77 protein-coding genes and 1 pseudogene (1 of these 78 cut by a window edge) are annotated in these 115343 nt (G+C 41.5%); 17 read left to right on the top strand and 61 right to left on the bottom strand.

Going from position 1 to position 115343, the window contains the following annotated elements; translation table 11 throughout:
* The 6 genes from ACFVSW_RS18115 to ACFVSW_RS18090 all read right to left on the bottom strand — a co-directional run.
* A protein-coding gene (locus tag ACFVSW_RS18115; RefSeq protein ID WP_387318046.1) for a multiheme c-type cytochrome crosses the window boundary here: on the bottom strand, window positions 1-1657 show its 5' portion. It extends 401 nt beyond the left edge of the window; the window shows 1657 of its 2058 coding nt (coding positions 1-1657); its start codon is at window positions 1655-1657; its stop codon lies beyond the left edge, outside the window.
* A 117-nt stretch (window positions 1658-1774) separates the two neighbouring features.
* Complete coding sequence (locus ACFVSW_RS18110) at window positions 1775-2899, bottom strand: cytochrome c3 family protein (RefSeq protein ID WP_387318045.1); 1125 nt, start codon at window positions 2897-2899, stop codon at window positions 1775-1777.
* A 106-nt stretch (window positions 2900-3005) separates the two neighbouring features.
* On the bottom strand, window positions 3006-3971 hold the full coding sequence (locus ACFVSW_RS18105; protein ID WP_387318044.1) for a 6-bladed beta-propeller: 966 nt from the start codon (window positions 3969-3971) through the stop codon (window positions 3006-3008).
* A 16-nt stretch (window positions 3972-3987) separates the two neighbouring features.
* Complete coding sequence (locus ACFVSW_RS18100; protein WP_387318043.1) at window positions 3988-4695, bottom strand: tetratricopeptide repeat protein; 708 nt, start codon at window positions 4693-4695, stop codon at window positions 3988-3990.
* A 65-nt stretch (window positions 4696-4760) separates the two neighbouring features.
* Complete coding sequence (locus ACFVSW_RS18095; protein WP_387318042.1) at window positions 4761-5924, bottom strand: NapC/NirT family cytochrome c; 1164 nt, start codon at window positions 5922-5924, stop codon at window positions 4761-4763.
* 29 nt (window positions 5925-5953) lie between these two features.
* The gene (locus ACFVSW_RS18090) at window positions 5954-7336 is read right to left on the bottom strand and encodes a cytochrome c3 family protein (RefSeq protein WP_387318041.1); all 1383 of its coding nucleotides are present in this window, start codon (window positions 7334-7336) and stop codon (window positions 5954-5956) included.
* A 516-nt stretch (window positions 7337-7852) separates the two neighbouring features.
* On the opposite strand from ACFVSW_RS18090, the gene secA reads away from it, so the two are divergent.
* Together secA and ACFVSW_RS18080 are read left to right on the top strand one after the other, a co-directional pair.
* Window positions 7853-10366: a preprotein translocase subunit SecA gene (gene secA, locus ACFVSW_RS18085; protein WP_387318040.1), complete on the top strand. Its 2514-nt coding sequence runs from the start codon at window positions 7853-7855 to the stop codon at window positions 10364-10366.
* Window positions 10367-10592: 226 nt separating this feature from the next.
* Window positions 10593-11564: a phosphotransferase gene (locus tag ACFVSW_RS18080; RefSeq protein WP_387318039.1), complete on the top strand. Its 972-nt coding sequence runs from the start codon at window positions 10593-10595 to the stop codon at window positions 11562-11564.
* A 94-nt stretch (window positions 11565-11658) separates the two neighbouring features.
* On the opposite strand, the gene ACFVSW_RS18075 is transcribed toward ACFVSW_RS18080, so the two are convergent.
* From ACFVSW_RS18075 to ACFVSW_RS18045, 7 genes are all read right to left on the bottom strand, one after another.
* Window positions 11659-13269 carry a gamma-glutamyltransferase family protein gene (locus tag ACFVSW_RS18075; protein ID WP_387318038.1) on the bottom strand — a complete coding sequence of 537 codons (1611 nt, stop codon included), beginning with the start codon at window positions 13267-13269 and terminating at the stop codon, window positions 11659-11661.
* 232 nt (window positions 13270-13501) lie between these two features.
* Window positions 13502-14050, bottom strand: coding sequence for a ribosome hibernation-promoting factor, HPF/YfiA family (hpf, locus tag ACFVSW_RS18070; RefSeq protein ID WP_387318037.1), 549 nt, complete (start codon window positions 14048-14050; stop codon window positions 13502-13504).
* A 282-nt stretch (window positions 14051-14332) separates the two neighbouring features.
* Window positions 14333-15049 carry a ComFC family protein gene (locus ACFVSW_RS18065; RefSeq protein ID WP_387318075.1) on the bottom strand — a complete coding sequence of 239 codons (717 nt, stop codon included), beginning with the start codon at window positions 15047-15049 and terminating at the stop codon, window positions 14333-14335.
* Window positions 15050-15083: 34 nt separating this feature from the next.
* On the bottom strand, window positions 15084-16571 hold the full coding sequence (locus ACFVSW_RS18060) for an ATP-dependent helicase ComFA (RefSeq protein ID WP_387318036.1): 1488 nt from the start codon (window positions 16569-16571) through the stop codon (window positions 15084-15086).
* A 502-nt stretch (window positions 16572-17073) separates the two neighbouring features.
* Window positions 17074-17913 carry a DegV family protein gene (locus tag ACFVSW_RS18055; RefSeq protein WP_387318074.1) on the bottom strand — a complete coding sequence of 280 codons (840 nt, stop codon included), beginning with the start codon at window positions 17911-17913 and terminating at the stop codon, window positions 17074-17076.
* A gap of 154 nt (window positions 17914-18067) precedes the next feature.
* Window positions 18068-18754 (bottom strand): response regulator transcription factor, encoded by a 687-nt coding sequence (locus ACFVSW_RS18050; protein ID WP_387318035.1) that lies wholly within the window; start codon window positions 18752-18754, stop codon window positions 18068-18070.
* A 60-nt stretch (window positions 18755-18814) separates the two neighbouring features.
* A complete protein-coding gene (locus tag ACFVSW_RS18045; protein ID WP_387318034.1) occupies window positions 18815-19957 on the bottom strand; it encodes a sensor histidine kinase in 1143 nt (380 codons plus the stop codon).
* Window positions 19958-20287: 330 nt separating this feature from the next.
* Between ACFVSW_RS18045 and ACFVSW_RS18040 the strand changes: the two genes are divergently transcribed.
* Window positions 20288-20932: a YigZ family protein gene (locus ACFVSW_RS18040; RefSeq protein WP_387318033.1), complete on the top strand. Its 645-nt coding sequence runs from the start codon at window positions 20288-20290 to the stop codon at window positions 20930-20932.
* Window positions 20933-21027: 95 nt separating this feature from the next.
* Here ACFVSW_RS18040 and ACFVSW_RS18035 read toward each other — a convergent pair whose 3' ends face one another.
* Complete coding sequence (locus ACFVSW_RS18035) at window positions 21028-22080, bottom strand: glycosyltransferase family 4 protein (protein ID WP_387318032.1); 1053 nt, start codon at window positions 22078-22080, stop codon at window positions 21028-21030.
* Window positions 22081-22216: 136 nt separating this feature from the next.
* Window positions 22217-27022 (bottom strand): bifunctional 2',3'-cyclic-nucleotide 2'-phosphodiesterase/3'-nucleotidase, encoded by a 4806-nt coding sequence (locus ACFVSW_RS18030; protein WP_483872312.1) that lies wholly within the window; start codon window positions 27020-27022, stop codon window positions 22217-22219.
* A 399-nt stretch (window positions 27023-27421) separates the two neighbouring features.
* On the opposite strand from ACFVSW_RS18030, the gene ACFVSW_RS18025 reads away from it, so the two are divergent.
* The gene (locus ACFVSW_RS18025; RefSeq protein WP_387318030.1) at window positions 27422-28483 is read left to right on the top strand and encodes an LCP family protein; all 1062 of its coding nucleotides are present in this window, start codon (window positions 27422-27424) and stop codon (window positions 28481-28483) included.
* 98 nt (window positions 28484-28581) lie between these two features.
* Here the strand turns inward: ACFVSW_RS18025 and ACFVSW_RS18020 are convergent, their stop codons facing one another.
* From ACFVSW_RS18020 to ACFVSW_RS17930, 19 genes are all read right to left on the bottom strand, one after another.
* Complete coding sequence (locus ACFVSW_RS18020; protein ID WP_387318029.1) at window positions 28582-28965, bottom strand: GtrA family protein; 384 nt, start codon at window positions 28963-28965, stop codon at window positions 28582-28584.
* 99 nt (window positions 28966-29064) lie between these two features.
* On the bottom strand, window positions 29065-30126 hold the full coding sequence (locus ACFVSW_RS18015) for a glycosyltransferase family 4 protein (RefSeq protein ID WP_387318028.1): 1062 nt from the start codon (window positions 30124-30126) through the stop codon (window positions 29065-29067).
* A 260-nt stretch (window positions 30127-30386) separates the two neighbouring features.
* A complete protein-coding gene (locus tag ACFVSW_RS18010; protein WP_387318027.1) occupies window positions 30387-31493 on the bottom strand; it encodes a glycosyltransferase in 1107 nt (368 codons plus the stop codon).
* A gap of 160 nt (window positions 31494-31653) precedes the next feature.
* Entirely contained in the window at window positions 31654-31992 is a 339-nt protein-coding gene (locus tag ACFVSW_RS18005) for an EamA family transporter (RefSeq protein WP_483872298.1), read from the bottom strand.
* On the bottom strand, window positions 31979-32326 hold the full coding sequence (locus tag ACFVSW_RS18000; RefSeq protein WP_387318026.1) for an EamA family transporter: 348 nt from the start codon (window positions 32324-32326) through the stop codon (window positions 31979-31981). The genes ACFVSW_RS18005 and ACFVSW_RS18000 overlap by 14 nt, the downstream gene beginning before the upstream one ends.
* Window positions 32327-32328: 2 nt before the next feature.
* Window positions 32329-34065, bottom strand: coding sequence for a DUF6020 family protein (locus ACFVSW_RS17995; protein WP_387318025.1), 1737 nt, complete (start codon window positions 34063-34065; stop codon window positions 32329-32331).
* Window positions 34062-34997, bottom strand: a complete 936-nt coding sequence (locus ACFVSW_RS17990; protein WP_387318024.1) for a glycosyltransferase family 2 protein — start codon at window positions 34995-34997, stop codon at window positions 34062-34064. Before ACFVSW_RS17990 ends, ACFVSW_RS17995 begins: the two co-directional genes overlap by 4 nt.
* Before the next feature lie 58 nt (window positions 34998-35055).
* Entirely contained in the window at window positions 35056-35967 is a 912-nt protein-coding gene (gene galU / locus ACFVSW_RS17985; protein WP_387318023.1) for a UTP--glucose-1-phosphate uridylyltransferase GalU, read from the bottom strand.
* Between the two features lie 373 nt (window positions 35968-36340).
* Window positions 36341-37375, bottom strand: coding sequence for a UDP-glucose 4-epimerase GalE (gene galE / locus ACFVSW_RS17980; RefSeq protein ID WP_387318022.1), 1035 nt, complete (start codon window positions 37373-37375; stop codon window positions 36341-36343).
* Between the two features lie 53 nt (window positions 37376-37428).
* Window positions 37429-38904: an O-antigen ligase family protein gene (locus tag ACFVSW_RS17975; protein ID WP_387318021.1), complete on the bottom strand. Its 1476-nt coding sequence runs from the start codon at window positions 38902-38904 to the stop codon at window positions 37429-37431.
* A gap of 24 nt (window positions 38905-38928) precedes the next feature.
* Window positions 38929-39987 carry a glycosyltransferase family 4 protein gene (locus ACFVSW_RS17970; RefSeq protein WP_387318020.1) on the bottom strand — a complete coding sequence of 353 codons (1059 nt, stop codon included), beginning with the start codon at window positions 39985-39987 and terminating at the stop codon, window positions 38929-38931.
* A 181-nt stretch (window positions 39988-40168) separates the two neighbouring features.
* On the bottom strand, window positions 40169-42163 hold the full coding sequence (locus ACFVSW_RS17965; RefSeq protein ID WP_387318019.1) for a metallophosphoesterase: 1995 nt from the start codon (window positions 42161-42163) through the stop codon (window positions 40169-40171).
* Window positions 42164-42433: 270 nt separating this feature from the next.
* Entirely contained in the window at window positions 42434-43879 is a 1446-nt protein-coding gene (locus ACFVSW_RS17960) for a flippase (RefSeq protein ID WP_387318018.1), read from the bottom strand.
* A gap of 235 nt (window positions 43880-44114) precedes the next feature.
* Entirely contained in the window at window positions 44115-45572 is a 1458-nt protein-coding gene (locus ACFVSW_RS17955) for an oligosaccharide flippase family protein (protein ID WP_387318017.1), read from the bottom strand.
* 57 nt (window positions 45573-45629) lie between these two features.
* Window positions 45630-46370: a LicD family protein gene (locus ACFVSW_RS17950; RefSeq protein WP_387318016.1), complete on the bottom strand. Its 741-nt coding sequence runs from the start codon at window positions 46368-46370 to the stop codon at window positions 45630-45632.
* A gap of 63 nt (window positions 46371-46433) precedes the next feature.
* On the bottom strand, window positions 46434-47141 hold the full coding sequence (locus ACFVSW_RS17945; protein ID WP_387318015.1) for a WecB/TagA/CpsF family glycosyltransferase: 708 nt from the start codon (window positions 47139-47141) through the stop codon (window positions 46434-46436).
* Window positions 47142-47222: 81 nt separating this feature from the next.
* On the bottom strand, window positions 47223-48500 hold the full coding sequence (locus tag ACFVSW_RS17940) for a nucleotide sugar dehydrogenase (protein ID WP_387318014.1): 1278 nt from the start codon (window positions 48498-48500) through the stop codon (window positions 47223-47225).
* Between the two features lie 329 nt (window positions 48501-48829).
* The gene (locus ACFVSW_RS17935; protein ID WP_387318013.1) at window positions 48830-49579 is read right to left on the bottom strand and encodes a C40 family peptidase; all 750 of its coding nucleotides are present in this window, start codon (window positions 49577-49579) and stop codon (window positions 48830-48832) included.
* Window positions 49580-49994: 415 nt separating this feature from the next.
* Window positions 49995-51554: a glucosaminidase domain-containing protein gene (locus ACFVSW_RS17930; RefSeq protein WP_387318012.1), complete on the bottom strand. Its 1560-nt coding sequence runs from the start codon at window positions 51552-51554 to the stop codon at window positions 49995-49997.
* A gap of 233 nt (window positions 51555-51787) precedes the next feature.
* Here ACFVSW_RS17930 and ACFVSW_RS17925 point away from each other — a divergent pair, with 233 nt between their 5' ends.
* Window positions 51788-52693 (top strand): nuclease-related domain-containing protein, encoded by a 906-nt coding sequence (locus tag ACFVSW_RS17925; protein ID WP_387318011.1) that lies wholly within the window; start codon window positions 51788-51790, stop codon window positions 52691-52693.
* Between the two features lie 1089 nt (window positions 52694-53782).
* Here ACFVSW_RS17925 and ACFVSW_RS17920 read toward each other — a convergent pair.
* The 8 genes from ACFVSW_RS17920 to ACFVSW_RS17885 all read right to left on the bottom strand — a co-directional run bounded on the left by ACFVSW_RS17920 (window position 53783) and on the right by ACFVSW_RS17885 (window position 74865).
* The gene (locus ACFVSW_RS17920) at window positions 53783-54475 is read right to left on the bottom strand and encodes a sugar phosphate nucleotidyltransferase (protein WP_387318010.1); all 693 of its coding nucleotides are present in this window, start codon (window positions 54473-54475) and stop codon (window positions 53783-53785) included.
* Window positions 54476-55447 (bottom strand): DMT family transporter, encoded by a 972-nt coding sequence (locus ACFVSW_RS17915; protein WP_387318009.1) that lies wholly within the window; start codon window positions 55445-55447, stop codon window positions 54476-54478.
* Window positions 55431-57311 (bottom strand): NTP transferase domain-containing protein, encoded by a 1881-nt coding sequence (locus ACFVSW_RS17910; RefSeq protein WP_387318008.1) that lies wholly within the window; start codon window positions 57309-57311, stop codon window positions 55431-55433. The genes ACFVSW_RS17915 and ACFVSW_RS17910 overlap by 17 nt, the downstream gene beginning before the upstream one ends.
* Window positions 57312-57471: 160 nt before the next feature.
* Complete coding sequence (locus ACFVSW_RS17905) at window positions 57472-59706, bottom strand: glucosaminidase domain-containing protein (RefSeq protein WP_387318007.1); 2235 nt, start codon at window positions 59704-59706, stop codon at window positions 57472-57474.
* Between the two features lie 225 nt (window positions 59707-59931).
* The gene (locus ACFVSW_RS17900; RefSeq protein WP_387318006.1) at window positions 59932-64128 is read right to left on the bottom strand and encodes a S8 family serine peptidase; all 4197 of its coding nucleotides are present in this window, start codon (window positions 64126-64128) and stop codon (window positions 59932-59934) included.
* A 773-nt stretch (window positions 64129-64901) separates the two neighbouring features.
* Window positions 64902-65258, bottom strand: coding sequence for a hypothetical protein (locus ACFVSW_RS17895; RefSeq protein WP_387318005.1), 357 nt, complete (start codon window positions 65256-65258; stop codon window positions 64902-64904).
* 749 nt (window positions 65259-66007) lie between these two features.
* A complete protein-coding gene (locus ACFVSW_RS17890) occupies window positions 66008-70321 on the bottom strand; it encodes a S8 family serine peptidase (protein WP_387318004.1) in 4314 nt (1437 codons plus the stop codon).
* 275 nt (window positions 70322-70596) lie between these two features.
* On the bottom strand, window positions 70597-74865 hold the full coding sequence (locus tag ACFVSW_RS17885) for a S8 family serine peptidase (RefSeq protein WP_387318003.1): 4269 nt from the start codon (window positions 74863-74865) through the stop codon (window positions 70597-70599).
* 598 nt (window positions 74866-75463) lie between these two features.
* Here ACFVSW_RS17885 and ACFVSW_RS17880 point away from each other — a divergent pair.
* Window positions 75464-76060 (top strand): hypothetical protein, encoded by a 597-nt coding sequence (locus ACFVSW_RS17880; protein WP_387318002.1) that lies wholly within the window; start codon window positions 75464-75466, stop codon window positions 76058-76060.
* A 55-nt stretch (window positions 76061-76115) separates the two neighbouring features.
* Here the strand turns inward: ACFVSW_RS17880 and ACFVSW_RS17875 are convergent, their stop codons facing one another.
* A complete protein-coding gene (locus ACFVSW_RS17875; protein WP_387318001.1) occupies window positions 76116-77033 on the bottom strand; it encodes a CPBP family glutamic-type intramembrane protease in 918 nt (305 codons plus the stop codon).
* A 350-nt stretch (window positions 77034-77383) separates the two neighbouring features.
* Here ACFVSW_RS17875 and ACFVSW_RS17870 point away from each other — a divergent pair, with 350 nt between their 5' ends.
* Window positions 77384-77686, top strand: coding sequence for a DUF4359 domain-containing protein (locus ACFVSW_RS17870; protein ID WP_387318000.1), 303 nt, complete (start codon window positions 77384-77386; stop codon window positions 77684-77686).
* Between the two features lie 39 nt (window positions 77687-77725).
* Here ACFVSW_RS17870 and ACFVSW_RS17865 read toward each other — a convergent pair whose 3' ends face one another.
* The 3 genes from ACFVSW_RS17865 to ACFVSW_RS17855 are packed head-to-tail and all read right to left on the bottom strand — an operon-like array spanning window position 77726 to window position 80604.
* On the bottom strand, window positions 77726-79507 hold the full coding sequence (locus ACFVSW_RS17865; RefSeq protein ID WP_387317999.1) for a hypothetical protein: 1782 nt from the start codon (window positions 79505-79507) through the stop codon (window positions 77726-77728).
* 16 nt (window positions 79508-79523) lie between these two features.
* Window positions 79524-80456 (bottom strand): hypothetical protein, encoded by a 933-nt coding sequence (locus ACFVSW_RS17860; protein ID WP_387317998.1) that lies wholly within the window; start codon window positions 80454-80456, stop codon window positions 79524-79526.
* Entirely contained in the window at window positions 80449-80604 is a 156-nt protein-coding gene (locus ACFVSW_RS17855; protein ID WP_387317997.1) for a hypothetical protein, read from the bottom strand. Before ACFVSW_RS17855 ends, ACFVSW_RS17860 begins: the two co-directional genes overlap by 8 nt.
* 220 nt (window positions 80605-80824) lie before the next feature.
* Between ACFVSW_RS17855 and ACFVSW_RS17850 the strand changes: the two genes are divergently transcribed.
* The 7 genes from ACFVSW_RS17850 to ACFVSW_RS17820 all read left to right on the top strand — a co-directional run bounded on the left by ACFVSW_RS17850 (window position 80825) and on the right by ACFVSW_RS17820 (window position 94608).
* Window positions 80825-82600 (top strand): VWA domain-containing protein, encoded by a 1776-nt coding sequence (locus ACFVSW_RS17850; protein ID WP_387317996.1) that lies wholly within the window; start codon window positions 80825-80827, stop codon window positions 82598-82600.
* A 78-nt stretch (window positions 82601-82678) separates the two neighbouring features.
* Complete coding sequence (locus ACFVSW_RS17845) at window positions 82679-86056, top strand: tubulin-like doman-containing protein (protein WP_387317995.1); 3378 nt, start codon at window positions 82679-82681, stop codon at window positions 86054-86056.
* 87 nt (window positions 86057-86143) lie between these two features.
* A complete protein-coding gene (locus ACFVSW_RS17840) occupies window positions 86144-88504 on the top strand; it encodes a hypothetical protein (protein ID WP_387317994.1) in 2361 nt (786 codons plus the stop codon).
* Between the two features lie 13 nt (window positions 88505-88517).
* Window positions 88518-89792: a vWA domain-containing protein gene (locus ACFVSW_RS17835; protein WP_387317993.1), complete on the top strand. Its 1275-nt coding sequence runs from the start codon at window positions 88518-88520 to the stop codon at window positions 89790-89792.
* A 36-nt stretch (window positions 89793-89828) separates the two neighbouring features.
* Window positions 89829-90467 (top strand): beta-mannanase, encoded by a 639-nt coding sequence (locus ACFVSW_RS17830; protein ID WP_387317992.1) that lies wholly within the window; start codon window positions 89829-89831, stop codon window positions 90465-90467.
* 14 nt (window positions 90468-90481) lie between these two features.
* Complete coding sequence (locus ACFVSW_RS17825; protein ID WP_387317991.1) at window positions 90482-91750, top strand: TRAFAC clade GTPase domain-containing protein; 1269 nt, start codon at window positions 90482-90484, stop codon at window positions 91748-91750.
* Window positions 91747-94608 carry a GAP1-N2 domain-containing protein gene (locus ACFVSW_RS17820; protein ID WP_387317990.1) on the top strand — a complete coding sequence of 954 codons (2862 nt, stop codon included), beginning with the start codon at window positions 91747-91749 and terminating at the stop codon, window positions 94606-94608. Before ACFVSW_RS17825 ends, ACFVSW_RS17820 begins: the two co-directional genes overlap by 4 nt.
* Before the next feature lie 113 nt (window positions 94609-94721).
* On the opposite strand, the gene ACFVSW_RS17815 is transcribed toward ACFVSW_RS17820, so the two are convergent.
* From ACFVSW_RS17815 to essC, 13 genes are all read right to left on the bottom strand, one after another.
* On the bottom strand, window positions 94722-99191 hold the full coding sequence (locus ACFVSW_RS17815) for an Ig-like domain-containing protein (protein WP_387317989.1): 4470 nt from the start codon (window positions 99189-99191) through the stop codon (window positions 94722-94724).
* Between the two features lie 4 nt (window positions 99192-99195).
* The gene (locus ACFVSW_RS17810; RefSeq protein ID WP_387317988.1) at window positions 99196-99852 is read right to left on the bottom strand and encodes a hypothetical protein; all 657 of its coding nucleotides are present in this window, start codon (window positions 99850-99852) and stop codon (window positions 99196-99198) included.
* Window positions 99853-99854: 2 nt separating this feature from the next.
* On the bottom strand, window positions 99855-101810 hold the full coding sequence (locus ACFVSW_RS17805) for a protein kinase domain-containing protein (protein ID WP_387317987.1): 1956 nt from the start codon (window positions 101808-101810) through the stop codon (window positions 99855-99857).
* Window positions 101807-102595, bottom strand: a complete 789-nt coding sequence (locus ACFVSW_RS17800) for a PP2C family protein-serine/threonine phosphatase (RefSeq protein WP_387317986.1) — start codon at window positions 102593-102595, stop codon at window positions 101807-101809. Before ACFVSW_RS17800 ends, ACFVSW_RS17805 begins: the two co-directional genes overlap by 4 nt.
* 90 nt (window positions 102596-102685) lie before the next feature.
* The gene (locus ACFVSW_RS17795; RefSeq protein WP_387317985.1) at window positions 102686-104017 is read right to left on the bottom strand and encodes a DUF6382 domain-containing protein; all 1332 of its coding nucleotides are present in this window, start codon (window positions 104015-104017) and stop codon (window positions 102686-102688) included.
* 87 nt (window positions 104018-104104) lie between these two features.
* Complete coding sequence (locus ACFVSW_RS17790; protein ID WP_024027633.1) at window positions 104105-104407, bottom strand: pore-forming ESAT-6 family protein; 303 nt, start codon at window positions 104405-104407, stop codon at window positions 104105-104107.
* Between the two features lie 49 nt (window positions 104408-104456).
* Window positions 104457-104759 (bottom strand): WXG100 family type VII secretion target, encoded by a 303-nt coding sequence (locus ACFVSW_RS17785; protein WP_387317984.1) that lies wholly within the window; start codon window positions 104757-104759, stop codon window positions 104457-104459.
* A gap of 38 nt (window positions 104760-104797) precedes the next feature.
* Entirely contained in the window at window positions 104798-104989 is a 192-nt protein-coding gene (locus tag ACFVSW_RS17780; protein WP_387317983.1) for a hypothetical protein, read from the bottom strand.
* Between the two features lie 19 nt (window positions 104990-105008).
* Entirely contained in the window at window positions 105009-106472 is a 1464-nt protein-coding gene (locus ACFVSW_RS17775; protein WP_387317982.1) for an Mbeg1-like protein, read from the bottom strand.
* A 4-nt stretch (window positions 106473-106476) separates the two neighbouring features.
* Complete coding sequence (locus ACFVSW_RS17770; RefSeq protein WP_387317981.1) at window positions 106477-107226, bottom strand: hypothetical protein; 750 nt, start codon at window positions 107224-107226, stop codon at window positions 106477-106479.
* Between the two features lie 271 nt (window positions 107227-107497).
* Window positions 107498-107674, bottom strand: coding sequence for a hypothetical protein (locus tag ACFVSW_RS17765; protein WP_387317980.1), 177 nt, complete (start codon window positions 107672-107674; stop codon window positions 107498-107500).
* Between the two features lie 28 nt (window positions 107675-107702).
* Window positions 107703-107954, bottom strand: coding sequence for a methyltransferase (locus tag ACFVSW_RS17760; RefSeq protein WP_387317979.1), 252 nt, complete (start codon window positions 107952-107954; stop codon window positions 107703-107705).
* Complete coding sequence (gene essC / locus ACFVSW_RS17755; protein WP_387317978.1) at window positions 107947-112563, bottom strand: type VII secretion protein EssC; 4617 nt, start codon at window positions 112561-112563, stop codon at window positions 107947-107949. Before essC ends, ACFVSW_RS17760 begins: the two co-directional genes overlap by 8 nt.
* Before the next feature lie 437 nt (window positions 112564-113000).
* Between essC and ACFVSW_RS17750 the strand changes: the two genes are divergently transcribed.
* The 3 genes from ACFVSW_RS17750 to ACFVSW_RS17740 all read left to right on the top strand — a co-directional run bounded on the left by ACFVSW_RS17750 (window position 113001) and on the right by ACFVSW_RS17740 (window position 114133).
* Window positions 113001-113390 carry an alpha-helical endospore appendage domain-containing protein gene (locus ACFVSW_RS17750; protein WP_387317977.1) on the top strand — a complete coding sequence of 130 codons (390 nt, stop codon included), beginning with the start codon at window positions 113001-113003 and terminating at the stop codon, window positions 113388-113390.
* A gap of 36 nt (window positions 113391-113426) precedes the next feature.
* On the top strand, window positions 113427-113675 hold the full coding sequence (locus ACFVSW_RS17745) for a hypothetical protein (RefSeq protein WP_387317976.1): 249 nt from the start codon (window positions 113427-113429) through the stop codon (window positions 113673-113675).
* 173 nt (window positions 113676-113848) lie between these two features.
* Window positions 113849-114133: an alpha-helical endospore appendage domain-containing protein gene (locus ACFVSW_RS17740; protein ID WP_387317975.1), complete on the top strand. Its 285-nt coding sequence runs from the start codon at window positions 113849-113851 to the stop codon at window positions 114131-114133.
* A gap of 54 nt (window positions 114134-114187) precedes the next feature.
* On the opposite strand, the gene ACFVSW_RS17735 is transcribed toward ACFVSW_RS17740, so the two are convergent.
* Window positions 114188-114346 (bottom strand): hypothetical protein, encoded by a 159-nt coding sequence (locus tag ACFVSW_RS17735; RefSeq protein WP_387317974.1) that lies wholly within the window; start codon window positions 114344-114346, stop codon window positions 114188-114190.
* A gap of 42 nt (window positions 114347-114388) precedes the next feature.
* Window positions 114389-115343 (bottom strand): annotated as a pseudogene (locus tag ACFVSW_RS17730) (hypothetical protein); the annotation flags it as partial.

Genomic DNA, 115343 nt, shown 5'->3' with positions numbered 1-115343 from the left:
GGACCGGATCACTGTAATATTGGTTAATATCTGAAGCCGGTTTATCCCCTTTTTCAACTGCATTTCCTCTATGACAGCTTAAACATAATGAAAATTCACCCACTTTTCCCTCTGCAGTACTAGCCTTTTTATAGGTTCGAATATGGCTATCGGTAGTGGAAACTGGTTTAAAGCTATTCGGATTTTCTAATGTCCCCTGTGTATGCGGATTATGACAACTTGTGCACGAGCTGCTAGAGTTTTGATTATGTTGATTCGTTTTTAGCGTCTCACTATTTTCAACAACCTTAGGTCCAATCTTAGTGCCCGTAGTCCCATCATGACAGGACATGCACAAATTTTCTTCATTTCCAAATGTACCGCCTTCTAGGCTTTCATTCTTTCCGTTATGGGTGCTATGGCAGTATTGGCATGCATTGGTCACATTTGAATAATTTCCGTGTATATTGAAGTCTAATGATCTCTTATGGTCCGGTATGTCGGCGATTTTCATCTCCGGATCAGTCGAAAGATCTTCCTCATCTTGATGATTAGGACTAACCGTAGTAAATTTAAGGAACCTCGGAATGATTTTTCCTGAATCATTAGCGATGTTTGGATTCAAATATACATAATAGGTTGTTCTGTGGCTAAGCTTCTTTTCCGGCGTAAACGTATATACAAACGACTTTATGCCATTTGAAATATCAAGAGTGTTTACTAACTGCTCTTTTCCCTTTTCTCCATCTTTTCCTTGTTCTCCGAAAAACGTTATCAAAGGTTGAGTTTTAGATAAAGATTCATCACTTCTGATGTCAATTAATATTTGATAACCCACAGGTATCCGAGTCATATCTTCAGCTGGAAGTAAGTGTTCTTTAGTCCAATCACTTTTCTTATCTCTCGGATCATACAATTTCTCTGAACCCTTTGGAATGAGATACATTTTTGCCATATATGGCCTATTTCCATTTTCCTCAATAGAGGTTTGAATAGTCCCAGGAGTTGAAGCAGCAGATTGACTTGTGTCTTCTTCTTTAGTTGAAGGCTTGCTTGGATCTACCGTCTCATAAGGGGCAGCCGATTGTGTAACTTTATTCCGTTCGGTCACTGTAGTCCTAACAGTAAAGGACTGGTCTACACTATTACTAACTCCATCCTTATCGGTGACGAAAAAGGTAAGGGTATGGGCCCCCTCACTGAACTTCCCTGAATAAGAGAAGTCAGCATCTTTCTCCTTCGGTGTTATAGAAAGCTTTCCATCCAATGTCATCTCTTTAGGCTGCTCTGAATCACCTGGCAGCTGTTCGAATACCTTTATTGTAAGTAGGTCCGGAGTAGTAGATTCACTGGAAATTTTTCCGGTCAATTCAACCGTTGAAACATTAAACACTGCTCCTTCATCAGGAGAATTCATGGTTATTTCTGGGACACCTGATGCTGATAGAACGTTTGCTTCAGGAGAATATAAAAGGAGGGAACTAAGAAAAACGCTCCAAATAACGATGTATGTGAATAACTTTCGTTTGACGTTCATCCTTTTCATGATATTCATCCTTTTCTCTTTGCCTAAAAAGCAAATGGCTTTTTTATTTGCTAAACGGGTGCTTTCGCTTTTCTTTATTATATCAACTGAATTAACATTAATTATCGTCGTTAAGTTAAATCTTTTTGACAATTTGTCTCCTAGCTGGAATAATAAAACAAGGCAGTAATAATGACTATTACTACCTTGTTTATCTTACATCCGTTTTTTGGTGAGCTAACGAATAGTGCGGCTATTTGTTAGCTTTTTTTAGCGGATTTTTGTTTTTCCGCTATAATCTCCACCTGGGACTGCAGTAACACCTGGAATTACATGGGTTGATTGGTGACAAGCCCAACAAACAGCCATGTTGGTGAACTTCTTGTTAGCAGAACCGCCAGCACTTACATCTTTCATGTAATCTTTGGCAACAGTTTCAGTCCAGCCTTTACCACCTTGTGCAGGTGATTTCGTTAAATCAGCAATTGTTTTTCCAGCAGTATCCATTAACGTTGAAATATCTGTACCGTGAGCATAGTGACAAGCTGCACAGTTTCTGCCTTGTGAGCTGGAGTTAGAAGTATGCGTGTAAAGGAAATCATGATTAGTGTTTCCTGGAGCTTTGTCCTTATTACTATTTCTACCAGCACTTCTGCTAGCAGCATAATCATCATGACAAGCTGCACAGAATTGAGAATAGTTTACTTTGTCAGTATTGTCCTTAGGACCAATGGATGTAGTGATTTTTAGTCCTGAATTTGTTGTCGATTTATTTATGTCAGCATAAGCAGGATCCTCAGTTAAAGCAAGGTTAACGGTTTTAATTCCATTTTGAGTAGGTACTTTAACTCCATTCACCATTGTATAGGCAAATGGCGTATTACCGATCACATTTTCTTTTAATAATCTGTCATTGACAGATCCGTGCGGGTTATGACAGCTTGAACATGTTAATTCGTTTGTATCTTTATTGGTATAGGCCCCAGGAGCAGCACTATTTTTGATTCCTGATGATACATTATGCATGGATTCACTTTCATGGGATTCGCTGAAAATTCCGGCGCCGCTTGCTTTTTTGACGTTATAAAAGCCCATTGTACCGTCATGACAGGATAAACACATATCATATTCGGCGTTTTTGAATTTAACTAATTTAGTATCAGCACCATTATGTGTACTGTGACAGTTTGCGCAAGAGTTTGTATTGTTTTGGAAATTTCCATGTGTTTTGTGTGCATTTACTTGACCAAAGTTATCAACTGTACCGATATTAATTCCTTCTGCCGGATTGCTTGGTGTTGGGGTGAAATTTCCTTCTGCAGACGCCAAGGCAGCAAACATGCTTAGCAAAATTAGCGTTAACAATGCCGAAAAGCCTAATTTAATCTTGCTCATTTCTAAAAACCTCCCAAATTTCTTTCTCTCTCTTTTTTTATTTATTTTTCTATTCAAAACGGTTGATCGTATTTTTTCGCATCACCTCCTTTAATGAAAAAGATAACTAATAGAATACTGAAATTCTTTGGTTAATCGTATCTGTTACGAATATGGCGTCTCGTTCGTCTATAAATAAGCCGTTAGGTAAGTAAAGCTGGCCGTTGTCTGTTCCCATTCCGCCTATTACCCGGACTTCCTTTCCATCCTTGTCATAGGCATAAATATTATGGGATAAATTACTTACCACATAAACAGTGCCTTTGGAATCAACGCCTACGCCCCTTGGATTAACAAAAATCGGTTCACCTTTCCCATCCGTAGAGCCATTAATGATTCTGATAAACTTTCCATCTTTATCAAAAACTTGAACGCGATTATTACCGGAATCAGTGACATAAATATGATTATCTTTATCGACAGCTACCGCGTTAGGCGCAATGAACTTACCGTCTTCTTGGCCAGCGCCGCCAATTTCCATCAATTTTTTGCCTTCTAAATTAAAGACAAACAGCTTGTTTTCTTTAATATCGGTGACATACAACTTTTCACCGTAGATGCGCAATCCTCCTGGCGACTTAATCGCCTTTTCTTGATCAGGGAAATAGTTAATAAATTCACCTTTGTTATTAAAAATGGAAATGTTGCCATTATATAAATCTGCTACATAAATATTTTCACTTTTATCGCCTGAAATTCCGTACGGGAATTGCAATTGGCCTTTTTCTGTCCCTGCTTCCCCAAATTTCAAGACATTATTTCCAGATTGATCAAATACCTGTACTTGATTGTTATTTGTATCGGTAACGTAAATGAGCTCGCCAATTTTGGCAACATCCATTGGTTTATTCAGTGGAACATCGAAGCTGCCATAGAAAGACTGTCTAAATTCAGGTTCACCGCCAACGGGGTTTGCTTTCGCCACGATAGGTTTCAGTGTTGGTCCTAAATCAAAAAAGGTGATGCCCGTGAATAGTGCTGCAGAAAGTACAACCATTGTACTCATCCATATATATACAGTTGTCTTTTTCAATTCTAGTCATCTCCTTTTATTTGCTGTCTTTCGTTTTGGCTGCTAATCTAGTTAACGCTTCTGATGCCGGTTTATAAAGAGGGTCGTAACTCAATGCCTTTTTGTAGAGCTCCTCGGCATCAGCCACTTTCCCTTGATCCTCTGCTACTCTGCCAATCTCAAAGATAATATCATTATTAACTGGCATTAGTTTGTTTGCTTCATCAAGAGATGCCAGTGCATCTTTGTACATTTTTAGTTTTCGATAAACCATTCCTTCTAATAAATAGCCCTTATAGTCTTTCGGGGCTAATTCTACTGCCTTTTTGGATTGCTTTAGGGCATCGTCATAGCGCTTTTCATCGTTATAGACAACCCCTAAGTTGAAATACGCTCCGACATTCTTTTTATCTAAATCAATGGCAATTAATAATTGTTTAATAGCATCCTCATTCTGACCTTTTAAATTATAGGAATAACCTAAGTTAACCCGGTGTTCAGGATTGTTGGGTTCTTTACTAACCTGGCCTTCATAATAGGCAATTTGTTGGTCGATTCTGCTTAGGTCTTTATTTGACCAAATAAAGTTGTCACAAACTAAATATCCACCAATCAAGCTTATAAGTAAGGTTGCAATGATGAGCGATAATCCTTGTAACTTTGTAAAGCGAACTTTTCGTTTCATTTCGCGTGTATTCTTGTTGGATTCAGGCTTTTCGATTATCGGGAGTTCTTGGGCCTCCATAAGGATCCTCCTCAAAAAAATTCTTTTTCTTTGCTGTTATGAACTAGTCCAAAGATTTGCTTAGGCTAGTCTTTATTGCTTTTGTGGCAGCTTGTGCAAGTTTTTTCTGCATGGCAGGTATAGCATCTTGCTTCCGGTTTCTTCACATTCTCCACAGGTATCGGATGACGGTCACGCCAATTATTTCGATGTTTCATCTGGTGACATGTAGAACAATTAACCGTATTGTCACTAGCGGTATTGGATTGATTAGGCTCATGGCAGGTGTAGCATTTTTCTTCGTTTTTACTTGCTTGTTCACCATGGCTGCCGATAAACGATTGCGTATGGCTTGCCGGACGTGTTTGGTGACAGGCCTGGCAAAAGGTATTTTCTTTTGCATAGGCATGTTCGTTTTTGTTTGATTGCCCGCCATCTTTGTTTAAATATTTGTCAATCACAGAGACCTCTTCATACCCTTCCAACGTCGCTGTAGACATATACTTATGACATGCATTGCAATCCTTTAAGTCCGTTTTCGCGATAATGCCATGTGTTTTCGTTTTGAAATCTGCCTTTTTATGGCTGTCCGGAACCATTCCGGTCGTGTGGCACGCACTGCATTCCGTGGTGATCTTTCTTGCAATATGACAATCCATACACGTTTCCATTTTTGGGCGAATGAATTTCAGATCCGCCATCGCTGCTTTACCGACCTTGCTATCCCATTTATCATAGTCAGTCTTGAAGGTCATATTTCGGTCGGCAATTTCCCCATGGGCAACATTGCTATGGCATTGTGTACACTTAATTTTTTTATCTGAATGCTGCTGATGGGGAATAATGATGTCCCCTGATGCTGAGACTCCACGAGTTGCCATATTATGACACTTTTCACATTTACTATTTGAAATTTCTTTCGGCATGCGGATGATCGCTGCTGTTGTCACTTGTTCATTTCGTAAACCCTTGATAACTCCGTCTGCTTTATCCTTCGCTATCTGCTTAATCCCAGGCTCAGTATGGCATTTTACACAATCCACTTCGCTATGGGTGGAGGCCTTCCATGTATAATACTCTGGCTTCATCTCATGACAGGATGAGCAAAACTTTGAGCTTGAGGTTGCATGTAGCCCGTAAACTCCGATAATGAAGAATAGGGCTAGAAACAACAATGTTAAGGTTACAATTTTGATTAACATATAGCGATAACGAGGAGGGAACCGCAGCTGTTTTTTCTCTACATTCATAAAAGCGTCCCTCCAGATTAAAAATTGTATTATTTTGTTTTATCATCTTTAAAACCAGTTCTGTGGCAGTATTGACAATAAACATCTGTTGGTGCTTTTACATTGCCTGAGTCAGCTTTTGGCTTTTCACGATCATGGCAGACAAAGCATTCTGCTTTCTGGTCATTTGTTTTTGCATTGGCCGCATGAGATGTTAACCATTGATTACTATCCCCATGTCCTTTAGGACGGTCGGAGTGACAGGCGCCGCAGAATTTATTTGTTCTAGCTTGATCTTTTACCACTGTCATGTTAGGTGTATATTTACTTGCTTTTGTTTCTTGCTCTTTCATTTTCAGTAATGACATAATGTCTTCTTTTGGAATTTCTCTTGCCCATTTAGAATCTTGGTGACAGTTCACACATTTATCAAGCTGTTGAACCGCAGTATCACCATGATTTCCACTCCAATCAGCTGCTTGGTGCGTCTTTGGAATTTCTGTTTGTTTGTGGCATGTTTTACATTCCATCGAAATCTTGACGTCTTTCTTTTGCTTTCCGATTGCTTGTAAAATTATTTCTTGGGTTTTTTCATCATGGGCTGCTGCCGTTTCATCTTCATTCGTTTCCGTTGATGCGGCTTCACCAGATGCTTTTTTCGTTTGTTCGTCTAGCTTGTGCTGGACTTCTTCTGGATTTGGCGGAACATTGTAAGCAACCTCTTTCCATGGTTCTTCGCCGTTGTTTACTTTCTCGTGGCAGTCAATACAAGAACCCATGTTAGGTCTCAAGTATTTCTCTTCCATTAGCTTTTCAGCATTTTCCTTTGTCCAATGGCCGCGAACCTCTTCGGTATTAATTCCGCGGGCAGCGATTTTTGCGTGCACAACCCCTGCATGACAGGTAATACAAGGAATATCCTTTTCAATATGACCTTTATGATTCACTTTTAAGTCACCAGATGCAGTGACAAGCCGGTTCTTAGAGTGACATTGTAAGCAGTTCTCGTTAGAAACGGCTTCTTCTTCCGTTTGAACAATTTGTTCAGGTATGCCTGTTACATGGTAGTAAACCTCTTTCATTGATTTCATTTTGTGGGTAATCATGTTGGTAAACCCAGGCTTAATATGACATTGAACACAGGAAATATTACTATGCGCACTCGCTGTAAACGTTGAATACTCAGGTGCCATCTCGTGACAGCTTGAACAGAATGATGGCGAGTTGGTTAAGGAAAGCACTCCGTATCCACCGCCGAAAACAACAATACAACCAACGAGTGAAACAAATAACAGCTTCCACCGGTTGACTGGATTCTTCCAATCTATGTTTCTGAACTTTTGCCAAAGTCTGCGAATCAGGCCAACTTTCTTTTTATTTTCTCTTGTTTCGGGATCTGTCTCTTTATTTTTCTTTTTCCCCCAAATGGCCACTTTACTCACCCTTCCCATTTTGGTTTTAATTCTCTATTTATTTTCCATATTAACCTCTCTAAAGGTAGTATCTAACATTGTAAGAGTATAATCCAATGTACAATTTGTGAATATTTTTTCATAATGATTCAATTTCTCTTTTTCACTAAAAACAACATAAGAACGTTGTTATTACAGAGTTATATTAGCACTATCTTTATAGTACTAACTTGCATAATATCGCATTTTAATACAAGATAATTAATGTTTATTCATTCGCCAATGAATTTTGAAAGGGGTTATTCGGGGTCGCTATGAATTATCCATAAAACGCCATTTCTCTGACATATTTGTCTAAAAATCGAAAATTGTTCTAAAGCTTTCTATTAGGGAAGTGTGTCAATTTCTGCTTCCTTGTTAACATTGTTGTCACTGAATTACGGAAGTGGTAAGATAAATAGGGAAATTATCGAATGATTTTGACAGATTTTTTTGAAAAAGTGAATTTTGACTCTCGAAAAAAAGGAGCGTTCATCATTGATGGGGATTTTAAATAAAGTATTTGATCTGAATAAACGCGAGCTAAAGCGTTTAGACAAAATAGCTGTGAAAATTGACGCACTTGCTGCTGAAACAGAAAGGCTTACAGACGATCAGCTTCGAGAAAAAACGGAAGAGTTCAAGACCCGTTATCAAAAGGGTGAAACCCTTGACGACTTGCAAGTTGAAGCATTTGCCGTTGTTCGTGAAGGTGCTCGCCGTGTTCTCGGTCTGTATCCATATCATGTTCAATTAATGGGAGGTATTTCTCTTCATGAAGGGAATATTTCCGAGATGAAAACGGGTGAAGGTAAAACCTTAACGGCGACATTGCCGGTTTACTTGAATGCCCTCTCTGGTAAGGGTGTTCACGTAGTTACAGTCAACGAATACTTGGCAAGCCGTGACGCGACCGAAATGGGTGAGCTGTATCAATTTTTAGGCTTAACCGTCGGCCTGAATTTAAATAGCATGGACAAGGACGAAAAACAGGCGTCCTATGCCTGCGATATTACCTATGGTACAAATAACGAATTTGGCTTTGATTACTTACGTGACAATATGGTTCTATATAAGGAACAAAAGGTGCAGCGTCCCCTTTTCTTTGGGGTTATCGATGAAGTTGACTCGATTTTAATTGATGAAGCGCGGACACCGCTGATTATTTCAGGTTCAGCGCAAAAGTCGGCTGCCCTCTATATCCAGGCTAATGCTTTTGTCCGGGTGCTGACGAAGGATACGGATTATACGTATGATGAGAAAACGAAGGGAGTTATGCTGACTGAAGAAGGGATTAGCAAAGCCGAAAAAGCATTCGGGATTGAAAATCTGTTTGACATGTCGCATGTTACCTTAAATCACCATATTAACCAGGCATTAAAGGCAAATGTCAGCATGCACCTTGATATTGATTATGTCGTTCAGGAAGGCGAAATCGTCATTGTCGACCAGTTCACTGGCCGTTTGATGAAGGGACGCCGCTATAGTGAAGGCTTGCACCAAGCGATTGAGGCAAAAGAAGGCCTTGAGGTCCAAAACGAAAGTATGACAATGGCAACAATTACGTTCCAGAATTACTTCCGTATGTATGAAAAATTGGCTGGAATGACCGGTACAGCGAAAACGGAAGAAGAAGAATTCCGCAATATTTATAATATGAATGTTATTGTCATTCCTACTAACAAACCAATTGCTCGTGATGACCGTCCCGATTTAATTTACTCCTCGATGGATGGCAAGTTCCGTGCGGTTGTCGAAGATATTGCTGAGCGTAATCAAAAAGGCCAGCCCGTGCTAGTTGGTACAGTTGCGATTGAAACGTCTGAGCTGATTTCTACTTATTTATTTAAAAAGCGGATTCATCATAATGTCTTGAATGCGAAAAACCATGAGCGTGAGGCAGAAATCATTGCCGAAGCCGGTCACAAAGGTTCCGTTACGATTGCGACGAACATGGCCGGCCGTGGTACGGACATTAAGCTTGGCGAAGGAGTTATTGAACTGGGCGGTCTTGCGGTAATTGGTACTGAACGCCACGAAAGCAGACGTATCGATAACCAGCTCCGCGGACGTTCAGGGCGTCAAGGCGATCCAGGTATTACTCAGTTCTATTTATCGATGGAAGATGAGCTGATGCGCCGCTTCGGTTCTGATAATATGAAAACGATGATGGAAAAACTCGGCATGGATGATAATCAGCCGATTCAAAGTAAGATGGTGTCCCGTGCCGTTGAATCTGCGCAAAAACGCGTAGAGGGCAATAACTTTGACGCTCGTAAACAGCTGCTGCAATATGATGATGTTCTCCGTCAGCAGCGTGAAATTATTTACACGCAGCGTGATGAAGTGTTAGAATCGGAGAACCTTCGCGACATTGTTCAGAAAATGATCTTAAACTCGATCCAGCGTAATGTCGAAACACATGCTTCCCGCCATGAGGATGAAGAGGATTGGAACCTGCAAGGGATCGTCGATTACGTCCATGGAACTCTGCTTCATGAGGGCGATATGAGCGTGGAAGACTTTAAGGGCAAGGATACCGACGAAATTGTCGACACTATTTTCGCTAAGGTGAAGGAACGCTACGAGGAGAAAGAACAAATTCTTTATCCAGAGCAAATGCGTGAATTTGAGAAGGTTGTTACGCTGCGTGCGGTTGACTCTAAATGGATTGACCACATTGACGCCATGGATCAGCTTCGTCAAGGCATCCACTTGCGCGCTTACGGACAAATCGACCCGCTTCGTGAATACCAGCATGAGGGCTTTGCGATGTTTGAGGCAATGGTTCAATCTATTGAGGATGAAGCAGCTATGTACATCATGAAGGCCGAAATCCGCAACAATCTGGAGCGGGAAGAGGTAGCCAAAGGACAAGCGATGAATCCGAAAGATGATGGCGAACCCGTTAAGAAAAAACCGAAAGTCAACCCAGTTAACGTCGGCCGCAATGATCCATGCATCTGCGGCAGCGGCAAAAAGTATAAGAATTGCTGCGGTGCGGTGAAATAATCTTGGTTTGAAGTTCAATTCGAGGCCATGAAATTAGTCTAGCTTTGAAGTTAACATGCTTTAGAGTTGCAGAAATGAGTTTATTTTGGGGCTGGCAAGCATTTTGCCGGCTCCTTTTGTGCTTTCATGGGTTTGGTTCAAACTACTATGTTTATTTTCTTCAAAGGAGGTGTCGTCCTGGAACAAGAATCTTTTCATCTGATTGGATTTGAGGTCCCAGGCAGAAATGGACTTTAAGATTAACGTTACACATTCATTAATTTCAGCTTACTCAATACGCAGCCTGTTGGCCCCCTATGAGATTGCAGATGTGATTAGCTGTGATTTTTTAACACGGGGGTTAAACGATAGTTATGTGATCACAACAGATTCCGTGAAGTATATTTTCCGAGTTTACCGTCATAATTGGAGAACCGAATCTGACATTCTTTTTGAAATCGATGCTCTTAATTATTTGAAAATGGCCGGTTTCCCGGTATCATCCCCGATAAATACGGTGGAGGGAAATTGGGTAATTGCCATTCAAGCACCTGAAGGAATTAGGTATGGGGTATTATTTACCTATTCCCCCGGTGAAAGACCAGTAATTAGCCAAGAAAATTGTTTCACAATCGGCAGGTCGTTAGCCGAACTGCATAAGCATTCAAGTTCGTTCCATTCCGCTCACAGGAGAAATTTCGACTTAGATATGCAGCACCTTTTGGACGAGCCTATCACGTACCTTTCTCCAGTGTTGGAAAAGGTTTTACATCGGGAAAATTCGTTGAAGGACATCGTCGAAAAAATAAAAAGTGAACTTTTGGGCATGAAGCTTGAATATGGATTTTGTCACGGTGATTTCCATAACTTTAATATGCACATTGACGACCAGAAACTAGAAGTCTTTGATTTTGATTGCTGCAGCGTTGGCTATCGTGCCTATGATATAGCCGTCTTTTGGTGGAATTTAAAAAATAACTACCCTAACCAAGAAAAAGCTTGCTGGGATGGATTTTTAAATGGGTATCTTAGCCAAAAAAATATACAAGAAGCAGACTTAAAAAGTTTACCCCTTTTTATTTCAGCTAGAAGGATTTGGCTGCTGGGGACGATGTTAAAAAATGAGGATGTTTGGGGTACAAATTGGATTAATGAAACCAATCTAAATCGGTTTCTTTTAGATTTAGAGAAGGATCGGCAACAATATACTCTGTTATGAGCCAAGATCCTGTGTGATTTGTGGATATTCTCCAAGGTTTTGTGGAAATACAGCACCAAAATAGAGTTATCCACATCGGGATAACTCTATCCTGCTACCACGCCGCAATCGACCCGTCCGTCCGCGACTCCGTTCCACCCATCAGGACACCTGTGTCCGGATTGCGCCAAATAATTTGCCCGCGTCCAAAGCCGCCTGTATCAAGGGCCACTTCAATCTGATGCCCCTTTCGTACTAAAGCCTGGGCAAGATGATTCGGAAAATGTGGTTCCACTTGTATCTTTAGGCCTTCCATCCATTGCCATCTTGGCGCATCAAGGGCTGCCTGTGGATTCAAGTCAAAATCAATTGTATTCATGACAATCTGCATATGCCCCTGCGGCTGCATAAATCCACCCATTACACCAAACGGTCCAACTGCTTGATCTCCCTTTGTTAAGAAGCCGGGAATAATTGTGTGATACGTCTTGGCTCCTGGCCGTAATGTGTTAACATGATTAGGATCTAATGAAAAGTCACAACCCCGGTTTTGTAAGGCGATCCCGGTGCCTGGTACCACGATTCCAGAGCCGAAGCCCATATAGTTGCTCTGAATAAACGAGACCATGTTTCCATCACCATCTGCTGCGGCAAGATATACTGTGCCTCCCCGCGGCTGCTCATATGGGCGTGGCGTTAACGCTTCTTCAGCAATTTCGCTTCGTCTAATGTCGCCATATGCGTCACAAAGAACGTCAGCAAGATTCATTTTCATAAAAGAGGGGTCGGTAATGAACGCCTTGCCATCAGTAAGTGCGAGCTTCATCGCTTCGATTTGTTTGTGGTAGGTATCGACAGTTTCTTTTTCTATAAACCCGAATCCCTTGATGATATTCAAGCCCAACAGCGCGGCCAGCCCCTGTCCGTTCGGCGGAATCTCCCAAACATCATAGCCTCGGTAGTTCACCTTGATGGGGTCGACCCATTCAGCCCGGTATCCTGCTAAATCTTCTTTGGAAATGAATCCATTATGGCGCTCGGAGCAGGCTGCGATTTTGTCGGCGAGTTCGCCACGATAGAAGCTTTCCGCGCTCGATTCAGCAATGGAGCGTAAAGTCGCAGCATGGTTCTTCGAGAGCCAAATTTCACCAGCTTTTGGTGCCCGTCCATTTGGAGCAAAGGTGTCAAACCATGGCTGGAACTCCTCACCAGTGAATTGTTTTTTGAAACGGTTATAAGCTAGGCCCCAGTACTTGGCGAGGATTGGGGTTAACGGAAAGCCGCTCTCTGCATAGTCAATTGCCGGCTGAAGCACATCTTTAAACGGGAGCCGGCCAAATTTCTTAGACATTTCAGTCCACGTGGACGGTACACCAGGGACAGTAACTGGAATAATTCCATAGGTTGGAATTTTGTCGAAGCCTCGGGCTTTTACAGCATCAATTGACATTTTATTCGGTGCCGGCCCGCTGCCATTTAGACCATGGAGCTTCCCCTTCGTCCAAATAAGGGCAAAGGCGTCACCACCGATGCCGTTTGAGGTTGGTTCGAGCACAGTTAACGCCGACGCAGCCGCAATCGCTGCATCAATGGCATTCCCGCCTTGTTTAAGGATGTCGAGCCCAACCTGGGCAGCGAGCGGCTGGGAAGTCGCAACCATGCCGCGATTGGCAAAAACCGTTGTCCGCTGCGATGGATATGGATTGTACTGAAAATCAAAGTCCATATGAGAACACTTCTTTCTAGTAATCTTGTTTCTATTATATAAAAGATTACCAACTTAGAATATTGAAATTATTTGTATTATAAGTTTTACCCGTAACCTAATCATGAAAATCTGCGGTCCGTCCATTTTCCACTACGATTGGAAATATTGATTTGCCTTAGCGCACTCCGCCCCTTTTCCATACAAAAACACTGCCCCGGTTAGTCAAATCCGGAGCAGCGTTCTCATTTGTTTATTGCGCTTCAATTAAGCCGTAGCGGCCGTCTTTTCGTTTGTAAACGACGTTTGTGCGATTTGTATCTGCATTGTTGAATACATAGAAGTTATGACCAAGCATGTTCATTTGCAGGATTGCTTCTTCACTGTCCATTGGCTTGAGATCAAAGCGCTTTGTACGGACTACTTCTAATTCGTCTTCATCAGCTTCATGGACCTCTGAATGTTCAGAAACCGCAAAGGTAATTGGAAAATCACCTTTTTCACGGAATTTACGGTTTACCTTTGTTTTGTGTTTGCGAATTTGGCGCTCAAGCTTGTCAGAAACTAAGTCAATCGCCGCATACATATCTACGTTTGTTTCCTCCGCACGTAATACTAATTGCGGCATCGGGATGGTTACCTCGACTTTTGAAGTTTTATCTTGATTGAATTTTAGATTTACATTTACCATTGCATCTGGAGCTTCAGTAAAATAGCGTTCCAATTTTGCAATTTTCTTTTCTAAATACTCTCTAATTGCTGGAGTTACCTCGATGTTTTCACCACGAACGTTATATTTCATTTGTGGACTCCTCCTTTTGTTAAGGCTATGTACTAATATTTCTATCTTACCCTATGATTATCCTGCTAAATCCGGATAAAAATTTTGTCGAATTATTGACAAAAACATCAGGCAAATAGTAACAATGTTTTTGACGACCTTTGACTTTAGAAGTAAATTTTTACTAAAATGAAAGATTGTTCCCTTTTAGTATAATAGTAAGTGGGACAATTTTCCACTAAAATGCTCTAAGAAATCGATTACATTTGTTCACCGCCACTATGACTTCTAATTATTTTCCATTTATCTTGCTATCGTCAGCGATTGGATGCTCGCTGCACCTGCCCCTTTCAGAAGTTTTGCTGCGTGCCTTAGTGTTGAACCTGTTGTGTAAATATCGTCTACAAGGACAACTGTTTTTCCTTCTAAAGATATATCAGGTTCGACCGTGAAGACTTGTGGAAGATGGATGCGCTCTGACCTTGATTTCTTTGATTGTTTTTCTAAGTGAATTCGGGTAAGCAGTTCTGATGGCGGAAAGCCTGATTCAATCAGCAGTGCGGCCGCCTGATTAAACCCCCGCTCAACAAGGCGCTCCCTGCTTAATGGAATCGGCACAAGTAAATCTGGAGCTATTCTGGCAAGCACATCTTTGAAAAATGGCGCAAACAACTTCGCCAGTACATAATCACCGCGAAATTTAAACATTGCTATCACTTCTTTTAAAAAATCATTATAGAGGAAAAGAGAGCTGTTTTTGTCGAGGAAGCCCTGCCACTCGGGATCTTCCTCCCAGCGGAAGCAGTCATGGCATAGATCACCGTTGCGGAATTTTTCATCGAGCAAACAAAAGGGCCTGCCGCAAATTCTGCATGCCTCACCGTCAATTTTTTCTAGCCTTCTTTCACAGGTGGAGCAGATGAGGGGTTCTTTTTCTAATGAGAATAACGCCCCCCAGCCTAAGTTAGGACGGATTATTTCATGACAGATTAAACAGCGGTCTTGTGGGAATAGATTCATCAATTACGTTTCTCCCTTCATTTGAAGTGATAGATTATCGGTCGAGTAAGCCACGTTTAACGCCCTCCCGATTCATTTCGATTATTTGCCTTCTGGCTTTTAACATTTCTTCGGTTTTTCCGTAGTGAAAAAAGGTTACCTTCCCGTTCGGATGATCTTTACTTCGCCCCGCCCTTCCGGCGATTTGCACCAAGGCACTTTCTGTAAAAATAGAATCTTCCGCACCGATAACGGCTACATCGATATTGGGAAAGGTGACCCCGCGTTCGAGGATGGTTGTCGTCAATAGCAGCGGGATTTCTTTGGCACGCATTTTTTGAACCTTTTCTTTCCGGTCAGGATCCTCCGCATGTACGGCTTCAATGGTTGGCTCGAACCGGCGGAGGATCGGGAGTGCTTTTTCCATTAAAGGGATATGCGGGAAAAAGACGAGTGCTTGTTTATTTGCTTGGATTCGCTCATTTATCCAACTGAGGACATTTGCCGGCAGCCTATCTTTCTGGAGCCGCTTTTGCCAGTTGCCGCACCAGTCAAATTCCGGCACCGGGAGTGGATGGCGATGGAAACGTGCCGGTATAGTGGTAAAGGCTCTCTTGCCGCTGCGGCATTCTCGCTGCCATTTTTCATTTGGCGTCGCTGTTAGGTATATAATCGCTGAGACCAGTTTCCGCGCCTGGATAGCGGCATGCTGAAGCGATTCCTCGACTGTATACGGAAAGGCATCGACCTCGTCCAAAATCAGCGCATCAAAGGCTTGGTAAAATCGAAGCAGCTGGTGCGTGGTTGCGATTGTGAGCGGCGCAAATAGATGGCGGTCTTCGCTGCCGCCGTAAAGTGAGGCAACGGTTATCTCCGGGAATGCGGCCTTCAGTCTTGGCGTGAGTTCGAGGACGACATCCGTTCTCGGGGTAGCGATGCAGATTCTTTTTTTCGCAGCAAGAGCAGCCTCGATACCGGCGAAAAGAACCTCCGTTTTTCCCGCTCCGCAAACGGCCCAGACTAGATGCTCTTGATTTTGATGAATAGCCTCGACCACACGATTTGATGCCTCCAACTGCCCCTGTGAAAGCGTCCCCTGCCATTGGCTGATGTTCGCGGGAAGAATGGTGTCAGGCACCGGGCCATTCCAGCCGACAAGTGGAGTACATGCACTGATCCTTCCCATCATGATGCACCGGCGGCAATAGCGGCAGGCTTCTCCGCAGCGGGCGCAGGGGTAGGACGCGAACCATTGTGGATCCTTGTTTCCACAGCGGGCGCATGCCGGCTGTTTTCCTTTGTAAACAATCCCTTGCCGGTATGTTACATATCCATTTTCATAATGTGACTGAATTTCATGGAGCGGGAATGGGATGTCGTCAAGAAGGAGCTGTTTTCCGGTCAAAAGCAGCTGAAGTTTGCCGTTGTATTGGTAGTCTGGATTGAGCGGCGGCTGCTGGATGGCTGGAATTTGCGAGATTGGCCGTGAGTCTTCGATTGTGCTGCTTGGGAGTAATATTCCATCTTTTATGGTAAACCGCATGTTGCCACCTTCTTTGGACTTAGATGATAAATACGATTTTTGGTTTTTCCTGTTGTTTGCAAGTTTAATCTAAATAGAATCTTTTGAGTGGTATCAGTGGTTGGGAGATGCAGGAACGTTCGAATTTCAAAATTGGTAATCACAGGACCAATCAAATGATATTGGTCACTGAGGGGATCAAGATTGGCATCTTTTGAAGTGGTATCACTCCTTTTTCATGGGAAAATTTCTTGCTTTGGATGGATTCCGCATTTCATGGCGAAATTCCTGCTTATTTGTCGAAGACTTTGTGAAGTTTTTATGTCTTTTTTTCTTTAGGGGATGTGGAAAATCTTAAAGGGATACCGCCAATCTCGGGGAGTAATTACTGTTTTCTGGAAGGATTCCGCCAACTTTTCATTTATTCCACCAAACCCTTTTATCAGACCGACTCCTTCCAATGAACGTTCCAAAATAAAGCCACCCCAACCAATGCCGGGATGGCAGTACAGGAACTTTTCTATTATTTTTTTATCCAGCCCATGCCCATTGAGCCTTCGCCGAGGTGGGTGCCGATGACAGCTCCGAAGTAGCCGATGGAAAACTCAACGTTGGGGTACAGGGCAGCTAACTCATTCAGCCATTCCTTCGCCTCTTCCTCACGGTTGGCGTGAATGATGACAACTTGGTAGGCAGATCCGCTGGCCACATCCTCGTCGAGCAGGTCCACTATTCGTTTCATCGCTTTTTTTCGGGTGCGGATTTTTTCAAATGGAACAATGGTCTTGTCGACGAAGTGGAGCAGTGGTTTGACCTGCAGGAGGCTGCCGATGAAGGCGGCGGCTCCTGAAAGGCGGCCGCCGCGCTGCAAATGTGCCAAGTCATCGACCATGAAATAAGCACGGGCAGATTGTTTTAATTCTTCAAGCCGACTGATAATTGTCTCAGGCTCCTCGCCTCTTGCCGCCCACTCGGCTGCTTCAATAGCGTAGAAACCTTGCACCATGCAGCTAATTTCCGAATCAAATGGATAAACCTTGATGCCTTCAACCATCGTGCTTGCCGTTACGGCTCCCTGATACGTGCCGCTGATTCCGCTGGAAAGGTGAACACAGATAACAGCATCGTATTCGTTGGCTAGCTGCTCAAAGAGCGCAACAAATTGACCAATCGGCGGCTGAGAGGTAGTTGGCAGCTTCTTTGTTTTTACCTCTTCGTAAAACTGGCTCCAGGTAATATCGATTTCTTCCCGATAAACTTCGTTTCCAAAAATAACATTTAACGGGATCATATGTATATTCCATTTATCGAGTAATTCTTTCGGTATATACGCGGTGCTATCTGTGACAACTGCCGTCCTCATAACTGTTTGTACCATCCTTGTTTTTTTCTGCAACTGTTTGTATTTTATTTTATATGAAAGTGAAATAAATTGCATTAATTAGGGGGTAACCAATTCCTAAGGATGAAAAAAAGAGCACGCGCCTCGGCATGCTCTTCACTATTTTTTCATAAAATTATCGGACTTCAACCCAGCCATTTTTGATTGCGACGACGACGGCTTGGGTGCGGTCGTTTACGTTCATTTTTTGCAGAATGTTTGATACGTGGTTTTTGACCGTTTTTTCGCTGATAAATAAGGCCTCACCGATTCCGCGGTTGCTTTTTCCATCTGCAAGCATTTGCAGCACTTCACATTCGCGGCGTGTTAACAAATGGAGTGGACGGCGGATTTCAAGCGTTGGCATATATCCGCCCCCGCCACCACCGACTCCTGCAGCTAATTTACGATATTCATTGACTAAATTGTGGGTGACCTTTGGATGCAAATAGGAACCGCCATCAGCCACGACACGGACTGCTTCAATCAAAGCATCGGCGTCCATTTCTTTTAATAGATAGCCTCTTGCACCTGTTTTTAAGGCATGGGTTACATAGTTTTCATCGTCATGAATTGAGAGAATGATAACCTTTGTTTCCGGGTATTTTTCAATTAACTCGCGGGTTGCCTCGACCCCGTTCATTTGCGGCATATTGATATCCATAATAACGACATCTGGCAGGTTTTCCTGCACAAGGCCTAATGCTTCGCTTCCATCATCGCCTTCAGCAACGACTTGGAATGATTTTTCAAACTCTAGTATTCTCTTAACGCCTTCTCTGAATAGTTGGTGATCGTCAATAATGACAATTTTGGTAGTCAATTGCTACGCCCCCTAATCTTTCATTAGTTTTATCAGTCATAGAAATGATTTCAATTTCATTTAGTTGTTTAATGGAACCTGAATTAATACAGCAGTTCCTTTGCCAAGTTTTGAATCAAAAGTGAGTTCACCATCAAGCAGGTCGACTCGCTCTCTCATTCCGATTATTCCAAAGGATTCTGGTTTCTTTTGGGTGGTATCAAAACCGGCACCATTGTCCTTGATCAACACGGTAATTGCAGCATTTGTAATTTCTAATCTTACTTTGATTTCACAAGCATTTGCGTGTTTCAGCGCATTTTGTACGGATTCCTGAATCATTCGGAACAGTGCAACCTCATACTTAGTTGGTAAGCGGCGTTCTAGGCCGATATTCACAAACTCAATTTTTGAGTGGTTATGATATTCTTCGATTGTTTGTAAATATTTTCTGAGGGTAGGCACAAGGCCTAAATCATCCAGTGCCATTGGACGCAAGTCATAAATAATTCGCCGGACTTCGTAGAGTGCAGAGCGGACCATTTTTTTGAAGCTAGTAACCTCAGAAAATGCCTCTTCTACTCCCTTCTCGCGATATACCCGCTCAATTAAATCAGAGCGCATGATAACGTTGGCAAGCATTTGTGCCGGTCCATCGTGAATCTCCCTTGAAAGCCGCTTGCGTTCTTCTTCCTGGGCTTCAATGATTTTTAAGCCGAAGTCTTGTTTGGCTTTGGCATTTTCCAAAGCTTTACCAACCTGCTTTAGATCACTCGTTAAATAATTCATGACAACAGATATTTGCGAAATCAACTGGTCCGCACGATCAATCGTTTCATCCAAACCGATTAGTCTCCGCTCAAGATCATCCCTTTTTTCCAAAAGCTGCTTCTTGTACTGCCAGTTAATGGAAAGGTCCATTTGGAGCTGATGAGCCTTTTCGTAGGCATCCCGGACCTCTCCCTCCGAATATTTTTTGAAATTCATACTAACCTCGGAAAGCATAACCCGCGCTTCTAGCACCTGATTTTCAAGCTGCTGGCCTTCTTCATTCAATTTGACCATCATTTGTTTAATTGATTTCAATTCATTCGTCATATTTTCGTAGTCTGTTCGACATTGTTCGCCAATTCGAAATATGTCCGATTTACTACACGTAACCGTGTCAATCATTTCTTCGCGAATTTCATCAATGGACTTTGAATTAATTTGCTCTATTTTCATTGTTTTTTCCTCCGGGGAGATTTTTTCCCTTTAGGCCTTCTAACTCATTTTACCTTGGCTTGTAACAATTTACTAACATTAGCACTTTAAAATAAAGACTAATGGCTCGGCATTCGAGAAAAAGTAGTATAATAATATTATTATTTATATTTCATTTCTCCTGTTATAGTAAACTTTTTTATAAAAGCTGGCACAATCCAATTAAGCCTATTATACCATTCGAAGGTTACTGACATATTAAAGGTATATTACACAATTATTTTTTCGAAAAAGCTTGCTGACATATAAATGTTTAATTTCCCCAATTATAAAAGAAGGAAGGAGCTTACTATGCTGAGCCGCTACTGTACAGTGAAACAATCTGGAAACCATGAAATTACTATCCAAAAATCGCGTTTTATCGCCCACATTAAAAGGGTTGAATCAGAAATAGACGCGCAGGAATTCATTCAAGCAATTAAGAAGCAGCATTGGAATGCCACCCATAACTGCTCTGCCTATCTCATTGGCGAGCAAGATCAGATTCAAAAGGCGAACGACGACGGTGAACCAAGCGGCACAGCCGGTGTTCCCATTCTTGAAGTTCTGAAAAAAAGAAACCTGAAGGACACTGCAGTTGTTGTCACCCGCTACTTTGGCGGGATTAAATTGGGTGCAGGAGGTCTCATCCGCGCCTACGGAAAAGCAACATCAACAGGTCTGGACTCGGTTGGCATTGTCGAAAGGAAACTAACACAAATCGTCCATGTGAAAATTGATTACACTTGGCTTGGGAAAATTGAAAAGGAACTGCGGTCATCGGTATTCAAAATTAAGGAAATACATTACTTAGATACCGTTGAAGTCGAAACTTTTGTTGACGAAAGCAGTGTCCAAACCTTTATGGATTGGATGATTGAACTAACCAATGGCAAATGCACCATGGAAAAAGGCGGAACCGTCTATCTTGAGGAAGATTATGTAAGCTATTCTTAAGAAAGATTATATTCGTTTTGACAGGAGAAAACAATTGGGAAAAAAATCATAGGAAAGTGGAACGAGGAGCCTGTAAACTGTACCCCTCGTCCCATTTAGGAGCGGTTTTTGTTTAGTGTGCGGACGATGTTTAGTAATGGGCGGTTGTTATGGCCCATTAGGCCGATTTTTTCGGCGATTATTTCAATTAGTAAGACGACAATCCCAATTAATACTAGTGCCTCGCCGATTTTAACTTGGGAATAAATGACTGCAACTAATCCGAAGAAGGCGGCCATGGCATAAATGAGTAAAACGGTTTGTCGGTGTGAATAGCCCATTCGGAGCATGCAGTGATGGAGATGAGATTTATCCGGTGCTGATAAGGGCTGTTTGTTTATGATTCTTCTGATAATCGCGAAAATAGTGTCGGAAATTGGAACTCCAAGGATGATCACTGGAATAACAAAAGAAATAAAAGTAACATTTTTAAAGCCAAGGAGCGAAAGGACCGAAATGATAAATCCTAAAAAAAGCGCTCCTGTATCCCCCATGAAAATCTTTGCCGGGTGGAAATTATAAATTAGAAACCCGAGGGTACTGGCAAGGACTATTAAGCCAACGGCAACTACGTAAAAATTCCCCTGAATAATCGCCATTCCTGAAATCGTAATTAAGGCAATCGAAGATACCCCTGCAGCCAAGCCATCAAGTCCGTCAATTAAGTTAATGGCATTGGTGATGCCGACAATCCACAGAATCGTAAAAGGGATACTTAAAAACCCAAATTGGAGCTGGCCGCCAAACGGCAGGTTAATAAAGACCATTTGTAAATCCCCTAAAAAAACAACAGTGCAGGCGGCTGCTAATTGCCCGAGGAGCTTATACTTGGCAGGCAATTCAAACATGTCATCACAAAATCCAGTTATAATGATGAGCAGACAGCCAAGCAAAATCGCCAATGAAAATTGGCTTTCGGGTCTCAACAAAATAATTCCGACGATAAAACTAATAAATATTGCTAAGCCTCCAAGCCTCGGCATAATTGACTGATGGACCTTTCGCTGATTCGGCCGGTCAGTAGCACCAATCATAAAGGCAAATTTTTTTATCAGTGGTGTCATAAGAATGGAGACGGCAAAACATACTATCAAGGTAAGATAAAGCATCAAAAATCCTCCTTGTTAGTCAGTTTGTCCATTTAAACCAAAACGAAAACAAAAAAACAATAGTAAAAATCGGAAATAAAGTATGAATAAAAAAGAGGCACTCCCCGAAGGAAATGCCTCTTATTCTGGAAACGGATTACTTAATCCATGCTCCGTCTTTACCTAGTTTGTATTTGCCGATTGTGGTGTTAGCAGCCATGCTTCCGTCATTGTATAGGAAGTACCACTTTGCACCGACTTGTATCCAGCCTGTTTTCATTGCACCAGAGGATGCAAGGTAATACCACTTGTTATTTACCTTCACCCAGCCTGATTGCATGGCACCAGATGATGCAAGGTAGTACCAAGTCTTACCGTCTTTCACCCAGCCAGTTTGCATGGCGCCGGAAGTGGCAAGGTAATACCATTTGTTGCTCAATTTGATCCAACCGGTTTGCATAGCGCCAGATGATGCAAGGTAATACCATGTCTTGCCATCTTTCACCCAGCCAGTTTGCATGGCGCCAGATGATGCAAGGTAATACCATGTCTTGCCGTCTTTAACCCAGCCAGTTTGCATTTCTCCATATGTTTCTTCGTCAGCACTGAAGAAATACCACTTGCCAGTTACTTTCACCCAGCCAGTTTCCAAGATACCTTTATTGTTGAAGTGATACCAAACTCCATCTTCCTTGAGCCAGCTATTAGTCAATTCAATGCCCGTCTCAGGATTAATATAGTGATACCCATCCTCATCTGCATACCAGCCAGTATATTGTTCAACCGTTACAGTAGTTACTTTACTTACGTTTCCAGCAGCATTTTTTGCTGTTACAGTAATAATCGTTCCTACTTTTTGTGCTTCGATTTCGATTTCAAAATATCCATCTTCCTCAGCAACAGTCGAGCCAATAACTTTGTTTCCAACTTTAGCTTCTACAGTGGAACCTGCTTCTGCGAACCCAATAATATAGGTGTCAAGGTTTGTTACTTCATAAACTTCTGGTGCTGCAGGTGCAGTTACATCTTTAACCGTCACTTTTGTTTCATTGCTTACATTTCCAGCAGCGTCTGTTGCTGTTACAACAAGTTCAGTTCCTGCTTTTTGAGCTTTGATTGTTACAGAATATTTACCGTCAGCCCCTGCAGTCGCAGTACCGATTACAGTGCCATTTGCTTTTACTTCTACCTTAGCTAAAGCTTCTGTAGTTCCTGTAACTTTTGTAGTTTTATTTGTTACTTCATCAACTGAAGGTGATGATGGTGCTGTTACATCTGTTACGATTACTTTTGCATTTTGGCTTACGTTAAATTCAGCATCAATCGCCTTAACACTTAGTTCCGTTCCAGCTTTTTGAACAGGAATGTTTACAGTAAAGGTTCCGTCTTTAGCGGCAGTTGCGCTGCCAATGACCGTTCCATTTGCTTTCACTTCAACTTGAGCCCCAGCAACAGTGTTACCAGTTACTTTTGTTGATTGGTCTGTTACGACTTCAACAACAGGTACAGGAGGAGTAACCTCAATCATTTTAATTCTTCCTTCAATTGCTGCTGAGATCGGACCCTTTTGTGCTTTTACATAATCAATCAAAGTATCTAAATCTGTTTTTTGTGTGACTCTGTCCTTACCATCCTTAAGGATCGTAAATCCATCCCCACCGTCTGCCATAAAGTTATTTACAGCAACAGTATATACAGCCTTTGGATCAATTTTTGAACCATCAGGTAAGTAAATATCTAGGATCTTATTTCCGATTGATAATTTATCTGACCATGTGTAGGTCAAACCAGAAATTTGCATAACTTTTGCGTAACTCGTTTCAGACCATTGTTGGTTCAGCAAGATTCTTACTTGTTCACCAGTAATTTTTTCTGTAACAACATCATTACCAAATGGCTGGACAGCAAATAAATCTCCCCAAGTGATTGGGCCGGATTTCTTAATTTCGTCGCGTACACCGCCGGAATTCATAAATCCAAATTGTGCTCCTGTTTGAATTCGCATAGAGTCGGCAATTAAGTTCCCCATTGCGGATTCTCCAGAGGCATTTACCTTTTTAGTAATTACGTTTGCAGCATCTCCAACTACTACACTTACGATTGGAGCTATATATGCTTGATACTTATCAAGCTCTGCTTTGATTTTTGCATCTAGATGCTCTTCGTTTTGGAATGTTCTTACAATTTCAGCCTTCTTTGTTACAACATCTTGTGTAATTGGATCAATTGTTAAATCAATATCAGAGAATGCAGTTCCGTAAGAATAAGATTGGACGAGTAATTTGCCATCGACATCAGCATTTAAATAGGCATGGTCATGTGCACCATAGATAACGTCAACCTCTTTATCAACCTTTTTAGCAATGTCAACTACGCTTCCTTTAGCGTTCGTGCCATCAGTATTTGATGTTCCAGCATTATGGGCAAGGACAACGATTGACTTAATGCCTTGTGATTTTAATTCAGCAGCGTATTTGTTAATTGCTGTTGCTTCATCTGTAAATTTCACGCCAGCTACACCACTTGGAGTAACGATTGTTGGTGTTTCAGTTGTAACAACACCGATAAAGCCAATTTTCACACCGTTAACTTCTTTTACTACATATGGATCTAAAATTAATTTCCCAGTGTTTTCATCCTCAACGTTAGCTACAACGTATGGGAAACTCGCACCTTCAAATACACCAAAATCTTTCTCCGTTGCCGAATGCGCGCCACCATTGATTAGGCGCTTCATTTCTGTTACACCTTCATCAAATTCGTGGTTACCAATTGTCCCTACATCGAAGCCAAGTTCATTTAAGAAGCGAATGGTTGGCTCATCCTGTAATAGGGCAGATACCGGACGGCTTGCACCTACTGCGTCTCCCGCTTGAACCATTAATGTATTAGAAGGGTTTGTTGCTTCTCTTTCTTTCAAATAACCAGCTAGGTATTCAATTCCACCTACAGGCTGACCATTAACATTTGTTTTGTAGTCTAGTTGACCATGAAGGTCGTTGATGCCTAGTAATTGAACATGAACATTTTGATCTAATTCAAATAGCTCGTATCCTGGTTTTGTTGTTGATGCTCCAAGGTCTTTTACATTTGGTGTTTGACCAAGGTATGGTTTAGCCTCTGGAGCAGAATGGAATACTAATTTGGCAACGCCGCCAACAGGAGCGATCTTCCAGTTATTGTCCGCAACTGGATTAATCGTACCTTTTGCCGTAATATAATCCATAAGAATTTGACGGTTTTCAAATGGAGAATCCACGACAACTTTTGCATTCTTTAATTCAGCAAGACCGCCGCTGCCGCCAGCACGGTAATTATTTGTAGCTACGATAAATTTTTGAGCTGGATCAACAGGTGTGCCATCCATCATTGTTAATTTAATGACACGCTGTCCTATTGGCTTCGTTACATCAATTTCGTACTTTACCCCATCGATAACATCAAAGTTGTAAGGGCGTATTTTGTCATCAACCTCATTTAGTAATTGCTGATTGCCCTCTTTATTTGGATCAATTGTGTTATATTGTTCTGCAGATTTTTCTATCCATCTTTTCACTTGGTCTCCAGTTACTTCTAAAGCCTTTAATGTATTATCAAACAAATATAAGTCAGCTGCACTCTTGATAGCTACATTACCTTTTGGTATGTTCGTGAAATCAGACACACCACCGCGTCCGCCTTTAAATGGCGCTGCAGCGGAAAGAACAGGAACATTCTTATATTCTGGTGCATTAGCATTAATCCATTTTTTCACGTAATCCATTTGTGCTGCGTTAACAATTTGCGTTGACGCATCATCCATTACACGGGTAAAGAAGCTGTGCATAGGAATTTCAGTTTCACCGATTTTGCCACGTACATAGGTAAGAGTAGCTTCATGAGCATCCTTCACATCAGCAACGATTTTTTCATCTGAAGCTGTGTCAGCAGATACTGGACGGTTAACTGATTTAGAGTTTGCCTTATCAACAGTCCACTTTCCATTTGCATCCTGAACAAGAGCTAAATCAAGAACTCCGAGGTTATTTCCCCAGAAGCCGGCTTCAACAGCTTGTACACCGTTAATTTTTCCATTTGTATTATCGATGTTAGTTTTGCCGTTAAAGGAAGCATCTCCAGGGAAGTTCACGTGAGCATGACCAAATAACATCGCATCGATGCCAGGAACTTTGGTTAAATCATATACAGCATTTTCAGCTTCTTCTTTTCCTGCTTCGTCGATATCACAGCCAGAGTGCGCAATCGCTACAATTACATCTGCGCCTTCTGTTCTCATTTTTGGAATGAATTTGTTTGCTTCTTTGATAATATCCTTCGTAATGACATTTCCAGAAAGGTTATCCTTGTCCCATCTCATGATTTGCGGTGGTGCAAAGCCGATTACCCCAACCTTAATGACATGCTCATTTCCAGCATCATCTTTAATAGTTTTAGACAGGATTTTATAAGGGGTAAAATAGTTAACATCATTAGTAGGATCGTTATCATGATCGTCCTTATAGATGTTAGCGTTTACAATTGGGAACTGAACTTCCTCTAAAACATCATTCAAATAGTCCAAACCATAGTTGAACTCATGGTTTCCAACGATACCTGCATCATATTTCAAATAATTCATTGCTTTGTAAATAGGATGAGTTTCATCTGGTGCTAATCTTTTTACCTTCGCAACATAACTGGCAAGTGGATTCCCTTGAATTGTGTCACCAGCATCAAAAAGCATGGAGTTCGTTTTTTCAGACCTAGCTTGTTTGATTAACGTTGCTGTTTTTGCTAGTCCATAATCTGTTACTGGTGCATCTTTGAAATAATCATACGGCATGACATTGGAATGCAGATCCGTAGTTTCCAAGATACGAAGAGTTGCAGTACTTCCTGTACCTTCTGCTTTGGCTGTATGTGGAAAAATATTCAACGGTACCACTGAAAGCGCTAACGCAACAGCTAGAGAACCATTAAGCATACGTTTCTTGATGCTTCTTTTAATCTTTCTCTTCACACTCTTTCCGCCCTTCGACAAAATATTTTTTGTTGCAAGATTTATTCTACTAATTTTCATTAGAGTTTAATAGTCCTTTTAAAAAATATTTACAAGATTTTAATGGAGAATTTTAATTGATTGAATCTTCATAACGTTAGATATTTTTGGAGAAAAAGGCTTTTACACTCATGTAACCAAGACACGGATTTTGTCGTCTATTAGAATATGGTTCTTGGGGAGGAATAGTATAGAAGATTTGTAGTTTTCAATATTCGACACAAAAATTCAATTTACGTAGTGCCTAAAAAGGAGTAAAATAAAAGCTGGTCTTTAGCTATGATAATTGTAAATTAATGATATTTTAATAAAAGGAGAAATCATATGACCGAATTTCAACGCTCAGTCCTGGTAAGTCAGAAGAAAAAGGGGCGGAAAAAACGGATCTTTATCTGGATCTTCGTACCATTATTAATTGTTGTCTTAAGCGGTGCTGGTTATGCCACCTTTTTACTTAATAAAGCTGAATCCGTTATTAATAAATCGTATAAACCGGTAAAAACAACTTCCAAACGAACGACTCAAGTTAATCCCGATATGGATAACATCTCCATCCTCCTAATGGGCGTTGATGCTGCTAAAAGCCGAGAAAAACAATATGGAGAAGCCATTAGAACGGATGCCTTACTTGTTGCTACCCTCAACAAAAAGGATAAATCTGTTAAGCTATTAAGCATTCCGCGTGACTCCTATGTTCATATTCCTGAAAAAGATATGTATACAAAAATTAATCACGCTCATGCATACGGTGGAGCGAAGTTGACAATTGAAACCGTTCAGGAACTTCTCGATATTCCAATTGATTATTATGTGAAAATAAATTTTTATGCTTTCATTGATGTTGTTAATGCTCTAGGCGGCATTGAGGCCGATGTTCCTTATGCGATTTCAGAAAAAGATTCCGAAGATAACCATAATGCAATCCGCTTAAAACCTGGTGTTCAAACATTAACAGGCGAGCAGGCTCTTGCTCTTGCCAGAACACGTCACAAAGATTCCGATGTTATGCGCGGGATGAGACAGCAGGAGATTATTAAGGCGATTTTTAAAAAGGCACTTTCCGTTGGCTCCTTTTCCAAACATGCGGACATGATTGATGCTGTTGGCAACAATATGGAAACAAATATGTCATTCAATGATATGAAATCCTTGATGGATTATGGACTTGCCGGGAGCGGTTTAAACATTGAAACCTTAAACCTTAAGGGTGAAGATGAATATATCAATAAAATTTACTACTATAAGCTTGATAAACAAAATCTTGAAGAGACAAAATCGACTCTCAAAGCGCATCTTGGCACCGATTCAACTGCTTCTGAAACCGGCACCAATGCTGCGCATGCCAATGCCGAAAGTAACGGAGATTCATCGACAAGCTCTAACTAAAGCAAAAAAGCCGCATCACGCGAAGTGATGCGGCTTTTTTGCTTTAATCTCCAAGGCATGAGCTGTCCGGTTCTCTCGCATGAATTCTAACAGCTTCGCTAAACAGTTTTCAGCCCTTTTTCGCTAAATGTCCATTTTTTGTTTAATAGAAAATTTATTGCCAAACCAATACATGTCGAAATTATCTGAGCTGCGGAAGAATGAATATCCATGTGTCTAACCAATACGTAAAGACATATTGTCGTAAAGCCCAGTGTTAGAAAATTAACAACCACGAATTTAATTACAAGAGATAGCCTTCTTGATTTTGCTTGGAACACCCAATTCTTATTCAAAAAAAAGCTGTTTATCATCCCTAATCCATACGCTGTGATATTAGCAGCAATATAGTTCATGCCAAAGTACACAAAAACAGTAAAACTTCCTATTGTAATAAGTGTATTTACAATACCAACAACCCCAAATTTCAGGAATTTTTTCATAGTAATTTGCCCCTATTTTACCAGAGATATAATGCTTCATTATTCTACCCATTTTTCAGATAAAAGAGCCTGACCACGGCGGGTCAGACTCTTTAAGGTTTATCTATTCCGTTCTCCCGTTACGAGTAGAACACGCATCATTTTGAGTAATGGCCGATAATTTTTTCCAGCAAGGCCAATCATTTCGGCAAACAGTTCAATCATGATCAAAAGAATCACGATGAAGAAAAAGCCGCCGAGAAGCTTTGCTTGTGAAAAGATGATCGCCGCAAGTCCAAAGAAGGCTGCCATCGCATAAATCATCAATACGGTCTGGCGATGGGTAAATCCTAGTCTGAGCAGGCAGTGATGCAAATGTGATTTATCCGGTGCCGATAGCGGCTTTTTATTAACAATCCGGCGAATGATCGCAAAGAAGGTATCAGAAATCGGCACACCAAGAATAATAATTGGGACGATAAAAGAAATCAAGGTGACGTTTTTAAAGCCCAGAAGCGATAATACCGAAATCATATAGCCTAAGAATAAGGCACCTGTATCGCCCATAAAGATTTTTGCCGGGTGGAAATTGTAAATTAAGAATCCAAGTGTACTTGCCAGTACAATCGAGGCTACAGCTGTTACATAGCCATCTCCCATAATAATGGCCATCCCGGAAATGGTAATTAAGGCGATGGAAGATACTCCTGCAGCAAGGCCGTCCAAGCCGTCAATGAGATTAATCGCATTGGTAATACCGACAATCCAAATAATCGTCATTGGAATACTAAAATAGCCAAATTCAATGTGTCCTCCGAAAGGCAGGTTAATAAATTGAACATGTACTCCACCCCAAATGACAACGATAGCGGCAGCAGCTATTTGGGCGATAAGTTTAACTTTCGCCGAAAGCTCGATAATATCATCTAGTATTCCTGTAAGGACAATGATAATACTTCCAATAATAATCGATAGAGCATACGGATCTTCTGGCCGAAGCACCAGCATACCGATAATGAAGCTTAGGTAAATTGCAAGTCCGCCAAGACGCGGCATAATTTTCTGATGAACTTTTCGATGATTTGGTTTATCTGTGGCACCAATTTTGAAAGCAAGTTTTTTAACTAACGGTGTAAGCAGAATTGAACTGATGAAGCATATAATCAGGGTGATGTAGATCATTATGATCCTCCTCGAAACTATTTGCCTATTTAAACAACTTGCAAACAAGCATAATGAAGTAACTTTATATATTACTTAAAAAATAGTTATCTATTTAATAACCATTTGTAAACTTTGTAAACTAATGTACCATGTTGGATTATATCACAGCTAACGCCTATTTTAAATAGATATTATAATGTCAATCAAGTTACTAAATATTTCATATATTTCATAATTACTAATTTAATAGAAGAAAATCGATAAAAAGGGCATCCTTTTCAGCCCTTTTGCTTTTGCGATTGATAGAGGTTGATGACTTTATCCGTCATGATAATTTGATCATTTTTCTGCGCCATCTCTAAGCCCTTGCGAATCAGGTTTTGTTTCACCTCTTCAGACTCTAAGACAGTTTGAAGTGCCTTTTTCAGTTCGGCGGGATTTTTCGGATTAACAAGCATCCCTTTCCCGTGATTGAGCAGGTACTTTAGTCCGCCCACATTCGAACCAACCACCGGTGTCCCGCAGGCCATTGCTTCTAAGGCGACAAGGCCAAACCCCTCAAGATGGGAAGGAAGCACAAATACTTCCGCAGCAGCCATCCATAAAGCAACTTCCGCTTGCTGTTTCGTCCCAAGAAAATGAACACTTTCTTTTAATCCTGTTTCCGCTATCACGGTTTCAAGTTTTCGAAAATACCCTTGGTCCTTATTCGATCCAATTATGTACAATTCATACTCAGGCAGGTCCTTCTTAAGTACTGCGAAGGCTTCAACCAGGTCATTAAGACCTTTTTGCTCAATAATATTGCCAACAAACAATAGCGGCGTTTTATTTTGCGGAATCTCAAGGCGCAAGCGAGCCACTGACTTATCCACTACTTTAAATACATCCAGATTAACACCCATATTAATAAGGGAAAGCTTGTCGCGCGAGACCCCAAATTCTGTTTCTAGCGTCGTGTATAATTCCTGGCCAACAGCAATGACGTGATCAGCTTCTGCTAAAATGGTTTTGGTCATATTAAATATACGACCGCTTTTCTTCACCATTTTGTCAATATCGCCGCCATGGGCCGTTACAATAAACCGAGCTCCAAAAAGCTTTTTGTACCATTTTGCCAGCCAGCCGCTCGGAAATACATAATGTGCGTGGACAACCGATGTTCTGCTTCCTTTAAAAAGTAAATGGACTAGAAACGTGAACGCCCATTTTCCATATTTCTTCAGCAAATTCAGTTTACCTTTATTAGGATTATCAATCGCAATTACATCAACGGCTAAACCTTTATTTCTTAGTGCTTCTACTTGATTTTTCACAAAAATCCCAAAGCTTTTATGTTCATTCGTGGGATACATATTTGAGATGACTGTTACATTGTTTTTCATGATTTCTCCTAAATTCAGCTATAGTGCATTTGTTATTCTTATTAATATACCATGAAATTTGACGAATAACATAACCTAAAAGTTACATTATCTTTGAAATTACTGCTAAGGCGACGAAAAAGCCTATCTCCTTATGGAGTAGGCCCCTCGCTTAATGAAATTAACTATTCAATGATAAAAAAATACAGCCTATGAGAATTAAGGTTACTCCAATCAACTTTTTCATTGTGAACCGTTCTTTAAGCCATACGCTTGAAAGAAGCATTGTCCAAAAATATGTTACTGAAGTAAGCGGAAAAACAATTGAGTATGGGAGCCTTTTTAGTAAAATAATATTTATTACCGCTCCTGCTACATAAAAAATCCCCCCAATTGCCAAAAATACAAACAGGTTTTTTATACTAGTTTGGAAAGAGGAACTAGCCTTTTTAAGATAGAACCCGCCTAACGAGCCGAAAAATGTCATGAAAGCTAATAATAAAAAGTTAATCAGACTCACCACCGATCACAAAAACACCGGCCATAATAAACATAATACCTAAAATGGAGCTTATATTTATGCTTTCTTTTAGAAAAATAGATCCTAAAATCGTACTAATAACATATCCAACACTTAAAAGAGGATGCAAAATGGATAGTTTTCCAAAACGAAAAGCAATAGTCATCAATGCGGCCCCAAGGAAATACAAGGTAAACCCAATAATTAAATCTAAATTTAACGAGGCATGAGACAACTTCCAAAACAATTGTCCAAGAGCTGTACAAAAGGCAGCTAAAATCATTAATACAATTCCGGTATAAACCCCATTTTTTTTAACTGTTGAATTTTCCATTTTTATGATTCCTCTATTAGTTTAGGGTGGATTAATGCCATAAAAGGAAAAACAAAGCTTAATAAAACATTAGCAAACAAATATCGGAAATCTTGGGCAGGCATTGCTGCAGCGACAGATAGAATATTTAATAAAAACGGCAAAATAACAATAGTCGACTTCCACCCGTTTTTCAAAAATATCACAACCCAAAAGAGAAGGATAAAAAAAGCATAGAACGCAGGTCGCCATACTAATTTGACAAAAGGCTGTGCCTTTGAGAATTCTAAATACTTTGTTACCCCATTTGTCAGAGAAGTATTTATTGATTTACTTTCCAATCCATAATCATTTTTCATTATAAAGGTAATATAGGTAGACGTATAACCATATTGTGGAGTGCTCATTTGCCATACTAACGCTGTATGTTTTATAAAGGCCTCCATCGCTAAGGATGGATTTTGAACAACCACTTCCCCCCACGTTTTAAAATACTTCGGAAAGTCTTCGTAAATTATTTTCCTGTTATATTCCGCCCAGGAAAACTTTATGGGATCTACTGTATGGGGTAAATATTTTTCTTTCCACATCTCAATTGGAAAAATACTATTGTAATATTTCAATTGTTCAGGTGTAAGATTACCATCATTCTTAATAATATTAGCAATTTGCTGCGTGGGAATCGATAAAGCTTCATTAGGATCAGATGGCTTTACATCCAAATAAGCGAAAACTGGACCGGTCAAAATTTCATGGGAAATAACCAAAATAAGAAAAGTAGGACCAGCAATTTTCCAAACAGACTTCCAATAATACAAAAGTAAAGCAAGCATAGTTAACACAAAAATCGGGAAACCATTATGGCGTAAAAACACTACTCCAAACGATGCAAGGAAAAAAAATATAATATTAATTTTACTTGAAAGCCATTTTCCCTTTGAACGCATTATCATGAATAAATGAACAGTAAATATTAATATACTTGCACTGAAAAGGACATCCTTCCAAATAATAATGTTGTAGATACCAAATGAAGGAATTATGGCTATTATAAAGCTCATTATGACTAAAAGAAATTTATTAATCCCTAGCTTCTGAAATTGACAAAAGGAATAAGCCAATATAAGGGAGAGAACTAAAATTTGGAACAAACTTACAATTGCGGGTGAATCCCAAATATAAGAAAGGATCATGATTATCCAGGTAAATACGATTGGATGCCAGTCATTAAATTCTTTAGTATGTGCCTGACCCCATGACGACAATGAATCTGGAGACATGATAGCCGGATAGAAAGCAATTAAATAGACAAACCCAGTTAGGAAAATAATCATGAAATAGAGTATAAAGTCCTGAGCGATTGTTGAATTTGAAAGATTGCTACTTTCATGTTTTCTAATAGTTGATACAATTAAAGCAATACATGCTGCAACAAATAAAAAACTGCCGAAGTAAGTTAATAACACAATAGCCATGGAATTATCCTGCAAATAATCTTGCGGACCCCTGGTACTTAATAAAAACAAAACTGCAAGCAATGCAGAGAAAGAAATGACAAACCATCCTTGTTTATTTGGACGCTCAATAAAGATTTTAAAGAATTTTTTGTAAACCTTGGAATACACAGCAAAAATGATTATTAACCCAATAAATAAAAATAAAGCCGGTACATTTTTAATGGGAAAATAGAAGAAAAAGATCCCTGCTGTCGAGTAAAGTGAAACAAGAAATATCACCAAATAGGATAGTTTGCTTTTCATTTCTCTCCTCCAAGATCAGAGGATAGCCTGTTAAGATTAAGTTCATATTGTTTTTTATTTTGAGAAGAAATAGTGTCTAAAATTAGTCCACAACCAAACGAAAGGACAGACAAGATCACCAATCCCACAGCAAGAATGGCTGATGGAACTTTTGTAATATAATCGGTAGCAATAAACTCATAAATAACAGGTATTCCAACAGCCAGACCTAAAACTAATAAAAGGACAGACCAAAGACTAAAAAATTGGAATGGTTTAAATTCCTTGAATAAGGTAAAAATCATATTAAGAACTTTAATACCATCTGAAAAGGTATTGAGTTTTGATTCACTACCTTCAGGACGGTCTCGATAATCAATTGGAACTTCTTTGATCTTAAACTTCTTATCAAGCGCATGCAAACTCATTTCAGTCTCAATTTCAAACCCTGGGCTCATAATCGGAATCGATTTGACAAATAATTTATCAAAGGCTCGATAACCCGTCATAATATCCTTAATTTCGCTTTTGTATAGAAAGTTGATTAAACCCTTCACTACTGTATTACCAGTATTATGGAACATTCGTTTATTTTCATTAAAGTAGGTACCATTCGATAACCGATCACCAATTACCATATTCGCCTCATGGGTAACAATTGGCTTTATGATTTCATGGACAAACTCTGCTGGGTATGTATCATCACCATCCACCATTACATAGACATCAGCATTAATGTCTCTAAACATTGAACGGACAACATTTCCCTTTCCCTGCAGTATTTCTCTTTTTACCATTGCACCATGTTGTTTGGCAACTTCTGACGTTCCATCAGATGAATTGTTATCATAAACATAAATCGTTGCCATTGGAAGTTCCCTTTTAAAATCTTCAATAACTTTACCAATTGTTTGTTCCTCATTATAACAAGGAATTAGCACTGCTATTTCCATAGTAACACCTCGTAACCTTTATTGATTTTTCAAAAAAATGTTAACTCATAAATAGTCTCTACATTTTTTCATTCGTATACTGAGGATTATTTTTATTCTCATTCTCAGTAATCAAGTTTTTTATAAAGTCTAATAGTTCATTATGAAGATCATCCTGCTGGAGCGCAAACTCAAGAGTTGTTTTTACAAATCCAATTTTTTCTCCCACATCAAAACGTTTCCCTTCAAAGTCATAAGCAAAAACCCGTTGAATTTGATTTAATTTTTGTATTGCATCAGTTAACTGTATTTCATTGCCGGCACCTATTTCCTGCCGATCTAAAAACATAAAAATCTCAGGTGTTAAAATATACCGTCCCATGATTGCCAAGTTGGATGGCGCTGTCCCCTGCTTCGGTTTTTCAACAAAGCTTTGGACTTGATAACGACGCCCTATTTGTTGCAGGGGATCCACAATCCCATAACGGTGTGTCTCATTTTCCGGCACATGCTGGACCCCAATAATCGCTGAATATGTCTCTTCGTATTGATTAATAAGCTGCCTTAAGCATGGCGTCTCACTCTGAACAATATCATCCCCCAAAAGTACTGCAAAGGGCTCGTCACCAATAAAGTTGCGTGCACACCAAACAGCATGTCCCAGCCCTTTTGGCTCTTTCTGACGGATATAATGAATGTCTGCTAGATTCGAGGAATAGTTCACCTTATTTAAAAGATCCCACTTCTCATTTTCAAGTAAGTTTTTCTCTAGCTCAGGTGCAAAATCAAAATGATCCTCGATAGAACGTTTTCCTTTACCTGTTACAATAATAATATCTTCAATCCCCGAGGCAATAGCTTCCTCGACAATATATTGAATGGTTGGCTTATCAACTATTGGCAGCATTTCTTTTGGCATTGCTTTGGTAGCTGGCAAAAAACGTGTGCCAAGTCCCGCCGCAGGGATAATTGCTTTACGAACCTTTTTCACGGATGTTCCTCCCTTAGTTATTAATTAAAGAAATAGGTAGATACCGACCCATTTTATCCAAATAATCACTATAAATTACCCAAATTATTATACCATTATACCCGGTTGATTAAGGTATTTAACTATTCATTACACTTTTCACCATTATTATTGAGTGCAATTTAAGTTTTTGTATTTAGATTACTATTTTACTTAACACCATAAGCACTAAAAAAATAAATACTAAAATTATTTGATATTAAATAATGGATGAAGTTCCTGAACTTCATCCATCTTTTTAATTAATTTTCCCCCAGCACCATACTATCTAGGTGATAGCTATTTAAAGCAGAACTTATTGCCCTTAAGAATGGATTTTTTAATCGTTCGCACTTCAAGATTCATTATTTGTTCTTATAGTGGTATACCCATTCGGATTCATTTGCTGCCATCTCCATGAGTCCAGACACATTTCTTCAATTCCTCTTTGGGCTTCCCAGCCTAGCAAGTTTTTAGCCTTTTTAGAGTCTGCGTAGCAAACTGCAATATCTCCGGGTCTTCTTTCAACAACCTTATAAGGAATTTCCATTTCTGTGGCCTTTTCAAAGGCTGAAACCAGCTCTAAGACACTATAGCCAGTCCCAGTACCTAGGTTATAAGCCTCGACTCCAGTGGATGGCATTACTCCTTCCAGAGCTTTTAAATGCCCAAGTGCAAGGTCAACAACATGGATGTAATCTCTTACACCAGTCCCATCAACGGTTGGATAATCATTTCCAAACACTTGCAGCTCTTTTAATTTGCCAACGGCTACTTGAGTGATATAGGGCATTAAATTATTAGGAATGTCGTTTGGATCCTCACCAATCCTCCCGCTCGTGTGGGCCCCGATAGGATTAAAGTAACGCAATAAGGCAATGCTCCAACTATTATCGGCAATATATAAATCCGTTAAAATTTCTTCAATCATCAATTTTGTCCGGCCGTAAGGATTTGTTGCACTCAGTGAGAAATCTTCTGAAATCGGAACTCGTTCAGGCATGCCGTAAACCGTTGCCGAAGAACTAAACACTAGGTTTTTTACAGCAAACTTGTTCATCACCTCACAGAGAATGAGGGTTCCTGAAATATTATTATGATAATAATGGAGTGGAATGGATACCGATTCCCCTACCGCCTTTAGCCCGGCAAAATGGATTACGGCGTCGATTTGGTTAGTCGAAAATACATCTTCGAGACCCTTCCGGTCAAGCAGATCCACTTCATAAAACAGAAAGTCTTTACCCGTTATCTCTTTTACTCTAGATAATGATTCAGGCTTACTGTTTGAAAAATTATCGATAACAATTATTTCCTTGCCTGCATTTAGAAGTTCAACACATGTATGACTGCCAATATAACCTGCTCCGCCCGTCACTAATATTGCCATTACTTATTCCCCCCTCATATCCATAAGTAAATCAATTTAAGTAGAAGTACTAATTATTTTTCGTAAGCCGCCCGTTTTTGAAAAACGATACCGAGCAAGATAAAGTACATCATCATAAACGAATTATTTTCTAAAATATTATAGACGGTCCCGCCAACAATTAAGGCAACAAAGAAGTAAACCAATAATGGGCCGTAGAATTCTTTTCTATTTTTCCATGATGTGATGAGAAAAAAATAACCAATCATGGCAATAGCCAGCATCCCAAGTACTCCTGTCTCGGTAAGTATGAGGACATATTGATTATCCGTGTATAAATTTTTATCAATACCGTAATCCTTATAAATTGGTGAGGAATAGGTAATGGTTGCTGCTCCACCAAAAGTGGCAAATCCTGTACCAATAATCGGATGGTCTTTTAAAATCTCAATCGACTTTTTCACACGAAAAATACGGCCGTTGGAACTGCTTTGTCCGAGAGTTTCCTCAGTAAAGGCCTCTTTGAATCTTTTGCTGCCCTCAGATTCCTTGTCTTTTTCTTTTTCTTGATGACCGCTTTCCACTGATAAATATTGGTTATAATATTGGTCGGCTGCTTGATTGACCCCTAAAAACAACCCGTAAGAAATACCGGCAACAACAACAATGGAGACAAATGGTCGCAATTTAGGGCTAGTTGCGAGAGTCCATTTACGGCTAAATACACTACTCCATTTAGGGTAAATTACGATATATACAAGTAGAAATACTAAAAGCGTTAGCATCGTACCACGAGAATATGTCAGCAGAATGGTTGCCCCTATTAATGATAATCCGGCATAGATAAAATAGCGCGTTTTTCCGTGGATACCCTTTAGCAGATAAAGCGTGATAAAGAAGGTAATTAACAAATAAAGCGAGAGCTCATTCGGCCCTTTAAGTAAGCCGTAAACCCGAATTTGATTGGTGGGAGATAACCACCATTCCGTCCATTCTTGCGGCATTAACATCGTTTTATTAGAGATTTTTTCTGCTATTCCCTGTAAGGAAAGAATAACTCCTACGAAAAAGGCAGTAAATGACATTTTTCGGATAAAGTCAGCAGAAAAGTTCATTCGTTTGACAATATAGAATAGTAAATAGAATAAATAATATGCCCGCAGTTGAAAAATAATCGCCTGCAACGAGACGCCCGTTAGTAATGCGGAAATCACTCCGATGATTGCAAAGGCAAAGAAGGCCCATTCAAACGGATGAAAGGTAAATAGCTTTTTCATATCCTTGCGATAATCAAAAAACGTTCTGATTAACAACAAGCCAATAATCGCATCGCCGAGTATCTTAAAGCCCGGATTCATCGTGATTAAAAACGGTCTGATGGGAATAAGAATAAGCAGGAATAAAATCCCTGTTTCTTTCCTCATAAACGAAATAAGTGCGATGAATAAAGAAATAAGCATCGCAGCCTTTGAATTACCTGTTAGAGTGCCCCCGGCTGCAGCTAGTATTCCTATTAATAAAATTAATAGGTTGCTTCGAAGTAATTTCATTGATTTATACTCCTATTAATAAATTTAGTGCTCATAAAGCGCTTTGGTTTTGTCTATCATTTTTTCAAAGGTAAAATGGTCATCGAAGTACTTCCTTCCATCCCTTGAGAGCCTCTGGACTAACTTTTGATCTGTCAAAAGATTAGCTAAAGTGTTTGCCAGCTCTTCTTCATTGCCGTAATCTACAAGCAGACCGGATTTCTCCTGCTTCACAATCTCAGGAATTCCGCCAATTTTCGTGCCAACTACGATACGGCTATATGACAATGCCTCTATCGGCACATAGGGAAAGGCATCATTACTTGACGGCACCACAATAATATCACTTTGTAGATATAGTATTTCCTTATCCGCGCAAAAACCTTTAAAATAAACAAAATTTTCAAGGTCAAGTTCCTGGACAAGCGAGTGGAGTTCTTCAGCTTGCGGGCCATCCCCATAAATATGGCATTCCCATTTCAAGTCAGGTTGTGACTTTTTCAAATAAGCTAAACTTTTGATTAAGAAAGACTGGCCTTTTTCTTCGCGAAGGCGGCCAATAACTGAAATAACGGGAACCTCTCCTAAGCTTTCGATTGGATATACAGTTGACGGTGCAGACACACCATTAAAAATCAATTGCAGTTTATTCTTAGAAACTCCCTTTTGCTGTAATTGCTCGTACATAAATTGGGAAACAGTTATGACCTTATAATTGAAGGTTGTCATGATTTTATTTAAACTGCGAATTTTCCTATTCATGGGTACATTCACGTGGTAAGTCCAAATCACCTTGCATCGTGCCCCCATCAATTTCGCTAAAATAGCAAGATAATTTTCCCGTAAAAAATTGGCATGGACAACATCGACTTTTTCCATTTGGATAATTTGTTTTATTTGCTTTGCAGCTTGAAAATCAAAAGGGCCGTTCATTTTAACCTGATACATTTTAACATTAGCTCGTTTAAAATCATCGAGACCGGGTCCCTCTTCGGAATAAATAAAGACACAGTTTTCGCGACCAGCCGAATGAATTAAATCTAAAACGTACTTTTCCGTTCCGCCATTGCCAACGAAATTTAATAAATAAAGAACTTTCGCCAATAGTAGCACCTCTCGCTGTGAAAGTTTGATGGCTATTTTTTCAAACCAAATTTATGTTATCGCTAATCATTATATTTATCAAGTTATTTAACGCAATTTTTGCAGAAAACCGCGATGAATTCTCAGGAATTTTGTAAAGAGAAAGAGAGAAGGCAAAACTGCTTTCTCTCTTTCTAGTAATTTATTGAATCCATACTCCGTTTTTATCAAGTTTATATGAGCCTATTTTAGTATTGGCGGCCATCCGTCCGTCATTATAAAGGTAGTACCACTTATTAGCGGACAGGACCCAGCCCGTTTTCATAGCTCCACTGCCTTCTAAGAAATACCAGCTGTTATTATTAAGCAGCCACCCTGTTTGCATTGCTCCGCTGCTCTTCAAGTAATACCAGACTTGCTTATCGAGTACCCAGCCAACCTTCATCATCCCAGATTGGTCAAGATAATACCATACTCCTCCGTCTTTCAGCCAGCCAGTTGCCATCGCCCCAGTGTTGTTGAGGAAATACCATTTCCCCTTGTCCAATACCCAGCCAACCTTCTTTATTCCAGTTTGGTCAAGATAATACCATGTTCCACCGTCTTTCAGCCAGCCAGTTGCCATCGCCCCAGTGTTGTCGAGAAAATACTCTTTCCCCTTGTCCATTACCCAGCCAACCTTCATTATTCCAGTTTGGTCAAGATAATACCATACTCCACCGTCTTTCAGCCAGCCAGTTGCCATCACCCCTGTGTTGTCGAGAAAATACTTTTTCCCCTTGTCCATTATCCAGCCTGTCTGCATGATGCCATTGCTATTAAAGTAATACCATTTTTCTTGCACTTTAAGCCAGCCTGTAACCTTTTCACCTGTCGTATAGTCAAAATAATACCAGATTTTCCCGTCAGCTACCCAGCCTTTGAATTTGGCTGTCGTCAGGCTCAGTTTTAACGTCCTTTCTGACACATTATTCCAGGCATCTATCGCTGAAATTTCAATTGCATAGTTCGTATTTGCATTTAATTTCGTAATGGCGGTCGAATAACGCTCAGGAATTGCCGCTTCCCAAAACTTTGGATAAATGGTTTGAATGACTTTTCCGTCTTGTTTAATTAAATATTTATCTACCTGTGTATTATCAGAAGCAGACGGCCAGGAAATAGCGGCTGTAGTTTCCGTTACAGCATCCATACTTGCTGCTGCATTCGCCTTAAAGACAGGTGGTTCTGTATCATCAATTGTCTGTTCAAAAGGAAGCTTAACCGTATACTGATTGACCCACGTCTGATTGCTAAATTCCCTCGCATTAATCTCAACCTTATCATCATAAACATTGACCAACAACCCCTGTGAAAACTCTGCCGGTGCATTTCCATTTTCGTAGAGCATGTAGGCTGTAGCCCCGGTATTCACCATTGTAAAGCCATCCTGATAAACCGATCTTGGATGTTGCAGGAGATAGTGCAGATGGCCGGAGAACAGCATGACTTGTGGATATTTTTCTAGGATTCCCTTTAGCCTGCCATCTCTTAAATTACCTCCCCACTCCTCACTTCCATAAATTGTGTCGTCGATTGGTTGATGAAGGAAAACAAAAATAGGTTTATTTGGATCCGAATCAATACTTAACGTTTCTTCTAACCATTGATACTGCTTTTCTGAGATTACCGCATAATCAATGTTTTTCGGATTTGTAACCCTTGATTCTTCGCTCCCCAATACAATAAAATGATAACTGCTGGAATTAGCTCCATCAATCCACTTATCATAATAGAGACCCTGCATCTCTGTTTGTAAAATAAAGCGGTCGATGAACATTTGGTCGGTAAACCGAGGATCGGGCCAATAGACCCCTTCAAAAAACTCATGGTTGCCCATTACCAAGACCTTTTCGGCATCAGAATTTCCATATTGAGCTAATAAACTATTAAATCTATTATATTGATCTTCCAGTCCTTGGTCCGTCAAATCGCCAACCACTGCGATTGCTTGATAATTTGGGGCAAGTTGTTTAAATTCTTGTAATGCGTTAATAAATCGAGTTTGGCGCTGCTGTATATTCATATTGATGTGCACATCGCTTATGACAGGGATTTGTAAGTTAGGAGTTGAATCTTCCCCACTTGCAAATGCATCCGTTTGAAAAAACAAAAAAATAGCGGCAAAAGAAAATATTGTTAAAACCTTTTTAACCATTATCTAATCTCCTTATCTATAATAACCGAGAAATAAAGGTAGTTCCTTCATATCTACTAAAATATCCTTTATACATAATAGCATAATTGAAAGCCATAATAATGGAAATATTGGTAAATTTTTTAGGAAGTTTTTTTACCGATAAAGAAGATTCTTATATAAGCTAGGCTGCTTGCGCTGGAATCAGAAAACTTTATCAAAGTTACCCGCACCTAAATGAAGATATAGTTTACTAGACGACAAAAAAGAGGGGCTGAATAACCATCCCTCTCATCCACTTTTCATCTTCGATTTAAAGAAAAAGATTTTTTTCATAAAACCAAGCGCTAGTTGTTCTCGGAACAATCCGAGCACGGCTCCATACACGATAATCCCCGCTACCACTTTTAGCAGGATTGCGGTTAATAAGGAAAAATGCCCATACAAGCTAACTTGATACACGATAACGGCCATTGCCATCGATCCCAGTAAGTAAATCATTATTGCATATTTTGCCCGATTTTGCAGTTTGATAACATCCTTCAAAAACCAGACTTGAATCGCTAAAATTAATCCTTCTGTAATCGTCGTGGCAATCGCAGCTCCTGCACCGCCATAGCGGGGAATGAGCAGGATGTTAAGGATAAAGTTCAATACGGCACCAAACACAATTGGCAAGGTGTATTCTTTATTCTTTTTCATCGGGACAAAATACCAAGAACCGAAAACAACACCTAGCGACTTAAAGATAATAATCGGGGCCATGATCATTGCAATCGTGCCGCTGGGTGTGAATTTATTTCCTAAAAACCAGAGCACAAAATCCTTGGAAATGACCAAAAATCCAAATGCGATGGGCAGAACTAGAAAAAGGGTCACAGTGACCCCGTCACGGAGCACCTGGAGCAGTTTTTCGAACTTTTTCTCGGCAATTAATGCTGACGTACGCGGCAGCATAATCACTCCTGAGATGTTTATTAGCGACGAAATCATATAAACAATTTTATAGGATTGCTCATAAAAGCCTACCTGCGCAGTAGTAGACATGATGCCAAGCATTGTTTTATCCAAAACGGAATAGATCATTGCCGAGAAACTTGGAATAAATAAAATTAACATTTGTAGAAAATGTTGCTTAAACACTGTATTTGTCAGCGTTAGACGAACGTATTGATTCAAACGATAGAAGAGAGCTAAATTTCCAATAATAACAGCTGCCCCCATGATAATCGTATATAACACGAGGTCATGTTCATCTTTTACAAAAATAAACACGCTGCCGAAGCCCATGAGCTTCAAGGTAATATTTCGAGTGACCACCTTTTTGAACTTTTCAAGTCCTTGAAAAAGCCAGGTGATATCAAAGAAGGCACCAATTAAATGTAAGGATTGCCAATAAAAAACCGCGTCCCCTTTCCAAACCAGCGGAACACAAATGAAGTAAACCACAGTTGCAATTGTTAATAACCCTGTTCGGATTAGAAAGATTTCACTAAACGAACGAGATAACTGTTGAGAGTCCGCTTTAACATTCGCGATTTCCCTGATTGCATACAAGTTGGAGCCAAGTAGAAAAACATTAATAAAGAGAGTAATGTAAGAAAAACTATAGCTGTAATGCCCCACACCGTTAGGTCCTAATATCCTTGAAATATAAGGGATGGTTAAAAACGGAAGCCCTAGCAGGACAAATTGCTGCAGCAGGACATAAAGGAAATTCTTTTTTAAAGAAGCCATTTTGCATCCTCGAATCTTCAAGATTATTAATGTATATACTAGAAGAACAGCCTTAACTTTTTCTTAAAATGAAATATTTAATTTTTTTAATATAACTCACCTTAACAAGGAAATACGGGTTATGTAAAGAAAAAACTCAAATTCTTGTTAATTAGTAGTTACCCACAACGTTGAATTTCATAACCCCAAAAAAGAACTGCTAACTAAAAAGAAGTCTTTAATAGATGTTGAACGATTATTTTTTCAAAAATTTCCCTTTCAATTTTGTAGTAAACAAGCCAACGATTTCATCCTTTGTAGCAAGTAAAACGAGTAAATAATACAGTCCGCATACTGTAATGATTGACACAGTCAACAGGAGAGTGCCACTTACAAAAGAACGAATAGCTAGTGATATTGGGATAAACAAAATCGAATAAACGAGATATTTCAAGTTAGTCCACGATAATAGCTGAAAGGGCACTTTGAGAAATTTCCGAATGTAAATATATTCGCTGCCAATCAAGAAGACGTTGGCGATCGCAGTTGTCATGATTGCCGTCCTTGCATCCAGTACACCAAAGTACAAGCAGCCCACATTCAATGCCAAGTTGATGAACCCGCAAATAAAAATTAACCGGACGAGAATATTTTCTTTCTTCTTTATATAAATAACTTGATTCGATAGAATCGATTCAAAACCAATTGTTATCATATAAAGTGCGAAAATCGACAAGACCGGACCTGCAGGGATAAATTCTTCTTTCCCATAAAGTACGACCGCAACGTCAGCAATGACATAAAGCCCAATTGCAGCGGGAAATAACAAAGCGGAATAAACTATAGCAATTTTCTTCAGTAAGGTTAGATACTGCTCGTCATTTTCACCGCCTAATAAATAGGAAAGCCTCGGGATTGTGACCTGAATAATACTAAGCATCAGAGCATTGATCATCGTAGCAATTTGCTGGGCCATTGTATAATACGAAACAGACCGTTCATTGACAAATTCCCCGAGCATGAAACGGTCAAGCTGCGAATACAGGATATTTCCATTGGAGAAAATAACGACAAGAAACAAAGGCCTCAAGTGTGGGCGAAAACTAATATTTTTAAAATCAAATTTCACTTTTCGTTTTACATAAACAAAACTGATAATATTATTCAAACCGGTAGTTGTCGCTAATAAACCGATAAAGATCAAATAATTATCCGCACTTTTTACAAACGTAAGCAATAAAGCCACATAAATGAGCTTTACAATCATCGTCTTGAGGGTAATAAAGCCATAATCCTCATAGGCTTCATTAACCCATTCCACAAAGAAAATATTAAGAAAGAAGTTGAGTGAATACACCATCAAGACTGGAAATAGTACCTTGCCGCCGTAACCTATATAAGAAACAGCCAGGTAAACCAAGAGCGCCACCAAGTTGGTTAACAGGCCCAAGGTAAATAAGCTTGTGAATAGCTGATTGACCTTTTGCTTATCATTTTTGATTCGGCTGACCTCACGCAGACCATATTGATAAACACCAAAGGCCGCAAAAATAAAGAAGTAATTAAAAATCGTTTCCCCGGTTTTTACTCTTCCGATGGCATCCGTTCCTAATGTTCTGTAAACATACGCACCAATAATAACAGGCACAATCAGATTGAAAAAGTTTAATGTAATTTTATAAATGGCATTTTTTAATAGCGACTTTTTTTGCATTATTACAACCTCGAATCAAAAAGTAAGGGTCTGTCACCGGAACAGCCCCATTCAATCTTAAATATATTCCTTGACGATGACATCCTTCTTTATCTGCTTAAGATTGTCCGGCGATTCCCCTGTAATCCAACTTTCATCTTTTTGCATATAGGTTGTCCCGTAGTTATCGACCAAATACTCGTGATAATTCGTCGGAATCTTGAAGATTTCACCTTTAAATTCATAGTCCATTAGCCCGGCAAAATGCGATGTGACGCTTGAAGTGAGATACCCTTTGGCAATTTGATAATTGGGGCGATTTTCAAACGCCATTTTCGGACCAATTTCACTAAAATAACACCAAATTAAATCATCTTCGCCCTTCCAATAATAAAAGATATCAAAATGCAAGCCGTTTAAATGAAAGGCCTGCTCATAAACTTTTCCATCCATTTCGAACTGCTTGTACAGTTCAACACCTTTTTTCGCAAGAATCTCGACAAGCATGTCCTTCTTTTTATCATCAAAATCAAAACAGCCGATATCGAGATCTTTGTCATGCCCGATAAAATCCTTTTCGCGGACAGCCCCAAGAAGTGTCCCATAATCGAGCCAAAATTCCTCGCCAATTTCCGCAAACGCCTCTTTCATATATTTCAACATTTGCAGGCCATATTTATGAACACTATTCTGTTGCTTTTGATATTGGACTTTGTCATATTTTCTTTTCAGTTTTATTAAAACACGATTCTTCTTTGCGAAACCATAGAAAATGCTTCCACGCAATTGTTTGATTAGATTGTCAACAAATGTCGCCATCCTTGTCGACCCCCTTTTCTCTCTGAATAAAAAGCCTCTCCCCATGATACTTGAGAAAGGCTATTACTTTTTCATTGTTCTAAGCAGGAATTTCGGCAAAATTAACTGCCGTTTCCAGCGCCACGGTTCTTTGACTAAACGGTAGAACCATTCTAATCCAAGCGTTTGGAAAACTTCCGGGGCGCGTTTGAGATTGCCGGAAATCACATCATACGAACCGCCTACCCCTTGAAAGACACAAGGAGTTACTTGATTCATGTGATTGACAATCCAATATTCCTGAGCCGGACTTCCTAACGCAACAAAGATAATTTCCGGTTGATGCTGATTAATCGTATCAACGATTATCTGTTCATCTTTCTCATAACCATGTAAGGTCCCGACAATTTGAATTCCCGGGATTTGCTTTTCAAGCTCCATCTTCGCCGCATCGGCAACACCTGGTTTCCCGCCGTACAAAAAGATTCGTTTCCCTTGCTCCGCCCCTATTTTGCAAAGCTTAAGCATCATATCAATTCCGGTTACACGGCTTTTTACCCGGCCGCCTTTTAGTTTCGAGGCTAAAATAACGCCAATTCCATCTGGAATCTGATAATCAGCACGGTTCAAGAGCGTTCTTAGTGCCTCATCCTCTTGGGCCTTCATGATTTTCTCCGGATTAATCGCGACAATAAATGATTTCTTCTTGTTTTCGATATCCTGCATTAATAATGAGGCGAGCTGATCGTAATCATAATCACAAACATCCACGCCAAGAAAGTTTTCTTTCATAATGTACCACCTGGTTCTGATTTAGGCATCTTATCTGAAACTGACTGCGGCAAAGAGTGTTTGCCGCAGTTGGATGCAAATTTATATATTTTTGGAATCTCCTAAAACACGCAAATCAAAACCTGCATTGACCCAAGCATCACGCGGGAGGCAATTTTTTGTGTCAAATACAATTTTTGAACGAACTAGATTAGCTGTCTGTTTCGGATCGAGAATCTTAAATTCATCGTGCTCTGTTAAAATGAGGATGATATCCGCATCTTTCAATGTTTCTTCGAGCTCCAATGATTGCTGAGGTAATTTCGCTTCATGGATGTGCGGATCAAAAGCCGTAAGTTCAAGATTTAGCTCATTTAAATGATGAACGACCTCAACGGATGGACTTTCCCGCATATCATCGATGTTCGCTTTAAACGATAAACCCAAAACAGCCACTTTCGGATTCTTAATTTGATGCTGATCAGCAATCGTTTTAACCTGATTCGCCACATAAAGCGGCATCGAATCATTCGTTTGCCTTGCAAGATGAATGATTTTTGCATTTTCCGGATCCTGCTCAACAAGGAACCATGGGTCGACGGCAATACAATGGCCGCCCACGCCGGGACCTGGAAGGTGAATATTGACGCGCGGGTGATGGTTGGCAAGCTTAATGGCCTCCCAAACATTGACGCCAAGATTTGTACTGACCCGTGCCAGCTCGTTGGCGAAGGCAATGTTTACATCACGGAAGGTGTTTTCAATCACCTTAACCATTTCAGCCGTTGTCGCATCGGTTAAGAAAATTTCCCCTTTCACAAAAGCACGATAAAGGTCTCTCGTTTTTTCAGAGGATTCCTCGTTAATACCGCCGACAATCCGGCTGTTATTAACAAGCTCTTCAAAAACCCGGCCTGGAATAACTCGTTCAGGTGAGTGGGAAACAAGCAACTCTGTCCCGATTTCAAGTCCGCTTTCTTTTAATATCGGCATCATCACATCCTCAACTGTCCGCGGTGGAACGGTCGATTCTAGAATGACGAGGTTGCCCTTTTCAATATAAGGAACAATCGACTTGGTGGCTGCTTCTACAAATTTCATATCAGCCGTTTTATCCGGGTTGATCGGAGATGGAACTGCGATAATAAAGACATCCGCTTTTTCCGGAGTTGTTGAAACGGTTAGATTGCCGCTATCAATCGCCGCATTAAGGCGCTCTTGCAATCCGTTTTCTTCTATATGAAGCTGTTTATGCTGGATTTTTTCGACGGCCGCCGCATTTACGTCTACCCCGTGGACATGCAGGCCATTATTGGCAAACATAACGGATGTTGGTAAACCAATATAACCGAGACCAACGACACATATTTTATTCATCAAGTAACTTCCTTTCCAACCATACTTAAATAACTATAATCTTATATTATACCTTGACGATAGGATCTACCCGCCAGTACCGTATGACGATTAAATTTTACATCTAATTGTAACAAAAATCATGATTAAAAGAAACCATCAGCCCCATTCGATGTCGATTTTTCCGCTTTTGTTCAATAGTTCACTTATTTGTTAAAATTCTTCGTGCTAACCTTGTAAGATTGGCATACTGTTAGACGCTACTGCACGGATGCCTGAATGGAAGGTTATTTGTTGCTTTCGGCAAAAAAAAAAGTGAAACCGACTTGAAAGTTTCACTCCCGAATTTTTTATTATTGTATCCAAGCACCGTTGCTATCGACTGCATATCCGCCGATTGTTGTATTTTTGGCCATTGACCCATTATTATAGAGGAAGTACCATTTGCCTCCTGTAGAAATCCAGCCACTGAGCATTGCACCACTACCGTTTAAGTAATACCAATTATCGTCTACAAATAACCAACCTGTTTTCATCGAGCCATCCGCTTCTGTTAAGTAGTACCAACGGCTATTATCTTTAATCCAGCCAGTAGCCTTTACAGAATTTTTATAGTAGTACCACTTACCGCCGGATAGAACCCAGCCATTGTTGTAATTACCAATTCGCTTCGAGCCAATATACGTTTGGTTGTAATAAGATTCTGATAAAGAACTAATTTTTACTCCGTTACTAGAAGCATGAACAAACTTCTCGCCGCCTAAGGAAATACCGACATGTGAAGCTCCAGCTTTATATGTACTGAAGAAAACTAGGTCGCCTTTCGTTAAATTACCTTTTGCAACGGCTTGGCCTTTCGTGTATTGATCTGCTGCCGTCCGTGGCAAGGTTATTCCAGCTTGCTTGTATGTATAGCTTGTAAACCCAGAGCAATCAAACCCGCTCGGCGACGATCCTCCCCACACATATGGTACACCTATATATTCAAGAGCTATGTCTGTAACTGTATCTCCAACTGATGCCGCTTCTGTTTTTTGTCCACTGACTAATCCGCCTAAGAGTAAAGAACATGATAGTAAACCGCTTATGACTAACTTCTTCATAACAACCTCCGTGTTTCTTTTTCTCTCTCTTTTTGTTAATTCTAGTATCTCATAAAAGTTAGTAGAGTTAATTTACAGTTCGTTATTAATATTATTACAGGAATGTTTCAAAAACTGACCTTTTTCGACTTTTTGTCATATTTTTCAGATAAATAGCACGAAAACAGGCAATTTGTCCTTTCTATTTTATGACTTTGAAACTATTGAATTTTCGGCCCGCTGCTTTTTTTGTGTCGAATAATGTCAAATATTATGTAAGTTGCCCCGTTACTTTATGGCTATTTTTTCGTGAAATAAAAAGGAACCAGCCTCCGATGAACTGCACCCCAATTGTTAGTTGTGTGTCTAACAATTGGGGGGAAGTTCACCGATTGAGGTGGCTCCGATTTTTCTTAGCGCATCGCGACCGTTTGTCCTAGAGCATCGCGCCGTCTTTGCCTAAACGGTATTTGCCAATCGTAGTATTGGCTGCCATATGGCCATCGCTATATAGGTAATACCATTTCTTGCCGACCAATACCCAGCCGGTTTGCATCGCACCGCTGCTGTTCATGTAGTACCACTTACCACCAGTAGAAACCCAGCCCGTTTTCATGGCGCCGCTAGAGTCAAGAAAGTACCACTTGCTGCCTGTACTAAGCCAGCCGGTCTTCATATCTCCTGCTGGATTTAAGAAATACCATTTTCCGCCAGTGGAAAGCCAGCCCGTTTGCATCGCCCCTGATGAATTAAGGTAGTACCATTTGCCTCCGGTTTGCACCCAACCGGTTTGCATGACACCTGCTTGGTTGAGGTAATACCATTTTCCGCCGGTTTGCAGCCAGCCTGTTTGGAGCGACCAGTCGTTATTGAAATAATACCACTTGCCGTCTAAGCTTTTCCAACCCGTATTTGTCGTAAAAGCAGTGAATTCATTAGCAATTTGCGCAATTTTGCTTGCCCACGCTTCGTCGGCTGAGTATTGATGATAGTTGGAATTAAACCGCATGTTGTCGAGTGTCGGCTGCTCGTAAGGATCGAGAGCATTCTTCATAAACGTATCCCTATTAACATACATTTGATTGATAAAAATTGCTCCGGCAACAATTCCGCTGCTTTTTGTCGAATAATCATAGGCATCTGTCAATGGTCGAAGATCATTTGCATTGATACCATAGTAATTGTATTTATTTGCAACAATCCCCGATGTACCCCATCGTGTCTCTAAGCCTGAATGTGCAACAAGGTAAATCGCATTTAAGCCAGTTTTGTTTTGAGCCTCAATGTAGGAAGACCCCATTCCAGTCATTAATGTATTGGTCCATTTTGTTTTATAGTTAATAAACTGGTTAATGGCATTTGCGGTTACACTCGCTTTTGTGTTTAATGGAGTGAATATGGAAATATTGTTTGTTGTCGTTCCTTCTTTTCCAAATTCATAAGGGATGACATTGCTGCCGCCTTTTATGGTCATATATGTTTCTTTTTCAAGATACCAGTTGTAAATCCAACCTTGTTTCTTGGGTTCATCTACGGTTTCAATCTTGTAATATTTTGTGTCAGGAGATACCTCTAGAACATATACCTTAGTGCGGTCTCCTATGGAACCTGTAATTGGTTTTGATCCATCTGCTTCGGCTCGTAAATTTCTTCCCTTTTTCACTAGCCAGGTTTGATTTTTGATATCGCTGTTCAAGTAGGCTCTGTGAACCCAGCCTTCTCGCCCATCTTCCATCCGGATTTTTGCGGCATAATCTTTTTCACTGAGGATGGTCACCTTGTCGCTATAAGATAATTCCGCATAGCGTGTATAAGTTGGTTTTAAATGAATTTGATAGTCTGAAAGTTCTTCAAAACTCCGATAGACCGGCAGTTTGATTGACGTTACTTTCATATTTGTCTGCTCGGCGGCCTCTGCCTTGTTTAATGTTGCGCCATAAAAAAACCCAAGTAATAAAGCAAACATTAGCAAACTACGAATGACTCTATTTTTCAATTTGTTTCTCCTCTCCCTTTATATTTTGTTTTCTATTAAATAGATTATCATAGATTCCAACCGTTTCCACTTTTTTTATTTGGAAAAGGACTTAAAGTCCTTAGTCCGGTTTCACCGACATAAATGTCAATAATTGTACATATCGTCACCACCGTCTCTGTGCTGCTTTTTTGTAAAATGAAGTTGGCTGATGCTATTTTAGAGATTTTTTCAAATCAGAGAGGATGTGTATTATGGCTTATAAACCACGATCAGAGCGGGAAGAATTAACGATATTTAGAATCTTGAACCGGAGTATGAATTTGTCTGAAGAAGACCAATGGACCTATTTCAGGCTTAATAAGGGGTTCGAAGGGGAATTGATGTTTGATTCCTTAACGGAAAAGATAAAGAGCGAATGTTTGATTCTAAATGATTTACTCCTTGAGTTAAACAATTCGAAATTCCAAATTGATTCTTGTATTATCCAAGACTCTATATACCTTTTTGATGTTAAAAATTTTGAAGGTGATTATTGTTATGAGAAAGGCGATTTAATGTCAATGAAAACTAGTAAATTAATGCAGAATCCACTTGACCAATTAAACCGCTGTGAAACTTTATTCCGCCAATTGCTTCAAAAATATGGTTATAAACTCCCCGTAGAAGCTCGGCTAGTGTTTATTAACCCCGATTTTACCCTTTATCAAGCACCAAAAGATAAACCTATCATTTATCCTACACAGTTAAATATCCTAATGAAAAAATTAAATACGTGGACGGGAAAAATTAATGGGAAACATAAGAAGCTGGCAGACCTTTTAATTTCGTTGCATCAGGTAGAATCTCCTTATCCCAGGGTTCCCCGTTTTGAATATGAAGGGCTGCAAAAAGGTCTAACTTCTTCTTGTTGCCACTCATTTTCGGTTTCTGTTAATGGACGGAAGCTTGTTTGCGATGATTGCGGCAGTGTGGAGGAGATTGATGCTGCTGTGCTGCGACGTGTTGGGGAATTGAAACTTCTTTTTACGGGGCGAAAGATTACTACTAATGGGGTGTGGGAGTGGTGCGGTGGTATATGTTCTAAAAAGACTATCAAGCGAATTTTAAAGAATAACTTTATTACTATGGGAAAGAAAAAATACACCTATTTTGTTTGATTTAAAGTAAAATCGGACCTTGAATCTTTTCTCATTTCATAGTGCCTAAGAACAATCTCTTTTACTTTTTACTGCCAAGCTGGCATTATTTAATCCCCTTTCGTGAATGAAGAGGGGATTTTTCCTTCACTATGGGCTTATTCATTGCTTTTATGAACCGTTACTGCCTCGATTCCTTTTCTACAGGCTTTTTGAATCGCTCTTATTGACCGCTTTGACCTTTTTTCTACGGTTACGGGCTTTATGAACCATTCTTATTAACCTCTTTGACCTTTTTACCTTTGGCGCGGGCTTTATGAACCGTTCTTATTGACCGCTTTGACTTTTTTCCTCCAGCGCGGGTTTTATGAATCGTTCTTATTGACCGCTTTGACCTTTTTTCCTCCGGCGCGGGCTTTATGAACCCTTCTTATGAACCGCTTTGACCTTTTTTCCTCCGGCGCGGGCTTTATGAACCCTTCTTATGAACCGCTATTACCTTTTTTCCTCCGGCGCGGGCTTTATGAACCGTTCTTATTGACCGCTTTGACCTTTTTTCCTCTGGCATGGGCTTTATGAACCGCTCTTATGAACCGTTCTTACCTTTTTTCCTCGGTTACGGGCTTTATGAACCGTTCTTATTGACCTCTTTGACCTTTTTTCCTCTGGCGCGGGCTTTATGAACCGTTCTTATTGACCGCTTTGACTTTTTTCCTCCAGCGCGGGTTTTATGAATCGTTCTTATTGACCGCTTTGACCTTTTTTCCTCCGGCGCGGGCTTTATGAACCCTTCTTATGAACCGCTCTTACCTTTTTTCCTCCGGCGCGGGCTTTATGAACCGTTCTTATTGACCGCTTTGACCTTTTTTCCTCCGGCGCGGGCTTTATGAACCGTTCTTATTGCCCTCTACGACCATTTTTCCTCTGGCGCGGGCTTTATGAACCGTTCTTATGAACCGCTCTTACCTTTTTTCCTCGGTTACGGGCTTTATGAACTGTTCTTATTGCCCGCTTTGACCTTTTTTCCTCTGGCGCGGGCTTTATGAACCGTTCTTATTGACCGCATGTAAATCTCCGCAGAAAAAAACGGACACCCAGTGTCCGCTTAATTTATTCTCCCGCCGCTAACAGCTTATTCACTTTTTCAAGATCTTCTAATGAATCGATTTCGTAGCTGTCACTCGGGTGAATTTCTTGAAGATGAACATTCAAGCCGCTTAGGTTATTTTTAACGATTTCATCCCACCAGAAATCCTTAAAGTTACCGCTCTCGACGGCTTCTTCTAGTTTTCCGACAATATACCGGCCATCCTCCTCGGACCAGTAGGAAACGCCGCAGAGAATGTACTCATGATCACCATCGCCGACTTCAATATCCGTTACCTTATATTGGTCGTCGTAGCGGATCATCCACTCTGCTTTAAAATCCGGCTTGCGCGCGCTAAAATACATTGAGGTTTTCGGATTTTTTAACAAGAAATTGTGATGCAAGTAGACATCCGCATCAATCACATACGTGTCGTGGAGGTACTCCCTGACTAAATACATTGTGTACATATTGTTGTAAATCTCGTATTTATCATTGTGAACGAGCGTAATGCCGTACTTCTCTTTTAAATACTCAAATTTTTCCGCTAAATAGCCGGTGACTACAATGATTTCGTCGATGCCAATTTCTTGTAAATATTCAACCTGCTTCTCCAGCATCGGTTTACCGTTTACGACGGTTAGTGATTTAGGTGTTGTTAACGTTAATGGCCGTAATCTTGTGCCCATTCCTGCTGCAAGTAGAATTGCTCTCATTTATGCTGCTCTCCTGCCTTTACGAATATTCATCCATTTCAGTTCTTCCGGATTGGCGACGGTAATAATCGAGCCAACCAAAACCATTATACTAAAAAAGACAATCTTTGCGGTAATTGGTTCACTTAAAATGATAAAACTTAAAAAGATCCCCCAAGCGGAATACGAAATATTTAAGGCCATTGCCCGGGTTGGACCAATTGCGTAAATTGCATTGTAATAGAACACATACGAAGCCGTTCCGGAAAGGGCAATTATGGCAATGAAGAACATCTCGCTGCTCTTTAACACGGTCCAGACAAGCGGGTAGGCATTGAAAATTGGTAAAATCAATAGTCCATATGTTACAGCGGAAACTAACTGACGAATTTGCAAAGCCTGCTCCGGCGAAACTTCATCATCCTTCATTCCGTAAGCAAGAATAACGCATTCCATTCCCCAGCCAAAAATACTTAACAGAATGAACGAGAATCCGAGAATATAGCTAGTAGATGGTTCACCACCGACAAATCCCAACAAAAAGATAAATAGGATACTGATAAACAAGCCGATCCAGTTTTTTACCGTTAAGCGGTCCTTTAGGAGGATGAAGGCGAAAAAAGCACCGACAGCCGGATAAACGGCGGAAACAGAACCCGCTAACGACGAACCCAAATATTTAACGGCAAGCACATACCCTGTCATCCCAATCGGTCCGCCGAGGAGGGCACCCAACATAACAAACCGGCCGCTGCGTGTTCCTACCTTTTTAAATGGAGCCCTAAATTCCCTTCTAATCGTCATGTATATCATCATCCAAAAGCTGGATAACATATCATGGAAAAATGTACTAACTAATGGTGCTAGAAAAAACACCATGTCACTTGAGTTAAACAATGATTTGGATAGAACGATTCCGATCAACAGCGTGTCAAGCGCCCAAGTAAATCCCGAAGCCAGCCCAAAGAATACACCCTTACTTTTGATATTCATACGTCATCTCCCGAATCAAGTCGTGTTGTAAATTCTTTCGACATCTCGCTAAAAGGTCGGTCCCGTAAGTGCCAAAGTCGTCACCTTTCGCTTCTTTGATGACGGTCCAAATCGTCCAAAGGAAATCTTGGAAAATTTTATTCATGATCATCCGCTGCTGAATCTGCAAGGGAACTTCATCTTCCTGCAAGTAAAGCATTAAAAACAATTCCTCTTCCTCTGGTGAAAATTCGCTTTCCATCGCATGCCAGGCGAGATCCCACACCGGATCATTCATTCCGCTGTATTCCCAGTCAATCAGATAGAGTTTATTCGCACCGCTCTTGACGATGTTTTGCGGAAGCGCATCATTATGACATGGAGCAAGAGCAATATTCATTCCTTGATAAATTTCTTTCAAGATCATTACTTGCACTTTCGTTTCTTCATAATGCTCATATGGCTTAGCATTTGCTTCGTGCATCAACCGCTCGTACTCTTCGATTTTTTCAAAAACATCAAAGCGGCCGGCCATTTCTAGTCCTGAGAAGTGCAGAATTCTAAAGTTGGTTGTTGTCAGTTCCATAATATCTTGGCGTTTCGCCATTTTCGGAGTCAGCGTTTCTGCCTCCGGAATCAATTCAGCAATTTTTACGCCCGATCCTTCATTAAAATACACCAGCTCCGTATCAATACCCAGGTTACTCGCAAGCGCTGCATTGAACTTTTCCTCTTTTCGATTAATCATGGATTCAGTCCCGTTCCCCGGAATCCGGAGGACATACTCTTTGCCTTTAATCACAACTTTAAAGTTTTTATTTGTCATCCCGCCAAAGGGCTGAATGTCCTCAATATCCTCATAGGCCAGATTGAGAGCCTCCATCAGATGGCTTTTAATCCAGATTTCCCTGAATACGGCCTCTTTCCGCTTTAGCATCGGATAGATTTTTTCGGTGACCATGTTATAGTGGTGCAAGCTGTCAATTTCGCCCCAGATAAGATTATGAATTTCCAAATAGCCAATATTATAGTGCCTTGAAATATCTAATAGCATATATTCGTAATGCAGCAATGGATTCCGATTATTTTGCTGATATTCACTGACCATTTTTGTATACACTTCAAAGGAAAGTTTACTGATTCCGATCATTTCACCGTCGATATGATTGAATTGGTGGATATCCTTCGAAATTTTATGAAGATAACCGTTTTTAATTTCAACAAATGCCTCGTCTCCGGAGCCGCTTTCGTTGGTGATCAGGATGCAGTCGCGCTGCGGATGTGCAAGGATTTCCCTAATCGCCCGCTCTTCAATGAGAATATCGTCTTCTATCAACAGAAAATCATTGGCGATATAGGGCTGGGCCGCCGCCAAAGAGGCCATTGAGCCGGTCCATTTATATTTCTTATTTTCAACAAATGTCAGCTGATTAAATTCCGGATATTCCGCGAAGGTTTCTGGTTTGTAGCCGGTGACAATAACAATATCGTTGATGCCATTTTCTTGCAAAATATCAAGATTTCTTTTTAACAATGTGGTTTCATCAATCGCCATTAGACCTGCTGGTTTGTTGAAATCTTTTCTCATTCCTCCTGCTAAAATCACAGCCTGTTTAATTTCCGTCAGCGGTTCCTGATGAATATTCACCTTTTTGTGATGGTAAGCCTCGATGCCGCTTTGCAGGAAATCGATACCTTTTTGTGTTAAAAAATAACTGATATTGCGGCCTTTTTTTTCGCTAAAAATATAGTCGCCAAACGTTAAATCATGGATAAGGTAATTCACCTTACCTATCGAAATACCGCATATTTCCGCAAGTTTCTTTTGATTCAGGTTAGCATTTTTATTAATTGCCTCTAATAATTGAAATAAGTGTTGTTCCATTGGGGAGTTCCTCCGATAAGTTCAATAATTGAATGTATTTCCATTTTAGCGTAACAAGATCAAACTGTAAATAAAAAAGTTTCCAATAGGAATAGTATTTGCCACTTTAAAGGAAAATAAAAAAGGGCCGCGCATTTGCCTGCACAGCCCTTTTTTAGGTTTATTTATAATTAGGAATATCAAAGTACAATGTATACGAACTTAATGAATCATAGACTTTTTTAATATTATTTACCTGCTTTACCGTCCAGCCAATATCGGTTGCATATTGATGCCACGGCACATTTGGATTCCATCTCATTTTATAAAGGGTATTCTGCGGGTTTGCAGCATTGATATAGCCGTCGCCAATGAACGCAGCTCCCCCGATGATGGCATCTTCAGGCGTAAACCAGCCCTTCTTATAAGCGGTTTCCGCCCCGCATGTTTCAGGGCAGGTATCAATCGCACCAATACCGAACATATTATATACTGTCGCGGGTTTATCAAGCTTCTTCCCATCGACAGTATCAACAACGATACCTTTTGCTAGTTTGGATGTCCCATTACCAGTCTCATGCAAGGCATGAGCAACGAGGTAAACCTCGTTCACATTGTTTTTCTGGCCCGCTTTCAGGAATGCCTCTCCTTTTCCTTCTAAAATGCCTTTTCCAAGTAGGACTTTGGCATTCAAATCTTGAGCTGTTGTTCCGGCACTTTTATTTAATAGAAGGAATTGGAAGTACTCTGGATCTGTTGGGCTAAAGGTAGTTGGATTCAAATAATAGGCAACATCCGCTGTTTTTGCATTTCGCCAAGTAACATACGCAATTTCATACCAAGTTCCCACTTGTGAAACAATCGTTACCTGCGCCCCTTGCTTCAATGTTCCGTATATAAAGGAGTTATCATTTGTTTCTTCGCGGACATTTAGTGAGGCTGCTGTCACAACACCCTTCTTAGGATCCTTGGCATCTTGTAAAACAAAATCTCTGCTAACGTATGCTTTGTTATTTCTGTACTTATCTGTTTGCGGACTTTGCTTCATTTCGAGATCAAGCATTTGCTCAAAGGTAAGATTGTAATTGGTTTTTTGGATAACCGGTCCAGTATTTAAGACGCCATTTTCGAAAAAGTTATAGAGCTTACCGTCGATTACTTGCTCTCCGGTCACCATTTTTCCATTCTTATCAAAATAGTACTTCTTGTTATCCAAGTCCAGCCAGCCAATTATCATCGCGCCGCTTTTATTCAAATAATACGTTGCCCCATTATCAGATAACCAGCCGGTCTGCATAATGCCGGCACTGTTCATGAAATACCATTTCCCATTATCTAACACCCAGCCATTTGTCATGGCTCCGTTGCTGTCCATATAGTACCAGTTATTATTATCTAGGAGCCAGCCCTTCACCATCACACCATCGGATCCTAGGTAAAACTTTTTAGCGCCATCGGTCAGCCAGCCTTTATAGGCAGCTCCGTCGCTCCCAAAATAATACATCTTTGTTGCAATCTGCTTCCAGCCGCCAGCCGTTAGCAGTGCACCATCACTTTCGAAATAATAGATTTGATTATCAACGGTTTGCAAACCAGTTTGCATTTTTCCATCTGACCCAAAGTAATACTTTTTATTGCCTTCGGTCAGCCAGCCCGTTTGAATATTGCCCTCTTCAGAAAAATAATACTTATTGGCCCCGTCGACTAACCAGCCTTTGTGCTTGCTGCCATCTTTATCGAAGTAGAAGACAATGGAGCCATCGCGGAACCAGCCAGTGATTGGGTTGGTGTTCAATGCCCCTGAGTTAGTGAAAACGTAGGGCTCGCCGTCAATGTATTTTTGTCCTGTGATCATTTCACCACTTGTCTTTAGGTAATATTTTACTTTTTTGTCTTCAATCCAGCCTGTCTTCATTGCACCGCTAGAGTCAAGGTAATACCAGTTATTCGCATTGGCTAACCAGCCCGTTTTCATCGCGCCGCTATCGGTAAGGAAATACCATTTGCCGCCAGTTAATAACCAGCCTGTCTTCATGGCGCCGCTTGGCTGAAGGTAGTACCACGTATTGCCGTTAAGCAGCCAGCCTGTTTTCATGGCACCGCTTGAATCGAGAAAATACCAAGTGTTACCGTCTTTCAGCCAGCCCGTTTTCATCGCACCACTTTTTTTATCTAGAAAGTACCAGCGATTTTTGTCTAACAGCCAGCCTGTCTTCATGGCACCATTGCTGCCAAGAAAATACCAGGTTTTATTATCCAGGACCCAGCCGGTTACGGTCTTGCCTGCAGTGGTCAGATAGTACCAATTATTGTTTTGATACTTCCATGTATAATTACCAGCTGCACTAGCACCGGAAGCTGTTGAAGAAAACAGCATGGATGCCAAAGCGAAAGCTGCGATACGTTTTTTCTTCACTATTTCTCCTCCCAGAAAAGTTGTCTCTCTCTCTTAAACTATTTTTTATTACTCTTCTATTCTCTCATTCTGAGACAATTTTTCAACAAAAAATTGAAAAACTTGTCGATTTTAGTAATTTTAACACCCGTCTCCAACATAAAAAGCGGGCAGATTGCTCTGCCCGCCTACCTGGGTGTCAGGCACCATTTCCCTTTTAATAGGAGAAGGTGTCAGGCACCAAAATTATTTAATCCATACGCCGTTTTTGTCTACTTTGTAGCCGTTGATGGTTGTGTTGACGGCTAGTTGACCGGAGTTGTTGAGGTAGTACCATTTGCCGCTAACTTGTTTCCAGCCTGTTGCCATGTCGCCGTTTGCGTTGAGGTAGTACCATTTTCCTTGTAAAGCAACCCAGCCGGTTTTCATTACGCCGCCGGAGCCAAGATAATACCATTTGCCTCGGTCAAGGACCCATTGGTTTTCAGCCATTGCGCCGCTCTTGTTTAAGTAGTACCATTTGTTATTGTCTTTTAACCAGCCTGTCTGCATTTTTCCGTCTTGACCAAGGAAATACCATTTATTGCCTTCCTTAAACCATTTGGTTGCTTTGACACTGTTTTTATAGTAGTACCATGAACCATCTTCTTGCTTCCAGCCTGTGACATTGGCACGGTTGATCACGATTTCCTTGACTGTTTGGTTGCCTGACAGGTCAAGAAGTTTTAAGGAAATTTTGTTTACGCCTTTGTTTAGTGCTACTTTTACTTCAACATTATCATTGGCAGGAGTTAGGACATCCACTGGACCAACAATTGCTTTTTCATATTCATGATTATCGTCAACGAATAATGAAAGGTAATTGAAGTTATCCTTTAGGTTAAGCTTAAGGGTAACTTTATCGGTTTTCTCAGGAACAACCTTTGGTGCACTCACATTGATTTGCGGTGCAGTCGTATCAATAAACACCTTGCGGGAAATCGATGATGTGTTGTTCGATTTATCTACTGCCTTGACGATGACGTCGTAGAAACCATCCTTCGCAAATGTTGTTGTCGTTGAAAACTCATAGGCATATGGTCCAGAATGTGTGAATTTGGTCTCTTTGTCGTTAACCGTCAATGATTTGAGCCCTACTTCATTAAAGACTAAGCCTGAAACAGGAACTTCTTTCGAATTATAGGCACCATATGGCATGGTTGAAAACGGATTAATGATAATCGTTGGGTCCCCTTCTACCTCGCCAAAAGTAACCGTATCCCCGCCAAAGTTATACGCATAGTCAACGGCAAGGACATCAATCGAAGATCCCTCCGGAACATCGGTTAACTTATAGCTTTTCTCATCTCCAGACAATTCATCAACAAATTCCCCATTTACAAAAATACCATAGGCTTGGACGCCAGAACCTTTCTCAACCGTTTTCCATTTGACACGAGAGGTGTTCGGGTCGAAGCTTGCGGTTACTTCTGGTGCGGTTGTATCAACAAAAACAGGAATGTCTTTTGTTTGATAGCCAGCCCCTTTGTAATCAATCACCGATTTCACTTGGTAGTAGTATAAACCGTCTTTAACCACTTGGCCTTTGACAGTTCCGTCCCAAGTGCGATCGTAATTATAGGAAAATGGCATTCCGTAACCATCATCAAAATAGCTCTTAAATACGTTCTTCTCCAATTTCACACGGCGAAGTAATTCTTTTTTACCGTCTAGAATGTTAATTTGGACTTCGGCCGCATTTCGTAAAAAGGCCGGAAGAACATTGATATCATCATTCATCCAGTCGTCATTTGGTGAGATGGCATAGAAACCTTTTTCAGGAACAGGCTCAGTGAACCAGTCATCTGACAGCATATCATGGACAGGGACTTCATCTACATTGCCGTCTTCATCTTCCCAATCGAACATGCCTTGAAGATCATAGAAGCGCGATTCTCCAAAATCTTTAAAGCCGTCAAGAATGGATGGGCGGTCCCATTTGCCGTAGAAGCCAACATATGGAATCGTAAGGTCAGGGCTTAGTTCTTTCTTGCCGGCAACATTCTTATCGGCATCTACTAATCTGACAAATCCTTCTACAAACATATCTTCCTTAAGGGCAACTGTCTTTTTGTTCCCTTTTGTGTCAATAGCAGGAACCTTCGCATTGCTGATATCCACCTTGATGGTGATATCTTTCGTTGCCCCAGCTGGAATCGTCACCTTTGCCGGACCATCAATAACTGCTCCTTCAAGATTACCGGCGATCAGGGCATTCGTTGCTTCCGCATTTTTATTTTGCTTTTGGGTATCTGCCAATACATCGGTTTTTACTGTATAGGTGACATCTTTCTTTGATACGTTTTTAGCAGAAAGCGTCATGGTGAATTGTTTCGACGTAAAGTCTTTTAATTCTACTTTTGCTTGGCCGTTGCTTTTATTCACTACATATACAGGTGTTGTCACCGCATTGTATGTCTGCATCATTCCTGCACCTTGAAGTCTTGGTGAGAATGGTTGGCCATTGGCATCGTTAATAATTTTTGCTGTATTCATTAATAATGTTTTAGCCAAATGAGTACGGTCGCTGACTGAAAGACCAGAGAAACGTTTGTCCTTTTGCAGGTATTGCTGAACAAGCGCAGCGCCGCCGGCTACATGTGGAGCCGCCATCGATGTACCGCTCATTTCACCATATTGATTATCATTTAAGGTTGAAATGATTTTACCACCTGGTGCTGTGATTTCTGGTTTTAATTCAAGGCCCGGTGTTGTTCCCCAAGAGGAAAACTCGGTGATTCTTCCTGAGTCAGGGTCTTGCTGTTTGTCCAGCTGCTTGATCTTCAAAGAGGTATGACCGGCCGCAATTGCCTTTTCAAGCGACTGACCCTCTTTTTTCGAAATTAACATAAACGGAATATCAAAGTCGCCTTGGTTTTTATAGAATGTTCCACTTCCGGAATCATAGACGATAATGCCGACAGCACCTGCTTCAGCGGCAATCCATGCTTTTTCCGCAAAAGAGATTTCGCCGCGTTGAACAAGAACCACCTTGCCGACGACATCGACATCTTCATAATCTTCCCAATCACCAAATGCTCCGTTTAGACTGACTACTTGTAAATCTTCATTTTCAGCTGCTATGCTCGTCCAATCGTCTGTCCCATAGCCAACACCAGTGAATCCGTCCACCGTGATTGAATGCTGGTATTGCGTTGAAATATTATTTGCCGCTGCAACGGAGATGCCATCCGGATTTAATCCCGGAGCTTCAACGACCCCGATATCAGGGTTTTTGTAGAATGGATTGCCCCAGCCGTATGAAATTGTTCCTGAATTTCCGGCAGACATTGAGCATACAATCCCATTATTGGTTGCTCTTGCAATCGCTACATCTTCTGCACTATCCTTTGAATAAAAAGAAGCCACTTCACCAAGGCTCATATTCAATACATCGGCACCAAGCTTGATCGAATCATCAATAGCAGCGAGGTACACATCTGACCAGGTTGATGGGAAAAGAATATCATTACTAAATACCTTCATCGCCAGAACCTGTGCTTCCGGAGCTACCCCTTTAACACCGCCATGTTCTTCGTCACCATTTGCGGCAACGATTCCGGCCACATGCATCCCGTGCATGCCGGTGTCATATCCTTTATCAATGATCGTGTCATTTTGGTCGAAGTAGTTATAGCCATATGGCACTTTTTTGGTATAAAACTTCCCTTTTAATTTATCCTTCTTCACAATTTGATTAACATCATTCTTGTTTAACCCAGCTGTTGACGCATCTGATAAAACAAAGTCTTTATGACTTGGGTCCACCCCTGTGTCGATGACGGCGACTACCATTCCCTCGCCTTTTAGGCCTGCATCTGCCCAAGTTTCAGGTGCTTGAACAAATGATTTACTCGTTTTCAAGTCAGGTTTCACCGGACGCTTGTATTCATTCGCTAAATAGACATGTTTAACTCCCTCAACTGCTTCAAGCTTGTCCATATCGCCAAATGCGATTTCACCGCTAAACCCGTTAAAGGCAGTTGAGAAGTGGTTTTTATATGTAAGCTTAACACCTTTGGCTTTAATTTTGTCCTTCACGGTTGCTTGCTGCTTTTCAAGATTTACAGCCATGGAGTCTTTGATGCTTTCTGATAAATCCTTGTACAGTTTTCCTTGCTTTGTTGCCAACTCAACGGGTGTTTGCCCTTCTACTTCGACAATGACACGGACTTGATCTGTCGCTTTGAACTTGTCTTTGAGCTTGTCGCTGAGCTTATGACGGTCGTTTACTTTTAGATGTTGTTTAAACTGATTGACCATTGAAGCGTAATCTTTTTTTGCCGTTGGTGTTGGTGATGCTGCCGCAGCTGGTGCCACGTAAGCGAGATTGGATAAAACCAACGCTGATGCCAACACGTATGAAGTCATCTTCTTTTTCTTTTTCCATGACTTTAGGCTCATGCTCTTGCTTCCCCCTCTAAAATAACTAGCATACTTAAATTATTTCACTCTAGCAATTCGTTTCCAGAATTGTAGGAAAAATCTAAATGCTAATCCAATTTTAGTAGAGAGCAGGGAAACGGTCAATGTTTTTTTAGTAGAATAATAGGAAATTTAGCGGAATTTTGGCGGGATGGTGTCAGGCACCGTAAAACAAAATAGAGTAGGCGCATGAATTTTCATGCGCCTCTCGAAGATAAACAGAAAACTTATGAAAAACTTCCTGCTTACTTAATAACTTAACACTAAGTTAAGCAAACACTTCTCTCAATTGCTATTCTTTTTTTTTCTATAATGAATATAGAATTTTACAAACATAAATGTGTTAGAAAAGAAACTTATTAAAGAAAAACATATTAAGTAGTAAATAGAAAAATCACTTGCACCCTCTAAGTTTATCATCCCTCTTATATAATTTAAAGGTATCGCCACAGAAAATAGAGCAACGCTTCCCAAGGGGAATAATTTATCCTTGGGATCTTCCAAACTACTATCATATTTTTTTATTACTCTGTTAAAGTAAACAATCATGAGCAAATTGGATACTATTAAAATTAGTATCCAATTTGCTTTTTCAAAAAAATACCACATTGTATTCAGTACACATAAAATATAGTATCCATACTTAAATACACGTATCATTTTAGATTTATTAAACTCTATAAAATATCCAGGTACCGATGCTATGCAAAATGTTTGAAGAAAAATAAGAAGAATATACTGCATGTTTCACCTCATTCAAAAACATATCCTTTTCTTTTATAACCAAGTTTCGGATCAGCATAATAATCAATAGCTAAAGCTATAGCATCACCGATAGTAGAACTAAGAAGGGTCAGTGCTACACCAATTCCGCCACTTATATACCCACTCCATTTCAGTGCTTTTTGATAGCCCATATATTTTTTAAGTTTAGCTGACACAGTTCTTTTTAATGCATCTTCCAGTTTTTTCTTACCTAATTTTTGAATCGCTTTACCTAGTGATTTTGCTGCTATTTGAAGCCCCCCGCCCATTGCCATAAAACTTACATTTATTATCCAAGCAAAGTTTGAAACTTTATTCCATTGATATCCAAAAATTGAATACATTCCAGTTGGATCAACCTTCCATCACTGGATTATTATTTGCATAACTATACCCATTCTGCGTAAAAGGTTTATCCACATCCCCGGAATCAGTGTCCTTGGATAAGAATACCATTTCATAATCGTACTACAGCTCCCAACTCATTTTTTCAAATCAATCCATTATTAACTAAACTCTGATAATTTCCAACATATTTTTACAAACAAGGTTCGACATTAAACGACAATTAACTTTAAATAAAATAATGTAATGTAAAGTTTAATTAAGGGTAATCAGGATTGACACGGGGAAATAAAAGAGAAGATTTAGAGATGAGATTACTACAGCTTTAATGTAAATATAAAATGAATTACTGTGAACAATTTATGACATTATATACTAAAATCATTATTTTTTTGAATTCCTTAAAAGATTGATTTTTTACGGAAACGATGAGACCTCATTGGGTTACGTCATCAAACTTTCCCTCGAATCCAGTCCTCTTAACTAACAGAGCCTTGGTGATACTGAACATCCCCATCTATTGCAAGGTTATCCGACTCTGCCAACCAACATGGTAAATGTCGCCTGTTCCGAGATTTGCCTTCAAGCCCTCCTCACGATACCTCATGGTCACGCACTGTATGTTAGCTATACACTTCCGTCACCTTCGGTATGTTGGGGACTTTCACCCGTTAGCCTGATGCGTTTCCAAGCGCACAAAAGACGAACAGACCGAAATCTGTTCGCCTTAATAATAGAAGGAACAATCTTATTTAATCCAAGCTCCGTCCTTGCCAAGCTTATAGCCATCAACAGTTGTGCTAGCAGCCATTACACCTGAACTATTGAGGTAATACCATTTGCCATTGACTTGCTTCCAGCCAGTAGCCATGGCACCGTTACCATTGAGGTAATACCACTTGCCGCCATCTAATAACCAGCCAGTAGCCATTGCCCCTGATTTGTTTAGGTAATACCATGTGTTGCCGTCTTTCAGCCAGCCAGTGGCCATGGCACCTGATTTATTTAGGTAATACCAAGTGTTGCCGTCTTTCAACCAGCCGGTGGCCATGGCGCCTGATTTATTCAGGTAATACCAAGTGTTACCGTCCTTCACCCAGCCAGTTTGCATTTTACCGTCTTTAGCAAGGTAATACCATTTGCCGCCAGTCTGTACCCAGCCGGTAGCTTTTACATCCTTCGTATAGTAGTACCATGAACCGTTTTCTAAGCTCCAGCCGTTTTTAACTTCTGGTTTTGGATCCGGTTTTGGATCTGGCTTCGGATCTGGATCCGGTTTTGGATCCGGTTTCGGATCTGCATCCTTACGTTGGATGGTAACTTCTTTCGTTGTTTCATTTCCAGCAAAGTCCACAGCTCTTAGGACGACTTTGTTTTCTCCTTCCTTAAGCTGAACCGTTACTTGTCGATCCTTATTTAGTGGATCCAAGTAATCTACTGGACTGATGAAAGGTGTTTCGAAATCGTGATTATCATCAACAAAGAAATTTAGGTAGTTGAAGTTATCTTGTAAATTAACCTTAAAGGTAACTTTGTCTACATTCTTATCTACTCTTTCCGGTGCGGTTACGTTGATAGTAGGTTTTGTTAGATCCAAGAAGACTTTACGAGAAATCGAGAATGTCTTGTTGGAATGATCGGTTGCTTCAAAAATAACGTCAACTAACCCTTCATGATCAAACGTAGTTGTCGTCTCGAAAGCATAGTTCCCTTTAGCATCCTTTGTTGTTGGAACTACTTTTCCATTTACTTTGAACGATTTTAAACCAATATCCTCAGTAACAAATCCTTTAACAGGAATTTCAAAAGTGTTGTAACCGGCATATGGTTCAGGACCGTAATCATCAAGGTAAATTTTCGGCAGATTTACATCGCCAATTGCAGCCGTGTCGGCTCCGAAGTTTTCAGCATAATCGCGGGCAACTACTTCTACGACAGCCTTTTTCGGTGGATTTACAAGCTGGTAAGAAGTTGTATTACCATCGACAGTATCAGTAAGCACACCGTCTACGAAAATACTATACTGTTTAACGCCTGTTCCTTCTTCTACTGTATCCCAAGCTACAACAGATTTAGCAGGGTCGTAAGTTGCTGTCACTACTGGCGCTGTTGTGTCAACATAAACAGGAATCTTTTTAGATTGCCACTCGGCACCTTTATAGCTAACAACCGATTTGATTTCGTAATAATACAAACCATCTTTCACTGCTTGGCCTTTTACTTTTCCGTCCCATGCGCGGTCTGCCTTTTGCGACGCGATTACGCCCTTACCACCATTATTACCATTAGAGTAGGCGGTTTTAACAACTTGTGATTCTGCCTTCACACGGCGAAGGAAGTTGCCATCCTTGTCCAAGATGTTAAATTGAACTTCTTCTGCATTACGTAGGAAGGATGGAAGGACATTAATATTATCGTTAGCTCCATCACCGTTTGGCGATAGCGGGTAGAAATTCTTCCCAGGAACTGCATTAAGGTAAGTTTTGTCGTTATTTGTCAACATATCATGAGCATTTTTCCCATATAAAGTTGACGTACTCAAATCATAATAAGGAGTTTCACCAAGATCTTTAAATCCATCAATAATTTGCGGGCGATCCCACTTGCCATAGAAACCAACATATGGAACAGTTAAGTTAGGTGTTTTTTCATCAGGTCCTACTAAATTTACGGAGCCTTCAACGAAAATATCTTCCTTAAGGTCTTTAGAGATTTTCTTCCCATCCTTATCGAATCCAGGAATTTTTGCCCCTGTTAAGTCTACTTTCACGGTAAAATCGATCGATTTCCCAGCTGGAACAGTGACCGTTTCTGGTGCATCCACTTTCACGCCTTCCAAATCACCTGTAGCAAGAGCATTTAGCTCTGGTGCACCCTCTTTGGCTTGTTGTTTAAAGGCATCTGTCAGGATAGTTGTTTTTACATTATACTTTACTTCTTTGTCCGAAATATTTTTCGCTGTTAATGTCATTGAAAATTGTTTCGTTTGGAAGTCTTTCAATTCTACCTTCGCTTCACCATTTGCCTTGTTTACAACGAATACTGGTGTTGTTACCGCAGAATGAATTTGCATCATTCCAGCACCTTCACGACGAGGCGAGAACGGCTGTCCATCTACGTCATTGATTACCTTTGCTGTGTTCATTAACAAGACCTTTGCGAGTTTTGTACGCTCACCAACAGTAAGCTGGCCAAAACGCTTATCTCCAAGCATGTATTGCTGCACTAATGCTGAACCGCCGGCAACATGTGGTGTTGCCATGGATGTACCGCTCTTTGTACCGTATTTATCACCGTTCAAAGTAGAGTAAATGCTTCCGCCTGGTGCTGTAATTTCGGGTTTCATCTCTAAGGAAGGCGTTGTTCCCCACGAAGTAGAGGCTGCCATCTTACCTACCGTTGGAGATTCTATTGTCGTTGATTTCACATTTAGAGTTTTATTACCTGCTGCAATCGCCGCTTCCAGTGCTGCACCATCGGCCGTTTCAATCATCATGAACGGAATTTCCATGCTGCCCAGATTGTTTTGGAAGGCGCCGCCATTATTGTATAAAATAATACCTGCCGCCCCTGCTGCAAAGGCATTTGTCGTTTTATCAACGAAGGTCAAGTCTCCACGTGGTACCACAACTACTTTTCCTTTTACATCGATACCTTGATAGTGTTCTGGCGCCCCTAGTTTCCCGCCAAGACTAACTAGTTCAAGTTTGCCACCCTTATCAGCAGCCAGCTTTGTCCAGTCGTCCGCTCCAAAACCATCACTATTGAACGATCCAACACCATCCAAGGTAAGCGCATGCTTAAACAAAGCCGTTCCATTATTGGCTGAGGCAACTGAGATTGCATCCGCATTTACACTTGGTGCACCAACTGTCCCAATATCAGGGTTCTGAGAAAATGGAGTAGGAGCCGTCCATCCATAACCGATATGACCTGAGTTACCTGCAGCCACGGCACAAACGATACCATTTGCAACTGCTCTTTGAATCGCTAAATCTTCAGCAGCGTTCGCATTATTAAATGAAGCTATATCACCAAGGCTCATGTTTAAAACATCAGCACCCAATTTAATCGAGTCATCAATGGCGGTAAGATAAACGTCAGACCATGTAGATGGATAGTTTGGGTCATTACTAAATACCTTCATTGCTAGAACTTGTGATTCAGGTGCAACCCCTTTAATACCGCCATTTGCTTCGTCACCATTTGCCGAGGAGATTCCGGCAACGTGCATGCCGTGCATGCTAGAAGTAAGATCAAGGATGGTATCGTTTTGGTCATAATAGTTATAGCCGTATGGAACCTTATCTGTATAGAATTTTCCTTTTAGGCCATTGTCCTTTGAAATCTGGGAAACTTTATCTTTAGATAAATCTTCTTTAGCGTTGTCTGTTAATTTAAAATCACGGTGAGATGGGTCTACACCGGTATCAATGATAGATACAACCATACCCTCGCCTTTAAATCCAGTGTCAGCCCATGTAGCACGGGATTGGATAAAATTATGGCTTGTTTTCATGGTTGGTTCAGCTTCAGGACGCATATATTCATTTGCTAAATAAACATTTTTTATCCCTGCTACGGATTCAATTTTTGCTAGATCTCCATAGCTAACCTCACCACTGAATCCATTAAATGCCGTTGAAAACTGCATTTTATACTTAATGTTGATGCCTTTAGACTTAATTTTATCTTTTACCGATTTTTGTTGACTTTCAACTTTAGATGTAAGTGTGGTCTTTTTATCTTCAGAAAGTTCTTTGTATAATTGCCCTTGTTTTGTTGCGTACTCTAAAGGTGTTTGTCCATCTACTTCGACAATCACGCGAACTTTGTCAGTTGCTTTAAGATCCGCCTTTGTTTTAATTGTTTTCGAGTCATTTGCTGTAAAAGCAGCACTGGTTTCTAACTGCTTTAACTGTTTAATCTTTGATTCTAGATCCCCCGGCTTATAAGTAGCAGCCGAGGCTGATGAAATTAAACCAAGATTAGAAAATACAAGAGCTGAAGCTAGTGCATATGTAGCTAATTTACGCTTACTTTTTTGATACCTTTTACCCATTAACGTATTGCCCCCCTAATGATAGTTTACTAGCATAAAAAATGCTTCTTCTTTTTCTACTTCCCTTCTTATTTAATAGAAGAGAATGAATATTACAAATACAATAGTAATCTTTTATCCTAGTATTGGTCAATATAATATTCAGAATATATAGATATTCTTTTCGCATAATTCGACAAATTCCAATCCGACCATTGGCCTATTGAGTTCTTATAATTTAGTAAAAATAAGGCGAACAGAATCGTTCTGTTCGCCTTATCTAGTAGAAACCAAGCTTATTTAATCCAAGCTCCGTCCTTGCCAAGCTTATAGCCGTCAACAGTTGTGTTAGCTGCCATTACCCCTGAACTATTGAGGTAATACCATTTGCCGTTTACATACTTCCAGCCTGTTGCCATTGCACCGTTAGTATTGAGGTAATACCACTTGCCGCCATCTATTAGCCAGCCAGTTGCCATTGCGCCCGTTTTATTTAGGTAATACCAAGTATTGCCGTCCTTCACCCAGCCAGTTGCCATTGCACCTGATTTATTTAGGTAATACCATGTGTTACCGTCTTTCAACCAGCCTGTGGCCATTGCACCTGATTTATTCAAGTAATACCAAGTATTGCCGTCCTTCACCCAGCCAGTCTGCATTTTGCCGTCTTTAGCAAGGTAGTACCATTTACCGGCATCGAGTACCCAGCCAGTTGCCTTTTTACTATCAACATAGTAGAACCAAGATCCGTTTTCCAGTTTCCATACGGATGGTTCAGCATTGGCACGTTTGATGGCAAGTTCCTTGATTGTTTCGTTACCTGCAAGGTCTTTTAGTTTCAAGGTAAACTTGTTGTCGCCAAGTTCTAATGGAAGGGTAACTTTCACATTTTGGCTGATTGCTTTCTGCATTTCAACTTCGCTATCTGAAGATTTCTTTAATACGTTATTATCATCGACAAAGAAATCAAGGTAACTATGGTTATCTTTCAAGTTCACGTCTAAAGTGATTTCTTTAACGTTTGCATCGACTCTTTCCGGCGCAGTAACATTTATTTCACCTTTAGTGGTGTCAATATATACGTAACGAGAAATCGAGAACGATTTATTCGAATGATCGACCGCTTCAATAAAGATACTTTGCAGGCCGTCTTTTTCAAACGTCACTTCAGTTGAGAACGTTAAGTTGCCTTTGGCGTCTTTTACAATTGGAACTTCTTTTCCAGCGACCTTAACGTATTTAAGGCCGATGTCATCTGTGACAATCCCTTTTACTGGAACAGTACGGGTATTATAAGCACCATATGCCTCAGGTGAATTAGACACATAATTGCCATTCGCATCCTTTTTACCGTCAGTAATAAAGATGAGCGGCATTTCGACATCGCCGATAGCTGCAGTTTCTACTGAAACGTTTTGTGCATAGTCACCAGCAAGGATTTCCACTACTGCTTTTTCTGGTGCATTCTTAATCACGTAGGAAGTAGCCTTGCCGTCAACCCAATCTTGGAACTCCCCGTTAACCCATATGCCGTAAACCTCTACACCTGAACCCTCTTCAGTCGTATTCCACGTTACAGCACCCTTTTCAGCATCATAGGTTGCTTCTACCTTTGGAGCTACCGTATCAACTAAAACTGGAACCTTCTTCGATTGCCACTTTGCGCCGGCATAATCGACAACAGATTTGATTTCATAATAGTACAAGCCGTCTTTTACTGTTTTACCGCCGACTTTACCATCCCATGTTCTGTCCGTTTCATAGTTATAAACCTCGCCACGGCCGCCATTATAGAAGTTTTTCCTTACGGATGTTTCTGTTTTCACGCGGCGGAGTAATTTTTCATCTTTATCCAAGATGTTAAATTGAACTTCCGCGGCATTTCTTAGGAATGATGGCATTACATTCACGTCATCATTCCAGCCATCACCATCTGGTGAAATAGTCCATACATTCTTTTCCGGAATAGGTGCTTGGAACCAGTCATCGATTAGCATGTCGTGTTCCGATTTATCTTTTGTAAACATTCCAGTTATATCAAAGAATCGATCTTCTCCTAAATCTTTAAATCCATCAAGGATGGACGGGTTGTCCCACTTACCGTAGAAACCTACATACGGAACCGTTAAGTTAGGCGTCTTTTCGTCCTGTGCTTTAAGATTTACAGAACCTTCAACGAAAATGTCTTCTTTAAGATCACGGTATACTTTTTTACCTTCTAGATCATATCCAGGGATTTTCGCTTTGGATAAATCAACTTTAACAGTGAAATCAACTGACTTACCAGCAGGTACTGTTATCGTTTTCGGTGCATCAATCTTGGCATCTTTCATGTCACCAGCTTCTAATGCGTTATAATCTGGTGCATCTTTTTCATATTGATAGAAAGTATCTGTTAAGACTTTTGTATTTACTTCATACGTAACAGCTTTGTCGGTAATGTTTTTAGCCGTGAAGGTCATATCGAATTTCTTCGATTGGAAATCCTTCAATTCTACCTTTGCTTCACCATTGGATTTGTTGACCACATATACAGGTGTAGTCACAGCAGAATGGGTTTGCATCATTCCAGCACCTTGACGGCGTGGTGAGAATGGTTGTCCTTCTAAATCATCGATCACCTTAGCAGTATTCATTAATAATACTTTTGCCAAGTGTGTTCGATCCGCTACAGATAAATCTTTAAAGCGCTTATCTGCTTGCAGGTATTCTTGAACGAGTGCAGATCCGCCGGCAACGTGTGGAGCTGCCATTGAAGTACCACTCATAAGTGCATACTTATCATTGTTTACAGTTGAATAAATATTACCGCCTGGTGCGGTAATTTCCGGCTTCATTTCAAGGGATGGTGTTGTCCCCCATGAAGTAAAGTCTGTCATCCGGCCCATTTCCGGACTTTCAGATTTCTTGATTTGTGAAACTTTAAGGGTTTTTTGTCCAGCCGCAATGGCCGTATTTAGCGTTTCCCCTTCAGCTTTTGAGATAAACATGAATGGCGCATCCCAGCCGCCCTGATTATCATATGGAACTCCGTTTGTTGCATTCCAGACAATAATACCTGCAGCCCCTGCTGCGGCAGCGTTTGTCGTTTTATCAACAAATGTTAAGCTTCCGCGTGGGACAACGACAACTTTCCCTTTAACATCAAGACCTGCATAATCCTCTGGAGTACCAAGTTTAGCTCCAAGGCTGACAAGTTCAAGTTTGCCGCCATTATCGGCCACAAGCTGGTTCCAATCATCGATTCCTTTACCTACAGCAGAGAAGTTTGAATTTCCTTCTAACGTAATCGCATGCTGGAACAAGTAGGCTTCATTTCCAGCTGCTGCAACAGAGATGGTATCTGGATTTAATCCAGGTGCCCCAACTACGCCGATATCAGGATTTTTCGCAAATGGATCATCCCAGCCGTAGCCAAGGTGTTGTGAGTTCCCTGCAGACACCGCACAAACAATCCCGTTCTGTGTTGCTCGTCGAATGGCAAGGTCCTCAGCACTGTTTTCTTCATAGAAGGATGCTGTGGAACCAAGACTCATATTTAATACATCGGCACCAAGCTTGATGGAATCATCAATCGCTGCCAGATAAATATCAGATGTTGTTGAAGGGAAAAGCGGGTCATTACTGAATACCTTCATCGCCAGAACCTGTGCTTCTGGTGCAACCCCTTTAATACCGCCCTTTGCTTCGTCACCGTTGGCTGCAACCGTGCCGGCAACGTGCATTCCGTGCATACTTGCTCCAGGCCCAAGGTCAAGGATGGTATTGTTTTGGTCGTAATAGTTATAGCCGTAAGGAACTTTGTCTGTATAGAACTTTCCTTTTAAGCCGTTATCTTTAACAGCCTTCGCTACTCCATCTTTTGTTAAATCATCTTTAGAAGTGTCTGTTATTTTAAAGTCACGGTGGGATGGATCCACGCCCGTATCAATAACAGAAACAACCATTCCTTCACCCTTAAATCCAGAATCGGACCATGTATCACGAGATTGGATGAAATTATGGCTTGTTTTCATGTTTGGTTCAAGGACAGGACGGTTATAGGAATTGGCGAGGTAAACCTTTTTTACCCCAGCAATTGCTTCAAGCTTTGCAACATCTCCATAGGCAACCTCGCCGCTGAAACCGTTGAATGCAGTTGCATACTGCTGTTTGTAGTCGATTTTAATCCCTTTGGAGGTAATTTTGCTCTTAACAGATTTTTGTTGGCTGTCAACCTTTGAGGCGAGTGAAGTTTTCATATCTTCAGATAATTCTTTGAAAAGTTTCCCCTGCTTTGTGGCATATTCAACAGGTGTTTGCCCGTCTACCTCTACGATAACACGAACCTTGTCAGTGGCCTTAAGGGATGCTTTTGCACTATTTAATTTTGAATCTGCAGCTTTCAGGGACTGACGTGCTGTTTGATGCTCCCTATATTGTTTAAGCTTTGAATCTAGATCACCAGGCTTATAGGTCGTAGCTGCGGATGCTTGAGACACTAAACTAAAGTTCGACAATACTAGAGCTGACGCTAATGCGTATGTAGCAATTTTGCGTTGCTTATTGTGGTTCTTATTGCTCATTAAAGAATTCCCCCCTATTAAAATTGTAATAGAAAATCTAACTATTAACCTATCATTTCGTATAATTGACCCACCTTTTATTAGAAAAGTCGGAATATACAAATATAATTCTAGTATTTTTTCCTTGTATAGGTCAATAGTTAATTCGGGAAACGAAGAAAAAACTTTCGCAATATTCGACAAATGGACCTATGTCGATTGTCGCATTCGGTTCCAAAGGGGCGTTTGAGTGGGTTTTTGGAAAATGGTCGTAGTTTTTATATACATCGATGTCAGAAAACGGCGGAATTACTGATCTTTTTTTGTAGGAAATCATAGAAAAACCTCGGAGGGCAGCCATTCCTTTCTGTCCAGATTGCTTGCTCCCGTTCGTTTACTTAATAAAAATCCTTCTAAATGTAATTTTTAAAGAATAAAAGTCTTATCGTAAAAAAATATCAGTACCTATTTCTGCTAATAGAAAGGCAGCAAACGTCCTGAACCCATTTACTCAGCAAAACATTTATTGAAAAACTCGGGAATCAATAGATTTTTTGTCACTTTTTGTAGTAGGATAGTAATAGTTTATTTCCATTCTATTACAAACGGAGGGCTGAAGATGCTGACCCCCGCCCAACAAAAAGTGAAGCAGGAGCTGGAGGAACTGCATGCTAACGGCCTTTTCAATAAGGAAGTGGAATGCAACCCTCCTGCTAGCAAACGCTCGATGAATAAATGGATTTTTTCGCTAATCGGAGTCTTTTTATTATCTTCATTTATTATCTTAAATTTATCATTTTCCAATCATGAGGAGATTGTTTCCTATTTAACAATCGAGCAAAACTATTCTAAGCAAAGCGGACAATTACTGAATGACATTCTGGAAAAAAGGAATCTAGATCTCCAGGAGGCCAAAGAAGCACAGGCTAAGTTTTTATCTAAGGAAAGGGCTGTCAAGGCCCCGGCCAGCCTTAAGAATCATCATCAGGATATGATTGCGGTAATGGAACAGCGGCTTGCGATCCTTAGTTATCTTGTAGCTAATAATATTGACCCGGTTCGGCTTAATAAATATTTAATGGAGCTGAATGTGAAGCAAGAATTGGCCGCCGATAGTTTATTAAAAGCTTTTGAACAGGAAAAGATTGATTATGTCGTCCAAGAAGACGGAACGGTTCAATATTGGATTAATTCAAAATCCTATCAAATTAATTAACAAAGAGCTGACGCTAGCAACAATAGCGTCAGCTCTTTCAATTTTTAGAGAATGGTTATTCGGCGTTTTGTAATACGTCGGTTGTTTGGTGCAGCTCTATCAACTCCAACTCTCGTACTAATCGTCTTTGGTGCACTTTTTCCAGCGTAAACAAAATCAGATGGACAACGAATACGGCAAGGGCAAATAGTTCGACGGCGTATTCGACATAGTACCATGACAGTGTGGCTGCTATATCGTAAAGGGAGTGAACGAGCACGGTCACCCATAGGTTTCGTGTCCATAATAAGATTAAGCCAAATAAGAGCCCCATGTTGGCGAAAGTAACGATGGCGCCAATTTTGATCGACCATGGCTGCGCGGAATCTAACGTATGGTCGATACCGAACAGGATGGATGTAAGAAACAGCGCCGTCATCAGGAAAATGTCTCTTCGGCCGCTCTCCCAGCGCTTCCGGAAAATCTTTTTAAAGATTACGAGCAAGAGAATGATATAAGCCAGCCGCCAAACTTCCTCTAAACCAGCGAGAGTGTCTGCGAAAATATCGTAGCCCACCAAATCGACTTTTTTGAAAAAAGCCCAAACAGGTTCTGTCGTCGTTTCTTCAACTCCGGGGTCATACGCCTGCGTGTCGGCATAAAATTGAACATACTGATCATAATCATCGCTAAAGTCCAGGAAGGTGCTATTTGAATAAACATTAATTACGGTACTTCCAAGGAAAAATATCAGAAAGGCACCTGTGAATTGAAGCGTTAGCTGCCGTTTTGTTTTCGCTTTGTCGTGCGGACTGCCGAGGCGCCGGTAAAGCTTCCAGCCGATAAAAAAGGAAGACACCATAAGGGCATCATACAAGGTGCCGGCCATCGAGCTGTACCTCGTTAGATAGAGGAGAACCTCCGCGCCAATGGTCACGACAAGGATGGAAATAAGCAGTTTCTTTGAAATCGGTTTTGTTAAATTCGTTGTCATAACGTCATTCCCTGCTAGTTTATTTGGTCGAAGAAATCATCGTTCCTTCTATCTTCTTAAAATAGTTACCGCTAGTATCCCAAACCCATTTAAAAACAGCAGGAAAAGGAAACAGCAAAGCGTCCACTTCCATTTTCTTGTCAAGATGTTGTCTCCTTCAAATTTATTTGCCTAAACATTGTGTTGCGATTACGAGATTGTAATAGTAATAATTTAACATAACGATAGTCATTTTTCACCGTTTCCCGTGAAAATAAAAAGTGTGGTTATTTACAAAAAGTATCTTCCAATTTATACTTTATTATATAAAAATTAACAGATAGGAACTAAATGAATAGGAGATTGGCTATATGAAACGTCTTTTTTCCATCATTCTCTTGGTCGCGGCAATACTCATTTTATCAGCAACAAATCCTGAACGTTCGGACTATCTCGAATGGATTAATCACAAGACAATCGATAAATCCTCAACCCTGCTGGAAAAAGGCATTCTAACACTTGCCGGGAAATCCATTTTTGATGCAGGAACCACAAAGGAAGATTATTTTATTTTTTCCATCTACAAAACGGATTTTACCGAAGTGGGTATGGGAAAAGTCACTTCAATCGGGATTTTTAATCATTTTATCCCGTTGTCAGGCACTAAAGAATAATAACAAAGGCCGGTCCCTTAGAAGGACCGGCCTTTGCTATTATTCTATTTTTTCAATCTGGAAGACCGGCACGCGGATTTGTTCGCCATAATCATCGGTAATGTTTGTGTAGCTAGTAAACGTTCCGATAACGGTATAGTCCCTGTAGATCGTCAGTGTTGATTGTCCCTTTAATAAGACATAAGTTTTTTCCCAGCGGTCGGCACTATAGTTATAGGTTTCCGATAAGGTGACCAGGGCACCGCCGTTTTGATTCGCGGTACTGAAGGCAGTGAAGCGGACCTTTTTCCCGTAGTACTGGGCAATATCGTTAACTGAAATATCGATATAGTCTACTTTTATTTTTGTAAACTGATAGTCTCCGTCGCTGTCGGGCTCATAGTAGGCCAGCTGACCTGCTCCGGAACCGGTCGGATTATCAGCTAATAAAACATTTCTCGCTTCAACGGTTAGATTATCCGCTTCGACATCAAGAATTTTCCCCATCGAATTGGCGCGGACTTCATAAGCTAAATAATGATGTTTCCGTTCCGAAGATTTTGCCTCAATGTATATAACCGGATAATCGGATTGGCTCAAATTGCTTTGGAATGTGAGCTTATTTATAGTTGGCGAACCCTCCATACTTCCTTCGGTCACCACCATCGGCTCTTCCCCCTTAAGCTTGCCAAGATAAATCCCGCCGTCTTTGGAGATGGCCGCAATCACACTGTCTGCTCCCCATTTGTTTTTTGCGTTCACAAAATTAGGAAATTCCTTACCAGGATACAGTCGCTGGAGGACGCGAAGCGGTTCATATTTATCCCAAGCGATGTTGGCATTGGCGAGAAGCTGATCGGTATTTTCTAATGGTCTCAAGGCTTCATAAATGCTGATCGCATCCGCGAACTTATTGCCCTCGACGAGCTTCTTTGCATTGGCGAGTAAGTCAGTCTTCGATTTTTCAATAAACGGAAAAACTTTAGCCGCACCCATGATTCCTGATAGTCTTTTCACGGTATTTGCCTGCTCAGCAAAGGTGGAATACTCCTTCTTTGTAAGCGCCGCGGAAAGGACTTGGACCAAATGGCTGTCAAGGGTGTCAGTAAGCCAGCGGGAATCAATCGAAAACTTGGAAAGCATCCCGAAGTGGCGCTCCCCCTCGACAGTAATATCAACAACAGGCGCTCCCGCTGCGGTTAATTTATTCAGCATGGCCGTGTAATACGTTTGGAAAGCGGTTTGGATTTCTTTCGTTTTTGCAGGGTCGCCGCCGTAATATTCAGCGGGCACCTGTTTCAAGCGGTAAAAAACCTCTTCCTCTTCAGCACTGCTCTTTGGCGAATAATTTTGTAATTTCGCGAGATTCGTCTGTTTAATCTCCGAAAAATATCCAAGCATGTCCTGATCGAGCTTCGTAAACGCGACCATTTCTTCATACATCTGCTTTTGAATCGCGGTGCCTGACACCCATTTCTTCCGGCTCTCCTGCCAGCGGTTGAACATATCAACAAGTTTGTCGAGGTCCTTTTGCTTGTAATAGCCAGTGGCTTTTTCATCTAAATCCTCGATTACTTCACGAATCGGTGAAAGAATCGACAGCTTCCGATTGATGTCCTGATTATGATCTGAGACCACCACATTCAGCTTTGCTGCTCGGAACTTCTTTTCTGCGGCTCGCAAGTTCCCCGAGTTATATAGCTGCATTGCTTCCTGATAGGTCGCGATTTTTTCATGGGCCATGATAATTTTGGCACCGACAAGCACAAGCAGAAAAATCAGAATGAGCAGGAAAAAATTCCGGGACATATTCACTTTTTTATAAACTGTCAATTTAAACATGGCGCTTGTGTCCTTTCTACGAAACAAACCGTTTGAAATCGGGGTCGTAATTATACTTCATCGCAACCAAACGCTTTGTCTTTTCCCCAAGACCTCCCCAGTCCATTTCAGGGTTGGAATAGAGAATATTACAAAGCCGAAGGACACGTTCCTTTGGAAAGTATTCAAGAAATTCCTCAATAAACTCGGAAAATTCAACAATGTACAGTTTCATTCGTAACGATGTTCCAGCAACAGCAATGAGCGAATCCATCCCGAAGTCAATGACAATCGCATCACGATAGTGGATAAAATAGGCGATGCACTTCTTCGTGATCAATGTCCGATTAATTCTTAACACCTCTAAGGCATATTGCACAAAATCCTTATCATAGGATGAAGGAATAAGCGGTTCAAGCTCAAGCTCCATGTCACTTCTGAGGATAATTTCGTTTAATACCATCACGCGGCGGATTTTCACTTGATCACTATAAATAAAATCGCCAATCTCGCGGAGCTTTTCATAGGCGGGGGCGAGCCGCTCCTCTTTGACATCCGCTTTGGCTAGCTCGCTGTCAAACTGGATGCCGGCTTGGATTCTTTTAAAATCAGACCTGAGGAGCCTTTTGAGCTGGGTGAAAAACTCACTTTTCATGAAGACGAACGTCAAGACGACATAACTGATGCAAAAAATTAAACCGGCGATTAAGGAATAATACAATGTTTGAACCGTTGGCGCGGCAACAATGCCAATGCTTACAATGATTAAAATCCACATCGCTTCGGTAAGTAAACGGTTTTTAAAAATCGCTCTGACTAATCTATCGATGCCAACATAAGCGGCGCCGCATTTCGAGCAGTTCTGATCCTTAAGGACGGAATAACGATTGCATTTTTTACACATCTTCAGCTTTTGATAGCGATATTTCGTCCGCTTCTTCTTTGATAACTGTACGGCCTGTTTAGCCAATAGAATCACCTTCATTAAGCATAATCACTAATTCATCGTCAATCCCTTCGAAGTCACCGCTGTTCCGTTTATTTTTGAATAATTTATACGCTTTCCAGATAAGGATTAAAACTAGAATACTAGTAAACACAATACTATAAATACTCATTCTGCATCCTCCTATTCGGATAAATACCAGCTATTTTTCAGCAAAAAGTTACATAGATTTTCCATTAAATACATTAATTTATATTATAATAGGAATTTTTTATTATATCTAGGAATTTTTGTTTGGGTATATTCTGGCAGTGATGGTAAAATGGGGATATCACGCAGAAACTTGTTACTTTTGCGCGAAAAAGGAAACTGCTGGTGGGGGTTGCACACAGATGTTAAAAAAATGGGTTAGTAGTTTGATAGTCATCGCTTGTCTATTCGGCAATTTAAGCACCGTATTTGTACACGCCGCAAGTCCGTTAAGCTCTACATCGAGAATTGAAGGGATGCTCGTAGTTGATGTTAGTAATTCAATGAAAAGCAGCGACCCAAACAGCATCAGTAATGAAGCGATGAAGATGTTTATTGATATGGCCTCCCTCAAAGGAGATAAGATTGGCGCCATTGCTTATTCCGATGAAGTGATGCGTGAAAAGGCGCTTGTCAAAATCCAGTCAGAACAGGACAAGAACGATCTGAAAGAGTTCATCGATTCAATTGAAAAATATATGTATACGGATATATCCACCGGGGTAAAGGAAGCTGTCAAGGTGCTGGATTCAAGCCACGAACAAGGGTATTTCCCGCTGATTGTCGTCCTGGCCGACGGCAACAATGAACTTGACCCGAAGAAACAGAAAACACTCAAGCAAGCGGATGAAGACCTTGCAAAAGCAGTTGCTGAAGCGAAGGCCAAGGGATATCCCATCTATACGATTGGCTTGAATGCCGATGGCAAGCTCAACAAGGATGTGCTGACAAATGTCGCCAAAAGCACGAACGGGAAATTCTTTGAGACGAGCTCAGCGGATAAGCTCCCGGCGATCCTCAGTGAGATTTTTGCAAACCACTTAAAGTTAAAAGTCGTCCCTGTTAACCAAATCGTTGGCAACGGGCAATTCCAAGATATTCAAATTAATGTTCCGAATGAAAATGTCTTAGAGGCAAATATTTCGTTAATTTCCAGTCAGCCGGTTGAAGTGAAGCTTATCGACCCTTCCGGTAAAGAACTGGCCATTCCATCCGACCAAGTCCTCTTGTCGAAATCGAAGGCGTACTCCATGGTCAAGCTGATGAAGCCTGTTCAAGGCGATTGGACACTGAAGGTTAAAGGGGTGCCAAAGGATAAAATCGATATTAATCTTGTCTTCAACTATGACCTGCAGCTAAAGCTGGCTTCGCTCGCCAAACAGAGCTACAAAGCGGGCGACACCGTCAAGATTGGCGCCTTCTTTGAGGATAACGGCAAAGCGATTAGCGACAAGGATATCTATCAATCCATGAAGGCAACTCTGTTTGTCAAAGACCTCGACAAAGGAAAAACAGAGGAATTTGCCCTCCAAACGGATTCCTTAGGCTTTGCTGGCCAATTCAAGCTTGGAAATGCTGCAAACTATGAGGTCGTAGTCAAGGCAGAGGACAATAGCTTTTTCCGGGAAACGCCGCCGCAAAAGATTACTGTGCAAAAAACGCAGGCGGCTTCTCAAGTGACCAAACCAAGTCAAACGGAGGTTGAAAAACCATTCCCTTGGCTCAATGTCGTCATTGGGATTATCGGTGCCCTCCTGCTTGCGGCCCTTGTTTACTTCCTCTTCGCAAAAATGAAAGAGAAGAACCGCGGCTTTAGCGGGCAAATCGTCATCGAAATAAAGGATGAAGATACAGGAGAACGCACCAATCCGCAATTCAAGAAATTAAAAGGCTTTAAAGGCAAATTCCTTCTCTATCAGCTGTTGTCGCTGTCCCCGGAGTTCGGGGAAACGGAACAAATCATTTTCAAGCCGGCCTCCGGTGATAACCTGATGCTCGTCAATAACTCCGACTGCACGATTGAAAAAGGCGGCCGGGCAATTGATGCGAAACGCGGCCGCGAAGTGAAGAAAAACGACCGCCTGCGCATCGTGTTAAAAAAGGTTAATAAATCAGTATATATCGAGTATATAAGTTAAATAGACGTAAAGGTTATCAGGCACGGCAAGCGGTGCCTGACACCCCTCATAAAGAACACATCAGGGAGGAATTTTTGCATGAAAGCAAATGTCAAAGAACATATCCAGCAATTAGATGTTTCCTTAGGCGGAGGGATTATTTCGGAGAAAATCCGCGTTGATACGATTGATAATCCGATGCTCGTCATCGGTCTCGGCGGCACAGGGATTGATGCCCTGCTCAGGTTGAAATATCAAGTAAACCGCCGATTCAAGCTTCCACAGGATCCATTATCGAAGAAGAAAAAGGAAAAGCCGAATAATATTGAGTTCCTGGCATTCGAAACCAATGAGCAGGACCGCAACAAAAAATACAACGGGATTGGGCTCGACCCTATTAAAGAATTCGTCCTGCTTTCCAATCCGGAAATCGGGAGCGTTCTTTCCAATCGCAGCACGATGGAGCCCTACATAAAAGAATGGCTGTCACCCGAACTTTCCATTACCGATGGAATCAGCGGCGCCTCCGGGATCCGCCAGGCCGGACGGCTGCTGATGTTTACCAAAATCAATCAAGTCGTCACAACCATTCAGACAAAAATTAATGCCGTCCTCGAAGGGTCCGGGAAGCGCTTATATGTTTTCATCCTTACCGGGCTTTCCGGAGGAACGGGAAGCGGCTGCTTCCTTGATATTGCCTACATCGTCCGGGGGATTATGGATCAAAAATTCGGCGTCAAGGGCGCCGACCGCTTGAACATCCTTGGCTATCTATTCACGCCTGACGTGAATCTGTCCAAAAAAGGAATAAACTATCACACAGCCGAATATATCACGAAAAACGGCTATGCCGCTTTAAAAGAACTTGACTACTGGATGAACTGTGATGACCGTAAAGAACGTTTTATCCAGAAATACGGCAATATGCTGACGGTTAATTCCCAGCTGCCGCCGTTTAATCTCTGCCACTTAATCTCCGGGACGAACCTGGAAGGCAAATGGCTTGAGAATGCCTATGATTACTGCATGAATGTTACAGCGGAAAATATCACCAACTTCATGGCCAATGAAGAAAAGCATTCGGATGAATTTGCCATCCACGATTACATCAGCAATATTCGCGCCTTGATTGCCGGCATGCACAAACCGTATTCAGCCAACTATCAATACAGTGTAATCGGCGCTTCGATGGCAGAAATCCCGCTTGAAGAAATGACAACCTATATCGGCTATAAACTGTTTGAGAAAATGAACAACATGTTTGATTCGGTTCCAGGGCAGACCGATGTCGAGCAATTTGCCGAGAAACTGCGAATTGACCCGGATTCCGTCCACCAGCGCTTTAATGAGCGTGTGCCTGAGCCATTATCCGGTTTTGAACACAGCGACCGATTCTCGTACACCAACGTGATTAAAACAGGGGCCGTCAATATCGACGAGGAGCTGGACCGTGAATTTTTGCTGAGAGCAAAAGAAGAGTACCGAAAATGCAAGAAACAGCTGCCGGGACAAATCATGGAAGAGTTCCGCAGCCAGATGAATCGTTTATTTTTGCATCCAAAAAAAGGCCCCATCTATGCATCGCGCCTGATTCACTCCAATGACGGCTTTTGTTTATTAAAAACACTGCAGGCTTACATTGAAGGCCTGCGCGATCGCTCGGAGCGGCTGCCAAAGGCGATTCAATCGGAGCAGGAACATGCCTCCAATAAATTAGAGGATGCCAGAAGCGCCTTCATCTCAAAGGATAAGAAAAAAAATGCCTATATTGAAGCAAAGCTGAATGAGTTTTATGCCCGAGCAGATAAGGCCCGCATCGACGAAATGATTGAATTTTACGAGGACCTGTACCAGCTCTTAAACAGCCAGAATAACAAAATTTATGAAGTCTATAAGGAAATCCTCGAAACCTTAAAAGGAATTTTTGAGAAAAATGCCGACATTTTGGTAAATGGCGAGGAAGTCAACCGCGAAAACGATGTGACCTATTATTGGCACCTTGTCAGCGTCCCGGATGTCGCCCGCGAAATCCAGCGCATGTTTGATTCCAAGGATGGCGAGCTGCTCGTCCAGCAATGGTCGGAAATGCTCCTTGAAAAATCGGCCTACTGGGTCAAGGACTCAGACGTCGATGTTGTCGGTACAGTTTCCGAGTTCCTGACAGACCAGTTCGGCGAATTGATCACTAAATCAATGGAAGATTTTTTATGGTTAAAATACGGCGATGATATGCCAATCGACCGGATTATCGAAGAAAAAATTGCCGCCCGTCTTGACCATGATGCCTTGCCGGTATTCCACCTGGGACACAGCTCGCTTCATTTCCCTGAATGGGGATTTGTTTCTGTTCCGGTGAAGGCGCCAAATATTTTGGCAGGGGTAAAAAATTACCAGAAAACAAGCATTTCCCGCTTCACGGTTAAACAAAGCGAGCTAAAGAATCGTATCTTCTGGTTAAATACAAAAAATGGAATCCCGTTGTACTCGTATTCACCATTATCATTATACGAGGAATCGTACGAAAAAACGATTTTAGAAAAAGAAGGTGTCGGCCGCCATCTTGTCCAAACGGATAAGGAAAACTGGGCCTTCCTCCCGTCGCCGATTCCGGAAAAATCATGGGGAGATACGTACGAAAACCAGAGGGTCAAAGCATACAATGCCAGCATCCGTGCCATGTTTAACCAAGCGGTGGAATTCGGCACGATTAGCGAGAAGAACTCCGATCAAAACACGAGTGCCCGCTTCTTGTGCCAGTTTACAAAAGACGTGAACCTAGAAGCGTTATTTGCGGAGCATGAAGTGGATCCAATGAATTTAGACAAAGCAAGTCTTGGGAATTTGAAACAAGTCCACCGCCAGTTGAAAGAAATGACGGCCGGTGGGATGGAATCCGCTGGTGCGAGTGATATTTTCGGCAGTACGAACCTGGAGATGGCTAAGGAAAACTTTATCCGTTCGCCGAAGCTGATTGAAAAGGTGAAATTGGAAGTGAGAAAGTATCGCCAGATCCGTGAAAAAATTGCTGAGATTGAGCAATTTATTGCCTCACAAAATGAAAAAGAAGCATCGTTAAATCAGTTCATCCAGGCCGTTTACACCAAAACTATCCGCAAACGCGGCGCCCTTTACGTCTACGATAAAGAGATTGAGGAAGATGCATGGGAACCGTTTGTTAACTTAATGAAGACAACGAAGTTTGTTGATTTCGAGATTTATCAGGCATTTAAAGCATTAGGTCCAAAACAGATGGACCAGCTTGAAAAGAAATCGGAGCGGCGTAGCAATGACTTAATTAATCAAGAAACGGCGGCCGAGCTGACTGCGGCATTAGAGGAAATGGCTGCGGCGTATCAAAAGGAAAAAGAAGCACTTGATTACGACTACAAAGACCTTGTCAACGGCGAAGAATTGTACAGCTTCTACAAAGAAATGATGATAAAAGTTAATGAAATGCTACGGCAATTGAAGTCGTAATGAAATGAATACAGATAATGGATTAGGCCACATGCGGGATTTGCTGTGGCCTGCCATCTTATCATACCCAGCTTGGGGGGGAACAGCTTGCGAGAACTTCTACAAAAGTATGCCAACACCTATGCTAACCAGCTTGAGAAAATGACACTTGAAGAAAATGAACAGCGCAGTGTCAACCATCCGATTGTCTTTTTATTTTTGGGTGATTCTGTCAAGGATGCGCTCCAGTCGGTCATAACGATTAATGAAGAGAAATGGCATAACAGCTCGGGAGTCTTATATTTTCACGCCCATCAAACAAACACCATTACGAGGGATAATCTGTTATCGATCCAGATCCCCGGCCATGGACTTGACCGTAAATACAAACGCAAGGGCATTTACGATGCCTTTTACCGTGAAGAAAATTTGCTGATCGAACTGAATAAATCCTTTCGAAAGTTGTCATCAAAGGTCGCAGAATACGGCAAAGTTTATTCCTCATTGCAAAAAGTCAATGTTTGTGTGGTGACGGCGATCGACGACCCTGCCAATATCCTGATCCAGGAATTTACGCTGCTGTTAAAAAGTATTCTCCAGGAGTCGTTCCGACTTGTTGAGGTTGATTTATATGGATTGATCAAGGAAAAGCAGGATGGCGATAACTTTTCCCTGTCGACGGCGGCCGGGATTAGTTTTCTCAACGAACTGGATCGCTATCAAGCCGATGAATACAGCTTTGAAAAGGACATCCAGCTGACTGAGGATCACTTGAGGCTGCCGGTTAGTCACCCTCCTTCCCCACTCTTTGACCTGGTCTATTTATTAAGCGACAAAAATGAAGATGGGTTAATTTCAAGTGATGCTAATCGACAAAACTATGAGATTATCAGCAATCTCAATCTCTTAAAAAACCGAAAAATGATTACCGACTACCATGAAAAGATGGACAGCTATAATCATCAGGATTTCAAAAGAGGAATCAGGGGTAATTCAGCGGAACCAGTTTACGCATCCGCGGGCTTTGCCAAGGTGAACCGCCCCAACAAAGCGATTGCGCTTCAAGCGGCAAGCCATTTTTTCAATGAAGTCCTTGCGTCTTTAAAAGCTTCAAGTGTCGAGCCGGTTGAAAAAGTCCTCGACCTGCTAGGACTATCTGAGGCGTCATTTCAAAAATATTTTCTTAAGTTTCTGCCGTCCGCCGAAAAACTAGCAGACATGAATAGCTTAATGGCGGTCTCCCATTCTTATCAAACCGTCAAAAGAATGTCGGTTAAGGAAGCGGAAGAATATTTGTATGAAGGCGGTACGGAAGCGTTTTTCGCCGTCAACTTTGAAGAGCCTGTCCGCTCGTTTTTACAAACACTGGACTTAAAAGAGAATATCAGGCGCTGCCTCGCTGACAATGTGATCAATCATGAAAACTACGGCATATATTGCGCCTATTTATGGACCGCCCCGGATTCTTCCCCGTCTGAGGTGAGTGTCATCAATGAAATCCAAAAACGGCTCCGGAGCACAAAAAACGACCGCTTAGCAGCAGAAGCAGAGCTCGAGCAGCTCTGCCAGCAAATGGTCGACAGCTGTGATTTCAAAAAGAGTTACCTCCCTTTTGCCGATAAGAAAAACCTAAACAGCTTCCTGGGCTACTTTTTCGATGCGGTTTACGGGGCAAAGTACGAAATACTCAAGCTTGAGGTAAAACAAGCGATATTAACGCAATACCTAGAGGTGTTAGAAGCGAGACACCTGTATATCCGCAAGAAAATGGAACTCATTGACGAGGTTGAATCCTGCCTGAAGCAAGCGGCGCTTGAGAGTCTTTATGATGCCGATGATTATTTGGATCAAAATATCGCCGAATACTATGGGGAGATTATTAGCGCGATAACTGGAAAGCTGAAGGAAAAACGTGGGCCAAACTTTCTGATGGATGAGCGCTTCTTCGGAAACCTGCTTGCCTTGCTTGAAAACGGCGCTGCGGCCTTGTTAGAAAGAGTCCTGCTCATTTGCAATCGTGAGGTGTTAACGCAGGAGGAATTCCACCGCAGCTTTGAAGATGAGCTGTTAGAACGGGCCAATGTCATGACGCGCTATGACAACCGGGATGTTCTTTCCAAAGAGGATTTGTTCAAGCAATTAAATGCCCGCCTCCAAGAAAATTCGGCGATTCATATTGAAGTTTATAACTATACCCATGAACATCGCTACGAGGAAAGGTACTTCTTTGGTGATTTTTACAGCAAATTCATGAAATATGCCTTAGAAAAAGAACAGGAAACAAGGCAGTACAAGGCGGGCTGCACCCATGAGAAAAAATCGAGTGGCATTGAAAAGCTGGCTCTGATGGGAGGCTTCCAGCTAAAAGACTTAATGTACTACCGCAACGGTCAACGATACTACAAAGCGTACTGCGAAAATGGTTATCAATTCCATTCCGAAGCCGTAAAAACCAACTCTATTTCTTAAGGAGATTTTAAAGATGCCGGTTCGAAAATTTAGTTTCCTCTTTTTTATATTTAGTATTATCGCCGGATTTATTGGCGCTGTAATTGGCGAATGGTTATTGGAGTCCTATTACGGCGTCTGGCCCAATATCCTGTTAATGGGCGCCTATTTTGGCCAGCTGGCCTTTATTGCCGGCTTGCTAGTTCTGCTGGCAGAAATTATCAGCCCGGTCATTAACGGCCGGAGCTGGCGCTTAGAATACTCAGGTCTTTCTTGGAAGTTTCTCGTTCCGTCGACACTTGTGATGCTGTTTGCTGCCGGACTTATTTTTCAATTCTTATATTCTCTTAATTTCTCAAGCGTCAAACCGCCGGACGATATTGTCATGGTTATGGATATTTCCGACAGCATGAATAAAACCGATCCTGGCCGTGAAAGTCTGAAGGCCGCTGGTAAGCTGATTTCCAATATGGAGCCGGATCACCGTGCCTCGATCATTTCCTTTAATGAGAAAGCTTCTATTACCAAATCGATGTTTAACATTAGCGACAAATCCGAACGTTCAGCTGCCGTGGAACAAATCAAGGAATTGGAATATTACGGCGGCACTGATATTGCCGGTGCCTTGGACACGGCCATCCGGGAGATTGGCGACCATCAAGAGAAGGGCCGGAAACCAATGGTCATTCTGTTTTCCGATGGCTACAGTGAACTTGACCTTGATGCAGTGGTCAAGCCTTACCAAAATGATGATATTATCATTAATACAATAGGGATGAGCAAAATTGACCGCGGCGGCGCCCAACTCCTCAAATTGATTGCATCGCGTACGGGCGGTTCGTTCTATGATGTCAAAAAAGCCGATGAATTAACAAATGTGTTTGAAAAAATTTACTTAGAAAGCCAGGACCGTCTGCTCGTCACGGAACGGCACGGCTTGTTTAAAGACAGCCTTTATCTTGCGGTGCTGCGAGTTGTTTTGATGACGTTAATCGGCGGACTGTTTGGTCTCGCGCTCGGAATCGTGTTTGACAACCGTTACCTGGCAAAAAGCTATGGAATAACCGGGGTGATTTCCGGATTATTGGCCGGGCTTGTACTTGAGCTTGGTTTGCAGGACAGCCTGCTGTCAGGATTCTCTTACCGCATGGCCGCAGCGATATTATTGACTGCATTGACTGGCCTCGGAACGATGATCATCCCGATTCGCGAGAAATTTGCCGGCCGTCCGGGACTTCACCCCGGCGGGTCCGAGTTTTCAGTCCGGGATCCGTCCTCGAAAAAAAATCATTATAACAAAGGATTTTAAGGCGCTTAAGCTTTAAAGTGTTGGAGGTGATATTCGGTGAACTGGGAACCCATTACTTCCCCTATCCAGGAAATAAAAGACTTACGCAAGGCCGTCCGTGATTCTGAAGTTCATCTCACCTGGTTTTGGTCCAACGAGATTGACTTTGTTTATATTTACAAAGCTCCGGCCGACGGTATCCGAGCAATCAGCGAGATTACCGAACAGGATTTGACACTTTACACCCGTGAGGAATATAAAGCAAACCAGGGATATCTTGGGAGAATCGATGCGATTGGCCGGTATGCGTTTCGTATTTTCCCCTGCCAGAAACGGGACGGAAAACTCGTCATTTACAGGCAGGAAAACGATGAAAATCTTATTTTTATTTCCGGCTCGAAAGCGAAGATTTATTTTTCGATCACGTATAAAAATAAACTCTTTCAGTCTCGGAAAAAGGTCAAAATATCGATCATGTCTGAGCTTGAGCTTGATAAAGAACTGCTCGTATATGTGAAAAAAAGCGGGGGCGTTCCAATCTCGATTGAAGACGGGACGGTCTATCCATTTGTGCGCGGCTTCCCCTCAGGGAAAACGGTAGCGCCGGAAATTGAAATCGACAAAAATGAGTTTATTCGCATCTTTTTTAGCAACGGAAGGACATCAGCGCAAAATTTCGAGCTAATTCCTGAATAATAGGGGGCCCTTACATGTTTGCATTACTAAAACGTATCTTTGAAAAAAAACAACCGCCGAAAGAAAGATTGCCATTTTACGATATTGTCTGTCCGTACTGTTTTTCAAAATTTCATCATGAAGACGTCGTCTTTCGTGCGGCCCACCATCGTGACGATGATGAGGCGCTAGCGCTTCAGGAAGATGAACTATTGAACAAATATCGCGAGAAATTCGGGCTCGCCCCAATTGATGAACTTGAGGCGATTATTTATCCGGCACTGATTCCTGATGAAAACAAAATTTATTCTGACCGTGTTCTTATGGGTGTCTCTGATAAATATACGGTCGTGACGAAGAATCGCTTATGCCCGGCATGCCATAACGACCTTCCGGTTACCGCGGGCAAGCATCCAAGCAATATCGTCTCGATTGTGGGCGCCACAAGCGTCGGTAAATCCGTTTACATGACGTCGCTGATTCATACGCTGCAGCATGTGACCGCGAACAATTTCGATGCCGCTTGTATTCCGCTTGATAATGAAATTAGCAAGCGATTCCGCAGAGAGTACGAAATTCCGCTTTTTGAAAATGGAAAATTACTAAAATCAACGGAAACAACTAACCGGCAGGAGCCGTTTATTTTTCAATTTGTCTTTAAGGATGAGGACCAAGCGCCGCTGACACTCGTATTTTTCGACGTTGCTGGCGAAGGGATGACCGACAAGGAATACATTAAGCTGCATGCGGCCCATATCAAAAATTCAGCGGGCATTCTCTTCCTTGTTGATCCGATGCAGATTCGCGCCATCCGTGAAAAGTTGCTCCATCAAATGGGTGAAAATCCCGGGAAGATTGTTGGTTTAGCCGATGAGCCACGCGAGGTCGTGATATCGCTGTTTGGCGATTTCATTGCCCATCAAGAACATAGTAAAACGGATATCCCAACCGCCGTCGTGTTAACGAAGAGCGACCTCTTAAATGCCCTAAAACACGAAGAAGGTGAATATATCCGCAATAACAGCAATGTTTTTCATAATGTCACCCATCGCGGCTTTCTGAATCTCGATGAATATGAAAATATCAACGGCGAAATCAGACGCTTCCTGCAAAAAGTCGATATTCCGTTTGTGAATGCCCTTGATGTTTATTTTAAGGATACTTCCTATTTTGCGGTATCCGCCCTTGGAAGCAACCCGGTCGATCAGCAGGTCAGCGGCATTATTAGTCCGATCCGTGTTGATGAGCCGTTTATCTGGCTGCTTTATAAGCTGGGGTATATTGAAGGGAGAAATGAGCAGTGACCGATAAGTTCATTCAACAACAGATGTATACCCGGGAACGTGGCGGGATTTTTCACGCGACCGACGGCTATGACACGATTGCGATTTCTGAAGGGCTTGATAAAGCATTTGTGAAGAAGTATTTGCACCCGTTTTGTATGTATCATGCGCCCCAAACATTAACCGAGCGCGGTGAAAAGGACGCTTCCCTTTATCCAGAAGCCGTAACGATTTTTCAGCCGGAAACCGGTGAGCTTGTAATCGGTCAGTCCGTGTTCGTGCCCGCTGATTTCACCGGCCAGCGGAGCACCTTCTTCATGCATAACTATATTATTCCGGAAGGCATGAAGGATGACTGGATTAAACAGCCTAGCAGGCTTTTTCAACTGAATGACTTTAAAACCTCCTACGATATCGGATTGGGAAAGGTCCTGGCGGAGCGGAAGGCTGTTGGCCATGGCGAGACGGATATTCTATCTGTGAAAAATGACCTTCTTGATGTGTTAGGGATGACTGAAGTGCATTTTAAGCAGCTATTGTATGCTGTGATGTCGTCGATTGCCGGGAAAAAAAAGGTGTTCATTTCGCTTGGTGTACCAGTGGAGCAATATTCAAAATATGCCTTACAGCTGTTAGAACTGATCTATCTTTATTTGCCATATGCCCACCGGCGGAAATTAGGGGCGCTGACTTTTTCGAGTGAGCCGGCAGGAAAGAATTATCTTCATGTGATGTTTTATGAGCCGGGCACGTTAAATGTCGCCGACCGTTCGATTGAAAAGCAGTTTATTTTCGATTTTGCTGGCGGCGGCCGCATTTCCGGTGTTGATATTGATGGCCAGGAGCACGAATATTTGGACTTTGCCCTCCACCATTTCTCTGAATCGATGCGGATTGATGAGTTTCTTACGTTCGCAGAGATGGCGTTATCAGGCTTGAGCGGCGAGCAGAAGCTGGAACTAGCAAGCTATTACCAGTTAACAGCGATTTATTTGACGCTAACCTCTAGCGACCTTTCTTTATATCAGAAGAATAAAATTGGCTTTTTACATAGTTTGCTGAAATTTTCTCAGGCTAAAATTGAAGCGAAACCAGAGTTGGTTCAGCTGTTTTTACAGCTGTTAGCGGAGGAGAAATTAGCTGCAGATCCCAGGCCAGCGCTCGATTACATTGGTGCAGTCATTGCCATCAACAAATCCATGCGCTGTGATGAGGCGCTCACTTTCATCCTTGAGACTCTTCAGTATTATCAACATGACCCATTGTTCGATAAATTATGGAAAGAAATTGAACAGGACAAGCACTGCCATGAGGCGTTATTGATATTTATTAACGAGCATCCAGATTATGATGTCCTCCTTGAGCCCTATCTTGATAAACGTTTTAAACAGGTTGTCCGCATTGAAGACATCCTTAATGAGCTGAAAATAATGCTGGGCTCACCCTATCTTTTGAGTATCGAGAAATTTAAAACGACGGCAATAAAAAAGGCCATCTCCGCGATCAGCAATGAAAAGAAGCCATTTAAGGCGGTGCTGGCCGTGAGTGATTTTAAAATCGAGCATCAAACTGCTCCGTTTCCGGAATTTAAGAACAAATTGCTGGCCAATGTTAAGATGGCTCTGTTACGTACGATGCGCTTACGGGACATTTCCACAGAGGACATTCTGTCATTCGGGACCATTTTTCCGAAAAAATTAAATGTAATCGACCTAAAGGATGCAAAAGCAAAGAGTAACTATCAGGTTACCAATGTCCTTTACCAGCTCATCAGCAGCCCGTCGCAAGCTGAGTTGATTAATTTAAAATTGTTAACCGTCGTAGAGCGCGAACAGCTGCGCGATGTCCTGTTGCGGATATTACGAAATAATCCTGCTCCTGAACAAATTCCCTTGCTTTTAATTGCCTTTGGCTCGGAAGCTAACGGGGTGGATTATCCAGGATTATTCGAACACCTCGTAAGGCACAGTAATGAGAAGACGATGTTTGCCTTTATTCGCGGGAACGCAAGACAGGTTGAGATTGATCCGCGCTATAAATGGTCACTAAGAAAATATTTAATCTCTAGTCCAAAATCGATTTGGAAAAATAAAGCGCTCCGTAATGAGCTGAAAACAATCAAAAACTCCAGCCTTCAAAAATTACTAAAGGACGTTGAAACCGCAACGGCCAGCCCGTTTGTAAAGTTCCTAAGACGGTATGGCTTGAAATTGGGATTGGCAATTGTCATCCTAGGCGGAGTCGGCGGCGGGACTTGGTTTGGACTTCATCAGTTGTTTGGGGAAGAGGCAAAACCTAAGGTTCCGAAAACAAGCGAGACGGCAGCGGCTAAAAAGGAAGATCCTGCTGTGGATCAGAAGGAAAACCTTCCGATTTCTTTAGCGGGATTTAAACATGCGGGTGTAGGTGAGGATGGTCAGTCGTTTGATATCACCCTTGAAGGCACCCAGGTGAAGAAAATCTATGGACAAGTTCAACCAAATGGCGCGCAAAGTTTATTCTTGACGGATAACACAAACCATCAATGGCAAATGGATTTAAACTCAAATTTCAATCCTAGCCCTTTTGATAAAAAGGGGATGTTAAAAGAGGGATTTACATTATCCTCCGCTGAATATGATTTAACAGGTGACGACATCCCGGAAGTAATCATGGCCGCCAGCAATGGAACCTCTGAAACATATGTCTGGGTTTATTCCGTCGATACCGGAGGACTTAAGCAAGAAGAGTCCACTTTTCTCACACCGATTTTTACGGCTAAAGGACAACTGGATGTGAAGCTCAAGGACAAAAAGCTTATTCTTCCAAAGGATGACCAAGATATAGTCTACGAATACTCAAGCGAAAGCAAAACATTTGTAGAACAAAAAAACAACTAATAAAGCTGGAACATGCAAAGGCGATGGAAAAATCCATCGCCTTTGTTATTATTTAGTGTCCACTCCAGGAGGACAAATGCCCACGAGTGGTGCCTGACACCTTTTTTTACACCCTATTCTTCAACCCTTCTTCTTCTAGCGATGACGGCGCTACCTGCTGTTAGGAGTAGTGCAACTCCGGCGATGGAGCCGGCGAAGAGTGGTTTGTTTTCGTAGTATTTGACGAGTGCACTCTTTTCGGCGATTTCGAATGATAGTGTTGAGGTCTTCTCATTTCCCGCTTTATCGGCTGCCTGGACTTTAATTTTATACGGCTTGATGTCTTTAAGTGTTGTTTTAATCACCTGAAAGCCGTCTCTTGTCACCGCATCACCAGTAAATGGCTCGCCATTTACAGTGATGGATTTAATCGTATCCTCCGGATTATCCAAACGGATTCCGACCTTCACCGCTTCGTAATACTTCTTATTTTCCTTCACGCCTTCGAAAATGGCCTTTGGAGGTGTTTTATCAATGATAAATTCGACAGTCATCTGCTGAATATTTCCAGCCTTATCCTTTGCCTCGATGAAAAGGACATGCTTCCCTTCCGTTTCAATTGGCGTACCGATTGTATACGGCTCACCGTTTAAAGTCAGGGAAATAATATCATAGTCACTCAAGTCCTCAATTAGTAGACCAGGGATGATATTTTTATTAAAATACTGACTAGAAATCGGCTCCTTAAAGGTAATCTTCGGTGCCGTTTTATCAATCGTAAAGACAACGGTTCGTGCATGGACATTTTTCGCTTTATCGATAATGTTCGCTTTTAGCACATAATCGCGTTCGTGTTCAAGCTCTTGGCGATTGTTAAATTCGCCGCCATTAAGGGTTACCGTTGAATGGCTCTCATCTAAATACTTATCGGAGTACCTTACCCATGGCGTGAGATTCTTATTAAAGAAGCCATCTCCTATCCCTGAAATGGTTAATTCCGGTCTTGTCGTATCTAAAATAAAGCTAATAGCTAACGTCGCTTCGTTTCCGGCTTTATCCTTGGCAGCAACATGATAGCGATATTTCATTTCAGTTGCCGCGATTGGAATATGGCCATTAATATTCGCCCCGTCGTTTAGCGTAACCGACACAATCGTATCTTCAGGCTGATCCAAGACAAATTGTGGCGTGAAAATTTTATTAATAAACTCTCCGTCTTGAATCACGCGATTTTCACCCTTGAATTTAGCCGTAATGACTGGCGCCGTTTTATCAATCGTAAACTTCACCTTACGGCTAAAGCTGTTGCCTGCCTGGTCAACCGCTTCGACAAGGACTTCATATGTGCCTTCCTTGCTAAACAAATGGCTTAGCACAGCCGTATCGCCGTTAACGCGGAAACTTCCGGCATTGTAGCTGCTGCCGTCCCTCGTCACCTGAATTGTGTTCAGTTTCAGGTTCTTATCTTTGATCGTTACATCCATTTGCTTATCGGTATTATAGTAGGCATCTTGGTCTACCCCTTGAATCTCAATGGTTGGCTTTGTTTGGTCAATAGTAAAGCCAAATGGGGGAATCGTCGAACGGTTACCGGCTTTGTCCTTCAAACTCAAGGCAATGGTATAGTCGCCGTCCCCGCTGAGTGCCTTTGCGAGCTGTGCATTAACCAGCAGTATTCCGCCCGTCTTGGTGAATTCGTACCCTTTCTTCCATTCTCCCATTGGAATCGTGACACCATCTTTTGTTACCTTAAGGTCGATATCAGCTAAGGCAAAATTTCGATCTTCAACTGCAATCGTAATTTGCTTTGGCTCAGGATAATAATGGTGATTGTTCGGATTAATGTCTACCCCGGAAATGGTTAACTTCGGCGCCGTTTGGTCGATGATGAAATCCCTCACCACTTTGGCGCTCTTATTGCCAGCCTTATCCGTCGAAGCAAGCGTTACCGAATAATCGCCATCCTCGTTAAACGTATAGGCGCCAACACCTGTATCACTGGTACCAGCCTGAAGCTTGATGTTTCCAACCTTTGAAAAAACAGAACCATCCTTCAGAACTGCTAGCTCATTACCAGTTAAATCGATGTTCGGATCGGTTATTTTAAAATGAAAGCTAGTATTTTTATTAAAATAAACCTTGCCGGAAAATTCAGGATCGATGGCTAGCACTGGGGCACTGTGGTCAATTGTGAACCCAATCGATTGGGGCGAAGCCATATTCCCCGCCTTATCCTTGGCATCAACTGTAATGAGATAATCGCCTTCATTGTCTACAGCATCTTTCGTAAAAACAATCCGGTAAGCGGCCCGTGTCGGACTCTGAGTCCAGGTTCCGCTGATACCCTCTGCAGGTTTAAACTCGGAACCGTCTTTTTTCTTAATATCAATCCTGACATTGTTCGTTTCAAAATTCGCTTGCGGCTCATCGACGATGATGGAAACCGTTCCATACTGTGCGTAATGACCTTTATTAAACTCGGCGCTCAATTCTGTTGCCACAACTGGTGCCGTCGCATCAATCGTAAATTGAACGGTTCGTTCCACTTCATTTCCGGCAGCGTCCTTCGCTGTTACAGTCACACGATATTCCCCGTCATAGCGGCTATCAGCTGCATCGCTCGTTCCAAACGGTAATGCCAGGGTGGAAATTTCAGCTGTATTTTCCCAGTTGGCGAAGCGCTCGTCCTGATAGGCCGCGAATTGACCGTCGCCATTCCGTTTTTCTACCTTATAAGTAACGAGATTAGTTGGATAATTTTTTTCCTTTACTTGGATTGTAACCGTACCGTTTTTGACAAAAGCACCTGGTTCGATTCCGGTTAGCGCCACTTCCGGTGCGCCGGTATCCACAACAAAAGTTAGCGGTCCGAACGATTCACTATTTTCTAATCCGTCGGCCGAGCTTAAGGAAAGTTGGTAATCACCGTCAGCTAATATCATATCTTGTTTTAATACAGCAATCGTCCCTGATTTATCTACTATCAAGGGCACTTTTTTATTATTGATTGTCAAGATCGTTTTGCTTATATCTAATGTCAAATCGGTAATCTTGACACTAAGCTGTCCACTGGCATAATGCTTTTGATCCGTTACGGCCTTTCCATCGATAAGGACCTCTAGCTCAGGCTTTTGGCTGTCAATCGTGAACTGAACCGTTTTCTTCGTTTTATTGCCGGCGCTATCGCTTGCTAGAATCGTCAACTCATAAATGCCATCTTCGAGCTCTTGTTTTACGGAGGCTGTCTTGCCATCTTCAGAATAGTCCAGACTCAACGATTGGTTTTCTAGCTTGCCGCCGATCGATTTCTTTTGCAGGCTCACTTCAGATGCTTCCGGATTAAGCTTAAGATCTTCCGTTATGTTGATTTCAACCGCTTTTTTCTCGTTATATTTCTGCTGGTGCTCGGCACCTGTAACCGAAATCAACGGTGCGGTTTTATCAATCGTAAACGAGAGCTGATAGCTAAATTCCTGTCCCTGATTATCAGTAATGGTGACCGTTCCTTCGTAAAAGCCTTCTTCCTTAAGCGTAAGTTCGGCTTTCCGATTCAGCCGCCAGCCAAGATGTTTCGGGGTAAAATCGATTTCCTGCTCAAATCGTTCGCCGTTATACGTCCGCACCAATGTGGCAACTGCCTTTGTAATGCGTCCGTCATCCTCAAACAAGATCGCGACATCCCGATTATATAACCCGTCTGTCTCGACTCCGGACATTTTCGGATCGCCTTTATCGATTGTAAACGTAACCGTTTCTTTATCGCTTTCGTTGCCGGCTTTATCGACAAGGAAGGCGGTAACACTGTATTTCCCGGAATCGGTAAACGGGACTGTTCCTTTATTAGCGTTTTTCTCATCCCAGCTAATTTCAGCAGGCTGACCTTGCCCCTCTTCATCATCTATAACAACGAGAACAGAAACATCTTCATGGAGATAATTCTTCTCCGTTACGAGGAGATTTAACTCAACCGGATCAGTATGGAGAGATTTGTTAATCCCTGAGAGCCTGAGTTTCGGCTTGACGGTATCTCTTTCAATGCTGAAGCTTGCCGGTTTTCCTGAAAATCCCCATGTATTTTCGGAAAAATCAACAGTTACATCTAACCGGCCATCTTTTTGTGAAGGCAAAGACACCTCAACCTTATACTCTCCTTTAAAAACAGCATCCTCATTGATTTTGCTTACCTTAATGGTGTTTGCCGCTTTTCCATCGTATGTTGCGCCGATGGTAAAGGGTTGTGCGACATCGGCCGGTACTGGTGCTGGCGGCGGTGCTGGATCTTCTGTTCCCTCATCGCCAGGCGCCGGCGCTGGGGCTTCCGTTCCCTCATCGTCAGGCTTCTCAATGGAGCTAAGATAGTTTTGATAATCCTCTTTTAGGTCGATTGTAAAAGTCACCATCTCTTGCTGGTTCGTAAACCATTCCGGCTTCGGGTCCTTATCGATTTCCCACGTTTTGCCGTTCAACTTTATGTATCTGCTCGTCTCGTTTTGTGATCGTACATGGTTGGTAAACAACAGCACAAAGCTGAGCAAGATGATGGCAAAGCTAATCCATACGAGCCATTTATTCTGCTTATAGCTTTTATTAATCAGTTCTCCCATCTTTTTAGTCTCCTTTTATGGTTGCATTCGTATGAACGATAACAACGTCACGCTCTATAATAAATTCGCTTTCTGAATCTGGTCCTGTTAATACGGAAGTTTCCTCTGTCGCTTCATCCAGCAGCACCGTTTCGTCATTCTCGATAGATAATAACTCCGTTGCCGCTGCGTCATCTGCCAAGAGTTCGGTCACATCTGCATCGGCTGCTGCCAAAAATTCGGTTTCATCGGTGTCCGGTGCTGCTGCCAAAAATTCGGTTTCATCGGTGTCCGGTGCTGCCGCCAAGAGTTCGGTTTCATCGGTGTCCGGTGCTGCTGCCAAAAGTTCGGTTTCATCGGTGTCCGGTGCTGCTGCCAAGAGTTCCGTTTCGTCATCGTCAGCTGCTGCTAAAAGTTCCGTTGCATCAACACCGCCAGTGGTGATCGCCACTTCCATTTCGACATCGCGGCGGGGCTGAATCTCCCGTGTGATTGGTTTAACACTCTGTTCGCGTTTAGAACGGGCGCGGCCCTTCAGCTTTTTGACCCATTTGTGGAAACTAAATCCGGTTAAATCCTCGATCACTTCTGAAATATTTAATTTGAGAAAAAGAAAAATCGAGATCATGAGTGTGAGGAAGGCACCGGCAAGGCCGCCATAAAAGATTGTTTGATATTCCACCTTTATCCCCCCTGCCCTACCAGATTCAAATTCATATACCTTTTTCTCAGCTTTAAAAAGCCCTCATCCTTGACAGCATCCTTTAACTTTGCTGCCTGCTCATACACCTTTAAGGCGTGCGCATAATTCCTTCGAGCCTCTTCTTTCGGCTGCTCGATATCAAGCAGCAAGTTTCCTAGTTTAATATAAGCATTAAGACTTGCGGGAAACTGTTCGATTGTACTCTCAAATTGTTCAACCGCCTGCTCACGCTGGCGCATTTCCTGATAAATCGTCCCGATTTTAATCATGTACTCCTCTTGATTCATATCATCGCCATCATTAAGGAGATTGGTGTAATGGCGGATTGCTTCCTCAAAGTCCTCAGTGTCTGCCGTTTTATCCACCGAATTAATGCCTTTGCTGTAATAGGCCTGTGCTAATTTCAGTTCAAAATCTCTGGCATATTTGTCAGCTAGGGAATCATCATCCAATTTCGATAACACATTGTTGGCCCTGTCGATCAATTGAATCGCCCTCGTGTTCGCATTCGGAATTTGTCCTTTATACGATAAGTAAATATTCGCTAATGAATTGTAGTTGGCAATTTTTTTAGCATCATTTCGCGCTTTATCGGTGAACGCTTCAAAATCGTCCAAGTCATGGGCAAACTTTTTAAAGTCAATGTCTAAACTCCCCATCGTTGTAGCTAAAGACCTGTAGTACTCGACCTCCGGCTTGGCCTTTACCTCCACCTTGTTAAAAAATTCCCGGGCACGGAAATAATCCTTTTCGACATCGAAATATGTCATCCCTACTTTGAACAGAACCTCGTTATTTCTGTCAACATTGCCATAGCCTTCATCGATATATCGTTCAAGATTCGAAAGTCCTTTATCTGCTTCTCCTCTACGAATATAGATATCTAGTAAATTGTTATAGGCCATCGCCTTGCTCTTATCGAGCTTAATGGCATTTTCAAGAATTTTAATAGCATCTGCATCGCGGCCGTTTTGGAGATAGCCGTTTGCGTCATTAATTAAACTCATATAATCCTGGAGCTGTTCATTCTTCATCCCTTTATAGCCCATGACAGAGGTTGTCGAAAATCCGAGGAACAGAACGGCCGGAATCAGGAAAACAGCCAATTTTTTAAAAAGCTTCCGTTTATAGCCCTGAGTTAATTTGTTGATGTTCACAAGATCATAGGTTAGCTCTTCACAGCTTTGATAACGATTCCCCGGCTCGGCCTGGGTACATTTAGCAATAATATGTTCAAGCCCCTCCGGCAGAGCAGAATTCCACGTTCGAATCGGCTTTAATTCATAGGGCGGATCACTTAAGGTTTTTCCCGTCACTAAATGGTAGAGGGTCACACCTAAACTATAAATATCGGTTCTCGCATCCGTCTGAGCACCGGATATCTGCTCAGGAGCGGCGTATCCCTTTGTGCCGAGGTTCGTGGTATCGGTCGTATTTTCTGTCTTAAACTCTCTCGCAATCCCAAAGTCAATCAGCTTGATTTTTCCCTCAGGGGTCAGCATGATATTATCGGGCTTCATATCGCGATAAATGATCGGATTTGGCCTTCTCGTATGTAAGTAGCCGAGGACATCACTTAACTGCTTCGCCCAATCGATGACCTCATCAGCGGAAGCCGTTTTCTCACGATGCAGCTTCTCTTTCAGCGATTCGCCTTCAATATAATCCATCACCACGTAAATTTCGCCTTGGCGGTCAATAACATCATAAATGCGCGGCAAGGCGCCGTGGTCCAATCTTTTCAGCATATTCGCCTCAACGACAAGACTGTTGACAAGTAATTCATCATTCTTATTGGCGCGTTTGCGGATATCCTTTATGACCAGCGATTTCTTGAGCCTGTTATCCATCGCAAGATAAACAATACTCATGCCGCCGCGGCCGATTTCTTTTAAAATTTCATAACGTTCATCAATAATGGTGCCGATTTTAATCAAGATGCTTCACCCGCAGTTACTTTCGTTATTAATACGGAAATATTATCTTTTTCCTTGCGTTTCTTTACCAGGTCGACCTGCCTGACAAGCGTTTCCTTCATATGTTTCTCTTTTGAAAAACGGTCCGGTCTGAGACTGGTGAATATCTCATCCTCGCTGATTTCATGGTAAAAGCCATCCGTGCAGAGCATGAACAAATCACCTTCTTTTACTTCACCTTGTGATATGACAGGGTCCAGTTCTGGTGAGGCACCGACACATTGCAGCAGGATATTGCGGCGCGGATCGATTTTCGCTTGCTCTTCGGTAATATTGCCGCGCTCAAGCTCCCGAGCCACTAGAGTTTGGTCGTTCGTTAATTGAAAAATGCCGTCTCCAATCCGGTAGGCTCTGCTGTCGCCGACGTGTAAAAGAAAATAATTGGAATCAATTATCAGTAACGCTGTGATGGTCGTTCCCAGCTTAATATTTCCGGCTTCCCCGTACGCTAAAATTTTTCGATTCAGCGCCTTTACACTGTCCGCTAATTGCTGCTGGATGTCTGTATCGATTTGCTCATTGTCTGACAGGAGCAGCTCGGGAAGCTCCGTTTCAAACCAGTCCGACATGCCTTTGATGACGGTGGCACTCGCCAATTCGCCTTGGCTGAGCCCGCCCATACCATCACAAACGGCAAACAGACCGACTCTTCCCTTAAGTGATTTTGCTGTTTTAATTAGCAAGGCATCTTGATTCGTTTTCTTTTTAATTCCAGCGTCTGTATGATAAGCAATTTGAAATGACATGCATTCACCGCCTTTCTTCAGCGAATTATTGAGGTCTATCGGCGAATTTTCGGATTCTATCGGCGATTTTCACAGTTCTATCGGCGAATCTTAAAACACCTTAAAAATAAACTCTTCGTTGGCAAGGGTGATGCGGTCGTCATGCTTGATTTTCACCTTTTCATTCCGGGCGAGCTTGATATCATTGACAAAGCTTCCGTTTGTCGAGCGGTTGTCCTTCAAAAAGTACTCGCCGTCCTCTGTTAGGATATGGGCATGGACACGGCCGACCGCTTTATTATTAGAAATATAGTCGACATTTTTAGCATCACGGCCAAGCTTAAATACATCCTTGGCAATCCCGATTTTCTCGCGATTCACAAGAGTTAAAAGGAACGGCTGGGGAGCATCTATTCCCAGAGTAGTCGTGCCTTCATCAGCAACAGCTATAACGCGGGATTGTTCGTCGGCCATGCCTAAAACGGTTGTTCCTTCATCCTGATGTTCAATTTCAATGGAAATTCCCTGACCATTACGGGGAACGACATTAATTTGAGTCGCAGCCAACGCTGCCGCCACTTCCCTAGCGGCTCGCGTTTCCCCGAGCTCCGTTCTTGTTACCCGTTTGTATTGAATTTCTTCCTCAATTTCAAGCTTTTGGCCTGTTTGCTTGTCGTGCGTCACACTCCGATTATGTGCGACGAGACCCTCATTTTGATCTTCAAGAAGAACTTCACCTTTGCCTGGACTATAGAAACTGGCCTTTTTTCCAGCTGGCTGCTTTTTTGCCGGCCTTGAAGGGGAGCTTTTTCCGGAGGAACTACCAGTTGATTTTTTCCCCAGAGGTTCCCTATTTCCATCTTGCGGCTGTTCAGACTCGTCCGGAACAATCGCAAGCGACTCGAGCGTTTCTTTAAAGTCCAGCAAATCAATCTCCTCTGCCTGAACAAGGTAATTATGAATTTTCATAAAGAAAGACAAATCGTCCTCCTCGTCATACGGTGCCATCCAAAGTAAACTTATTAAAAAATCCTTTACGGTGCCGGTTTCATATTGGTTATTTTTAATCGGCATATAGAAAAATAACGGCTTTCCCGATAATGGGTCAATATAGATATATCTTTTATCCGCGACAATATTACCGAGCTGCAGACCGATTTTTTTTGAATGAAGAAGGGTTTCTACTATATCTATTAGAAACTTGTGCAACCGTTCCTTGGAGAATCCTTTAAAAAATAGTGGTCTGATATTTTCCCATGCAGACAAATCATACCTAAAATAAACATCCTTCTCTTTTTCGATGACAACCATCGACAGCAAACCAAAGACTTGGCTATTTTCCAGCAAGCCAATTTCATTCGTGGCCACTTCCATTTCGCCGTTCACCTTAAAAAATAAATATTCACGGCAATTCTCCACATTTAAATTCATTTGTTTGATCAAGGCTGTCCGACCCCTTTTGTTGGATTCCTATTAGGATGGAAGGGCAGCTTGCACATAGCAGCTATTGCCCCTCCATGGATTTAACGATTACTTAAATTGACTGGCGTTATTGTTAATCGCCGCTTCTGTGGCATCATAATTGGTGACTGTCACATCCAAAAATTTCGAGTAACTTTCCACCACTTCACGATAGTTATCAAACCGTGTCGAAAATGCATTGAAATTGGCACGAATCGTATTGGATGCATCACTATTCCATGTCTGGCTCAGTGCATTCATTTCTTTCTTAATATCTTGTAATCTAACATACAAGTTGTTGTTTAAATTCCTGATTTGGTTGGCCGTCTTACTAACCTCACCAAGCGAAATTTTTACTCCCTCAATCGTCATTAGGTCCACCCCCTTGTTTTAAAAAATGCCCATTTGTTGAAAAGAAAAATTAGTTCGATAATCGTTTCGCACCGCTAATAACTTCATTTTGCGTGTCGCGATAAGTTTTTGCTGATGTCTTCAGGAAATGAGAGAACTCATCCATTTTCGCCTTCATTTTCATGAAATCATCGGTAAAGCCTTTGATCTGGGTCACGTAAGCAAGATTATCTGCCCCTTGCCATGCAGCACCCATTGCCTCAACTTCCGTAAACAACTGTTTATAGAGCCTTTCATAATCAGCGGCCTGCTGATCAATGCCCGTTGCTGCCTTTTCAAGCTTCGCCGGATCCACCATAATCGATCGAGCCATTCTGATCACCTCCTTTCGATGAGCGTAACTCTTTGAATTTACATTTTTCTTAATTCATGAATAACCGCCCGATACTTCCCTGCCGTGCTTTGCAGGCTTGATGCACATTTAATGGCACCTATCCCTTTGAATTCGCGGTTAATACCTTGCGAGATGTCGTCCAGCTCCCGGGCAAGGGTATTAAGTTCGGAAATAATGTTATCAATCTTATTTTTCACCTTTGCATCCATGGAAACACACCCCTTAAAACTAGCGAATCGCTTCTGCTTTTCTCAGTAATGCCGCTTCGCCTTTTTCCAATAATTCCATTGTCCTGTTAAGATACTGGATATTATCATTGATTCTGAAATGAAAGGTTGTGAGCATATCTGCCTTTAACACATGCCCCAAATCCAACAGGTCGGCCTCACGATACAAACTATCAATCATGCTATTCACATGCTGCGTTCTTCGCTTCAATGCTTGCAATCTCGAAGAATAGTAAGCGAGCCTCGAAAGATCGACTTTTAGAATTGGCTCTACTGCAAAACCGTGACCGCCGGTAAGTGTACCCCATAGCAGTGCAGCAAACGATTTTGCTTTATCGATGAATCGGTCGAAAAATTGGTTTAAATCCTGCTTTAATTTCTGCGAAACCTTCATGAAGGTAAAAATATAGCGAATACACTCGATTTTGATTTGCAGCAATTTCTGATCGAGTTTTTGTTTCATTTCTACCGCTGTTGTCGCGATTGCAGTCAATATTTGAAACACGCCCTGCCTTAAGGACGCCATGGCCTTATCACGAATGGCATCAAAGGATAATGGGAGCATAATCCCTGAGAAAATAAAGTTTCCAGCCATTCGGCCCGATGATGCCCCGTCAGTTGCTCCTATGAAATTTCCATTTTCGTCAAACTCCACTGCATCTAAGCTATGGGCATCGATGGCAAGGACCCCGTAGGCAAGGACTGCCGAGAGCAAGGCCAATTTCCCCATCTTATTCTTTGTTTGTATAGTCTTGGCGACGTATGGTACATGCCCCAGCTGTGAAACTCCATCATCCGCATGAACGATAAATGTATTCCGCTCGCTTTTTAAGACCTCCTGTTCTTCCTTTGAAAGAATCCACCAGTTAATCGGCGCGCCATTGACAACATACGATTTCAGTTTTTCATCTTGATCAAAAAACTTTACCAGCACATAATTGGCTAAATTTCCGCCTTTGGAGTGGCCCATCACAAAGGTGTCGCCCTCGGCCCCTAAAATATTTTCCTTAAAAAAAAGCGCTGCTTCTCTCTGCTGCTGGATTTCCTGGCCGATACCTGCATCAACATTGGATTTCCAGTCTGTCATGATATGCAGCATGCTTCCAAGACTTTCACTGCCCCTAAACAAGGAGGTGGCGTTCCCTTCATCATCCTTCAAGGCATAGCCGACAAAACCAGAATCAAGCTTCCCATGAAAGACATCATTCCATGTTGGGTTGTTGTTTTGGTAGCTAGTTAATTGGATGTTTGCCAGGTTGCTGCCCTTTGTGCCGTTTACATAATCGAAGATGGCTTTAAAATCTTTATTTTCCTCATAGTCAGAAGATATCAGCATCATTTCATCTAATAACTTACCAAAATTCGCAGGGTTCTTAGGGTCAATCATATAATCTTCTGGCAGATCCACATATGAAAACCGTAGGAGTAAATATTTTTCTTCTTCCGTTAAATTAGATAATGTCATATTATCACTCCTTAACTGGTGTATAATATTTCATTAAATCATTGGGGCTATTAATATCATTGACATTTTGATTTACTAGTAGATATCCATAAACGTTTCCCGCTAGATTGGACCACGGTAAGTTATTAACATTTGAGGTTCTAACATATTCATTAATATCCTCTGATTGATCCACGAAGCCCACAGATAGTCCGTAAAAAGTAGTATTTAAACTTTTTATTTCTTCGAAAGCCTTGTATAGACCGTCACTATATTCCTCTAAATTTGGTTTTCCTTGGGATTTTATCGCTACTTTTAACACAATCCTAATGTCTTTGTTTTCCTCTTTTACATAATTTATAATAGACAATTCCTTCATATTTACGTTATATTTACTTCCCGCAACGTTAACATAAATTTTATAAATACTTGCTTGCGGAAGACTTCTTTTAAGGCTGTCTTTTAAACTTCTAGTCAGCTCATCGCCCCAAATTGCTGGTATATACTCATCATAGTATTTTTTTTCCTTTGACGAACTCTCTCCTGCCTCAAAAATTAATTCAGGCTTCCCTTCCGGATAAGCAAAGATTTTATCTTTTCCATACATTTCTGGGAACAACACACTTCCTTCTTTTTTACCTTCAACAACAAACTTTTCACCATATTTATCCTCAATATAATTTAAAATTTTTCCTTCTGAACTCATACAACCCGTTCCTCCTATCATCACCATGATTAGTAAGGTAATCAGCAATATCCTTTTTTTGATTTTCATCGGGCACCGTCCTTAATACTAAATATCTCTTCTGATTAGTCCATAATTATAAGTAACTTAGTACTGCTCCTTGAAAGGTGTAAAATTTCCATTAAGGACTCGGGGCTGTTTATTTAGAAATGGTCATTTACACCTAAATAGCCGTAAATCTTCCCTGCCAGATTGGACCACGGAATGTTATTAACGTTAGCTGTTCGAATATAATCTGAAACATCTTCTGATTGATCTACAAAGCCAACTGAAAGTGTATAAGAATCTGTTCCTAACTGTTTTATTTTTTCAAAAAAAATAGCGAACTGCCTTCCTTCTTGTTTTCAACAACAAACGTTTCACCATATTTATCTTCTAAATAGTTTAGGATTTTGCCTTCTGAACTCGTACAGCCTGTACTTCCCATCAAAACCAGGATAAGTAGGATTAACAGCAAAATCCTTTTTGTGTTTTTCATTGTGAACCTTCCTTACCAAGTTCTTTTTTCAAAGCAGCATCAGCTTTGCCCCGTTTTTGAAGCCGAGTTCTTCCACAGTGGCGTTGATATTAAAGATTTCCCCTGTGTGCCGGTTGCAAAGAATGGTGTGTTCGGTTCCGGTAAAATATCCTTGCGACAATTCGGTCATCGTATTCGCTAGTAACAGCACAACTTCGTGAAGCGGGCTTTTGAGCGGGAGGAAGGTATCAAACTTCTGATTAGCAGCAGGGATAAACACTTCCACTAACACCTTATCCATAAACTAACTCCTCCTCGCTTGCAGCCGCTGATGATAACAGCTTCACTAATACCGGCTTCCCTTTCTTAATCACATAACCAAAGTCGTTCGGTATTTCCTGATACATGTCGCTAGAGGTCTTATTCGTCTTCAATACATATTGATCGGTTATGCCGCTGCCAACCCAAATTCCATCGCTTTGCGACACCTGATTTTTAAACCAGCTTTCATAGGAAATCGAGTTGATGCGGTCGGCCTGGTCGCCAATGATGAGATGGACGGCAAGCGAGCTGCCCTTCTCTAAAAACACCGTCAGCTTATCCTTGCCATCTGCTGATAACGCCAGATTCATCTCGATGAACGAATCAATCACACAGAAAATGGGCTCAAACACCGGCGGCGTTACACCGTCTGCGACCGCATCCTTTGTCGTGTTATTGCGGTAGACAAGGGTGTTGAATAGATAGACAACCGTCTCTTCGATTGGATTGGTCCCGGTCACATATCGATAATTCCGGTTCGAATCTGGCCGGAAGTTATGAAGCGGGTCAATCGCAATCACCTCGTTCTCCCCACTCGCCGCCAGCACTTCGGCTGCACCTTGGATAAACTGAGTGCATTCTTCATCACTGCTGCCGGTAAGGACAAGATTGACTAGTGAGTCGCTAAAGTCATAATAAGAAATCGCCAGCGAGTTTTTCTCCACCGCTACCGGTACTTTTCCCGGCATAGTGGTTTTCAGTTCAGCGGCGGCAAAAAAGTCGCGATCGACTTTTTCCGGAAGAATTGGAATCCTTCTTGCCCTCGCCTTATGCCACCCTTTACTTTTCTCCAAGCAATAATTGGTCATAAAACGATACATATCCGTTGTCGCATCTGTGATCAGAGCGGTCTGGAATTCATACACACTGCCCGTTTTAAAAATGCCTCGTCCTTTATATTTCGAAGGATAGACCCCGTCAACACTGCCCAATACACCTGAGTATTCGGTTGTATCGTTCAATTGCAGGACTAACAGCTGCTTAAAGTTTTGCAGCAAACGATAGCGGATTGCTCCCGTGTTTGCCGCGGTGACGACAAAGTAAATTCCGTATTTGAGTCCTTCGCGCGTCAAGAAGGAAATGGCTTCTTCGTAATCCTCATACATCTCCGAAAAAGCAGCATAGTTATGAATCACGACAACAATCGAAGCGAGCGCTTGATTGGCTGAGTGATTGTACGTGCTGAAATCGCCGCCATAATTGGAAAGTAACTTTTTCCTGCGTTCGATTTCCTTCGTTAACATTTTAAATAAATTGCTAACCTTTTCGCTTTCATGTGACAGCACGACATCACCAACATGAGGCGCTTCTTTGAACCAGCTTAACGTTTCACTGCTAAAATCTAATAGGTACAGATTGACCTCTTCCGGTGTGTGCTCTTCCATGAGTGAATAAATCATCGTCGCCAAAAAGCTAGTTTTTCCGCTGCCGGCAACACCATAAAGGACGGTGTTCCCTTCCGCTGTTAACGGTAGTCTCAGGATGTGCTGACTTTGATTTGCCGGGTCATCGTACTCGCCAATCAGCGGATTTAAGTCAAAGTTTTGTTCTGCCATCACGCGGTATTTTTCATGCAATTTTTCCAAATAGATTTGACTTGGAATCGGCTCGAGCCAGAGCTGTTTTACTTTAACCTGTTCTTGAGACGCCAAATGGGCTAGGTAATTCGTGATTTCATCCAATTGCTTCGGCGGATTCTTCATCAGTGTGTTTCGCTTGTCAATTCTGGCGCTCTTTAGAACACGGCCGATATTGTCGATAACGACAATACTGTCATCACGGCGCTGCTCCAATTTTTCCTCTGGATAATACGGAGCACCGCCCCAGGCTGACTGCCCGAGCATAAACACTTCATTGAAGCCAACCTGGAGGAAAAAGCGCCCAGTTGTCGAGAGCTCCGCAGCATCCGGCCGCTTAATGACCTCCATGCTGTCCGCCTTCTCCTGCACTTTCAGGCTGATTCTAAATTTGCTGTTACTCCAAATCTGATCATCGACAACTCCCGATGGCTTTTGCGTTGCGAGAATTAAGTGAATCCCGAGGCTGCGGCCAATCCTTGCTGCACTGACAAGCTGCGCCATGAATTCCGGCTGCTGTGTCTTCAGCTCGGCAAATTCGTCAGAAATAATCAATAAATGCTGCAGCGGCTCGGTAACCCGGCCTTCCCGGTACAGCTTCTGGTATTTATAAATATCGATATTGCTTTCATTCACCCGTTTGCTCGTTTCGCTAAAAATCGACTGGCGCCGCTTCAGCTCACTTTGAATCGAAATCAGCGAACGCTTAACAGCGGCTCCGTCGAGGTTGGTAATCGTTCCTGCTAAATGCGGCAGGTTCACAAACGCATTCGCCATGCCGCCGCCCTTATAATCGATTAAAATAAACGCCACTTCATCCGGATGATAATTTACAGCAAGTGACATAATAAGCGTCATGATAAACTCACTTTTCCCGGATCCAGTCATCCCGGCAATCAGTCCATGCGGACCGTGGAATTTTTCATGGAGATCGAGCTTGAATAATTCCCCCGCTTGATCGACCCCGATTGGTGTTTCCAGTGTTTTCACCGGATCATTTTCTTTCCATTTTGTCAGCACATTTAGATGCTCAATTTTACTAACACCAAACATTTCTAAAAAGGTGAGCATCTCCGGCAGCGTATACGCCTTATTTAATGAAGAAAGCTTGATGTTTGCAAGCTGAATCGCCAGCTTCTCCGGTTCCTCCTGCAAATATATATCGGGGCGAAATGCCGTATATTGCCCCGTAATATCATCTTTATCAAAAATCTTTGCCGCTTCGTCATCCAGTTCAATGACCGCTGAACATTCTTTCGGCAAGTTTTTCAATTCATCATAAAGGGTAATTAAGCTAAATCCGATATTCTGTTTTGCTTGTAACATCATCGTGAACATTTCCGCTTTTGCTGCTAAATTTTTATCCATCGAAAAAATAACATAGTGCGGTGCAGCTGATTCATCCGCTTGCTCCAGCCGCTGTGAAAGTTCTTTTTCAAGTACAGCTGACAGCTCTTTTAATTCATTGGCATCAGTAGCCATAAAGCGAATGGTTTTCGTATCATCCCACACATGTGGCAGCCATTTTACAAAATTCCACATGTCCTGTTCCCGTTTATCGTAAACAAACACCAATTTTAATTCGTCATAACTATGTAAGGCTGTTAATTGAAAAATCAGCCCGTCGACAAAGTCCTTTACCTTTTTCCTGCTGCCAATAATCCCGCTGACCTTTTCCTCCAAGAGTGAGAAAGTAACGGGTACATCCGTTAAGACCTTAGGCCTATCTGCCAGTTTATAGAGCTCTACTTGCAGTTCATCATCCGCAAGAGTAAAGCGTTTTTCCGGAAATTTGATGTCAGCATTGAGCGGCAAATTGCCAAGTCCTAACCGCAACTTTAAAAAGTCATTTTGGCCAAAGGTGCGTTCCCACAGGTTTCGCTGTCGTGCTTGAATTCTGGCGATACAATGCCCGATTGGAACATGGTTCTCATGGAGAACCTCGCTTTGCCGCTTCCGTTCATCCTCAATGACCTGCGCCATTTCTATTAAGTATGCGCGATATTTTTCCTGTCTGATTTTTTCCTGTTTAATCCTAGTCTTTTTCTCATGCCGTTTCGTTAAAATCGGCCAAAGTATCGTACCCACCAACATACTAAAGGACATTACCAACGTCGGCATCGCCATCTTGATATCCCCATTCGATGACATGACATTTTGTAAAGTAAACAGACCCATAAATAAAGAGGCCATTCCCATTGTGAGCGACGGCCCTAATAGTAGCATTAACGGAGTTTCTTCTGGGTTGGCTGGCTGTGGCGGGGGATCAATTTTGATTTCTGCTGTTGCGATTTCTCTTTTAAAACGAGGAGAGCGGTAAAAAAGCTCGGCTGCAGCCTCCTCCTGTTGAAATTCATCTAGCTCTTTCTCTTCTGTTATTTTCGGCTGCTCGGCAGCAAACGGCTGAAACGCATTCCGCTCCAAAAGAACTAGCTGATGTGGGTTGTTTAATGACAGCAGTTTCCCGTTGTAAATAATTTTTAACCCCATTATGTAGATACAATCGCCGATTTTAAGGGTATGCTCGGTGATCTTTTCTCCGTTGACATATGTGCCATTGGAACTTTTTAGATCACGGACAAGGGCTCTGCCGTTTTTGTCATATTCAATGACACAGTGGGAATTGGACACTAATTTATTGGCAAAGCAAATTTGACTGTCTTTCGACCTGCCGATTTTCACTTCATTTGTTGTAACGTAGTGCTTTGTATATACATATTGATCTGGTTGCGATGGCTCGGCATATAAAAGCGACGGCTTTTCATTTTCCCGCTTGATTGTATAGGTTTTGAAAGGTTCGATCGGCTGCTTGCTGACCTTTTGCTCCTCGGCATTGCTTAAGAACGCATATTTGTTGGACTTTATGAACCATTGTCCATTTTCGGCCTCAACTGCCATCAGTTCGATTTTGCTGCCGCTTTCGTCTTCCGTAGAAAGCACATACCGACCTGTCACTCGCTCCGGCAATACAAACGTGAGTGCTATCTTCCGGTCAAATAATGTTAAAATCACGTAAATCTCTCCCATTTTTCTAGCATCTCTTACTGTATAAAGTATTTTTTCACAATGCGTATAGGTTTAATGGAGTATTGAGACAGATATATCCTAGCTGCAATACCGTCCAATGGAATTAGGTTTATGTTAACAATTGGGATTACTAAATTTTTACTTCTTTATCATATCATTTTTTTTGTAGGGCTAAATTCCTTTACTGATAGGACAAAGGGACCGTTTTTTCCAATATTTTCTTTAATATATAAAAGTGATAAGAGCATTGGTGTATGCATGCGAGCGAGTGTTTATATACTTAAAGTTTTGCGGGATAATTTGTTTTAAGAAGGGCAGTTTCATTTGTATGTTTTGGATTTATTTATATTTCCACTCACCGGACCGGGCATTCGCACATATATCTATCATATGTAAAAAATTCTTAAAGAGGTGTTAAATCCATGACAAAGCATCACCCTAAGGATGGGGATGAAAAACATTCACATAAACATAGTCATATGGACGACCATGATAAACACTCATTAAATCATGTCCTGTTTGATTTAATTAAATCGGTCGCCAATGAAGAAGAGGCATTGGCTCTTCTTATCGAAGCAGAAGCAGATAAAATTCAAGCTTTTATAGGAACCCATTCTGAATTTCCTACTAAACCATCCAATAAAGAAATATTGGATTTGAACCGTTCGGTCACACAAATGCTGGAAACCATTGTAATGAAGGAATGGCTTTTACTCAAGAAATTAGAAAGAACGCTTGAAGCCATTCATATACCACGAGAGGATTGCGAGGATTTTGGGGATTACCAGGATTTTGAAAGTAGCGAAGATTGAGCATTTTTATCTTCCATAAGAAAGGGGAATATGAATATGGAGGATTATTTTAGCGAAGATGTCAACGAAATGTTAGAAAAATCTCTCTCTCAGATAAATTCTTCATTAGAACATCTTTTAAATACGGTCAACAAACTTGAATATGCAGTAATTAAACAAGATTGGTTTTCTCAAAACGATATTTTTATCGTAAAAAGGGATATAGAAATCCAAAGTGATTCCATTTCAGAATTAGAGCGAATAATAGAAAGGAAAAGAAATGCATTTATCATCATAAAAAATTGAACAGACGCACGAAAGTGTTGTCTGTTTATTTTTTATGATACGTTCCACTTCACCGTACTAGTGGGAATTTATTTAAATAGTTGGCACAAAAAAATAAGGATTACATATAGGTATTATGTGTGCATTTGAGGGAGCTTTATTTGTATTATTGACTAGCAAAGAGGAGGGCTATCATGAGTTTACCGGAAATTCCAAAAGATTTTCATATTCCCAAAAGGCGAGATGTTGTAACTTTGAAATTGGCAGGAATAGCAATGATGGAACAATCATTGGCTAATTTGTTAGAAACAGAAGTCGAAATTCTCCAGACAACCGTGTCCGAATTTAAACATAAAAAGGCTTCCCATAAAGAGCTAAGGAAGGCCAACAGGAAGGCAGAACGAATGCTGCGCGCAGTTATTGCGAAAGAAATTTTACTAATGTTTGAACTTGAAGATACAATTGATTTCTTACTTTGATACATTGTAAGAGGCAATCCAAAGGGAATTGGATTGCCTCATTATTTTAGGTCTTTATCCTCGCTTTGATAACCTTAGTTCTACTTTATCAAAAAAGTGTTGATCGGATTGTAAACCTTCCAAAATAGCGTCCTTTTCCTCATCAAATAATGGGCGACCCGCAATTATTTCAATCTGATCCACTAAAAAATTGTATACTTCTTCAAGATCCATTTAATTAACCTCCGTTTTAATTAATGAAAACATCGCATACTATTAGCCGAAGCTAATCGTAACCTGACCGTTTTCAGTGCCTACACCAACTGTATTGACTTGATTTGTTCCCTTATTTTGGGAACCTCCGCCGCCGCCGCCTCCTGGAGAATGGAATACGCCGCCACCGCCGCCACCGCTAAACCCGCCGCCGCCACCGCCACCATATTCGGTATCGCCGCCGCCGCCGCCAAGGCCGTAACTATAATTTTCACCTTCTCCAATCCCACCAGCACCTCCGGCAGAAATTGCCTGACCGCCTCCTAATGGTGCGAATAAAGAGCTAGCTCCAGATGTAAGGATCCCTCCTCCGCCAGCACCCTCAGAAAATGCTGATCCTCCAAAACCACCAGCACCACCAGCACCACCGGGATTGCCGCTCGTACCACTGCTGTCTGTAGATGCATCTAAGCCTGATTCCACGAACGATGCACCGCCGCCACCGCCCGCTGCAACCAAAAGATTAACAATTGTAACAGGTCCTGTGCCGCGCCAAACAAAACTTCCCCCACCGCCGCCGCCTAAAGTAGTATCGGGATCAGGACCAGGCCATGTTCCACCTTGGCCTCCTACCAAAATAGATAGTACTTCTCCCGGCGTTACAGGGAAATCGCCTTGAATAGATGCGCCAAGACCATTTGTTGCAGTTCCCTGACCTCCGGCAGCACCAATCGCTCGAATTGTCGCAGTAGATGCAGATGGCGGAACAGTAATAAACTGAAGTTCATCCTCTACAAAATCAAATGTAAAAGAACCCAAGTTCGTAACAGTGGCAGCTGAATCCCACACATGTTCAAATGTAAAAGGATCCAAGTTCGTAACAGTGGCAGCTGAATCCAACGCATGGTCAAATGTAAAAGGATCCAAGTTCGTAACAGTGGCAGCTGAATCCCACACATGTTCAAATGTAAAAGGATCCAAGTTCGTAACAGTGGCAGCTGAATCCAACGCATGGTCA

The organism is Neobacillus sp. NPDC058068 (genome assembly GCF_042885335.1).
Classification (GTDB): Bacteria; Bacillota; Bacilli; order Bacillales; family Cytobacillaceae; genus Neobacillus.
Note: the sequence above shows the minus strand (reverse complement) of the source record. Positions and strands in the feature narration are given on the sequence as shown.

Excerpts from the sequence above, each read along its gene's own strand:
- ACFVSW_RS18015 (WP_387318028.1), bottom strand. The coding sequence starts at position 30,126 with ATGATCTACATCACCCTGATTATATGCTTCATCAGTTCAATTCTGCTT.
- ACFVSW_RS17960 (WP_387318018.1), bottom strand. The coding sequence starts at position 43,879 with ATGGCTTCTTTAAAAAAGAATTTCCTTTATGTCCTGCTGCAGCAATTT.
- ACFVSW_RS18080 (WP_387318039.1), top strand. The coding sequence starts at position 10,593 with ATGGACTTTAAGATTAACGTTACACATTCATTAATTTCAGCTTACTCA.
- ACFVSW_RS18110 (WP_387318045.1), bottom strand. The coding sequence starts at position 2,899 with ATGAGCAAGATTAAATTAGGCTTTTCGGCATTGTTAACGCTAATTTTG.
- ACFVSW_RS17895 (WP_387318005.1), bottom strand. The coding sequence starts at position 65,258 with ATGTATTCAATTTTTGGATATCAATGGAATAAAGTTTCAAACTTTGCT.
- ACFVSW_RS17825 (WP_387317991.1), top strand. The coding sequence starts at position 90,482 with ATGTTTGCATTACTAAAACGTATCTTTGAAAAAAAACAACCGCCGAAA.
- ACFVSW_RS18025 (WP_387318030.1), top strand. The coding sequence starts at position 27,422 with ATGACCGAATTTCAACGCTCAGTCCTGGTAAGTCAGAAGAAAAAGGGG.
- ACFVSW_RS18010 (WP_387318027.1), bottom strand. The coding sequence starts at position 31,493 with ATGAAAAACAATGTAACAGTCATCTCAAATATGTATCCCACGAATGAA.
- ACFVSW_RS17750 (WP_387317977.1), top strand. The coding sequence starts at position 113,001 with ATGACAAAGCATCACCCTAAGGATGGGGATGAAAAACATTCACATAAA.
- ACFVSW_RS18060 (WP_387318036.1), bottom strand. The coding sequence starts at position 16,571 with ATGCGGTTTACCATAAAAGATGGAATATTACTCCCAAGCAGCACAATC.
- ACFVSW_RS18095 (WP_387318042.1), bottom strand. The coding sequence starts at position 5,924 with ATGAATGTAGAGAAAAAACAGCTGCGGTTCCCTCCTCGTTATCGCTAT.
- ACFVSW_RS17880 (WP_387318002.1), top strand. The coding sequence starts at position 75,464 with ATGCTGACCCCCGCCCAACAAAAAGTGAAGCAGGAGCTGGAGGAACTG.
- ACFVSW_RS18100 (WP_387318043.1), bottom strand. The coding sequence starts at position 4,695 with ATGGAGGCCCAAGAACTCCCGATAATCGAAAAGCCTGAATCCAACAAG.
- ACFVSW_RS17780 (WP_387317983.1), bottom strand. The coding sequence starts at position 104,989 with ATGGATGCAAAGGTGAAAAATAAGATTGATAACATTATTTCCGAACTT.
- ACFVSW_RS17815 (WP_387317989.1), bottom strand. The coding sequence starts at position 99,191 with ATGGGAGAACTGATTAATAAAAGCTATAAGCAGAATAAATGGCTCGTA.
- ACFVSW_RS18075 (WP_387318038.1), bottom strand. The coding sequence starts at position 13,269 with ATGGACTTTGATTTTCAGTACAATCCATATCCATCGCAGCGGACAACG.
- ACFVSW_RS17935 (WP_387318013.1), bottom strand. The coding sequence starts at position 49,579 with ATGAAGAAGTTAGTCATAAGCGGTTTACTATCATGTTCTTTACTCTTA.
- ACFVSW_RS17835 (WP_387317993.1), top strand. The coding sequence starts at position 88,518 with ATGCCGGTTCGAAAATTTAGTTTCCTCTTTTTTATATTTAGTATTATC.
- ACFVSW_RS18020 (WP_387318029.1), bottom strand. The coding sequence starts at position 28,965 with ATGAAAAAATTCCTGAAATTTGGGGTTGTTGGTATTGTAAATACACTT.
- ACFVSW_RS17915 (WP_387318009.1), bottom strand. The coding sequence starts at position 55,447 with ATGAATATCAAAAGTAAGGGTGTATTCTTTGGGCTGGCTTCGGGATTT.
- ACFVSW_RS17920 (WP_387318010.1), bottom strand. The coding sequence starts at position 54,475 with ATGAGAGCAATTCTACTTGCAGCAGGAATGGGCACAAGATTACGGCCA.
- ACFVSW_RS17865 (WP_387317999.1), bottom strand. The coding sequence starts at position 79,507 with ATGTTTAAATTGACAGTTTATAAAAAAGTGAATATGTCCCGGAATTTT.
- ACFVSW_RS17785 (WP_387317984.1), bottom strand. The coding sequence starts at position 104,759 with ATGGCTCGATCGATTATGGTGGATCCGGCGAAGCTTGAAAAGGCAGCA.
- ACFVSW_RS17790 (WP_024027633.1), bottom strand. The coding sequence starts at position 104,407 with ATGACGATTGAGGGAGTAAAAATTTCGCTTGGTGAGGTTAGTAAGACG.
- ACFVSW_RS17775 (WP_387317982.1), bottom strand. The coding sequence starts at position 106,472 with ATGACATTATCTAATTTAACGGAAGAAGAAAAATATTTACTCCTACGG.
- ACFVSW_RS17890 (WP_387318004.1), bottom strand. The coding sequence starts at position 70,321 with ATGGGTAAAAGGTATCAAAAAAGTAAGCGTAAATTAGCTACATATGCA.
- ACFVSW_RS17950 (WP_387318016.1), bottom strand. The coding sequence starts at position 46,370 with ATGGCGACATTTGTTGACAATCTAATCAAACAATTGCGTGGAAGCATT.
- ACFVSW_RS17995 (WP_387318025.1), bottom strand. The coding sequence starts at position 34,065 with ATGAAAAGCAAACTATCCTATTTGGTGATATTTCTTGTTTCACTTTAC.
- ACFVSW_RS17850 (WP_387317996.1), top strand. The coding sequence starts at position 80,825 with ATGTTAAAAAAATGGGTTAGTAGTTTGATAGTCATCGCTTGTCTATTC.
- ACFVSW_RS17845 (WP_387317995.1), top strand. The coding sequence starts at position 82,679 with ATGAAAGCAAATGTCAAAGAACATATCCAGCAATTAGATGTTTCCTTA.
- ACFVSW_RS17875 (WP_387318001.1), bottom strand. The coding sequence starts at position 77,033 with ATGACAACGAATTTAACAAAACCGATTTCAAAGAAACTGCTTATTTCC.
- ACFVSW_RS17760 (WP_387317979.1), bottom strand. The coding sequence starts at position 107,954 with ATGGATAAGGTGTTAGTGGAAGTGTTTATCCCTGCTGCTAATCAGAAG.
- ACFVSW_RS18055 (WP_387318074.1), bottom strand. The coding sequence starts at position 17,913 with ATGAGGACGGCAGTTGTCACAGATAGCACCGCGTATATACCGAAAGAA.
- ACFVSW_RS17945 (WP_387318015.1), bottom strand. The coding sequence starts at position 47,141 with ATGAAAGAAAACTTTCTTGGCGTGGATGTTTGTGATTATGATTACGAT.
- ACFVSW_RS17990 (WP_387318024.1), bottom strand. The coding sequence starts at position 34,997 with ATGGAAATAGCAGTGCTAATTCCTTGTTATAATGAGGAACAAACAATT.
- ACFVSW_RS18045 (WP_387318034.1), bottom strand. The coding sequence starts at position 19,957 with ATGAAAATAGAGCAAATTAATTCAAAGTCCATTGATGAAATTCGCGAA.
- ACFVSW_RS18040 (WP_387318033.1), top strand. The coding sequence starts at position 20,288 with ATGCTGAGCCGCTACTGTACAGTGAAACAATCTGGAAACCATGAAATT.
- ACFVSW_RS17765 (WP_387317980.1), bottom strand. The coding sequence starts at position 107,674 with ATGAAAAACACAAAAAGGATTTTGCTGTTAATCCTACTTATCCTGGTT.
- ACFVSW_RS17770 (WP_387317981.1), bottom strand. The coding sequence starts at position 107,226 with ATGAAAATCAAAAAAAGGATATTGCTGATTACCTTACTAATCATGGTG.
- ACFVSW_RS17955 (WP_387318017.1), bottom strand. The coding sequence starts at position 45,572 with ATGCAAAAAAAGTCGCTATTAAAAAATGCCATTTATAAAATTACATTA.
- ACFVSW_RS17965 (WP_387318019.1), bottom strand. The coding sequence starts at position 42,163 with ATGGTTAAAAAGGTTTTAACAATATTTTCTTTTGCCGCTATTTTTTTG.
- ACFVSW_RS17740 (WP_387317975.1), top strand. The coding sequence starts at position 113,849 with ATGAGTTTACCGGAAATTCCAAAAGATTTTCATATTCCCAAAAGGCGA.
- ACFVSW_RS18065 (WP_387318075.1), bottom strand. The coding sequence starts at position 15,049 with ATGAATCTATTCCCACAAGACCGCTGTTTAATCTGTCATGAAATAATC.
- ACFVSW_RS18035 (WP_387318032.1), bottom strand. The coding sequence starts at position 22,080 with ATGCTTTATCTTACCTTGATAGTATGTTTTGCCGTCTCCATTCTTATG.
- ACFVSW_RS18000 (WP_387318026.1), bottom strand. The coding sequence starts at position 32,326 with ATGGAAAATTCAACAGTTAAAAAAAATGGGGTTTATACCGGAATTGTA.
- hpf (WP_387318037.1), bottom strand. The coding sequence starts at position 14,050 with ATGAAATATAACGTTCGTGGTGAAAACATCGAGGTAACTCCAGCAATT.
- ACFVSW_RS17900 (WP_387318006.1), bottom strand. The coding sequence starts at position 64,128 with ATGAGCCTAAAGTCATGGAAAAAGAAAAAGAAGATGACTTCATACGTG.
- ACFVSW_RS17870 (WP_387318000.1), top strand. The coding sequence starts at position 77,384 with ATGAAACGTCTTTTTTCCATCATTCTCTTGGTCGCGGCAATACTCATT.
- ACFVSW_RS17925 (WP_387318011.1), top strand. The coding sequence starts at position 51,788 with ATGGCTTATAAACCACGATCAGAGCGGGAAGAATTAACGATATTTAGA.
- ACFVSW_RS17855 (WP_387317997.1), bottom strand. The coding sequence starts at position 80,604 with ATGAGTATTTATAGTATTGTGTTTACTAGTATTCTAGTTTTAATCCTT.
- ACFVSW_RS17975 (WP_387318021.1), bottom strand. The coding sequence starts at position 38,904 with ATGAAATTACTTCGAAGCAACCTATTAATTTTATTAATAGGAATACTA.
- galE (WP_387318022.1), bottom strand. The coding sequence starts at position 37,375 with ATGGCAATATTAGTGACGGGCGGAGCAGGTTATATTGGCAGTCATACA.
- ACFVSW_RS17745 (WP_387317976.1), top strand. The coding sequence starts at position 113,427 with ATGGAGGATTATTTTAGCGAAGATGTCAACGAAATGTTAGAAAAATCT.
- ACFVSW_RS17910 (WP_387318008.1), bottom strand. The coding sequence starts at position 57,311 with ATGGAACAACACTTATTTCAATTATTAGAGGCAATTAATAAAAATGCT.
- ACFVSW_RS17735 (WP_387317974.1), bottom strand. The coding sequence starts at position 114,346 with ATGGATCTTGAAGAAGTATACAATTTTTTAGTGGATCAGATTGAAATA.
- ACFVSW_RS17885 (WP_387318003.1), bottom strand. The coding sequence starts at position 74,865 with ATGAGCAATAAGAACCACAATAAGCAACGCAAAATTGCTACATACGCA.
- ACFVSW_RS18030 (WP_483872312.1), bottom strand. The coding sequence starts at position 27,022 with ATGCTTAATGGTTCTCTAGCTGTTGCGTTAGCGCTTTCAGTGGTACCG.
- ACFVSW_RS17800 (WP_387317986.1), bottom strand. The coding sequence starts at position 102,595 with ATGTCATTTCAAATTGCTTATCATACAGACGCTGGAATTAAAAAGAAA.